Below are 111,697 nucleotides of genomic sequence, written 5' to 3'. Positions count from 1 at the left end.
CGTCTCCTGCGACGTGAGTACCGCCACCTGAACGTCGATCGCCGGATGGTCTCGGCGCAAGGCTTCGAGCGCCTGCGGCAAGAGGTGCGCGATGGCCCCGGTCGACGCGCCCAGGCGCACCCGTCCCTCAAGCCCTTCCACCTGGCGCTGGATATCGTCGAGCGCCTGTTCGGCATCGGCCAGCAGCCGGCGCGCGCGCGTCACGAGCGCTTCGCCAATGGCGGTCGGACGCACCTGCGCTCGCTTGCGAGACAGCAGGGGCGCGCCAATGCGGGCCTCCAACTCTGCGATGTGAAGGCTCACGGTCGGCGCGGCAAGGTGCAGGGCACGCGCCGCTTCCGCAAACGAACCCCGCTCGGCAATGGCCACCAGCGTACGCAGGCGGTCCAGGCTGATCTCTCGCATGTCGATATCCAGGTTCAGGAAAAGTGAACGTCATTGTTGTGAAATTCAACTTTCCTTATTCTACCCGCACGCGGAATATGAGGGCTCCTTCCCCCTTTTCGAGCCTGCCTCGCGCAGGCCATTGCGCTCATGAGCTCTCCCGTAATCTTTATCGATGGCGATCAAGGCACGACCGGACTGCAGATTCACGAACGGTTGCGCGACCGCACGGATATCCGGTTGTTCACGCTTCCCGCCGCGCAACGCAAGGACGCGACGCGGCGCGCGCAGGCTATCAATGACTGCGATATCGCCATTCTTTGCCTGCCGGACGAGGCCGCGCGCGAGGCCGTGAAAGCCATCGTCAATCCGGCCGTGCGGGTCATCGACGCGAGTTCCGCCCACCGCACGCAGCCGGACTGGACCTATGGCTTTCCGGAAATGACGCCGGAGCAGGCAGAGCGCATTGCCAATGCGCGCCGAGTGACCAACCCTGGCTGCTATCCGACCGGTGCGATCGCTTTGTTGCGCCCGTTGTTGCAGGCCGGACTCATTCCGGACGACTATCCGATCAGCGTGCACGCGGTCTCGGGCTATTCCGGTGGGGGACGTGCGAGGGTGGAAGCCTTCGAGGGGCCGGAAGCCGCCGGCGCGCCCGCCTACCAGGCATATGGATTGCAGCTCGCGCACAAGCACACGCCGGAGATTGCCCTGCACGCCGGGCTTGCACATCGCCCGATCTTCTCGCCGGCCTATGGTGCTTTCCGCCAGGGCATCCTGCTCACGGTGCCGCTGGTGCTCCGGCATTTGCCGTCCGGCGTGGACGGCGCACGCTTGCACGCGTGCCTCGCACGGCACTATGCCCAAGCGGCCCATGTCAGCGTGGTGCCGCTGGAGGCGTCGGACGCGCAGACGCATCTCGACCCGCAGGCACTGAACGGTACGAACGACATGCATCTGTGCGTGCATCGGAACGAGGCGCATGGTCAGGTGCTGTTGTCGGCAGTGTTCGACAATCTCGGCAAGGGGGCGTCTGGCGCGGCGGTCCAGAATCTCGATCTGATGCTGGCGCAAGTGTGAGGCACCGGTGCGACTGTCGTCCCCCCCCCCGGAGGGAAGGTGCTGCGCCTCAGGAGGCCGACGTCGTCGGGGGCGCGACGTCGGTGCCCCTGCGCCTAAGCACTACGTGGGTAGCCTTCTCCGATGCGACGAAAGTCTCGCATTCGTATCCGAGTGCCTGCAGGTCGAGGCCCGTGAACAGGGCCTCGCCACGTCCAAGCAGTACCGGCGAGATCGCGACGTGCAGCGTATCGATGAGTCCCTCGCGCAAATACTGACGAATGGTGTTTGCGCCGCCGCCAATCCGGACATCCTTACCGGCCGCCGCCGCACGGGCGCGCTCGAGCGCTTCGTGAATGCCGCCGGTGACGAAATGGAACGTCGTGCCGCCTTCCATTGCGACATCGGGTCGCGCGTAATGCGTCAGAACGAACACTGGCGCGTGATACGGCGGGTTGTCGCCCCACCAGCCTTTCCATTCGCTGTCGGGCCAGTCTCCCCGAATCGGGCCGAACATGTTGCGCCCGAGGATCCAGGCCCCGACGTTCTGAAAGCCGCGTGCGGCGAATTCGTCGTCGATGCCGGTCGTGCCGCTGTCGTTGCCGAAGAGCGAGCGCTGGAATGTCCGCGTCGGCACCAGCCATTGATGCAATTGCGTGCCCCCCACACCGAGTGGATGGTCGATGTCCTGATCCGGCCCGGCGCCGAATCCGTCGAGCGAGAGGGTGAAGCCGTCAACGCGTACGCGTGCCATCGTCTGCCTCCGGTTTGGTCGTTTGTCATGCTGCCACGTTCGCCGCCAACCTTCGTCCGCACCGCCGCCGGTCGACGAAGCCACTCTACCGGACATTGCCGACGTGGGTAAATCCCGCCCGGATTCGGCAAACATAAACGTGAACGTACACGTTGTGCTATGATCGTGCCATAGTCTGTTCACGCAAGGTTTACGTCATGTCAACGTCCGCTGCCGAATCCGGTCATGTCACGGTTCGCGAGGCTGCCGAGCGGCTCGGCGTGACGCCACGCACGCTCAAGTATTACGAGGAGAAGGGGCTGATTGTCCCGACGCGGAGCGAGGGTCATTACCGGCTGTACACGCAAGAGGATCTCGAGAAGTTCGTGCGGATCCTGCGCATGCGTTCTCTGGGATTTTCGCTGCAGACCATTGCCGAGATTCTGTCGAAACCCATCGAGACGTCGACGCCGACCAGCACTGCGGTGTCGCTGGCGTCGCTGCGCGAAGTCGAAGCGTCGCTGGTGCGTCAGGTGGAGGCTGTCGATGCGAGGATTCAGGCCGTGCGCAAGGAGATGCGCGAAGCGATGGCGGTGCGCGACGAGATCGAGTACGACCTTCAGTACATTCGGCGCCGCATTGCCGGCGAGCCCAAGGACGCATTGATTCGCGAGCGTCGCGAGCGCGCGCTGGCCAAACGCGGGACGGGGCAGGGGACACCGAAAGCCCGGAAGGCTGCTGAAAAATGAGCGGGGTCGCCAGTGCCTTGCCCGCACGGGGAGGCGGATACCTTTCGCGGTTTCGGGACGAGTTCTTCCCGTGGGCCATCGCTCTCGCGACCGGGCTGGACTATTTCGACAACGCCGGGTTCGCATTCTTTACCAGCTATATCGCTGGCGGCATCAACGCTTCGCCGGACGAACTCGTCTGGGCGTCGAGCGCGTATGCGGTCGCGTCCGTGCTCGGCATCCTTCAGCAGCAATGGTGGGTGGAGCGCCTGGGGTACCGGCGGTATGTCGGTGGCAGCCTGCTGCTGTTTGCCGCCGGGGCAGTGGCCGCGGCACTGAGCGAGTCGTCGATCGAGCTGGCGCTCGCCCGTGGATTCCAGGGGTACTTCATCGGCCCGATGATGAGCGCTTGCCGCATTCTTATCCAGACGAGAATGACGCTGCAGCGCCGACCCGTGGCGGTCCGGGTTTTCCTGCTGATGATTCTGATCGGCAGTGCGCTTGCTCCGCTCGCAGGCGGCTACCTGATTGGCCGTTTCGGATGGCGGTCGTTGTTCGTGGCCACCGGTTTTGGCGGCGTGGTGCTCGGGCTGTTTGCCGTGCTCGCCGTTCCGTCCGCCGGACGCGTGCTTCACGAGCATCGCGGCGAAGCGCATTTCTGGCCATATATGCTGTTCGCGTTTGCGCAAGGGGCGCTACAGATCGCGATGCAACAGGTTCGCTTCGAGCTGTTCGGCTCATCGCCAGAGCTGATTTTCCTCACGGGGGCCGGACTGGTCGCGCTTGGCGGATTCATCTGGCAGCAGTGGCATCATCCGCGCCCGCTGCTTCGTCTGCACGCGCTTCGCGAGAAGACGTTTCAGGCCGGGATCATGCTCTATATCGCGTTCTACTACCTGAGCAATTCGATGGGGTTTCTCGTCTCCCGACTGCTGGAGGGCGGATTGCACTATCCCGTGGAGAATGCCGGGCGGCTGGTGGGGCTCACGTCGCTCGTCTCGGTCGCCGGCGCGCTGATCTATTTCCGTGTCTCCGCGCGCGTCACGCACAAGAAGTGGATGATCGTGCCGGGCTTTCTGATGGCGGCGCTCATTGCAATCTGGATGATGCACATGCCGCCCGACGTGAGCACATCGTGGCTCATCGTGCCGCTTGTGCTGCGCGGACTGCTTCTGCTCATGATCGCGTTGCCGGTCGCCAACGTCACGTTCCGCATCTTCGCGCTGGAGGAGTTTCATCACGGTTACCGGTTCAAGAACATCGTCAAGCAACTGACCTACTCGTTCGCCACGGCCACCATGATCATCCTGCAGCAACACCGCGTTGCCGTGCACGAAACCCGTCTGAACGAGTCGGTGTCCCTTTTCAACCCCGCGTTTCAGGAGATGTTCGGCAAGTTGTCGCACGGCTACGAGGCGATGGGATATTCGGTGCAACAGGCGGCATCGCTGGCGCTGTCGACGATTCATACCCAGGTGGTGCAGCAAGCGAGCTTTCTCGGCTCGCTCGACGGCTTCTCGGTACTCGTGTGGGTGTCGCTCCTGGGCGCCGTGTGTGCATTCGTTCAGAAGCGGATCGACTGATGGCTCCGATGCGAATGGCCCGGTATTGGTATCTATAAATTCGCCCGTTTCGTCACGTGATCGACGCATTGCGCGGATGACCTCTGGCTTAGAATAGGGGCTCTGTCGAAAGAACCGTCATGGCCGTTGCCATGGAAGGCTTTCATTCTTGCATCCATTCCATGATGAAGATGAGCACGCCTTTCATTTCCCTGTGCCCGGAGATCACGCGGGCCAACGCACTGAATCTGATCGATTGGCTGGACGACGAGGACGTTGTCCGCTACCTCAGCGATTCGCGCCACGTTTCCCGATCCATCGAGCAAGTCATCGAGCGCGTGCAGTTGCCGGTGCTGACCCATCTGTTCAACCAGGGAGGCCGGTTCTTCATGGCCTACGACCGACATGACGCCCCGATCGGCTTTGTCCGCCTCGTCAAGACAGGTAAGGACTGCGAAATTGTCCTGGTCGTCGGTGATCGCGACAACTGGGGCCGCAGGCTTGGCGCCGGGGCGCTGCGCGCGGGAATGAAGCTCGCCTTCTTCGAGATGCGCGCCGAGACGCTCGTCGCCAGGATTCACGTGGATAACACGCGCTCGCTCAGGGCCTTCATGCGTTGCGGATTCGAGCCTCACGGCGAGACGCCTACGATGAAAGCGCTCGCTATGACCTCCGAGCGCTATCTACAGTATCTGCGCGAGAGCACGCCGGGCGACACGACCGAGATCCACATCACCGAGATCGATCAGACACGACTCAGGCACCTCGTCGCGATGGAGGCGGGCCCGGCACTGGTCGATCTGGAGCACGAGATCGAGCGGGCCATTGTCGTCGACGCACGGCAGGTAGCCAGCGACGTGGTCACGATGAACGCCAGGGCACGACTCAGGCTCGACGACGAGACCGTGGACGTGGACCTCGTCTACCCGCACGACGCCGACGAGAGCGCCGGTAAGGTGTCGATCTTCTCCGAAGTTGGCTCCGCGATCCTCGGCTATAAGGCGGGCGATGCGATCGATTGGCGGATTCGGAACCGGACTCGCCGTATTCGCATCGAGAAGGTGCTTTACCAGCCCGAAGCCGCCGGCGACTTCGATCGATAGGATGACGGCGTCGCATCGACGCGACGCGCGGGGGCGATTTCATGCATGCTTCGCGTCGGGCGTGTGGCCGCCCTCGCCATCGTGATGGCGATCGCGGTCACGTCGGCGATTGGGCGCAGGTTCACCAGCGCACGGTGCGTCCGAGGTAGTCGAGGTACTCGAGACCCGGCCGGCCGAGCTTGTCGAGCAGCACGTTCACGACACCTGGCACACTTTCCTCGATCGACAATCGCCCCTGGGGGCCGCCCAGTTCCGTACGCACCCAGCCCGGCGCGATGAGCGCCATGGGGCGTGGGGTATGGACCTGGCGCGCGGCGAAGCTGCGCATGAACTGGTTCAGCGCGGCCTTGCTGCCGCGGTAGAGCTCACGCTGGCCGGACTCGTTGTCGGAGATGCTGCCCTGGCCCGACGACATCACACCGATCAGACCCGCGGCACGCACCCGGTCGCAGAGACGTTCGACGACACGCATGGGGCCGAGGGCGTTCGTGATCATGAGATCCACGAAATCCTGCGTCGACACTTCGCCGATGTGCTGCGTCGGGTCGGGATTGGTCGTGCCCGCATTGACGAACAGCATGTCGAACGTTCGGTCGCGCAAGCGCTCGAGCAAGGCCGAGATCTGTTCGCACCGCGTGATGTCCAGCGTCTCGATTTCCACGCAGTCCGGGTGCGCTTCGGCCAGATCGTGCAGCAGCGTCCGGCCGCTGCCGGCGCGCACGGTGCCTACCACGCGCCATCCCCTGTGGACGAACTCCGCGGCCATCGCGTGGCCGAGGCCGCGCGAGGCACCAATCAGGAGGAGGGAGGGTAAATGCGTTGGGGTTTCAGGCATGAGGTTCTCCGTCGTTCGATCGAATGCATCGATTCTCCGCCCTCGGGAAACGTTGCACCAGACGCCTTGCCTGCAATTGTGGGTTGCAGTGAACGCCATAGGTGTGCGATTTCGTTTATGCTGCGCGAATGTCGCGCATCGATCTGAACCTACTGACGGCTCTGGACGCGCTGCTGAGCGAACGAAGCGTCACGGGCGCGGCTCGGCGGCTGAAAATCAGCGTGTCGGCCATGAGCCGTACGCTCGCCCGGCTTCGTGCTGCGACGGGGGATCGCCTGCTCCTTCAGGCGGGGCGATCGCTGGTGTTGACCCCTTACGCCGAGCAACTGAGCCAGCGGGTGCCTTCGCTGACACGCGACGTGGAAGCGACGCTGGGGCGCGCCGAACACCGGTTCGACGCCGGCACCCTCGTGCAACGTTTCACGGTGCGCGCTGGTGAAGGGTTTATCGACCTGCTCGGTGCCGCACTGCTCACGCGCCTTCGGTGCGAGGCGCCGGGGGTGCAGATTCGTTTCGCACCGAAGGCCGATTGGGATGCCCAACCGCTCAGGGACGGCACGATCGATCTCGAGATCGGTATCGTCAGGGCGTCGGCGCCCGAAGTGCGCACGCGCAGACTCTTTCGGGACCGCTATGTCGGCATTTGCCGAAGCGCTCACCCGCTCATGCGCATGCGACGCGTGAGCACAGCGCGCTGGTTTAAGTACGCGCACGTGATGGTTTCGCGCACGGGAGACCCGGAAAACCCAGTCGATCTGGCGATTGCGTCATCCGAAACGCCGCGAAACGTGCCCGTGGTGGTGCCGTCGTATACGAGCGCAATGCAACTGGTGCGCCATTCCGACTGGCTCGCGATCGTCCCGCGTTCGTGCCTCGGCAATGCGTTCGCCCCGGATCACGCCGCAAGCATGGGCTTGCAATCCTTCGACTTGCCGTTGGCAGCCTCCGATTTCCATGTTTCGGCGATCTGGCATCCCCGCCTCGATCACGATCCGGCGCAGCGCTGGTTCCGCACGCAAGTGCGCGAGTTGTGCGAGGGGGCCTATCGGTAGGGTAAGGTGCGGCCCGAGCGCACGTCGGCGGGAGCCGGGCGGACTGCATAGTTACTTGACTGCCATACTGGCTTCGGCTTCCTTCAGAAACCCGCTGATTTGCTGTTCCGCAAATCGCTTCTTCATGTTCGTCTTCTTCTCCGAAAACGAACTTTACTAGACTCCGGCTGGCCCTGTTTGTAGGGGGCAGGTCAGTGCAATGTCGCTACGAAGCTAAGCGTATCCGCTAAGATTGCACAACGAATTAATGCCAGGTGAAAAAATGGATTGTGTCGAAGTGAAGTCCTGTCACGGCCGAGCTTCGTTGAATATGCGAGTCACGTCTCGCGCTTTGGACGAGACACTGTTTATCGCAACGCTCACGAATCCACCATTCCACGGCGAGGTGGGATCGTCAACTTATGTGGTGGGGCCGATTTCTGCATTTTTCCGCGACATGGCGGAGGCATGGACTGGGTGGGACGGCGCGAAGCGTTGGACTTCCATAGATGGAGAGTTGAAACTCTCGGCGACAATTACCAGGCTTGGGCAAGTCACGCTCACAATTGAACTTGCCACCTTGACGAGTTCGATGTCGACACATCTCGCGCTCGAGGCTGGCAGCCTAGAGCAGATTGCGCGGGACGTCTCGCAAGTCTTCGAAATCGGCCCTTCTCCCGAGTAAGAATAGGCGTGGCCGTAACCGTTTGAACAACGAATGGCCATCCCATTGTTTCAAGTAGTTACTGGGCGTCGGGGCAACCGTTTTTGTTACTAACATCACCACCCCGTCTCCGAACCTCCGATCGTGCTAAAATCTTTGACTGATCAAACATTGATCCGTCAAAAAAATGGCTCCCAGTCCCAGCACCCCGCACTCGGCGGGGCAGGTGTTGCCCTTTCGACAGTCGCTCGTGGCGATGCTCGGGCTTTGTTTCTGCACGATGATGGTGGCGCTCGACCAGACGGTCGTCGGCACGGCGCTGCCGACCATTGTCGCCGAGCTCAAGGGCTTCGAGTACTACGCCTGGGTCGCAACGTCGTATCTCCTGACCTCCGTCATCACCGTGCCGATCTTCGGTCGGCTCGGTGATTTCTATGGCCGCAAACGCTTCGTGATGGCGGCCATCATCGTATTTACGGCCGCGTCCGTACTTTGCGGCGCGGCCAGCAGCATGCCTTTCCTCGTCATCGCACGTGCCCTGCAGGGCATTGGCGGCGGCATGCTCGTCGGCACCGCCTTCGCATGCGTGCCTGAACTCTTCCCCGACTCGCACGTGCGCCTGCGCTGGCAGGTCATGCTCAGCTCCGCGTTCGGCATCGCCAACGCCATCGGCCCGTCGCTCGGCGGTTTCCTCACCGAAGCCTACGGCTGGCGCTCGGTGTTCTACGTCAACCTGCCCGTCGGGCTGCTCGGCGTATGGTTCGTCGGTCGACACCTGCCTCACATGCGCGCCGACGAACACGGCAAGACGAGCCTCGACTGGCTCGGCGCACTGCTCATCGCCGCCGCACTCGGCAGCCTGCAAATGCTCGTGGAGTGGCTGCCGGCGGACGGCCTGTCGCGTGGCGTGCTCGCGCTGCTCGTCGTGTTCGTGGTCGCCTCCTACGTGCTCTACGCGTGGGAGAAGCGAACGTCTCACCCGATCCTGCCGTTCGAGATGTTCCGCGACAAAAGCCTCGCGCCGCTCTTCGTGCTGTCGGTCTTCGCAGGCTTCACGATGTTCGGCATCCTCTTCTACGCGCCCCTGATGTTGCAGGGCGGCTTCGGCCTGTCGCCGCGCGAAACCGGTCTGCTCGTCACGCCGCTGGTGGTCTGCATCACCGTCGGCAGCATCGTCAACGGACGCCTCATCACGCGCTTGCGCAATCCGAACGTAATGCTCTACGGCGGTTTCCTGCTGCTCGCGCTCGCCTGCGCCGGCATCATCACCACCCATCGCGGTACCTCGCACGCGCTGCTCGCGAGCTACATGTTCATCGCCGGCCTCGGCCTCGGTTTCGTGATGCCCAATCTCACGGTTTTCGCGCAGGAAGTCGCCGGCCGCGCGCATCTGGGCATCGCCACCGCGCTCATGCAGTCGCTGCGCATGATCGGCGGAATGCTCGGCACGGCCATCGTCGGCACGCTGGTGAATCACAGCTACACCGCCCGCGTGAAGGACGCCCTCGCCGCAAACGATGGCACCCAATGGACCGGGCAACTCACCGATCCGCAGATCCTCGTGAACGCGCAAGCCCAAAGCGACTTCCTCACGACGCTCGCCCACATGGGCCAGAACGGCGCCCTGTTCATCGAGTCGGCACGCTCGTCGCTGGTCGCCGCGATTCACAACGGGCAGATGATGTCGCTCGCCGCGGCACTCGCCGGCCTGTGGTTCGTGCGGCGCGTGCCGCTCATTCGTCTGACGCGCGGCGCCAAGGCGTCGCCGCCGCCCGCGGAGTGACGCCATGCCGACCCCTCAGAAACGCAACGTCATCCAGCAACTCAGCCTGACGTACCGCGCGATGATGCTCGCCTTCGACGCAAAGGTCGGACACCCGTTGCCGAGATGGCGAATCATTCTCACGCTCGCCGAACAAGGCACCTGCTCGCAGAAGTATCTGGCCGAACATTGCCGGCTCGACCCGGCGTCGCTCACACGCCAGTTGCAGTCCATGGAAGCACTCGGCTGGCTCACTCGCGCACCCGATCCGGACGACAACCGCCTCACCAATGTCACGCTCACTACCGCCGGTGCCGAGGTGTACGAGGAGGCCACGCCGCGTCGCCAGGCTTTCTTCGACGACGCGCTCGAAGGCATGACGCCCGCCGAGATCGCGACGCTGGAAAGCGCATTGGGCCATCTCGAGGAACAGTTCAAGTCGGTGGTGGTCCGCGCGAAATCGACCGCGCCGGACGCCCGGCCCGCCACGCGACGCAGTCCTGCGGAACCCGTCAACACGGAGCCGCCGCCACCGGCGCGCAAACGGTCGTCACGCAATCCGGCATGAGCGGTCTTCCCGGGCATGCAATAGGCCACCAGATCTGAACGGCACCCCGAAAGCTGGACGTAAGTCCGACCTTCGGGGCTTTGTCATGGCAAAGCACGACGCACAGTTCGTGCCGGCGGTCGTGAAGGTGGTTTTATCCGGCGTTGCGGAGGGGGGCGTCGGCACGGCGACGCATCCCCGGTCAGAAGAATGTCTGCACGATGTCAACGACGTTGTAGTCGCTGTCGACCACGGGCAGATGACGCCATTTGTCGAACGTCAGGCACGGGTGCGAAATGTCGAACGCGATCATGTCGCCCACGCGGATGTCGTCGCCCGGCGCAATGCGCAGGTATGCGTGCTGATCCATCATGCCGGTGACTTCCCAATGCGCCGGCGTCGCCTTCGGTGTCTTGTCCTCGCCGGGACGAAACTGTTGCGCCGGTTCGGGCATGCCCGCATCGAATGCGGCGTCGCGCTTGCCCAGCGCGATGATCGCCCGCTCCGGTTCCGGAATCGATTGCACGTAGGCCCAGAGCTGGAGCGCCGGTTGCAACTGCGAGCGCATCTGCCTTGCGATGGGATTGCGCGTGGCGATTTGCGCCTGCGCTGCCTTGTAGATGCCCACGTCGTGCGTAAGGTAGCAGCCGGGGCGCAGCACGACGTCGAGCGCTACCCCGACGTCCTTGTGCGCGAACTCGTCGGCCACCACGTCGTACCATGCCGACCCGGCGCCCGAGAGCACCGCAGGCGTGCGCTCGATGCGACCTGCCGCGACCAGCTCGCGCGTGGTGCTCACGGCACGTTGGAGGAACGCGCGAATGTCCGGCTCGGTACTCAGCACGCCCTCGTAGACTTCCACGCCCGCGAGCTTGACGGCGTCCGGGTAGCGGGCGAGGGCATCGAGCACGGCGCGTTGCTGTGCGTCGTCGCGCACGCCGGTGCGTCCGCCCGTCACGCCCAACTCGATGAGCACCTGAATCGACTGGCCGCGCGCCCGGAAGAAGGTGCCTAGATGCACCACGGCCTCTGCCGAGTCCACCAGGCAGAAGAATTCGAAATCGGGATCTTTCAGCAAGTCGGCGATCAACGCCATGTTGCGCTTGCCGACCAACTGGTTCGCCATGAGCACCCGGCGCACCCCGTGGTGGTACGCCGCATTGGTTTGCTGCGCCGTGGCAAGCGTAATGCCCCACGCGCCGCCCTCGAGTTGCCGACGGAACAGCTTCGGTGCCATCGTCGTCTTGCCGTGCGGGGCGAGTTTCACGCCGTACTCGTGCACGAATCGTTGCATCCACGCGAGGTTGTGACGGATCTTGTCTTCATAAAGCACCGCCGTGGGCAGGCTCAGGTCTTCGGCGAGCAGATTCCATCCGAGGCCGGCCGTCGCCGACGGCGCCAGCGGCGTGGGCATCGCCCCAAGACCCTTGTTCAGGGTATCGATCATGCCGTGCTGATAGTTTGTATCATTCATCGAGAATCCTCCGCGTGACCTTGCGCCGACGTCTGCCGGATGGTTCGTATAATAGCTTTGAATTACCAGGGTTTGACAAATTTGTTATAAAGTAACAAAAATCGAGAAAACGACTTGAACCGACGTCACGGCGAATTGCCGGGGCGCCCGACCGCACGCATGGACCGGAATATGGCCGAAACCTTCGATATCGTGACGCGCGTTGCCGAGCGCAGCGACCACCTGAGTCAGGCGGAGCGCAAAGTCGCGCAGGTGGTGCTCGAAGACGTGGCGGGCGCCGCGGCGGCGTCGATCAATGTGCTCGCCGAGCGCGCCGGGGTGAGCGAGGCCAGCGTGACCCGCTTCGCCAAGGCAATGGGCTGCCGGGATGTGCGGGACCTGAAGCTGCGTCTGGCACAGGCGGCGGTGGTGGGGCAGCGCTTTCTGGGCGCGAACGCCGCCAACGCGCAGGACGGCTCGGGCGAGACCATCGACCGGATCGCCGACGATATTCAGACGACGCTTCAGGTGCATCGCGGACTCATCAAGCCAGACGTGGTGCGTCGTGCCGCGGGGCGGTTGCTGTCGGCGCGCATGGTCTACGCGTTCGGCATGGGGGGCGGGTCGTCGCTCATGGCCGACGAGGCCCGTTACCGGCTCGTGCGGCTGGGGCGCCCGGTGGCAAGCTATCAGGATGCCGTGCTCGCCCGCATGGTCGCCGGCACGCTCGGTCGGGACGACGTGGTGCTCGCCTTTTCGGTGAGCGGCCATACGCCGGAGCTGGTGTCGGCGTGCGAGATCGCGCGGGAATATGGCGCGCAGGTGGTGGCGGTCACGGCGACGGCATCGCCCCTCGCGACACTGGCCGACGAGGTGCTGCCGATTCGCGCGCTGGAAACGGATTTCATTTTCAAACCGTCGTCGTCGCGCTACGCGATGCTGCTCGCAATGGACGTGCTGGCCACGGAGCTGGCGTTGCTCGCCAAGCCGCAGAGTCAGGCGCTGTTGCGGCGCATCAAGTACGTGCTGGACACGCATCGGGGCGGCGGCGATCGCCAGCCCCTGGGAGACTGACATGACTGACTGCCTCGCGAACCGCACGGTGGACACCCTCATCACCGATGTGCGACTGGCCGACGGCTCCGGCGCGCCGGTCACCGACGAGCGCTTCGATGTCGCGCTGCGCGACGGCCGCATTCATACCGTGGCGCCGGCCGGCGTGCTTGCCGGCTGGCAGGCCTCGCAGCGGATCGCGGGGCGGGCTCAGGTGCTGAGTCCCGGCTTTATCGACGTGCACACGCATGACGATACCAACGTGATACGCACCCCCGACATGACGCCGAAGCTCTCGCAAGGCGTGACGACGGTGGTCGTGGGCAACTGCGGGATCAGCGCCGCGCCGGTCACGCTCGGGGGCGATCCGCCCGATCCGATGAACCTGCTCGGCGAGGCCGACGCTTTCCGCTATCCGACGTTCGCGGCCTATGTCGAAGCGCTGGAGCGGGCGCAGCCGGCGATCAACGTGGCCGCGCTCATCGGTCACACAGCGCTGCGCAACAATCATATGGACCGCCTCGACCGCCCTGCGACGGAAGCGGAAATCGAGGGGATGCGCGCGCAGTTGCGCGAAGCGCTGGCCAACGGCGCGCTGGGCTTGTCCACGGGCCTCGCCTATGCGAATGCGAACGCCGCGCCCACGGAAGAGGTGCTCGCGCTGGCCGAGCCGCTTGCCGAAGCGGGCGGGCTGTATGCCACGCATCTGCGCACGGAGTTCGCCGAGATCCTCGAGGCGCTCGACGAGGCATTCCGCATTGGACGGCACGCGCGCGTACCGGTGGTCGTGTCGCACCTGAAGTGTGCCGGCGTCGACAACTGGGGACGCAGCACCGAGATTCTCGACGCGCTCGACAAGGCACGGCGCTTCCAGCCGGTTGGCTGCGATTGCTATCCATACACGGCCAGCTCGTCGACGCTCGATCTCAAGCAGGTCACCGACGACTTCGACATTCTCGTGACATGGTCGCAGCCGCACCCGGAGCAGGGCGGCAAGCTGCTCGCGGAAATCGCTGCGCAGTGGGGTGTGGGGCTGATGGATGCCGCAACACGGCTTCAGCCGGCAGGTGCGGTGTACCACTGCATGGAAGAGGACGACGTGCGGCGCATTCTTCGTCACCCCGCGACGGTCGTGGGCTCGGATGGTCTGCCCAATGACCCGCTGCCGCACCCGCGACTGTGGGGCGCATTCCCGCGCGTGCTGGGTCGGTACAGCCGCGAGCAGCAATTGTTCCCGCTGGCCGAGGCCGTCCATAAAATGACAGGATTGTCGGCCGAGCGCTTCGGGCTGACCGGGCGGGGCTTCGTGCGCGAGGGCTACTGGGCTGATCTGGTCCTGTTCGATCCGGACACCGTGGCCGATGCCGCGACCTTCACCGATCCCATGCAGCCGGCTCACGGTATCGCCGCCGTGTGGGTCAATGGCGTGCTGTCGTGGCAGGACCGTGCACCCACGCAGCATGCGCGAGCCGGACGCTTTGTGCGGCGTGGCACGCCGCAGCCGGTACTTTGATCAATGTTGCGGCCCACAGGCGTGTGGCGGCCGTGTTGTCGAAAGGAGCAATGATGAGCATCAAACGATATGGCGTGGAAGGCGGGCAGGGCACAGGTGGCCAGCGCATGCCGTTCGCACGCGCAACCGAAGCCGACGGCTTTCTGTTCGTCTCGGGGCAGACCCCGATGCGGGACGGCGAGGTGATCGATGGCGGCATCGTCGCCCAGTCGCATCAGGCGATTCGCAACATGCTGGCGATTCTCGCGGAGGCCGGCTACGGCACCGAGCACGTGATGCGCGTCGGCGTATGGCTCGACGATCCGCGTGACTTCGCGTCGTTCAACAAGGTGTTCAAGGAGTACTTCGGCGAACACCCGCCCGCGCGCGCCTGTGTGGTGTCGAGCATGGTCATCGATTGCAAGGTCGAGGTGGATTGCGTCGCTTACAAGAAGCCCGCGGCGTGAGCGCGCTCCCGTGAGCGTGCGATCCGCGCGGTGTCGCCGGTGTGGCGATGCCGTGCGCAGGTTCGAGGAAGCCGGCGATTTCGCCGGCTTTTTTGTGGTGGCCACCACGAACGCAAGCATCGGGGCATCGCCGCTGTACTGAGCACTCGCCTTGACCGGTACCTTGGTATCCGTTTCGCAAAGGTTGCGGTTGAGCTTCGATGGCAACGGGAGGTTGGCGCGCGCAGTCTGCAATCTCTTCATCAAAGAGGAGGTGGACCGTGTTTCATGGACTGGAGGGCGTCAGCCGGAGCGCCCCGGCATTACATCGAACCGAAGGCGTTGCCGACGACGCCCGTGTCGTCATCGACTTCCCGCCATCGCCCGACGACATCCGGTTGTACAACCAGCGCATGTCGCACCTGAGCCAGGCCGGTTGGCATTCGGGCCTGTCGGGACTCTCGCTCGTCGTGCTGGGTCTGCTGGGCGTGGGGTGCAGCGCCTACGCTTGTATGCAGACTTCGTTGCGGGGCGACGAAGCGGTTTTCGCGGACGAGCATCGCTGGCTGGGCTACGCGTTTGGGGGCAGCGTTGCGCTGCTTTCCACGTGGTCGATCACGTTCGGCCTGAGTGAAATCTGCGTGTGTGCGAGAAAGCGCCGCGAAGCCCGGCAGGAGATGCAGGCGATGAGCGCGAGCGTGCGCTTCGATGCGCGCTCCGGGGAGGCCAACGGCCGTGACTTCGTTTGAGATTCCAGCCGATACGACGCCGCCGTCGCGGCATGTCGCGAGCGACATCGCGGCGATCCGCGATGCGGTGCGCGACGCCCAGGCGCGCTGCGCTGCGATGGACCTGCCGTCCCCGGGGACGTGGGACGCCGCGCGGTGCGATGCTGCCTACCGTTGTGGTTACGGCGCGTTCGAGCGCGGCGATTACGCGCAGGCGATCGAGTGCTTCGCCCCGTTGCTCTCGGCTTGCCCGCAACAGGCGGACTATGCCATGGCGCTCGCCCTGTGCGCACAACGTCTTGGCGAGCCGCGGGCGGCGCTGCCGCTTTTCATGGCGGCGGCGCTGATCGATCGGGAGGCGCCCGGGCCGATGTATCAGGTCGGCGAATGTCTGTTCGAGCTAGCGCATTACGAAGCGGCCGGTCGCGCCATGCGCGAGACGATGCGTCGCTGCGGCGGACAGCCGGGGTTTGCCGCCGTGCGCCGCGCCGCGCAGCGCGTCATGGCGACGGCGCACACCATGGCATGACGCCTCGGCGCCTGCCTGCAAACGAGCACGGCGGCGGGACCGGTTCGGATCCCGCCGCCGTCTGGCGTGCCGGTCGGGCGACGCAGCCTTACTGGCGAGCCGTGCGCGCGTTGTCGGGCATCGGCAGCGTGAAATTGGTGCGGAACGGGTTGATGTCGAGCCCGCCGCGCCGCGTGTATCGTGCGTACACCGCCAATTGGCTGGGCTTGCACTGCCGAAGGATGTCCATGAAGATGCCCTCCACGCACTGCTCGTGAAAGCCCGTGTGGCGCCGATAGGAAATCACGTACTTGAGCAGGCCCTCCTGATCGATCGGCGGGCCGACGTAGCGAATCTGCAGGCTGCCCCAGTCGGGTTGTCCCGTCACGGGGCAGTTGGACTTGAGCAGGTTCGACACGAGGGTTTCGTCGACGTGGGGTTCGTCGAACGCGGCCTTGAGCAGGGTGGCGTCGGGCGCGTACACGTCGGTCTCGATATCGAGACGATCGACGAGCAGGCCGTCGAGTTCGTCGAGTTCGAGCTTGCCGAAGCCGCCCGGCTCGATGAGCCGCACCTGCACCGGCGCCCCCGCGGCTTCGGACAGATCCTGTTGAATCAATGCGCGTGCCGCGTCGGCGTTGGCCAGGCGGGTTTGGGCGAACGAGCCGAGATAGAGCTTGAAGGACTTCGATTCGATGATGTTCGGCGAGTCGGCCGGCACCATGGCGGTGAGCAGCGCGATCTGCGGCTTGCCCTTTTCATTGAGCCACGAGAGTTCGTAGCCGTTCCAGATGTCGGCGCCGAAGAACGGCAATGCGTCGGGCACGCCGATCGCCGCGCGCGCCGGCGCACGGGCGATCGGGAAGAGCAGGGACGGGTCGTACTGCTCGGTATAGGCAACTTCCTTGCCGAGCGGAGATTGGTCAGGCGTTGTCATGGTTCGCAATGCCACTGATGACGTGACCGGTGGGGGTGACCCGCGCGGCCGACTCGCAGTGGCGTGTCTGATCGTCGAAGAAGAAATCGGGCTCGAATTCGCGCAGGAACGCGCCTTTGTCCAGCCCGCCCAGGAACATCGCCTCGTCGATGTCGATTTTCCAGTCCATGAGCGTGCGAATCGCGCGCTCGTGTGCCGGCGCCGAACGCGCGGTCACGAGCGCGGTGCGGATCTTGACCGGCACTTCGTGTCCCGCGAGCGTTTGCAGGCGGTGCAGCGCCTGCAGCAGGGGCTTGAACGGCCCCGGCGGCAATGGCGTGGCGGCGCGCTCGATCTCGTGCCGCTGGAACGCGTCGAGCCCGTTGCGCTGGAACACTTGCTCGGCTTCGTCGGAGAAGAGCACCGCGTCGCCGTCGAAGGCGATGCGGATCTCGTCCGGGTGCAGTTCCGCCTTTTTCGCGGAGTCGGGGTAGACGCGCGCGGCAGGGAAGCCGGCCGTGAGGGCGCTGCGCACGTCTCGCTCGTTGGCCGAGAGGAACAGGTGCGCGCCCAGGGCGTTGAGGTAACCGAACGGTTCGCGCCCGCGCGTGAACACACCGCGCTCGATCTTGAGGTCGACCTGCCGCGCGGAACGAAACACACGCATGCCGCTCACGGGATCGTTGCGCGAGAGCACCACGACTTCCACGCGATGCCGGTCGGTCCCGTCCTGATTGAAAGCGAGGAGCTTCTGCACGAGCGGAAACGCCACGCCAATGCGCGCGGGCACGTCGAGGCGGTCGAGCTGGTAGCGCATGTAGGACTGGTCGTCGCCGCTTGCCACGCCCGCCTCGTACACGCGGTTCTCTTCTTCGAAGTCGAACAGCGCGCGCGAGGATATCGCGACGACAAGTTTGTTCTCGAGCGTGATGGGCATGGTGGCGGTGACGTTATGTCCTGAGGCGTTGCGGATGCGTAAGTCGGCGGCTCACCCGAGGAACAGCTTGTAGACGGGGTTGTCGCTTTCGTCCCAGTAAGGATAGCCGAGCGTGGCGAGGAAGTCGCGGAACGCGGCCTTCTCGTCGTCCGGCACCTGAATGCCTACGAGGATGTTGCTGTAATCGGCGCCCTGATTCCGGTAGTGGAACAGGCTGATGTTCCAGTTCGGGCTCATGGCCGAGAGGAATTTCATCAGCGCGCCAGGACGTTCCGGGAACTCGAAGCGATAGAGCACTTCGTTGCTCGCGAGTGCGGAGCGCCCGCCCACCATGTAGCGGATGTGCTGCTTGGAGAGTTCGTCGTTGGACAGATCGAGCGTGGGGAACCCGTGGCGCTCGAAGCCCGCTTTGATCCGTTCGCCCTCGTCGCGATTGTGCATCTGGATGCCCACGAAGATGTGCGCGCTGGACGCCTCGCTGATTCGGTAATTGAACTCCGTCACATTGCGACTGCCCACCACTTCGGTGAAGCGCTTGAAGCTGCCGCGTGCCTCGGGAATGGTCACGGCGAACACGGCTTCGCGCGCCTCGCCGACTTCGGCGCGCTCGGCGACGAAGCGCAGGCGGTCGAAGTTCATGTTGGCGCCGGACGTGATCGCCACGAGCGTCTCGGCCTTGAGCTTTTCACGCTCGGCGTAGACCTTGGCGCCCGCCACGGACAACGCGCCGGAAGGTTCGAGCACGCTGCGGGTGTCCTGGAAAACGTCCTTGATGGCCGCGCAGAGCTGGTCGGTGTCCACGCGAACGACTTCGTCGAGGTGGGCCTGGCACAGCCGGAAGGTCTCGGCGCCGACGTATTTGACGGCGGTGCCGTCCGCGAACAGACCCACGTCGTTCAGGAGCACGCGCTCGCCGGCGTGGATGGATTGCGCCATGGCGTCGGAGTCGACGGACTGTACGCCGATGATCTTGATCTCGGGACGCACGGCCTTGACGTATGCGGCGACGCCGGCGGCGAGCCCGCCACCGCCGATGGGCACGAAGATGGCGTGCAGCGGACCCTGGTGCTGGCGCAGGATTTCCATGCCGATGGTGCCTTGGCCGGCAATGACGTCGGGGTCGTCGAACGGCGGCACGAAGGTCAGGCCGCGTTCGCTCTGCAAGGTCATGGCGTGGGCGTAGGCGTCGCTGTAGGAATCGCCGGCCAGCACGACTTCGACGGCGCGCCCGCCGTGTGTCCGCACGGCGTCGATCTTGACCTGCGGGGTGGTGACGGGCATGACGATGACGGCCTTGCAGCCAAGGCGCGCGGCGGAATACGCCACGCCCTGGGCGTGATTGCCGGCCGAGGCGGTGAGCACGCCGCGTTCGCGTTCGGCCTCGCTGAGGTTGGCCATCTTGTTGTATGCGCCCCGAATCTTGAAGGAGAACACCGTCTGGTTGTCTTCGCGCTTCAGATAAATTCGATTGTGCAGCCGCATGGAGAGCGTGCGTGCCAATTCGAGTTCGCTTTCCTTGGCGACGTCGTAGACTTTTGCGGTCAGGATCTTCTTCAGATAGTCGGGAGCTGCATCGGACATGATTTAAGGCTTCTTCAGGTTAGGCACATCTGGGAACAAAAGGACAATGATAGACCAGCACGTCCGCCGGGGCGGTCGCGCTGGGTCTCTCGGGAAAAATCGGGAAAGGGGAGTGCGCGCCCTAGCGTAGGTCGTCTGGGGTGTCGATGTCGCGCACGATTCCGGCGTCGTCGACATCGACGATCGTAATGTGCTCGCTAATCAACAGGTCGCGCGCGCCGGCGTCGCCGTCGAGGGCGGCCAGGCGTGACGTGAAGGCAGAACCGAAGGCCACCGGGTGGCCGCGTTGTCCCCGATAACTCGGTGCGACGATGGCCTCGGACGAGGTGAGTCCACCGGCGACGGCACGAATGGTATGCGGATGGATGTAGGGCATGTCGGCCAGCGCAACGAGCCAGCCGTCGAGATGTTCCAGCCCGGGCGGCGGCGCTTCGTCGGCGCCGGACTGGATGCCGGCCGCGAGCGTGGCCCCCATCCCACGCCTGGTGGCGTGGCTCATCACGACTTCGCAACCCGCCTGCAGCAGCACGTTCTCGAGCTCCGCCGAATCCGGACGCACGACCGCGATCACGCGCGGCAATACGGCCAGCAGCGCATGCGCGCTGGCAAGGGCAACGGGTCGGTTCAGGGGATCTCCGGGCAGCGGCGCGAGCAGCTTGTTCCGGCGCCCAGCCGCATCGAAGCGGGTACCGAGTCCGCCTGCCAGTAGAATGGCCACGGGCGGCGTCGAAGGTCGGGTCATGGGCATGCATTATGCGCCAGACTTTTTGTTTCTGCCAAACTCGCATGCCGCGAACGCGGGTCGGCGCATGACGCATGCGCCGACCGTCCGGTCGGTCACGTCGTCCGGTGGCCCGACTGTGCGGGATCTGTTCTGTCTATTTCCGGAGTTGCATGGAGTCGTTCATCACCTGGCTGCTCGGCGTGCTGGCCCTGCCCGGCGTTGGTCTGCCGGCCATTTTTCTGGTGTCGTTTGTCTCGGCCACACTGCTGCCGATGGGCTCGGAGCCCGCGCTCTTCGGCTATGTGACGCTTAACCCGCAAATGTTCTGGCCCGCCATTGCGGTGGCCACGGTGGGTAACACCGCCGGCGGAATGCTCAACTGGTGGATGGGGTTCGCCGCGCGCCGCGCGTTCGTCCGCCTCAAAGTCCGACGCCGCAACCATGCGCGGACGGCGGGCCGTACCGGTGAGGGGGCGGCGGCCTTCGGAGATGCGCCGTCGCGGTCCGTCAAGCGTGCCGACGGCAAGGCGCCGATAAACGAACGCTATCACCGGTGGATGCGCCGCTTCGGGCCGCCACTGCTCCTGCTCTCGTGGCTGCCCGTGGTCGGCGACCCGTTCTGCTCGCTCGCCGGATGGCTGCGCCTTCCCTGGCGCGCCTGCCTGCTCTATATCGCAGTGGGCAAGGCGGTGCGCTACATTGTCGTGACCTACCTCATGCTGCGTGTGCCCGAGTCGTTCTGGCAAGGCATCTTCGCGCCTTTCAAGCATGTGCTGATCGGGTAGGTTCGAAGGCCCGATTTCGATGTTCGACGCCCCGCCGCCCAGGGCGGCGCTCAATGTCCGGGCCCGCCGGACCGGTGCACCTTTGCGCCTCCCGGACATGGGCCCGACCCGGTTCCTGATTCCCGGTTCCTGGTCCTGATTCGAGGAGGCGCCCCGGTCCGGCCTGACCGCAGGCCGTCCGGGTGACGCCAACCGCCTTCCGGCTTATCGTTGCGCGCAGGTCACGCGTTTGCGACGTCGAACGGCAAGGAACGCAGGCGTTTTCCGGTCAACGTGAACAGCGCGTTCGCGTACGCCGGTGCCAACGCCGGCAATCCCGGCTCGCCCATCCCCGTCGGCGCGTCGCCCGAACTCGCGATGTGCACACTGATCGCCGGCATGTCCGGCAGGCGCGCCACCATGTACTGATGGAAGTTGCTCTGCTCGACTTCCCCGTCCTTCATGGTGATCGCCGCACCCGGCAACGTCGTTCCCAATCCCATCAGCGCCGCGCCCTCGACTTGCGCAGCCACGGTCAACGGATTGACCGCGAAGTTGCAATGCACCCCCGCCGTCGCACTCACCAACCTCGGTGTTCCATTGCGCATCTCGGCCACGACAACGTACGCCACCACGGAGTCGAACGACTCGTGCACCGCCACGCCCCACGCCTGCCCCTCCGGCAACCGGGTCTTCCCATAGCCGGATCGCTCGACCGCCAGGGCAAGCGCCTCCTTGTGTCGCGGATGCTTGTCACCCATCAATGCGTAGCGATACGCCACCGGGTCCTGACCGGCCTGCTTCGCCAACTCATCGATCAAGGTTTCCATGACGTACGCGGTGTGCGTGTTGCCCACCGACCGCCACCACAACACCGGAACGTTGACCTTGGGGCTGTGCAACGTCAGACGCAGCGGCACGGCGTACGGCGTGCCGGACACGCCCTCCACACTGGTGCCGTCGATGCCGTTCTTGACCATCATCTTCTCAAACGGCGTGCCCGCCAGAATGGACTGACCGACGATGGTGTGATTCCACGCGAGGATGTTGCCCTTGTCGTCGAGGCCGATTTCGGCGCGGTGCACGTACATGGGACGGTAGTAGCCGCCATGGATGTCGTCTTCGCGGCTCCAGATGACCTTGACCGGCTCGCGATGGCCGGCCTTGCGCCATGCCTTGGCGACCTGCGCCGCCTCGACACCGTAGTCGGACGTGGGGACCGCGCGTCGCCCGAAGCCCCCGCCCGCCATGAGCGTGTGCAGCTTGACTTGCTCGGGCTTGAGGTCGAGCGTGCGTGCAATGGCCGCCTGATCGACGGTCTGGAATTGGGTGCCGGTCCAGACTTCGGCCCCTTTGTCGGAGAGCTGCACGGTGCAGTTCAACGGCTCCATGGGCGCGTGCGCGAGATACGGGAAGCTGTATTCCGCCACGAGCGTTTTGGGCGCGCCCTTGAGCTTGCTGACGTCGGCGTCGATGGCCACGGTCCCGGGCGTCCTGGCCATCTCCTTGTATTTGGCCAACTGCGCCGTGGTGTCGACGTGTTCGACCCCGCTGGTGTCCCACTCGGGTTTGAGCGCGTCGCGTCCGGTCTTCGCCTGCCAGTAGCCGTCGGCGATGACGGCTACGGCCGTGCCGCCCCGATCGTCGGGAATCTCCAGCACGTCGCGCACGCCCCTGACGGCCTTCGCGGCCTTGGCGTCGAAGCGTTTCACTTTGGCGCCGAACACCGGCGGGCGCGCCACGACCGCCACCTTGAGGTTGGGCAGCTTGAAATCCATGCCGTACATCGGCACGCCGGTCGACTTGGCTCGCGCGTCGAGGCGGCCGGTCGGCTTGCCCAGCAAGCGGAACGCCGACGGCGATTTGAGCGGGACATCGGCCGGCACCGGCATGGCCTGCGCCCTGGCCGCGAGGCTGCCGTAGGTGGCGCGCTGGCCGTTGGGGCCGACGACGACGCCGTTTTCGGTCTTCAACTGTGCCGCGGGCACTTTCCATTGCTGCGCCGCCGCCGCAATGAGCATGGCGCGCGCCGTCGCCCCGATGCGACGGTACTGCAACCACGAGTGCGCCACTGAGCCGGAACCACCAGTCATCTGAATGCCGAACAAGGGGTCTTTGTAGACGTCGGCCGCCGGCGCCAGCTCGCTGCGCACCTTCGCCCAGTCGCAGTCGAGTTCTTCGGCAACCAGCATAGGCAGCGCGGTTTGCACGCCCTGGCCGAAATCGAGGCGGTTGACCTGGATGGTGACGGTGTCGTCGGGCGCGATGCGCACGAACGCGGACGGCACGACGGGCGCCGGCGCGGCGCCCTGTGCGGCGGCGCCGCGCATGGCGCCGGGCAGCGACATTTCAAGCATCAGGCCGCCGGCCGCAAGGGCGGAGGTCTTGAGGAATCCGCGGCGGCTCAGGCCGGTGTAGTCGCCCACGGCGACGCCGGGATACTGCGAAAAGCGAAGTTCGCGCATGTCGGTGTCTCCTCGCCTCAGGCCAGCGACGCCGCGGCGTCCTTGATGGCCGCGCGAATGCGGGCGTAGGTGCCGCAACGGCAGATGTTGCCCGACATCGCGGCGTCGATCTGCTCGTCGTTGGGCTGCTTGTTCTCGCGCAGCAACGCGGTGGCGGACATGATCTGGCCGCTCTGGCAGTAGCCGCACTGAGGCACGTCGTGCTTGATCCAGGCGTCCTGGACGGCACGGCCGACCGGGTCGGCGCCGACGTTTTCGATGGTCGTGATCTTCTTGCCTTCCACGGCGGAGACGGGGGTGATGCAACTGCGGATGGCCGCGCCGTCCATGTGGACGGTGCACGCGCCGCACAACGCCATGCCGCATCCGAATTTGGTGCCGGTCATGTTGAGCGCGTCGCGCAGGGTCCAGAGCAGGGGAGTGGCCGGGTCGACGTCGACCTTGACCGGCTTGCCGTTCAGTTGAAACGAAGCCATAGAGACACCTCTTGTCGGGTGGATGGAGCGGGGATCGGCAAAACATACTCTGATTCGCTGAAAATTTCACAGCAGGAGTGGGCCGCAACTCGTTGTATATAAACGGATACAGCGGCCTGGGAAATCACTGGAAGGTGCCCGGGACGAGCGGTGCCGGGCCGGTCGTTAAGGCGCCGTCAACGCAGCGATGAGGCCGATGTCGGCAACTGCGGTCGGCGAATGGGGTGGGGGAAGTTTGGGGGGAGGGAGGGGAATGACGCGCCAGAGCGAGGAATTCAGTGCGCCGCCGACGTGTTGCGGTGCAATGAAGTACAATTCGGCCTACATTCCCCTACCAACACTTTCCCAAGCCGGAAGAAAGATCTGGGCATGCGCACCAACTGCCTCACCCCTCTGTGCTTCTGCTCGATGACCGGACACGATTCGTCATCGGCGTCTTCGCACGGCAGTCGTCGATCTCGCTGATCGCAGATCGTCAGTTGTCGGCCAGCGCGCATCCTTGACCCCCAGCGCGCTCGCCGCCGGCACTCCCAGCGCATACCCGATTTTGACTTTCGGCGCGTCCCGCGAGACGAACGCCGACGGCGGACGCACCGCCGCAATGACGAGCCCGACAAGATGAACGCACCCTTGCCCGCCTTCGAGCCGCACGACGCAAAGCATGCCGTAGCCGCCCAACCGCCGCGACTGCGCGAGATCCCCTATAACTACACGTCGTTTTCGGACCGCGAGATCGTCATGCGCCTGCTCGGCGCCGACGCCTGGGCGATCCTCGACGAACTCCGCGCGGAACGCCGCACCGGCCGCTCGGCACGCATGCTGTACGAAGTGCTTGGCGACATCTGGGTGGTTCGCCGCAATCCGTATCTGCAGGACGACCTGCTCGACAATCCGAAGCGCCGCAAGCTGCTGATCGATGCCCTCGAGCACCGGCTCAACGAAATCGACAAGCGCCGTCGCGCCGACATGGCACAGCACGCCGACGAGAACGGCCGCGAGCGTGCCGCGCGCGTGGAACAGCTGGAATCGGCGGCGCGCCGCGCCGTGGCCGACTTCGCCGCGGAGTTCGACAAGATGGCGGAACTGCGCCGTCGCGCGAAGAAGGTGCTCGGCCGCACGACCGCCCACGACAACATCAAGTTCGACGGCCTGTCGCGCGTGTCGCACGTGACCGACGCCACCGACTGGCGCGTGGAATATCCGTTCGTGGTGCTCACGCCTGACACGGAAGCCGAAATGGCGTCGCTGGTCAAAGGCTGTTTCGAGCTCGGGCTGACGGTGATCCCGCGTGGCGGCGGCACCGGCTATACGGGCGGTGCGATTCCGCTCACGCCGTTCTCGGCCGTCATCAACACGGAAAAGCTCGAGCAGCTCGGCGATGTCGAATATTCGCAGCTGCCCGGCGTGGACAAGCCGGTACCGACGATCTTCTCGGGCGCGGGCGTGGTCACGCGCCGCGTGGCCGAGGCCGCCGAGCGTGCCGGTCTGGTGTTCGCGGTGGACCCCACGTCGATCGACGCCTCGTGCATCGGCGGCAACGTGGCGATGAACGCCGGCGGCAAGAAGGCCGTGCTGTGGGGCACCGCACTCGATAATCTGGCCTGGTGGCGGATGGTCGATCCGCAGGGCAACTGGCTGGAAGTCACGCGGCTCGATCACAACCTCGGCAAGATTCACGACATTCCGGTCGCCCGCTTCGAGCTCAAGTGGTACGACGGCAATCAGGCGCCCGGCGCCGCACTGCTCAAGACCGAACGGCTGGACATCGAGGGCAAGCGCTTTCGCAAGGAAGGCCTCGGCAAGGACGTAACGGACAAGTTCCTCGCCGGCCTGCCGGGCATTCAGAAGGAAGGCTGCGACGGTCTGATCACGAGCGCGCGCTGGATTCTGCACAAGATGCCCGCGCACACCCGCACGGTGTGCCTGGAATTCTTCGGCCAGGCCAAGGAAGCGATTCCGAGCATCGTCGAGATCAAGGACTACATGTTCGCGCAGACGGCCGCGGGCGGCGCGATTCTCGCCGGCCTAGAGCATCTGGACGAACGCTATCTGCGCGCAGTCGGCTACGCCACGAAGTCGAAGCGCAACGCCTTCCCGAAGATGGTGCTCATCGGCGACATCGTCGGCGACGACGACAACGCGGTCGCCCAGGCGACCTCGGAAGTCATTCGCATGGCCAACGGCAAGAGCGGCGAGGGTTTCGTCGCCGTGTCGGCCGAGGCCCGCAAGAAGTTCTGGCTCGACCGTTCGCGCACGGCCGCCATCGCGCGCCACACCAACGCCTTCAAGATCAATGAAGACGTGGTGATTCCGCTCCCGCGCATGGGCGAGTACACGGACCACATCGAGCGCATCAACATCGAGCTCTCGCTCAAGAACAAGCTCCAGCTGGTCGACGCCCTCGAGGCGTTCTTCGAAGCCGGCAACCTGCCGCTGGGCAAGACCGACGACGCGAACGAAATCCCGTCGGCCGAACTGCTCGAAGACCGCGTGCAGACCGCACTCACGCTGCTGCGCGACGTGCGCGAGCGCTGGGTCTTCCTGCGCGATCACTTCGAGATGCCGCTCGCCGAGGCGATTCCGCTGCTCAACCGTCATGGCATTCGCGACATCAACGTGGCGCTCAACGATCGCCTGACGAAGCAGCCGGAAACGCGTCTGATCGACCTGCTGCAAGATCGCACGGTCCGGGTGTCGTGGAAGCAGGAGATCCGCGCGGAACTGCGCCAGATCTTCTCGGGCGCCGAGTTCAAGCCGATCCTCGACGAGGCACAGGCGATCCACAAGCGCGTGCTGCATGGCCGTGTGTTCGTGGCGCTGCACATGCACGCCGGCGACGGCAACGTGCACACCAACATCCCGGTGAACTCGGACAACTACGAGATGCTGCAGGATGCGCACAAGGCCGTGGCCCGCATCATGGACATCGCCCGCTCGCTCGACGGCGTGATCTCGGGCGAACACGGCATCGGCATTACCAAGCTGGAGTTCCTGACGGAAGCCGAGATCGGCGAGTTCCGCGCTTACAAGATGCGCGTGGATCCGGAGGGGCGCTTCAACAAGGGCAAGCTGCTCGACATGCCCGACCTGCCTGCCGACCTGCGCAATGCCTATACGCCCAGCTTCGGGCTGATGGGCTACGAGTCGATCATCATGCAGCAGTCGGACATCGGCGCCATTGCCGACAGCGTGAAGGACTGCCTGCGCTGCGGCAAGTGCAAACCGGTGTGCGCCACGCACGTGCCGCGCGCGAACCTGCTCTACAGCCCGCGCAACAAGATTCTTGCCACATCGCTGCTCATCGAGGCGTTCCTCTATGAGGAACAGACGCGTCGGGGCGTGTCGATCAAGCATTGGGACGAGTTCAACGACGTGGCCGATCACTGCACCGTTTGTCACAAGTGCGTGACGCCGTGCCCGGTGAAGATCGACTTCGGCGACGTGACGATGAACATGCGCAATCTGTTGCGCAAGATGGGCAAGAAGAAGTTCAATCCGGGCTCGGCCGCCGGCATGTTCTTCCTGAACGCGACCAACCCCGAGACGATCAACATCACCCGCAAAGTGATGATCGACTGGGGCTACAAGGCGCAGCGTTTCGGCGCCGACGTCTTCAAGAAGCTCGCGAAGAAGCAGACGGCGCATCCGCCGGCCACGGTCGGCAAGCCGCCGCTGCGAGAGGAAGTGATCCACTTCGTCAACAAGAAGATGCCGGGCAATCTGCCCAAGAAGACGGCGCGCGCGCTACTCGACATCGAAGACAACAAGGTCGTGCCGATCATTCGCGATCCGAAGGCCACCACGGTGGACTCGGAAGCAGTGTTCTACTTCCCGGGCTGCGGTTCGGAGCGTCTGTTCTCGCAGGTCGGTCTGGCCACGCAGGCCATGCTCTGGCACGTGGGCGTGCAGACGGTGCTGCCGCCGGGCTACCTGTGTTGCGGCTATCCGCAGCGCGGCTCGGGGCAGGGCGAGAAAGCCGAGAAGATCGTGACGGACAACCGCGTGCTGTTCCATCGCATGGCGAACACGCTGAACTACCTCGACATCAAGACCGTGGTGGTGTCGTGCGGGACTTGCTACGATCAGCTCGCCGGCTACGAGTTCGAGAAGATCTTCCCGGGCTGCCGCATCGTCGACATTCACGAATACCTGCTCGAGAAGGGCGTCAAGCTCGACGGCGTGGGCGGTACGCGCTACATGTATCACGATCCGTGCCACACGCCGATCAAGACGATGGACCCGGTCAAGCTCGTGAACCAGCTGATGGGCAGCGAGAACGACGGGTACAAGATCGAGAAGAACGATCGCTGCTGCGGCGAATCGGGCACGCTGGCGGTCACGCGGCCCGACATTTCGACGCAGATCCGCTTCCGCAAGGAGGAGGAGATGCGCAAGGGCGCCGCGAAGCTGCGCGCCGACGGCAAGGTCGATGACGTGAAGATTCTCACGAGCTGCCCGTCGTGCCTGCAAGGGCTGTCGCGCTATAACGAGGACGCCAATGTCACGGCCGACTACATCGTCGTGGAAATCGCCAGGCACGTGCTGGGCGACGAGTGGCTGGTGGACTACGTGAAGGACGCGAACAACGGCGGCATCGAACGCGTGCTGGTGTGATGCTCCTGCGCGGGACGCGGCCGAGGCCTGACCGACGGACCACGGAGGTGGCATGGAGGTAGTCTATACAGCACTGATCCTGCTGTTCGTGGTGGCGCTGACCGGCGTGCTGGTCAGCTTCGTCCGATTCCTGCCGGTGCCGCTGGTGCAGATCGCCGTGGGCGCCGCGCTCGCCTGGCCGGGCGCGGGGCTGCACATCGATCTCGACCCCGAGATCTTCTTCCTGCTGTTTATTCCCCCGCTGCTTTTCGCCGACGGCTGGCGCATGCCCAAGCGCGAGTTCTGGCACCTGCGCGTGCCGATCATCGCCATGGCGCTCGGTCTGGTGATCTTCACGGTGCTCGGCGTGGGGTACTTCATCCACTGGATGATTCCGTCGATACCGCTGGCCGTGGCGTTCGCGCTCGGCGGCGTGCTCTCGCCGACCGACGCGGTGGCCGTATCCGCGCTCACCGGGCGCCTGCGCATGCCCACGCGTCTCATGCACGTGCTCGAAGGCGAAGCGATGATGAACGACGCGTCGGGCCTCGTCGCGTTCAAGTTCGCCATCGTGGCGGCCACCACCGGCCTGTTCTCGATCGGCAACGCCACGTTTTCCTTCTTCGTCATCGCGCTCGGCGGCCTGCTCGCCGGCTGGGCGGTGACGTGGCTCTTCACGCAGTTTCACCGGCGGGTGCTCGACGTCTCCAACGAGGAACCGGCCACGGTCGTGTTGCTGCTCCTGCTCATGCCGTTTGCGGCCTATCTGCTGGCGGAGCATTTCGGCTTCTCGGGCATTCTCGCGGCCGTGGCGGCGGGCATGACCGTGAGCTCGACCGATCTGCTCAACAGCCGCACGGCCACGCGCATTCTCGGCAACGGCGTTTGGTCGATGCTCGAGTTCGTGTTCAACGGCGCGGTGTTCGTGCTGCTCGGGCTGCAATTGCCGGATATCGTGCGCGCGGCGCTGCGACCGAACCAGCATCTGTGGGGCATGCTGCTCAATCTCGGCGAGTTGATGGCTTATGTGGGGGCGATTTCGGCGGTGCTCATCGTGCTGCGCTTTTGCTGGGTATGGTCGGCGTGGCGGGTGATGTACTTCCTCGGGATGCGTCGCGGGGAAATCACGATGAAACCCGGCATGCGTTTTACCGGTGTGACGGCGCTCTCGGGCGTGCGTGGCGCCGTGACGCTGGCCGGCGCCCTGTCGGTGCCGCTCGCGCTGCCGGGCGGCGCCCCGTTCCCAGGGCGCGACCTGCTGATCTTCCTTGCCGCCGGGGTGATCCTGCTGTCGCTCATCGGGGGAAGCATCGGTTTGCCGATCCTGCTGCGCGGTGTGCGCTGGCCGGTCGAGGACCCCCGTAACCGGGAGATGGCCGAAGCGCGGCTGGCGGCGTCCGAGGCGGCGATTCGCGCCATCGAGTCGTTGCAGAAGGTGATCGCCAGGTCGGGCGACGAACTGGACACCGCCGTGTGCGCGGAAGCGGCCGCCCGGGTAATGGGGCGCTACCGGCGTGCGCTCAACGCGGCGAGCGCGACCGATGAGATGCGCGCGCGTGCCGTGCGCGACGTCGAAGTCGAGCGGCGTTTGCGTGCCGCCGCGCTGCAGGCCGAACGCGTGGAGCTGTCGCGCTTGCGCATCACGCATCGCATCAACGACGAGACGCTGCGCGAGATGCTCAGCGAGATCGATTTCGCCGAGCTGGCGCTCGGCCCGGTGGACCCGGTGACCGGCAAGCGCAAGAAGGGCGGCAAGCACTGAGGCGTGGTGCACGCCGATGAAGGGCTGCGCCGCGCAACCGGGTGTCGCGAAGGACGACGGCGTGTCACGTGGCGTCACGCAGCGTGACGACGCGCAACGAAGCGCAACGAAGCGCAACGAAGGGAGACCGAACATGGAATGTCCGTTTTGCGCCGGCGACGGCGGTGAAGTCGTGTGGCGCGATCCGGTGCTGCGCGTGGTGCTGGCCGACGAACCCGGCTACCCGGGGTTCGCCAGGGTGATCTGGCATGCGCATGTCGCCGAAATGAGCGATCTGCCCGAGGCGGCGCGCGAGCATGTGATGCGCGCCGTGTTTGCCGTGGAGACGGCTCAGCGCACCGTGATGTCGCCGCACAAGGTCAATGTGGCGAGCCTGGGCAACATGGTGCCGCACGTGCACTGGCACGTCATTCCCCGCTATCGCGACGACGTGCATTTCCCCGGCTCGGTCTGGAGCGCGCCGCAGCGCGCCCTGCCCGAGGCGGCGCTCGCGCCGCGCATCGCCGGGCTGCCGGCCTTGCGCGAGGCCATCGTGGCAGAATTGAAGCGCGTTGCCGCATGGCCGGCATGACCGCCGGCGCCTGAGCGGCTATACTGCCGACCGATTCTTCTGGAGCAAGATCATGGCTGGGCTGGAGAAAGACACGCCGATTCCCGTTTCCCTGACGCTGCATCGCACTTCGAAGGTGCTGGAACTCGGTTACGAGGACGGCAAGCATTACCGCCTGCCCTTCGAATTCCTGCGTGTGCTCTCGCCGTCGGCGGAAGTCCGCGGTCACGGTCCCGGGCAGGAGACGCTCCAGACCGGCAAGCGCGACGTCGAACTCACCGGCCTGGAGCCGATCGGAAATTATGCGGTGCGCCCCGTCTTTTCCGACGGGCACGACACCGGCATCTATTCGTGGGACTACCTCTACGAGCTGTGCGTGCGTCAGGATGCCCTGTGGCAGGAATACCTGGACAAGCTCGCGGCGGCGGGTGTCGAGCGCGACACCCCGATGCCGTCGCCCGCCGCCGGCGGCTGCCACCACCACTGAGGCCCCCGGCGGCACGCGCACTGCGAGTGTGCGCCCGCTTACATGATTAGGGAGATGTGCAATGGGCCAACAGACCCACTTCGGTTTTGAAACCGTCGACGAGAAGGACAAGGCCGGCAAGGTGGCCGAGGTGTTCCACTCGGTCGCGAACAAGTACGACATCATGAACGATCTGATGTCGGGCGGCCTGCATCGCGTCTGGAAGGCGTTCACGATTGGCCGAGCCGCCGTTCGGCCCGGCTTCAAGGTGCTCGACATTGCGGGCGGCACGGGCGACCTCTCGAAGGTGTTCGCCCGCGCGGCCGGGCCGACCGGGGAAGTCTGGCTCACCGACATTAACGAATCGATGCTGCGCGTGGGCCGCGATCGCCTGCTCGACGCCGGCATCGTCACGCCGTCGCTGCTCTGCGACGCCGAGAAGCTGCCGTTCCCGTCGAACTATTTCGACGTGGTGACCGTGGCGTTCGGTCTGCGCAATATGACCCACAAGGATGCCGCGCTCGCGGAGATGCGACGCGTGATCAAGCCGGGCGGCAAGGTCATGGTGCTGGAGTTCTCGAAAGTGTGGCAGCCGCTCGAGAAGGCCTACGACACGTACTCGTTCAAGGTGCTGCCGTGGCTCGGTTCGCGCATCGCGGGCGACGCCGACAGCTACCGCTATCTGGCCGAATCGATCCGCATGCACCCTGACCAGGAAACGCTCAAGACGCTCATGGAAGACGCAGGACTGGAGCGCGTGGAGTACCACAACATGACCGCCGGCGTGGTCGCACTGCACATCGGACGCAAGTTCTGACGCGCCCAGGATAAGCGCTCACTCGCGCCGAGCTTCGCCCAAGTCGCTGAAATCGCCGAAGCGCCCCGGTCTGCGGAAGATTGCCGCACCGGGGCGCTTCGCTAATTTGTGACTAATTCTGCTGTGTCAGCATCCCCTCGAGCGTCCCCTGGTTTCGGTGCGCGAAATTGCGCTGAACCATTCGGGTAGACGCCTGTCAGTAGACAGCAACCGATAACTCCACGGAGAGACCAGAACGATGTTCCAGTTCCTGAAAAACAAGCTGTTGTTGGGCGTAGTGGCCGGCGTCATCGCGGTCGGCATGACGATCGCCGACGCTGATGCCAAACGCGTTGGCGGCGGCCGGAGCATCGGCAAGCAATCCAGCACCGTCACGCAACGTCAGGCGACTCCGCAGCAACCGGCACAGACGACCCCGGGTGCCGCGCCGAACCAGGCCGCGCCGGCGGCCGCCGGTGCGGGTGCCGCGGGTGCCGCCGCAGCCGCCAAGCCGGCCAACCGCTGGCTGGGCCCCATCGCCGGTCTGGCCGCCGGCCTCGGCATTGCCGCGCTGCTCTCGCACTTCGGCCTGGGCGGCGCCTTCGCCAGCATGATGGCCAATGTGATCGTGATCGCGCTGATCGCGTTTGCCGTGATCTGGCTGATCCGCCGTCTGCGCGGCAACAAGTCGCAGCAGCAGACGCCGGCCTACGCCGGCGCGGGCGCCGATGCGTCGAACGCCTCGAACACTTCGCTGCGCCAGTCGTGGGACAGCCAGCAAGCGCCGCAGGCGGGTTCGTCTTCGACCCAACCGTCGCTGTCGGCCGTGCCGGCCGCCGGGGCCATCGGGGCCGCCGCCGCCGCCGAGCCGTTTGGCGTGCCGGCCGGTTTCGATACCGAGGGCTTCCTGCGCAGCGCGAAGGTGTACTTCAACCGTCTGCAAGCCGCCTGGGACAAGGGCGATCAGGCCGACATCAACGAGTTCACCACGCCGCAGATGTTCGCGGAAATCAAGATGGATCTCGAAGAGCGCGGCAAGGCGAACAACCGTACGGATGTGGTCCAGCTGGACGCCGAGCTTCTCGGCATCGAGCAGACGGCCACCGAGTACATGGCGAGCGTTCGCTTCTCCGGTCTGATCCGTGAAGCCGAGGGCGCCCCGGCCGAGCCGTTCAACGAGGTCTGGAACCTGACCAAGCCGGTGACCGGCAGCGGCGGCTGGGTGCTCGCCGGGATTCAGCAGCTCAGCTAAGCTCGCGACGATTTTGGCGTAACCTGCCTTACAATGAGAGCCCGCGCACCACGCGGGCTCTTTTGTTTTTGCCGTCCGAACGTTTCATGCCGGGCGGCGTCTTTCGGTACGGCCGGTGTTCAGCGCCGGCCGGCCGCCAAGCTCATGACCGTAGCCGCCAAAGCCTTTGCCGCCACCGTGAACCACCTGCTTGCCCGCGAACCGTGGGCTCGCGAGCGTTTGCGTCATCACGTCGGCGCGTCTGCCCGGCTGGCGATGTCCGCGATCGACCTGCGCCTGCGCGTGGGCGAGGACGGCTATCTCGCCGCCGCCGAACCGGATCACGCCTGCGACGTCAGCATCTCGGTGCCGCCTGCGGCGCTGGCCGATTTCGCGGGCGGTGGACAGGCCGCCGTCATGCGTCACGTCAAGATCGAGGGCGACGCCGAGTTCGCCAACACCGTGTCCTATCTCGCACAACATCTGCGCTGGGAAGTCGCCGAAGACCTGAGCAAGGTGATTGGCGACGCCGCCGCGCACCGCGTGACAGAGACGGGCAAGGCGGCCGTGGCCGGGGCACGGCGTACCGGGGGCACGCTCGCACGCTCGCTCGCCGACTTTCTCGTGGAAGAGCGTCCGATGCTGGTGGCGCGACCGCGTCTGGACGCCATGCGCGCCGAGATCGGCATGCTGCGCGACGATCTCGCCCGGCTCGAGAAGCGCATCGAGAAGATCGAGCGCCTCAAGGGCGCGCGCGGGACCGCCGCGCCGTCGGCTTCGCGCACCAACGGAGGTCGCTGACCGATGCGTCTTCTGCGTCTGATCAAGATTTTCATCGTTTGCTATCGATATGGGCTCGATGAGCTCGTGCTCTCGAGCATTCCGCATCCGGTCACGCGCGCGCTGCTGCGCGTGGCGACGTTGGGCCGCTCAGGGCTCAAGGCGCCGCGCGGCGAGCGCTTGCGACTTGCCCTCGAATCGCTCGGCCCGATCTTCGTGAAGTTCGGCCAGGTGCTGTCGACGCGACGTGACCTGATGCCGCCCGACATTGCGCAGGAACTGGCGCGCCTGCAGGATCAGGTGCCGCCGTTCGATCCGGACGTGGCGCGCGCAAGCATCGAGAAGTCCCTGGGCCGCCCGCTCGAGGAAGTGTTCGTGGAGTTCGAGCGCACGCCGGTGGCGAGTGCATCGATCGCCCAGGTGCACTTCGCGCGCGTTCGCGAGGGCGAGCACGCCGGGAAGGAGGTTGCGGTCAAGGTGCTGCGTCCGAACATGCTCGGCGTGATCGACAGCGATCTGGCGCTCATGCGCGATCTCGCCGGCTGGGTGGAGCGACTGTGGCCCGACGGCAAGCGCCTCAAGCCGCGCGAGGTGGTCGCGGAGTTCGACAAGTACCTGCACGACGAACTCGACCTGATGCGCGAAGCCGCCAACGCCGCGCAGTTGCGCCGCAACTTCATCGACTCGGGCATGTTGATGGTGCCCGAGATCTACTGGGAGTTCAGTTCGAGCTCGGTGCTCGTGATGGAGCGCATGCGCGGCGTGCCCATCAGCCAGATCGAGGTGCTGCGTGATGCCGGCGTCGATCTGAAGAAGCTCGCGCGCGAGGGCGTGGAGATCTTCTTCACGCAGTTCCTGCGCGACGGCTTCTTCCACGCCGACATGCACCCGGGCAATATTCTCGTGAGCCTCGAGCCATCGACGCTGGGGCGCTACATCGCGCTCGATTGCGGCATCGTGGGCGCCTTGTCCGAATTCGACAAGAATTATCTCGCGCAGAACTTCCTGGCGTTCTTCCGACGCGACTATCACCGGGTGGCGTCGCTGCACCTGGAGTCCGGCTGGGTGCCGCCGGATACCCGCGTGGAGGAGCTCGAAGGCGCGATCCGTGCCGTTTGCGAGCCATATTTCGACCGCCCGCTCAAGGAAATCTCGCTCGGCCTGGTGCTCATGCGACTGTTCCAGACGTCGCGCCGCTTCAACGTGGAGATTCAGCCGCAACTCGTGCTGCTTCAGAAGACACTGCTCAATATCGAGGGGCTCGGGCGTCAGCTCGACCCGGATCTGGATCTCTGGAAGACGGCCAAACCGTTCCTCGAGCGCTGGATGGCCGAGCAGATCGGCCCGCGCGGCTGGCTCGAGCGCCTGAAGGCGGAAGCGCCCCAGTGGAGCAAGACGATGCCGCAGTTGCCGCGTTTGATCCATCAGGCGCTTGCGGCGCATGCCCGCCCACAGGACGACACGCTGCTGCTCGCCCTGTTACAGGAGCAACGTCGCACGAATCGCTTGCTGACGGGCGCCTTCTGCCTGGTCGGCGGCATCTCCATCGGAATACTGGCGGCATTCATCTGGCTCTACAGCTGAGCCGCCAGCCAAGGAGTCGAACATGTCCGTCTTCCCGTCGTGGTCCCCCAAGGTCTGGCCGCTGCACGCACCGCGCGATGGCGACGGCCCGGAGAGGGCCGGCAAGGGCGGGGCGGATCGCGCGGGGGCCGCGACTGGCAAGGGCGAAACGCGTGCGCGGGACAGTGGCGCGCCGGCAGCACCCGCCTTCGCCCATCGCGATCCATCGAGTGCCGCGTTCTGGGACGAGCGGTTCGCCAACGCGTTCATGCCGTGGGATGCCGCCGGCGTGCCTCGTGGACTGCGGGAGTTCGCGGCGCAGGCAGTGGCGCCGTGCGCCACGCTGATTCCCGGGTGCGGTGCGGCTTACGAGCCCGCCTGGCTCGACGCACAGGGCTGGCCGGTGCGTGCCATCGACTTCTCGCCGGTTGCCGTCGAGTCGGCCAGGGCGCAACTCGGCCCGCGGGCCGCGCTCGTCGAGCAAGCCGACTTTTTCACCTATACGCCCCCATTCGCGCCCGACGTGATCTACGAACGGGCGTTTCTCTGCGCATTGCCGCGCCGCCTCTGGCCGGACTACGCCCACCGGATGGCGCAGTTGCTGGCGCCGGGGGCGTGTCTGGTCGGATACTTCTTTCTGCGCGAGACGCCGAAAGGCCCGCCGTTCGGCATCGCGCCCGAAGCCCTCGATGCACTGCTGGGTCGGGATTTCGTCTGCGAAGCGAAGCGGCTCGTGGACGACTCCGTACCGGTCTTCGCCGGCGCCGAATACTGGATGGTCTGGCGCCGCCGCTGACGCCGCCACGCCAGCGCACCGCGAATGACGCATGGCGGTGCGCGAGAGCGGGGAGGAGAGCGGGGACGAGAGCGGAGAGGAGGGCATGGCCGCTGTTGGGCGTCATCTGCGCCCAACGCCATCTTAGCCACTAGGTATTTCCCGATATTTGCCACGATGACCCGCGGGAATTGTGATTTTTTCCCCGCGCGTCTTCACCGCCGCTATAATCGGCCGAAAATTTTTCGCCAGGTGGCAAAACGGGCGCCCCCGAGTGCTGAATCGCATCAGCCCCGTCATGCACCGACCTGATTTTCTGTTGCCCGGAAGGCTGCGGCCCATGGCAAGGTATCGTTAGCGCGCGGGCGGCCACATGCGGCCGGATCATGCCCCGGCGCGGCGCTGTCTGCCGGGAGCTGTCGCCCTGGGGCTTGGCTGGGGCCGCGTTATGCTGATTTGGTTTGTCATTCTGTACTGGGTCATCTCGGTGGCCATCGGGCTGCTGGCCGCCCTCAAGGTCCGCAACACCAAGGATTTCACCGTCGCCGGCCGTCGCCTGCCTTATGGCATGGTCATCGCCGTGGTGTTCGCCACCTGGTTCGGCTCGGAAGCGGTGCTCGGCATTCCGGCCACGTTCCTCGGCGAGGGATTGCGCGGCGTGGTCTCGGACCCGTTCGGCTCGTCGATGTGCCTGGTGCTCGTGGGCATGTTCTTCGCCCGAAAGCTGTATCGCATGAACCTCATGACGATCGGCGACTTCTACAAGCTCAAATACAACCGCACGGTCGAGGTGGTGACGAGCATCGCCATCGTGATCTCGTACCTCGGCTGGGTCGGTGCGCAGATCAAGGCGCTCGGCCTGGTGTTCCATACGGTATCGGGCGGTGCCATGTCGGAACCCACCGGCATGATCATCGGCGCCATCTCGGTGCTGGCCTACACGCTGCTGGGCGGCATGATCTCGGTGGCCGTGACCGACTTCATCCAGATGATCATCATCGTCGTGGGGCTGATCTACATCGCGGTCGTCGTTTCGGGCATGGTGCCGGGCGGCGCGAGCGCCGTGATCGCCCACGCCTCGGAAGCGGGCAAGTTCGTGTTCCTGCCGGAGATGAACCCCGCCGACGTGCTCGCGTTCATCGCGGCGGGCATCACCATGATGTTCGGCTCGATACCGCAGCAGGACGTATTCCAGCGCGTGATGTCGTCGAAGTCCGAAAACGTCGCGGTAGCCGGTTCGGTGACCGGCGGCGTGCTGTACTTCTTCTTCACGTTCATCCCCATTTTCCTGGCCTACTCCGCGCTGCTGATCGCGCCGTCGATGGTGCAGAAGTACATCGGCACCGATCCGCAGCAGATCCTGCCGCAGTTGGTACTCACCAGCGTGCCGATCGTGGCGCAGGTGATGTTCTTCGGTGCGCTGCTGTCGGCCATCAAGAGTTGCGCGTCCGCCACGCTGCTCGCCCCGTCGGTGACGTTCGCGGAGAACATCGTGCGCCCGATGCTCAAGGGCCGGATCGACGACAAGCACCTGCTGCGCCTGATGCGTATCGTCGTGCTTTGCTTCACGGCGCTCGTGCTGGTGTACGCGCTCAATTCGACCGCGTCGATCTTCCAGATGGTGGAAAGCGCCTACAAGGTCACGCTCGTGTGCTGCTTCGTGCCGCTGGCCTTCGGTGTCTACTGGAAGCGTTCGAGCTCGCTGGGCGGCACGTTGTCCGTGTTCGGCGGGCTGATCGTGTGGCTCGCCTGTGAAGCGTTTGCCCCGGACGCGATGGTGCCGCCGCAACTGGCCGGCCTGATCGCCTCGATTGCAGGCATGGTCGTCGGTTCGTTGCTGCAACCGGCCTCGGCGCGTCGGCAGCCGCCGGAACAGCAGATCTCGACGATCTGACCGATCGGACGCCCGCGGGGCCGCGGCATCGCCCGCAGGCCCCACGACTTCCCGGGACGGCCGGGCTCGTGCCACCGGGCGGGACGGTCGCACGCGAGGCGGAGCGCGCCGCCTCTTGATCTTGGCCCGGTGCGGCCCCATATATCTGCGGACTCATCCCGAAAGCCTTGTGAAGCGGTTATAATTCAAGGCTTTGCGCGCCTTTTTCCGTCAGAAAGAATCATGCCAATCTATGCCTATCGTTGCGAAACATGCGGTTTCGCCAAGGATGTGCTGCAAAAAATGAGCGATGCACCGCTCACCCAGTGCCCGGAATGCGGCAAGGACTCGTTTCGCAAGCAGGTGACGGCGGCCGGGTTCCAGCTCAAGGGCTCGGGATGGTATGTGACCGATTTCCGTGGCGGATCGGGCGGCGCCAGCGCCCCGGCTTCGGGTGCGCCGTCGTCGGCTTCATCCGCTTCGTCGTCCCCGGCGGCCGCGTCGGGCGAGAGCGGTGCGTCGTCGTCTTCGGGCGGCGAATCGTCGAGCGCCCCGGCTGCCTGCGGTGGCGGCTGCGCCTGCCACTGATTCGAACCCGCCGCTGACACCCCCCGGCCCACATTCACGAGTCCTGCCATGAGCGTCAAAAAACCCGCGTTGAAGACGATTTTCCTGACCGGCCTGCTCGTGCTGGTGCCGCTGGCCATCACCCTTTGGGTGCTCGGGCTGATCATCGGCACGATGGACCAGACCCTGCTGTTGCTGCCGGACGAGTGGCAGCCCTCGCGCCTCATCGGCATGCGGGTGCCGGGCTTCGGGGTGGTGGTCACGCTGGCATTCGTGTTCGTCGTCGGCCTTCTGGCGCATAATTTCATTGGCCAGAAGCTGGTCGGCTGGTGGGAAGCCATTCTGACGCGCATTCCCGTGGTCGGACCGCTGTACGGCAGCGTCAAGCAGGTGTCCGATACATTGCTCTCGAGCAACGGCAATGCGTTTCGCAAGGCGTTGCTCGTGCGGTATCCGCACGCGGATTCCTGGACCATCGCCTTCCTGACCGGCGCGCCGGGCGGCGATGTCGTCAATCACTTGCAGGGCGAGTACGTGAGCGTCTATGTCCCGACGACGCCGAACCCGACGTCGGGCTTCTTCCTGATGATGCGGGCGAGCGACGTGATCGAGCTCGACATGACGGTCGACGCCGCCCTCAAGTACATCGTATCGATGGGCGTGGTGGCGCCCGCCCACAACCCGCGCCAGCAACGTCCCGGTCCGCTCCTGTGAGCCACCGGGATCCGTCGGCGTCATATTTTTGAAAATCGGAACAGCAAAATGTCCATGCGTACCTCCTACTGCGGTCTGGTGACCGAGCAACAACTGGGCCAAACGGTCAAGCTTTGTGGCTGGGTCAATCGCCGCCGTGATCACGGCGGGGTCATCTTCATCGACCTGCGCGATCGCGAAGGTCTGGTGCAGGTCGTGTGCGATCCGGACCGCGCGGAGATGTTCAAGGCCGCCGAAGGCCTGCGCAACGAGTTCTGCGTGCAGATCACGGGCCTGGTGCGCAGCCGTCCGGCCGGCACCGAGAACGCCAACCTCACGAGCGGCAAGATCGAAGTGCTGTGCCATGAACTGCAGGTGCTCAACGCCTCGGTCACGCCCCCGTTCCAGCTCGACGACGAAAACCTCTCGGAAACCACGCGCCTCACGCATCGCGTGCTGGACCTTCGCCGTCCGCAAATGCAGTACAACCTGCGCCTGCGCTACAAGGTGGCGATGGAAGTGCGCAAGTATCTCGACGCGCAGGGTTTCATCGACATCGAAACGCCGATGCTCACCAAGAGCACCCCGGAAGGCGCCCGCGACTATCTGGTGCCCTCGCGCGTGAACGCCGGCCAGTTCTTTGCACTGCCGCAGTCGCCGCAGCTCTTCAAGCAGTTGCTGATGGTGGCCGGCTTCGACCGCTACTACCAGATCACCAAGTGCTTCCGCGACGAGGACCTGCGCGCCGACCGTCAGCCGGAGTTCACCCAGATCGACTGCGAGACCTCGTTCCTCTCGGAGCAGGAAATCCGCGATCTGTTCGAGAACATGATCCGTCACGTGTTCAAGGAAGCGATCGGCGTCGAGCTCGACGCCAAGGTTCCCGTCATGGAGTACTCGGAAGCGATGCGGCGCTTCGGTTCGGACAAGCCGGACCTGCGCGTGAAGCTTGAATTCACCGAGCTGACCGACGTGATGGGCGACGTCGACTTCAAGGTGTTCTCGGTGCCGGCCACGACCGAGGGCGGCCGCGTGGTCGCCTTGCGCGTGCCGGGCGGTGCCGAGATCTCGCGCAGCGAAATCGACGCGTACACGGAATTCGTGAAGATCTATGGCGCGAAGGGCCTGGCCTGGATCAAGGTCAACGAAGTGGCCAAGGGCCGCGACGGTCTGCAAAGCCCGATCGTGAAGAACCTGCACGACGCCGCCATTGCCTCGATTCTCGAGCGCACCGGTGCACAGGACGGCGACATCATCTTCTTCGGCGCGGACAAGGCAAAGGTCGTCAACGACGGCATCGGCGCACTGCGTCTTAAGATCGGCCACTCGGAGTTCGGCAAGAGCCACGGTCTGTTCGAAGCCGGCTGGCGCCCGCTGTGGGTCGTCGACTTCCCGATGTTCGAGTACGACGAGGACGACGCCCGCTGGGTCGCCTGCCACCACCCGTTCACGAGTCCGAAGGACGAGCACATCGACTACCTCGAGACCGACCCGGGCAAGTGCCTGGCGAAGGCCTACGACATGGTGCTCAACGGCTGGGAAATCGGCGGCGGTTCGGTCCGTATCTTCCAGGAAGACGTGCAAAGCAAGGTGTTCCGTGCGCTCAAGCTCGGTGAGGAAGAAGCCCGTGCGAAGTTCGGCTTCCTGCTCGACGCGCTCCAGTACGGCGCGCCCCCGCACGGCGGTATCGCGTTCGGCCTGGACCGCATCATCACGATGATGGCCGGCGCTGATTCGATCCGCGACGTGATCGCCTTCCCGAAGACGCAACGCGCGCAGGATCTGCTCACGCAAGCACCGTCGCCGGTCGACGAGCGTCAACTGCGCGAACTGCACATCCGTCTGCGCCAGCCGGAAGCGCCGAAGGCCTGACGCCTCCACCGGGGCCGTCCACCGGCCCCGTGCAATGTTTCGAGCCCCCTCTGCTGTCAAGGCGAGGGGGTTTTGCTTTTTTGCCTGGTGCCGATGCGGGCATCGAGACGCATCGGGCGGGGTGCGCCCGCAAGTGCCCGGACGGTCGGACGGTTCCCCGGTCGCGGCCAACCGATGAGCGCTTTGTCCGTATCGCAATGTCGCGCGTGCCCTATACAATGCATCATCGGCGCCGGCCGTCGGCGCTGCCATCGACAACCGAAGCCTGCATGAAGCCCTTCAAGATTCCCGAATCGGTCCTCGTCGTGATCTACACGCCGGCGCTCGACGTCCTGCTCATCGAGCGCGCCGACGCCGAGAATTTCTGGCAGTCGGTCACCGGCAGCAAGGACCGGCTCGACGAACCGCTTTTCGAGACGGCCGCGCGCGAAGTCTTCGAGGAGACAGGCATTCGCGTGGCGAACGGTACAGCGGTTCCCGAAGACGCGCTGATCGATTGGCAGCACGAGATCCAGTACAACATCTATCCGCGATGGGCCCATCGGTACGCCCCTGGCGTCACGCGCAATACGGAGCACTGGTTTGGCCTGTGCGTGCCCGAGAACACGCCCGTGACGCTTGCGCCGCGTGAGCATGTGGCCTATGCGTGGCTGCCGTGGGAGGAGGCCGCCGCGCGGTGTTTCTCGCCATCGAACGGCGACGCCATCCGGCAATTGCCGCAGCGCGTGCGCTAGCCTCACACGCTGCGTCGCGCCAATGAGCAAGTATCTGCCGTTCTCCCGCGATAACGATCTGACGCTGCTCTATCTCGGTCAGAACTACTTCACCGCACTGGTCGACGCGATCGACAAGGCCACGCGCGATGTCGCGCTCGAGACCTACATCTTCGAGGCAGACGAGGCGGGACAAAACGTTTCGGCGGCGTTGCAACGCGCGGCGCAGCGTGGCGTGAATGTGCGCGTAATTACCGATGGCGTGGGCACGAGCCGACGTCTGCCTTGCTTCGCCGAGTGGCGCGAAGCCGGCGTACAGCACCGCATCTACAACCCCAGCCTGTTCGGCAAGTTCGGCTTTTCGCGCACGCATCGCAAGCTAGCCGTCGTCGATCATGAGGTGGCGTTCGTCGGCGGCATCAACATCATCGACGACTACAACGGCGGTGGTGGTCTTCGCATGGAGCATCCGCGCTGGGACTTTGCCGTGCAATGCCGCGGCCCCCTCGTGGCCGAGGTCGGCATTGCGTTTCACATCCAGTGGATGCGCCTCGCGCCAGGGTATCTCGGCACGCCGTTCCGGCATCGGCGCCGGGGGCAGCGAGGGCGCCTTCACGCCCCCTACGCGGGACAGGCGGCTTTCGTCGCGCGCGACAACCTGCACAATCGCCGCGCGGTCGAGAGGGCCTATCTGCGCGCCCTGGGGCGCGCCCGTCACGAGGTCTGGCTGGCGAACCCGTATTTCGTGCCGGGACGGCGACTGCGCCGCGCGCTCTCGAAAGCGGCAGCGCGCGGCGTGGCCGTGCATTTGCTCATCGGCCGCAAGGAGTTCCGCCTGCTCGACGCCGCCGTGCCATGGCTTTACGCGAAGCTGCTCGACGCCGGTGTGCACATCGGCGAGTACGACCTGCGCCAACTGCACGGCAAGGTAGCGGTCGTCGACGATGTCTGGGCGACGGTCGGCTCCTCGAATCTCGACGCGCTTTCCCTGTTCGTGAACCACGAAGCCAATGTCGTCGTGCTGGACGACCCGCTGGTGATCCAGCTGCGCGACCATATCCGGCGCGCGTTCGGCGATGCTCGCCGCATCGATCCCGATCGCTACGGCGGACGCTCGCGCTGGCGGCGCCTGCGCCAATGGGCCGCCTACCGGCTCTATCGCCTCGTGATGAAGCTGCTGACACGCGGCAAGTACGACTGATTCCACACCGCCGCCCGCGCTCGCGGGGCCGGGTGCCTCATCGCCGGATGCCTCGCCCGGCAACGATACCGATTAGGTATTCCGATCTAATAAATTCCTTGTTCGCCCATGGTCGTCCCTCAATAATAGGACGGCCGTTCGATTTTTTGGTTAGCATCGGAGAACGGATAACCAAAGCGATGCCATACACATGCGAAAGGGTGAACAGACACGTGCCGCCATCCTGAATGCCGCGCTGGAACTGGCGGGGCGGGATGGACTCGAGGGGCTGACGATCGGCTTGCTGGCCGATCGGATGCAAATGAGCAAGAGCGGCGTTTTCGCGCATTTCGGTTCGCGCGAGGACCTGCAGATCGAGGTGCTGATGGAATACCACAGGCGCTTCGAGGCCGAGGTGTTCGCACCGAGCATGGAAGCGCCGCGCGGTCTTCCGCGACTCAGGGCGCTGGTGGACCGCTGGATGGACAAGCGTATTCGCGAAGTCACGACGGGCTGCATCTACATCAGTGGCGCCGTCGAGTACGACGACCGTGCGGCCAGTCCGGTGCGCGAAGCCTTGGTGAAGAGCGTGCGGCTGTGGCGTGCCGCCTTGCTGCGCGCGATCACGCAAGCGAAGGAGGAGGGGCATCTGCGTGCGGACACCGATCCGCGACTGATGCTCTTCGAAATGTACAGCCTGACACTCGGCCTGCATCACGACGCGCGCTTCCTCCGGGAACCCGGCGCCGTCGAGATGACCCGGGTGGCACTGGAAAAACTGATTTCGTCTTATCAGCGCGGGTAAGGCGCGAGCCGTCCGCGATTCGAGTCGATTTGTTCGGAGGAGTAGGTCATGGGACAGTACAACGCGCCGCTGCGCGACATGCAATTCGTTCTGCACGAACTGCTGGGCGTGGAAAACGAATTGAAGGCAATGCCCAAGCATGCGGACATCGATGCCGACACCATCAACCAGGTGCTCGAGGAGGCCGGCAAGTTCTGTAGCGAAGTGGTCTTCCCCCTGAATCAGGTGGGCGATCGCGAAGGGTGCAAGTACGAAGGCGACGGCGTGGTCACCACGCCGACCGGCTTCAAGCAGGCCTACCAACAATACGTCGAGGCCGGCTGGCCCGCGCTGGCGTGCGATCCCGAATTCGGCGGCCAGGGGCTGCCGCAGGTCGTGAACAACGCCCTGTACGAAATGCTCAACTCCGCCAACCAGGCCTGGACGATGTATCCGGGGCTGTCGCATGGCGCCTACGAATGCCTGCATGCGCACGGCACTCCCGAACAGCAGGCCACCTATCTGCCGAAGATCGTGTCGGGCGAGTGGACCGGCACGATGTGCCTGACCGAGCCGCACTGCGGCACCGACCTGGGCATGCTGCGCACGAAGGCCGAGCCCAACGGCGACGGTTCGTACGCGATCTCGGGCACCAAGATCTTCATCTCGGCGGGCGAGCACGACATGGCCGCCAATATCGTCCACCTCGTGCTGGCGCGCCTGCCGGATGCGCCCCCGGGCACCAAGGGCATTTCGCTGTTCGTCGTGCCGAAGTTCATCCCTGACGCCCACGGCGCTCCGGGCGAGCGCAACGGCATCAAGTGCGGATCCATCGAACACAAGATGGGCATTCACGGCAACGCGACCTGCGTGATGAACCTCGACGGCGCCAGGGGCTGGCTCGTGGGCGAACCGAACAAGGGCCTGAACGCCATGTTCGTGATGATGAACGCCGCGCGTCAGGGCGTGGGCATGCAAGGCCTCGGTCTGACCGAAGTTGCCTACCAGAACTCGCTGGTGTATGCGAAAGAGCGTATCCAGATGCGCTCGCTCACCGGTCCGAAGGCGCCGGACAAGCCGGCCGACCCGATCATCGTGCATCCGGACGTGCGTCGCATGCTGCTCACGCAGAAGGCCTACGTCGAGGGCGGTCGCGCCTTCTCGTACTGGACTGCACTTCACATCGACAAGGAACTCTCGCACGGCGACGAAGCGGAGCGCAAGGAAGCCGCCGACCTGGTCGCATTGCTCACGCCGATCATCAAGGCATTCCTCACGGACAACGCCTTCGAGTGCACGAACCACGCTCTGCAGATCTACGGCGGGCATGGCTTCATTTCCGAGTGGGGCATGGAGCAGTACGTGCGCGACGCGCGTATCAACATGATCTATGAGGGCACCAATTCGATTCAGGCCCTGGACCTGCTCGGTCGCAAGGTTCTCGGCGACATGGGCGCCAAGCTCAAGAAGTTCGGCAAGCTCGTGCAGGATTTCGTCGAAGCCGAAGGCACGAAGGAAGAGATGCAGGAGTTCGTCAATCCGCTCGCGGATATCGGCGACAAGGTGCAGAAGCTGACGATGGAAATCGGCATGAAGGCGATGGCGAATCCGGATGAAGTCGGCGCCGCGTCGGTGCCGTACCAGCGCGTGGTCGGTCACCTCGTGTTTGCGTACTTCTGGGCCCGCATGGCGCGCATTGCGCTGGACAAGCAAGGCAGCGGCGACAAGTTCTACGCATCGAAGCTCGCCACCGCGCGTTTCTACTTCGCCAAGCTGCTGCCCGAGACCGCGTCGCAAATTCGCATGGCCCGTGCCGGCGCGAAGACGCTGATGGACATCGACGTCGACCTGTTCTGAGAGCGGAGGAGATCACCGTGAGTCAAACCAACAAACCCCTGGTCGTGCGCAAGGTCGCCGTGCTCGGCGCCGGCGTGATGGGCGCGCAGATTGCCGCGCACCTCGTCAACGCGAAAGTGCCTGTCGTGCTGTTCGACCTGCCAGCCAAGGAAGGCCCGAAGAACGGCATCGTCACGCGTGCCATCGACGGCCTGAAGAAGCTGAGCCCGGCGCCATTCGCCGACAAGGCGGACGCGCAGTACATCGAAGTCGCCAACTATGAGGACGATCTCGAGAAGCTGGCGAGCTGCGACGTGGTGATCGAGGCGATCGCCGAGCGCATGGACTGGAAGCACGATCTGTACAAGAAGGTCGCGCCGCACCTGGCAAAGCACGCCATTTTCGCGTCGAACACGTCGGGCCTGTCGATCACCGAACTCTCGGAAGGCTTCGACGCCGATCTGAAGGCGCGCTTCTGCGGCGTGCACTTCTTCAATCCGCCGCGCTACATGCATCTGGTCGAGCTGATCCCGACCGCCACGACCGAACCCGCGATCCTCGACCAGCTCGAAACGTTCCTCACGTCCACGCTCGGCAAGGGGGTGGTGCGCGCGAAGGACACACCGAACTTCATCGCTAACCGCGTGGGCGTGTTTTCGATTCTCGCGGTGTTCGCCGAAGCGCAGAAGTACGGCATTGCCTTCGACGTCGTCGACGACCTCACGGGCAGCAAGCTCGGCCGCGCCAAGTCCGCCACGTTCCGTACGGCCGACGTGGTCGGTCTGGACACCATGGCGCACGTCATCAAGACGATGCAGGACGGCCTCAAGGACGATCCGTTCGCGCCGGTGTACGCCACGCCGCCGGTGCTCAAGGCGCTGGTGGAGAAGGGCGCGCTCGGCCAGAAGTCCGGCGCCGGCTTCTACCGGAAGGAAGGCAAGGCCATCAAGGTGCTCGATCCGCAATCGGGCGAATATGTGGAGTCCGGCAAGAAGGCCGACGAGATGGTCGTGCGCATCCTGAAGAAGGCGCCTGCCGAACGCTTGCGCCTGTTGCGCGAATCGTCCCATCCCCAGGCGCAATTCCTGTGGGCGGTGTTCCGCGACGTGTTCCACTACATCGGCGTGTATCTCGAGCAGATCGCCGACAACGCTCGCGACGTGGACTTCGCGATTCGCTGGGGCTTCGGCTGGACCACCGGTCCGTTCGAGGACTGGCAGGCCGCCGGGTGGCAGGACATCGCGCAGTGGGTGCAGGAAGATATCGACGCGGGCAAGGCCCTGTCGAGCGCGCCGCTGCCCAAGTGGGTCACGAGCGGCAAGGTGGCCGAGGCCGGTGGTGTCCATACGGCGGACGGTTCGTACAACCCGGCCAAGGACGCCTTCGTGCCGCGCAGCACGCTGCCGGTGTATGAGCGCCAGGTATTCCCGGCCTCGCTCGTGGGCGACGCCAGCGCCGATCCGCGCAAGTTCGGCAGGACCATCGAGGAGAACGACGCGGTGCGCCTGTGGGTCGACGAGACGCCGGGCCAGGACGATGTGCTCATCGTCTCGTTCAAGACCAAGATGAATACCATCGGGCCGGCTGTCATCGACGGTCTGACACGCGCAATCGATCTCGCCGAGCAGCAGTATCGCGGTGTCGTCGTGTGGCAGCCCACGTCGCTCAAGCTCGGCGCGCCGGGCGGTCCGTTCTCCGCCGGCGCCGATCTGGAGGCCGCCATGCCGGCGTTCATGATGGGCGGCGCGAAGGGCATCGAGCCTTTCATCAAGAAATTCCAGGACGGCATGATGCGCGTGAAGTATGCGCAGGTGCCGGTCGTCTCGGCCGTCTCGGGCATTGCGCTGGGTGGCGGCTGCGAACTGCTGCTCCACAGCGCCCGGCGCGTGGCGGCGCTCGAGAGCTACATCGGGCTGGTCGAAGTCGGCGTGGGTCTCGTGCCCGGCGGCGGCGGTCTGAAGGAAGCGGCGATTCGCGCGGCCGAGGCCGCCACTGCCGCGGGCAGCCTGCAGTACCTGCAGTTCGTGACCAAGTCGTTCACCAACGCGGCCATGGCGAAAGTCTCGGCCTCGGCGCTCGACGCGCGCGACATGGGCTACCTGAAGCCGTCGGACACGATCGTCTACAACGTGCACGAACTGCTCTCGGTTGCCCGCAACGAAGCGCGTGCGCTCGCGATCTCCGGCTACCGCCCGCCGCTCAAGCCGGCGGGCATTCCGGTTGCCGGCCGCTCGGGCATCTCGACGATCAAGGCCTCGCTCGTGAACATGCGCGACGGCAACTTCATCTCGGCGCACGACTTCCTGATTGCCTCACGCATTGCCGAGGCCGTGTGCGGCGGCGACGTGGAAGCCGGCAGCCTCGTGAACGAAGAATGGCTGCTCGCACTCGAGCGTCGCGCCTTCATCGAACTGCTGGGCACGTCGAAGACCCAGGAACGCATCATGGGCATGCTGCAAACCGGCAAGCCGGTGCGCAACTAAGCCGATCGGAGACTGACATGAGCAAACAACTGCAAGACGCCTATATCGTTGCCGCCACGCGCGCGCCGATCGGCAAGGCGCCCAAGGGCAGCTACAAAAATACCCGTCCGGACGACCTGCTCGCGACCATCCTCAAGAGCACGCTCGCCCAGGTGCCGGATCTCGATCCGAAGGTGATCGAGGACGCCATCATCGGCTGCGCGATTCCCGAAGCCCAGCAGGGGCTGAACGTGGCGCGTATCGGTGCGCTGCTCTCCGGGCTGCCGAACACGGTGGGCGGTGTGACCGTCAACCGCTTCTGCGCCTCGGGCCTGACGGCGCTGGCCATGGCCGCCGACCGTATTCGCGTGGGCGAGGCCGACGCCATGATCGCCGGGGGCATCGAGAGCATGAGCATGGTGCCGATGATGGGCAATACGCCGTCGCTCTCGCCGTCGATTTTCGAGCGCGACGAGAATGTGGGCATCGCCTACGGTATGGGGCTCACGGCGGAGAAGGTCGCGCAGCAGTGGGGCGTGACGCGCGAGGCGCAGGACGCCTTCGCGCTGGCGTCGCACCAGAAGGCCATCCAGGCCCAGCAGGCCGGCGAATTTACCCAGGAAATCACGCCGATCGAGATCGTCGAGCGCTTCCCGAACCTGGCGACGGGCGAAGTGGCGGTCAAGACGCGCACGCTCTCGCTTGACGAGGGCCCGCGCCCGGACACGTCGCTCGAAGGCCTCGCCAAGCTTCGCCCGGTGTTCGCCAACAAGGGCTCGGTCACGGCCGGCAACAGCTCGCAGACGTCGGACGGCGCAGGTGCGCTGCTTGTCGTGAGCGAGAAGATGCTCAAGCAGTTCAACCTCACGCCGCTCGCGCGCTTCGTCTCGTTCGCCGTTCGCGGCGTGCCGCCCGAAATCATGGGCATCGGCCCGAAGGAAGCGATTCCCGCGGCGCTGCGTGCCGCCGGCCTGTCTCAGCAGGACATGGACTGGATCGAACTCAACGAAGCGTTTGCCGCGCAGGCACTGGCTGTCATCAAGGATCTGGATCTGGATACGAGCAAGGTCAATCCGATGGGCGGCGCCATCGCGCTGGGGCACCCGCTGGGCGCCACCGGCGCGATTCGCGCCGCGACCGTGGTGCATGCGCTGCGTCGTCACAACCTGAAGTACGGCATGGTGACGATGTGCGTGGGCACGGGCATGGGCGCCGCGGGGATTCTCGAGCGCATGTAATCGGGTGGGCCGCCGCTCGCGCGGGGGCGAGTCCGTCGCCGGCGATCGGCAGGTCGCCGACAGGGCCCCTCGCCGGATCGACGTCGGCTCGCGGCGCCGGGGTGCGGGTTCGCGGGCGCGCGGCCGCACCCCGGCGTTTTTGACGACGGCGGGGCAGCGGATGACGTCCCGGCGCTTCGGCCCGGCGGCCTGCAACCCAAGGAGACAGACGAGATGGAAGACGTATTGGTGCAGCGTCAGGGCGCCGTGCAGGTGCTGAGCTTCAATCGCGCTCACAAGAAGAACGCGATCACGGCCGCGATGTACGCCCAACTGGCCGAGGGCATCCTGGCGGCGGAAGCCGATCCGACATTGCGCGTGATCCTCATCCAGGGGCACCCCGAGGCCTTCTCGGCGGGCAATGATCTCGAGGACTTCCTGAAGCATCCCCCGACGGACGGCGAGGCCCCTGTCTTCCGGTTCCTTTACGCCATCAGCGAGGCAACCAAGCCGATCGTCGCCGCCGTGTCCGGCAATGCCGTGGGCGTGGGCACGACGATGCTCCTGCACTGCGACGTGGTCTACGCGGCCGAGACAGCGCGGTTTTCGTTGCCGTTTTCGCAACTGGCGCTCTGTCCGGAAGCGGCGTCGAGCTGGTTGCTGCCGCGCGTGGCGGGCTACCAGCGCGCCGCGGAGAAGCTGCTTTTCGGCGAACCGTTCGACGTGAACGAGGCCGTGGCGATGGGCTTCGTCAATCGCGTGGTGCCCGCGGCGGAGCTCCAGGAATTCGCCGCCAGGCGCGCCGCACAACTGGCCGCCATGCCGGCGGGATCGCTGCGCGTGACGAAGCAACTGATGAAGGGCGACAGCGCGCGCGACGTCAGGGAGCGCATCGGCGAAGAAGCCCTGGAGTTCGGCAAGCGCCTGGTGTCGCCGGAAGCCCGCGAAGCCTTCACCGCGTTCTTCGAGAAGCGCAAACCGGATTTCACGCAGTTTTCGTAAGGCACGCATTGCCGGGGCGTCCGCCCGGCAATGTGCGAACGCCGCACGTTCCGTTGCCCGGGGCGTGCGGCGCTTCTTTGCGGGAGCGGCGCTCGCGCCGTGCACGCGAACGGCCGGCATGCGACCGTCCGCCGCCGGACGACCGCGATGCGGCGTGGCGCTCAGCTCGCGGTATCGAGCTTCGGCAACTGTCGGGGACGGCGGTCTTCGTCGGTTGCCACGTACGTGACCATCGCCTCGGTGACTTTCACGATCTCGTGCGACAGGCGCATGCGCTGCGCGTAGGCCTCGACGTAGACGGTGATCGACGTGTTGCCTGTCTTCACGATGGTGGCGTAAAAGCTGAGGAGGTCGCCCACGAACACGGGTTCCTTGAACAGGAACGAGTTGACGGCAATCGTCGCCACGCGGCCGTTGGCCCGCTGCGCGGCAGGGATCGAACCGGCGATGTCGACCTGAGACATGATCCAGCCGCCGAACACGTCGCCATGGGCGTTCGCGTCGGCGGGCATCGGCATGACGCGCAAAGCCAGTTCTTTTTCGTCGGGCAGCGCCGTGAGAGCGGGGGTGGGGGTACTCATGAGATTCCTTGCGTGAGCCGGTGAGACTGCCCGGCGTCGGCTCAGCATGAGACGCCGGGTTCTGCGAAAATACGTCATCAACGATTCTAGCGGAAAGCCCTCGCGCGAGCCGGACGCCGCCCCACGCCACCATGAGACGTTTCACTCCGGCCGAGCCCGCGCCGGCGGCTGCCAATGCACCCCGGTCGCCGCGCGGCGACTGGCAGGTCATCAAATCGCTGTTGCCCTACCTGCTCGAATTCCGCGGGCGGGTCACCCTGGCCTTGTCGTGCCTGATCCTGGCCAAGGTGGCGAACCTTGGCGTGCCGATCATCATGAAACACATCGTCGACGCGCTCGGCCCGGTGGCCACGCTGTCGAGCACCGCGCGTGCCGCGAACGATCCCAGTCTCATCGTGGTGGGCGGGCTCGGGCTGCTCGTGGTCGCGTACGGCCTGGTACGCCTGTCCACGTCGCTTTTCACCGAACTTCGGGAAATCCTGTTCTCCAAGGTCACGGAAAGCGCCGTGCGGCAGATCGCGCTCAGGGTGTTTCGTCATCTTCATGCGTTGTCGCTGCGCTTTCACCTGGAGCGTCAGACGGGCGGCATGAGCCGCGACATCGAGCGGGGGACGCGGGGCATCCAGTCGATGATCTCGTATTCGCTCTACAGCATTCTGCCCACGCTCATCGAAGTGGCGCTCGTGCTCGGCTTCTTTGTCGTGCGCTACGACGCGTTCTACGCCATCGTCACGCTCGTCGCGCTCGCCTGCTACATCGTCTTCACGGTGAAGGTGACGGAGTGGCGTACGCACTTTCGCCGCACGATGAACGAGCTCGACTCGAAAGCCAATGCGCGCGCGATCGACTCGCTCATCAACTACGAGACGGTGAAGTATTTCGGCAACGAGGCGTTCGAGACGCAGCGCTACGACGAGAACCTCCGACGCTATCGCGCGGCGGCGATCCGGTCGCAGAATTCGCTCTCGGTGCTGAACTTCGGTCAGCAGGTGATCATCGCTACCGGGTTGATCCTGATCCTCTGGCATGCCACGCGCGGCGTGATGAACGGCACGATGACGCTCGGCGATCTGGTGCTCGTCAACACGTTCATGCTGCAGCTCTACATTCCGCTGAATTTCCTCGGCGTGATCTACCGGGAACTCAAGCAGGCAATGACGGACATGGATCGCATGTTCACGCTGCTCGACGTCAATCGCGAAGTGGCCGATCCGCCCGGCGCCCAACCGCTCGTGTGCCAGGGCGGCCGGGTGCGTTTCGAGCACGTGAATTTCGGCTATGAAGCGTCACGCCAGATTCTTCACGACGTGGACTTCAGCATCGCGGCGGGCACGACCACCGCAGTCGTCGGCCATAGCGGCTCGGGCAAATCGACGCTCTCGCGCCTGCTGTTCCGCTTCTATGACGTCGGCTTTCCGGGCGCGTCGGCCGGACGCATCACCATCGACGGCCAGGACATTCGCGAAGTCACGCAGGATTCGCTGCGCGCGGCGATCGGCATCGTGCCGCAGGACACGGTGCTGTTCAACGACACCATTTACTACAACATCGCGTACGGCAATCCGTCCGCATCGCGCGAGCAGGTGATCGCGGCCGCGCGCGCCGCGCACATTCACGATTTCATCGAAAGCCTGCCCGCCGGTTACGAGTCGATGGTCGGCGAGCGCGGCCTGAAGCTCTCCGGCGGGGAAAAGCAGCGCGTGGCGATCGCGCGGACCATCCTCAAGAATCCACACATCCTGATTTTCGACGAGGCGACGTCGGCGCTGGACTCACGCTCCGAGCAGGCGATCCAGTCAGAGCTGCGCAATATCGCGCGCTCGCGCACCACGCTCGTGATCGCCCACCGACTCTCGACGGTGGTGCACGCCGCGCAAATCATCGTGCTCGACAAGGGACGCATCGTGGAGCGCGGCACGCACGACGAACTGCTGCGCGCCGAGGGACTCTACGCTCAGATGTGGGCATTGCAGCAGCAACGGCGCGGTGACGAGGGGGATGCCGAGGCGTCTCACTTCGCTACGGTCGTGTCGTAGGTCGACTCGCTCGGCGAGGATGTCGCTGCCGGGCCGTGCCAGGCGCGGCGGGGAGCGACCGCTGTGCGCCGGGTGCGCGATTGAGTAGACTAGCGCGCTGGGATGGCAGCCGCGGGAGCGCCGCATGGAAATCAAATGGCTCGAGGACTTCGTGTCGCTCGCCAAGACGAACAGTTTCAGCCGTTCGGCCGAGTTGCGTCACGTGACGCAGCCGGCGTTTTCGCGTCGCATCCAGTCGCTCGAGGCGTGGCTCGGCAGCGAACTGATCGACCGTTCGAGCTATCCCACGCGGCTCACCCCCGCTGGCGAAGTCTTCTACGAGCAGGCGCTGGCGCTGCTCTCTCAGGCACAGGAGGCGCGGGCGCTGCTGCGCGAGCAGCGCTCCGCCGATCACTCGGTGCTCGATTTCGCCGTGCCGCACACGCTGTCCATGACGTTCTTCCCGCGTTGGCTCAAGACGCTGGAAAAGCGGCTCGGCCTGCTGCGCAGCCGCTTGCGCGCCCTCAATGTCCACGATGCGGCCATGTCGCTCACCGACGGTGGCTGCGATCTGCTGATGTGCTACTACCATCCGAGCCAGCCGCTGCAACTCGACGCGGCGCGCTACGAGATGATCGTGCTCGGCAGCGAGCGCTTCAGCCCCTACAGCGCGCCCACGCCGCAAAAGCGCGCCCGTTTCAGGCTGCCCGGCACGCGCGAGGCGCAGGTGCCCTACCTGGCCTACACGTCGAACGCCTATCTCGGGCGCATGGCCGATCTGCTGGCGGGCGACCCGTCCAGCGGCCTGCATCTGGACAAGGTCTACGAGACGGACATGGCCGAAGCGCTCAAGGCGATGGTGCTCGCGGGGCACGGCGTGGCGTTTCTGCCGGAGAGCGCCGTGGTCGACTCCGTGGCGCGCGGCGAACTTATCGATCTCGCGCCGCCGGGCAAGGCGGCCGCCCCGTGGCACCTGGACATGGAAATCCGGCTTTACCGAGACCGGCTCGCCAATGCGGATGCCGGCAACCGTCGCGAGCGGGCCAAGCGTGATGCCGTCGAGGCGTTCTGGCAGGCGGTGCGGGATCAGTGCAACGGGTAGACGTCGCCGCCCGGCAGGGTGGATGACAAAACTATGCACGATTTGCATAGATGCATGTTTATTCGGCATTGGATTGTTCTCTGCGGTTCTTTGTAAAGTGCGAGCCATTCGTGTCGCAAGCACGGTATGTGCGTGCGGCGCCGATTGAAGCCGGAGAATCCAAAGATGTCTCAAACGTCACATGCCTTGCCCTCTTACCTCGACGCCGAGCACCTCGGTCCGTGGGGTAACTATCTCCAACAGGTCGATCGCGTCACGCCCTATCTGGGCACGCTCTCGCGCTGGGTCGAAACCCTCAAGCGCCCGAAGCGGATTCTGATCGTCGACTGCCCGATCGAACTCGACAACGGCACCATCGCCCATTTCGAGGGCTATCGTGTCCAGCACAACACCTCGCGCGGCCCCGGCAAGGGCGGTGTGCGTTTCCACCAGGACGTGACCCTGTCCGAAGTCATGGCCCTGTCGGCCTGGATGTCGGTCAAGAACGCTGCGGTGAACGTGCCTTACGGCGGCGCCAAGGGCGGCATCCGCGTCGATCCGCGCAAGCTCTCGCGCGGTGAGCTGGAGCGCCTCACGCGCCGTTACACCAGCGAAATCAACATCATCATCGGGCCGACGAAGGACATTCCGGCGCCGGACGTCAACACGAATGAGCAGATCATGGCGTGGATGATGGACACCTACTCGATGAACGAGGGTTCCACCGCCACCGGCGTGGTGACCGGCAAGCCGATCTCGCTGGGCGGCTCGCTCGGCCGTCGCGAAGCGACCGGCCGCGGCGTGTTCGTGGTGAGCTGCGAAGCGGCCCGTCGCCTGGGCATGGACGTGCGCGGCGCGCGCGTGATCGTGCAGGGCTTCGGCAACGTGGGCGGGATCGCCGCGCGTCTGTTCCATGAGGCCGGCGCGCATGTCATCGGCGTGCAGGATCATACCGGCACCATTTTCAAGTCCGACGGCCTCGATGTGCCGAACCTGCTCAAGCACGTGGCCGAGACCGGTGGCGTGGGCGGTTTCCCGGCGGCCGAGACGATCCAGGACGACGAATTCTGGTCGCTGGACTGCGAATTCCTGGTCCCGGCGGCCCTGGAAAACCAGATCACCGAGAAGAACGCCGACAAGATCCGCGCCAAGGTCGTGGTCGAGGGCGCCAACGGTCCGACGACGACCGCCGCCGACGACATCCTGCGCAGCAAGAACATCCTGGTGGTGCCCGACGTGGTGGCCAACGCCGGTGGCGTGACCGTCTCGTATTTCGAATGGGTGCAGGATTTCTCGAGCTTCTTCTGGACCGAGGAAGAGATCAATCACCGCCTGGAGCGCATCATGCGCGAAGCCTTCGACGGCGTGTGGCACGTGGCGCAGGAGCACAAGGTGTCGCTGCGCACGGCGGCCTTCATCGTGGCGTGTACCCGTATTCTGCAAGCCCGTGAGATGCGCGGCCTGTACCCCTGATCGGGCAGTGTCGCTCAACTAAGTAGTAATACGCATTAATGCGTAAAACCGAATGTTCGGGGCGAATTGCGTCAAAAAAGACGTACGTTCCGGACATTCGGGAATAATAAAATGGGCAAAGGCAGTGCTAAAATGCATTCGTTTTGTGCCAAGGAGACCAAGGAATGACCCTCTCGAAAATTGCATTGGCGATGTGCTGTGTGGGCCTGATGGCGGGCGCTGCCCAAGCTCAGGAAAGCGGTACCCTCAAAAAAATCAAGGACACGGGCATCATCTCGCTGGGAAACCGCGAGTCGTCGATTCCGTTCTCGTTCTATGACAACCAGCACAATGTCGTGGGCTATGCCAACGACGTGGCGATGGCCATCGTGGCCGAAGTCAAGAAGGACCTGAAGCTGGCGAAGCTGGACGTCAAGCAGACCCCGATCACGTCGCAGAACCGCATTCCGCTGGTTCAGAACGGCACGATCGATCTCGAGTGCGGTTCGACCACGAACAACGCCGAGCGCCAGAAGCAGGCCGCGTTCTCGAACACGTTCTTCATCATCGGCACGCGTTTGCTGACGAAGAACAGCTCGGGCGTGAAGGATTTCGCCGACCTCAAGGGCAAGAACGTCGTGACCACGGCGGGCACGACCTCCGAGCGTCTGCTGCGCGAGATGAACCAGAAAGACAACATGGGCATGAACATCATCAGCGCGAAGGACCACGGCGAAGCCGCGATCACGCTGCATTCGGGCCGTGCCGTTGCGTTCATGATGGATGACGCCCTGCTCGCGGGCGAGCGCGCCAAGTTCAAGGACGCCAAGGACTACAGCATCGTCGGCAAGCCGCAATCGTACGAAGCCTACGGCTGCATGATGCGCAAGGATGACCCGGCCTTCAAGAAGGTGGTGGACAAGGCCGTGGCCGACTACCAGAAGTCGGGCCAGGCCCAGAAGGACTACGCCAAGTGGTTCCAGAAGCCGATCCCGGCGCTCAACGGTGTGAACATGGACTTCCCGCCGTCGGCCGAAATGGCCGCCCTGTGGAAGTCGCCGAACGACAATGCTGACGTTCAGGGCGCCAAGTAAGCCGGACCAGCCAGGTTGTTCGCTGAACATTCACAGCGCTGCATGTGCGTAATGCTGAAGCGGAAGGAGTCAATCCTTCCGCTTCTTTTTAAGCAAGACAAGTAGAAGAGGGGAGATCATGGCTCTCGGTCTCGATTTCAGTTTTTTCTTCCAGCCGGTGGCGACCGGGGAGGACACCACCTACTTCGGGTGGCTGCTCTCGGGCCTCAAGCTCACGCTCGAGGTGGGCCTCGGCGGCTGGATCATCGCGCTCATCGTCGGCTCCGTGCTCGGCGTCATGCGCACCATCCCAAACAAATGGATTTCCGGCTTCGCGACGGCGTACGTCGAGTTGTTCCGTAACATCCCGCTGCTGGTGCAGTTGTTCTTCTGGTATTACGTCGCGCCCGATTTCCTGCCGGAAGGGGTTCGCCAGTGGCTGTTCTCGCTCAATCCGGCGAACGTCTCGCTGCTCACCGGTGTGATCGGCCTGGGCCTGTTCACGGCCGCCCGCGTGTGCGAGCAGGTGCGCTCCGGTATCAATTCGCTGCCCAAGGGCCAGAAGAACGCCGGGCTGGCCATGGGCCTCACGCTGCCGCAGACGTATCGCTTCGTGCTGCTGCCGGTGGCCTTTCGCGTGGTGATCCCGCCGATCACCTCGGAATTCGTCAACATCTTCAAGAACTCGGCCGTGATCTCCACGGTGAACCTGCTCGAACTGACCGGTCAGGGCAAGCAGCTCATCGACTACACGGCACATAGCTACGAATCGTTCATCGCCGTGACGATCGCGTACATGATCATCAACATCGCGGTGCTGGTGCTCATGCGCTTCATCGAAGCCAAGACCCGCCTGCCGGGCTACATCGGGGGCAAATAATGGGTGAGATCTTTGCATGGGGCGGCGCCATCGACGCAGCGCCGCTGCTCATCAAAGGCATGGTCACGACGTTGCAGATCACGGTGCTTGCCGTGATCGTCGGCATCGTCTGGGGCACCCTGCTCGCGATGATGCGCCTGTCGGGCGTGACCGTTCTGAAGTGGTTCGCGGACCTGTACGTGAACGTGTTCCGCTCGATCCCGCTGCTGATGGTGCTGCTGTGGTTCTTCCTGATCGTGCCGCAGGTGCTGCGTTCGCTGCTCGACGTGCCGCCGACGTGGGACATCCGCATGGTCTCCGCCCTGGTCGCCTTCTCGTTGTTCGAGGCGGCGTATTATTCGGAAATCATCCGCGCGGGTATCCAGAGCGTATCGCGCGGCCAGATGTCCGCCGCGTTCGCGCTGGGGATGTCGTACTGGCAGGCCATGGGCCTCGTGGTGCTGCCGCAGGCGTTCCGCAACATGGTGCCGCTGCTGCTCACGCAGGGCATCATCTTGTTCCAGGACACGTCGCTCGTCTACGCGATCGCCCTGGCCGACTTCTTCGGCATGGCGTATCAGGTGGGGCAGCGCGACGGTACGCTGCCTGCGATGATTGTGTTTGCCGGAGCGGTCTACTTTGTGATCTGCTTCACGGTTTCGATGTTGGTTAAACGTCTTCAAAAGAGGTTGGCGAAATGATTACCCTGAAAAACGTCTCCAAGTGGTACGGCCAGTTCCAGGTGCTCACGGACTGTTCCACTGAGGTCAAGAAGGGTGAAGTCGTGGTGGTGTGCGGCCCGTCCGGTTCGGGCAAGTCCACGCTCATCAAGACCGTCAACGGTCTGGAGCCGATCCAGCAAGGCGAGATCATCGTCGACGGCACCTCGGTGGCAGACCCCAAGACGAACCTGGCCAAGCTTCGCTCGCGTGTCGGGATGGTGTTCCAGCACTTCGAACTGTTCCCGCATCTGTCGATCACCGAAAACCTGACGCTCGCGCAGGTCAAGGTGCTCGGCCGCAGCAAGGAAGCCGCTCGCGACAAGGGGCTCAAGCTGCTCGAGCGAGTGGGCCTGAAGGCGCATGCGCACAAGTTCCCGGGTCAGCTCTCGGGCGGCCAGCAGCAACGCGTGGCCATCGCCCGTGCGCTGTGCATGGACCCGATCGCCATGCTGTTCGACGAGCCGACCTCGGCACTCGACCCGGAAATGATCAACGAAGTGCTCGACGTGATGGTCGAACTGGCTCAGGAAGGCATGACCATGATGGTGGTCACGCACGAAATGGGTTTCGCCAAGAAGGTCGCGAACCGCGTGATCTTCATGGACCAGGGCATCATCGTCGAAGACGACAACAAGGACGAGTTTTTCGCGAATCCGAAGTCGGACCGCGCCAAGGACTTCCTGGCCAAGATCCTGCACTGATCGCCGCCGCCGTCCTCGCAAAAAAAGCGTGCCCTCGGGCACGCTTTTTTTTCATGCGCGCGGCAGGCTTGACGCTTGCGTGCCGCGAAAGCCGTTCGGGGCGTCGCGCGCCGCGATCAGAGGCAGGCCGTGTTCTGAGCGTTGCGCAGGCGCACTGCTTCCGGGATAGGCACGATCGTGCGAAGCGTGGGCGCGCCCTTCTCGAAGAGGATCAGCTCGCCAGGCTCGAAGGTGGTCCAGACCTCGTTGTCGGTGAGCGGCACCGTGGCGATCACGGCGACGCGGTCGGCCGGCGTGGTGAACTTGGCGAAATCGATTTCCCAGTCGGCGTCGATCAGGTGCGCCTTGGTGAACGGCCACTGACGCGCGATGAAGTGCAGGCGCGTGGAGCAGTGGGCGATCAGGGCCTGGCCGTTCGACAGCACGAAGTTGAACACGCCGTGGCGTGTGATCGTGCGCGCGATGTCCTCGACGGCATGGAACAGCTCGTCGAGCGGCGGCTGCGAACCGGGGAAGCGCTTGCGCAACCCCTGCATGATGTCGCAAAAGGCCCGCTCGCTGTCGGTCGTGCCGACCGGCTGGTAGACGCCTGAGAGGAACGGGTCGTAGTCGTGCAGGTCGCCGTTGTGGGCGAAGATCCAGTGCCGTCCCCAGAGTTCGCGCTGGAACGGGTGGCAGTTCTCGAGCTCAACGACCCCTTGCGTGGCTTTGCGAATGTGCGCGATGACGTTCTTGGACTTGATCGGATATTTCTTCACCAACTCGGCAATGGGCGAATTGGCCGCTGCCTGGTGATCGATGAACAGGCGGCAGGCCTTGTCCTCGAAAAATGCAATGCCCCACCCGTCGGCGTGGCTGTCGGTGCCCCCGCCACGTGCCGCGAAACCGGTAAATGAGAACGTGATGTCGGTCGGTTCCGCGCAGTTCATCGCGAGAAGTTGGCACATGGTACGGGGAAATCGATGATTGGCTTCGCACGTCGTGTCAGAGCGCCGCAGCCGTTACAATATGGGGTTGCACAAGCATAGCACCGGCCCTTGTGCACGTACATTCCCGCCCATCGGGTCCGTCGCGCCGACGCGTCACCACGCGAGCCCGGTCGCGTCGGCCGCCACGGCGAGGAGCCTTCCCAGCCCCCGGAAAACGCCCATGACCACCGAACTGACTATCACTCGTCCCGATGACTGGCACCTGCATGTGCGCGATGGCGCCGTGCTCAAGAGCGTGCTGCCCGATAGCGCCCGCCAGTTCGGCCGCGCGATCATCATGCCGAACCTCAAGCCGCCGGTCACCACGCTGGAACTTGCCTCGGCCTATCGGGAACGCATTCTGGCGGCCCGTCCGGCCGGCAATGCGTTCGAGCCGCTCATGACGCTGTACCTGACCGACAACACGCCGGCCGAAGAGATTCGTCGCGCCAAGGCGTCGGGGTTGGTGCACGGTGTGAAGCTCTACCCGGCGGGCGCAACGACGAATTCGGATGCCGGCGTGACCGATCTGGCCAAATGCCGCGGTGCCCTGGAAGCCATGCAGGAAGTCGGCATGCCGTTGCTGGTTCACGGTGAAGTCACGAGCGCCGACATCGATATCTTCGATCGTGAAAAGGTGTTCATCGACAAGGTGATGTCGCCGCTGCGCCGCGATTTCCCAGGCCTGAAGGTCGTGTTCGAGCACATCACCACGAAGGACGCCGCCGATTACGTCGCAAGTGCCGAAGGTCCGATCGCCGCGACCATCACCGCACATCACCTGCTATACAACCGCAACGCGATCTTTACCGGCGGCATTCGTCCGCATTACTACTGCCTGCCCGTACTCAAGCGGGAAACTCACCGCGAAGCCCTCGTGAAGGCGGCAACGTCGGGCAGCGCACGCTTCTTCCTGGGTACCGACAGCGCGCCGCACGCGCGTGGCGTCAAGGAAGCGGCCTGCGGTTGCGCCGGATGCTACACGGCGCTGCACGCGGTGGAGCTGTACGCCGAAGCGTTCGACAAGGCCGGCGCACTCGACAAGCTTGAGGGTTTCGCCAGTTTCCACGGCCCCGATTTCTACGAACTGCCGCGTAACGCCGACAAGATCACGCTCGTGCGAGAAGACTGGGAACTGCCGGCAGAGCTGCCGATGGGCGACGCGACGGTGGTACCGTTGCGCGGCGGCGAGACCATCGGCTGGAAGCTAAGGGGGTGACGCCGGGAGCCCCGGCATCGGTGGGCGAGTCGATGTCGGTCGCGGGGTTGCCGGAGATCGACTGGCGGCAACCGTGGTTCGAGGCCGTGGCGCAGCGTGCGCGCGATGCGCTGTCGCGCGGGGATTGGCGTGAAGCGGTCTCGTCGCAGGCCGCCGCCGCCGGGCTGGTGAGCGGACACGGCCGCGCGCTACGGTTCGTCGCGCAGGAGAACTTGCCGACGGACATCGCGTACGAGGCGTTCATTGCCGCCACCGGGGGCGTGCCCACGCGTCGGAATCTGCACGATTTCTTCAATGCATTGATCTGGCTGACTTACCCGAAGGGCAAGGCGGCGCTCAATGGTCGTCAGGCTACCGCCATCGCGCGCGACGGGGTGCAGGCCACGCGGGGCGCCACGCGCGACGCCGCCACGCTTTTCGACGAGAATGCCGTGCTCTTCGCCTGTAGCGATCCGGCACTGGCCGCCGCCTTGCGCCGGTTCGACTGGCAAACGCTGTTCGTCACGCGTCGCGCCGACTGGGGGCGTGCCTGCGAGGTCCAGCCGTTCGGTCATGCGCTGCTGGAAAAGCTCGTCACGCCCTATAAATCGGTGACGGCACATGCGTGGATCGTGAGTGTCCCCGCCGCCTATTTCGCGTGGGCGCCGGGTGAGCGCAGGGCGTGGCTCGACGCCCGGATCGCTCCGTTGCTCGTCGACGTGCCGCTGTCGACGCGCGACTTCGCGCCGCTGCCCGTGCTGGGTATTCCGGGCTGGTGGCCGGCCAACGAGATGCCCGACTTCTATCGCGATACCGACGTGTTCCGTCCGGGACGGCGGCAGAAGACGTCTGACTGAAGCTCGGGCCCGCACTGCACGGTGCCCGACGCTTTCCTCGATATCCGGATCCCCCAGGGACGGCATGCGCGATGCCGGGCGGGGAGTCCACAAGCGATTCCCGATGGCCCGCCCCGCCGGTCAGGGGGCGGCATGCGTGATACACTTCGCCCCGCAGAGTCGGCCAGACAATCGCCGCCTCCCTTTGGGAGGGGGAGGAAAGTCCGGACTCCACAGGGCAGGGTGATGGCTAACGGCCATCCGTCGCGAGACGCGGAACAGGGCAACAGAGAACAGACCGCCGATGGCCCCTGGCGAAAGTCAGGTGGATCAGGTAAGGGTGAAACGGTGCGGTAAGAGCGCACCGCGGCGTGCGGCAACGCACACGGCACGGTAACCTCCACCCGGAGCAATTCCAAATAGGCAGGTGAGCGGCATGCGCCTCGTGCGTGTGCCGGCAACGGGGCCCCCGGGAGCCTGCGGGTAGGAAGCTTGAGCGGCGCAGCGATGCGTCGCCTAGAGGAATGATTGTCAGGCGCGGCGTGAGTCGCGTTCACAGAATCCGGCTTATCGGCCGGCTCTGCATCCCAATTAAAGACAAAAGGCTCCCGCGGGAGCCTTTTGTCTTTCCAAAGACCGGCGTTTGCCCAGGCGATTCAGCCTTCGACGATCTCGACGCTGTGCGTGAGCTCCGCCGTCTTGGCCAGCATGATCGACGCCGAGCAATACTTGTCGTGCGAGAGCGTCACGGCACGCTCCACCGTTGCCGAATTCAGATTGCGGCCGGTTACCGTGAAGTGGAAGTGAATCTTGGTGAACACCTTCGGATCTTCGCTGGCGCGCTCGGCCTTGAGCGTGACGCTGCAACCCTTCACTTCGGCACGGCTCTTCTTCAGGATCAGAACCACGTCATACGCGGTGCATCCCCCGGTGCCCACGAGCAGCATCTCCATCGGGCGCGCCGCAAGATTATGGCCGCCGCCCTCCGGTGCGCCGTCCATCGCGACGATGTGCCCGCTGCCCGTCTGCGCAACAAAGGCCATGCCGTCCTGGCCCATCCAGCTCACCTTGCATTCCATCATTCGAAACCCCGATATCTCATTCAAGCTGAAAATTGTAGCGGCTTCCGACGACCCGCGTACGACGCCGCTCGCGCCCCTGGAATGCCAACGTTCACGGCCCGGGTTGCTGCGTCGCAATATTGGCGCTTTTTTGATCGCCTTTTCAGGGGGATAAACCCTAAATTTAGAAGCCTGGCTCTACGCAAGCGGGTGGGGTGAAAGGCGGGAATTCGTGTAAATAATTGATTTTATTGAAAATAATATAGTTTCATGTTGGCATCTTGCGTTTCATATTATGGTGTCTGATTTCGCACTATAAATTTTCTTGCGTTGCACCATCCGCTTTGCTACACTTCAGTCATTGGTTGTTGTGCTTCACAGCAATCCTGCAAGTGTCTCCTCCACCCTCCTCCTTTGGTGGATTTAACCCGGACCCTTTGAGGTTCGGGTTTTTTTTTGTGCGCCCGGAAACGCCGTTTACCGGGGAGTGGATTTTTCTGTATAATCAACGGCTTTTCCGGAAATGCCCACGGAAAAAGCATCAGGGAGAGCCTGCAAGCACAGGACTGCGCCATGCGACTCGATTCGCCAGGACGCGGCCGGCAGACAAGCAGGAAGTTGGTGTTAATGGGGCAAACGCATTTTATTTGGATCGATCATGAAGACGTTTTCCGCTAAGCCGGCAGAGGTGACGCGCGAATGGTTTGTGATTGACGCGACGGACAAAGTCCTCGGCCGTGTCGCCAGCGAAGTGGCACGCCGTCTGCGCGGCAAGCACAAACCTGAATTCACGCCGCACGTTGATACTGGTGATTACATCATCATCGTCAACGCTGCCAAGCTGAAAGTTACGGGCGCGAAGCAAACTGACAAGAAGTACTACCGTCACTCGGGCTATCCGGGCGGTATCTACGAAACCACGTTCGGCAAGATGCAAGAGCGTTTCCCGGGCCGTGCGCTCGAGAAGGCCGTGAAGGGCATGCTGCCGAAGGGTCCGCTGGGCTATGCGATGATCAAGAAGCTGAAGGTGTACGCCGACGGCAATCATCCGCACGAAGCGCAGCAACCGAAGTCGCTCGAGATCTAAGGGCCACGCCATGTTCAAAAACGATTGGAATTACGGCACCGGCCGTCGCAAGAGCGCTGTTGCTCGTGTGTTCATCAAGGCTGGCAAGGGCGACATCGTCGTCAATGGCAAGCCGATCAAAGAGTACTTCGCTCGCGAAACGTCGCTGATGATCGTCCGTCAGCCGCTCGAGCTGACCAACCACGCTGAAACGTTCGACATCAAGGTCAACGTCTCGGGCGGCGGTGAAACGGGTCAGGCCGGTGCGGTTCGCCACGGCATCACCCGCGCACTGATCGACTACGACGCGACGCTCAAGCCGACGCTGTCGACCGCAGGCTTCGTGACTCGCGATGCCCGTGAAGTCGAACGTAAGAAGGTTGGTCTGCACAAGGCCCGCCGTCGCAAGCAATTCTCGAAGCGTTAATCGCACGAGTGCTTGTTCGCATCTGCTGTCGGCAGGTGCAAGAAAAGGCCGCCTCGCGCGGCCTTTTTTCATTGCGCGGCACGTATCCACAGGCCCGACGGCATTTGCGCGCGATGCGTCACCATCCCACATGTGTCGTGGAAGCTTGATAGAATCGCGATTCTGATTGAAAGGGGTAGGACATGGTCAAGGTAGGTATCGTAGGCGGCACCGGCTACACCGGTGTGGAGCTGCTCCGCTTGCTGGCGCAGCATCCGGAAGTGAAGTTGACGGCAATCACCTCGCGCAAGGAAGCGGGTACGCCGGTCGCCGACATGTACCCGAACCTGCGAGGCCGTGTCGACCTGGCATTTTGCACGCCCGACGACGCCCGTCTGACCGAATGCGACGTCGTCTTCTTCGCCACGCCGCACGGCGTGGCCATGGCGCAGGCGCGTGAGTTGCTCGCAGCCGGCGTGCGCGTGATCGATCTGGCTGCGGATTTCCGTCTGAAGAACACCGCGACGTTCGAGAAGTGGTACGGCATGCCGCACGCTTGCCCGGACATCCTCGAGGAGGCGGTCTACGGCCTGCCGGAAGTCAACCGCGAGAAAATCAAGAGCGCGCGCGTGATCGGACTGCCGGGCTGCTACCCGACGTCCGTCCAGCTCGGTTACGCGCCGTTGTTCGCTGGCGGGCGCAAGCTGGTGGATCCGAAGCATCTGATCGCCGACGCCAAGTCGGGCGCGAGCGGCGCAGGCCGCAAGGGCGAGACCTCGCTGATCCTCGCGGAGACGGCCGACAACTTCAAGGCTTACGGTGTGAAGGGCCATCGCCATCACCCGGAAATCAAGCAAGGGCTTGAGGCCATTGCCGGCTACGAAGTGGGCCTGACGTTCGTGCCGCATCTGCTGCCGACGATTCGCGGCATTCATTCGACGCTCTACGCGACGATCCTGCCGGAAGCCCGTGACACGGACTTCCAGGCGCTGTTCGAGACCTATTACGCCGGCGAGCCGTTCGTGGACGTGCTGCCGGCCGGTTCGATGCCGGAGACGCGCTGGGTGCGGGCGTCGAACTATGTGCGCATGGCGGTCCACCGTCCCGGCAACGAAGACACGCTGGTGATCCTCGTCGTCGAAGACAACCTGGTCAAGGGCGCGTCCGGTCAGGGCGTGCAGTGTATGAACCTGATGTTCGGCTTGCCGGAAAACATGGGCCTGACCCATATTCCCGTACTGCCGTAACGGTATTTGTCGTCTCTAACCCCTTGATTTTCCGAGCGTCGGCACAAATTGGGGATTAGGAATAGAATGATACCGAACCGATTTATGGAGATTTGCGATGAACGCACCGCTTGAGGCCGCCGTCACGGAAATGCCCGCGTTCCTGGTCTTTACCGACAGCGCCGCGGACAAGGTCAAGCAACTGATCGACGAAGAAGGCAACCCTGAGCTGAAACTGCGCGTTTTCGTGCAGGGCGGCGGTTGCTCCGGCTTTCAGTATGGCTTCACCTTCGACGAAGATGTGAACGAAGACGACACCGTACTCGACAAGAACGGCGTGTCGCTGCTGATCGACTCGATGAGCTACCAGTATCTGGTGGGCGCCGAGATCGACTACAAGGAAGATATCAACGGCGCTCAGTTCGTGATCAAGAACCCGAACGCAACCACCACGTGTGGCTGCGGCTCGTCGTTCTCGGTCTGAGCGGTACCGACGCGTTGGCTGCCCCATCGGGGCGGCAAGACGGAAGCCCCCTCCATGAGGGGGCTTTTTTTTGCCGGTGCGACGCTCGCCCGTCAGGCACTGCGTAACGCGCTCATCAGATCGCGCTTCAGATCGTCGATATGTTCGATGCCGACCGCATACCGGATGAGATCGGACGGTATGCGCTCCGACGATGCGGCATCTTTCAGGGTGCCATGCCAAAGCGTCGCCACGTGGATGGCGAGCGAGTTGACGCCTCCGAGACTTGCCGCGATGAGGGGAATGCGAAGTGCCGACAACGCACGTTTGGCCGCCGCCTCGCCGCGACGGACCCGGAACGTCAGCACGCCGCCGAAGCCGTTCATCTGCTGGCCGGCCAGTGCGAATTGCGGATGGGACTCGAGCCCGGGGTAGACCACGTCGCGCACCTTCGCCTGATCGCAAAGCCACTGTGCCAGCGCCAGTGCATTCGCATTGACGCGCTCCATGCGCAATGGAAGGGTGCGCAGACCGCGTAGCAACAACCAGGCGTCCATGGGCGAGAGCACCGAGCCGACGCTCAAATGCGTGGACCAGATCCGCTCGGCCAGCGCGTGGCTGGTACAGATCACGCCGCCGGTGAGGTCGTGGTGCCCGCCCAGGTACTTGGTGGCGCTGTGCACGACCACGTCGACCCCCAGCTCGGCGGGGCGCTGATTGAGAGGTGTGGCAAACGTGTTGTCGGCAACGGTCAGAATGCCGTTAGCTCGCGCCAGCGCCGTGACTGCCCCGATATCGGTGAGCGCGAGTGTTGGATTGGCGGGCGATTCGAGGACGATCACACGCGTGTTCTCCCGCAGCGCGGCGGCCATGGCGGCCGGATCCGTCGCGTCGACGAGGGTGAGTTTCACGCCGAGCTTGCCGAGCAGCGTGTCGAGTACTCGCGACGTGCTCATGTAGTGCTGCGTCTGTGCCACCACGTGGTCGCCGGCGCCGAGCAAGGCGAGCAGCGTGGTGGTCATGGCGCCCATGCCGGAGCCCGTCACGAGGGCGGTTTCAGTCCCTTCGAGCTCGGCCATGATCGCCATGATCCGCTCATGGACCGGGTTCCCGTATCGGGTGTAGTTCCTCGGATGCCGGGGGGTGCTCGACATCCGCGCAAAGGCGGATTCGTCGGCCGCGGCAAAAACCGCGCTGTAGTGGATGGCGGGGACGACACCGGGTTCGTCCGTGGTGCCGCGGTCGCCCATCACCGCCGTGGTGTCGACGTGCAGCATCGTGGACGAGGGGCGGCTCACGGCAAAATCCGCCGGGCGGGCGCCTCCGCAGGCGCAGCCAGTCGTTTCTGCCCTTCCTGATCGGGCAGTTCCCGAAACCCGGTGATCCATCGCCGGCAGTTCGGCGCGCCGCACTCGCACGAAAACTGCCGCGCCAATACCTCCTCGGTGCAGGCGTAATCGATGGTGAGGAACTCGCCGGCCGAAATATCCCGGAGCGCGAAGATCTCGAGTCGCTTCATGTCCAGCACTGACGACGGTGCGCATGAGTGGAGCAGCAACCCGGAAAAATGGGGATCGTAGAGGTGCGTCGTTTCGCTCACCTGGAGGGTGTGCAGTTTGCGTTGACTGGACAGCAGTCCGGCCATGCGGCTGATGCGTTGTCCGCGTGCGAACGGAACCAGCGTTCTCACGCCGTTGCCTTCGCCGCCGGCAGTTCGACAGACCTCGAACTGTCGGCTCGAGGGGTAACCGTCCTTCAGCCCCTCGAAGGGGTAAAGCCAACCGGTTTCGGCCATGATGGGTGCCCACTGAGGTTGAACGTCCTGGACGACATCGAAAAAGGTGTCGAAATGACGCTTCAAGAGTGGCACATGGAATCACGAACCCCGAAAATCGGCACCGCATTTGGGTGCCGTCCTCCGGCGTTTGGGCTGCGTCTCACAAGGGCGAGCGGCGGGCGAAGCGGTCCGCCGCGGATGACGGACGCAGTGTTCGACCCGTGGTTCAGCGCGGATAAATCGCGCCAAGAATGCGTGGACCCTTCGCGCCGGTGACGGACGGAAGGTTGCCGGGCTCCCGCGCCACGCAGCGCTGCGCGAGCCACGCGAACGCGCGTGCCTCCACCTGCTGCGGCGGCACGCCCAGCGCCTCGGTCGTCGCAACCGTGATGCCGGGAAGTCGGGCCGCAATGGCATGCATGAGCGCGCGATTGCGCGTTCCGCCGCCGCAGGCGTAGAAGCCCCGGCAGTCGGGGGCGTAACGCAGCACGTCGCTCGCCACGCACTGTGCCGTGAGCGCGACGAGCGTGGCCTGCACGTCGACCGGCGCGACGCCGGAGAAGGCCGCCAGATGCGTGTCGAGCCACTTGGCGTGGAACAGGTCGCGGCCTGTGCTCTTGGGCGGGCGCTGGGCGAAGTAAGGCTCGTTGAGCAGTGCGGCGAGCAGGGCTTCGTCGACTCGTCCGCCCGCACCCCACGTGCCGCCGTCGTCGTAGGCCGTGCCCAGATGGCGGGTCGCCCAGCCGTCGAGCAGCGCATTGCCCGGTCCGCAGTCGAAACCCGAGACCGGCTGCGCCGTCGTCAGCGCCGGCAAAATCGTCACATTGCTGATGCCGCCGAGATTGCAGACGACGCGTGTCTCGTTCGCATGGGCGAACATGGCCTGGTGGTAGGCGGGCACGAGCGGCGCGCCCTGACCGCCGGCGGCGACATCGCGGCTGCGAATATCGGCCACCACGTCGATGCCCGTGAGCTCGGCGAGCAGGGCGGGGGCGTTGAGCTGGCGCGTGTACCCCACACCATCGAATTCCCCCGGACGATGCCGGATCGTCTGCCCATGGGCGCCGATCGCGGCAACAGCGTCGGCGCTGACCGCCGAGCGGGTGAGCAGTTCGTTGACACAGTCTGCATAGACGCGCACCAGCGCATTCGCGGCCAGGGCTTCGCGGTGCAGCTCGTTCTCGGACGGCGCCTGCAGCACCATCAGGGTTTCTCGGAGGTCGTGCGGGAACGGGCGATACGATTCCGCAAGCACGCGGCCGTCAGACCCATCGACCAGCACGCCGTCGACGCCGTCGAGGCTGGTGCCGGACATCAGGCCGATGAAGCAGGGCGATTGAGACGATGACCCCGAGGATGCCGAAGCGGCGATGGGACGAGCGGTATCGGTCATGGGAAAGCGCTGGCGGGTGGAGGTCCGGAAAATCGGTGCCGCACCGGCCGGGCGACGCGCGGGCTATCCGACAGCCTTTCGCGTTACCCGTACCGTGCGGTCTCCAGCATACCTCAATCGCGCTCGGCGACCTGTACGGTGCGCATCAGATCGATGCGCTTGAGCAGGTTCTCGGCGTACATGTCGAACAGCTTCAGGCGGGCGCCCGTGAGCGGTGCCACAGCAGCCACGTCCGTCGAGAACGGGTTGAGCGGCACTCCCTTGAGACGCAGTTCGTAATGCAGGTGCGGGCCGGTCGCCCAGCCCGTCTGGCCCACGAATCCGATGACCTGGCCCTGCGTGACGCGCATGCCGGCCTTTACGCCCTGGCCGAAACCGGACAGGTGGGCGTAGCGCGTCTGGAAGTTGCCCGAGTGATCGATCTCGATCAGGTTGCCGTAGCCGTTCTGCTTGCCGACGAACGTGACCACGCCATCGCCCGCGGCGAACACGCGCGTGCCGACCGGGGCGGCCAGATCCACGCCTTCGTGCTTTTTCCACTGATGCTGGAACGGATGCTCACGTCCGCCGAAAGCGGACGAAATCCGCGAGAACTCGACCGGCGTGCGCAGGAACGCCTGCTTGAGGTTGCGGCCGTCGAAGCCGTAGTACGCCCCCTCCGGCGAGCCCTGCGGGTCGGCGTACCAGATGGCCTGATGGGTCTTGCCCTGGTTGATGAACTCGATGGCAAGCACGCGCCCGGTGCGAACGGTGCGATCCTGCTGCTTGATCACTTCGTACACGAGGCGGAAACGATCGCCGCGGCGCACGTCGCGCTGGAAGTTGATCACGCCCGAGAAGATCTTGACCATCTGCGCGACGACGGCATCGGGCACGCCCGCGTCGTCCATGGCGGTGAAGAAGTTACCGGCGATCGCCCCTGAGCGCATGGCCCATTCGGTATCGTTGGCAAGCTGCTCCATGCGCGCGCGCAGCGTGCCCTTGTCGTCGCGTTCGATCACCAGTTGCTGGGCGGAGGTCGCGCCGCTCGAGAGCACGGTGGAGAGCGAGACCAGTTTGCCGTCGTCGTCGGTTTCGGCCTGCACGACCTGCCCGGCGGGCACGCCGATCAGGCGTCGGGCGACGGCATTGTCGCGGATGAAGCGCTCGGCGGCGGGGTCCTGGATCGACAGGCGCGAGAGCATGTCGCCCAGCGTTTCGCCGCGCCGAAGCGCCACCTGGTGGATGAATGTCTGGGATTGCGCGTCGAGCTGCTGGATTTGCCGGGCCAGATCGGGGAAGGTCAGCGGCAGCGTCACGCTAGCACCGTTGCGGGCCGCTTCGGGCACCATGGGCGCCACGCCGAATGCGGTCACCATTCCCAACGTCAGGGCCGAACCGACCGTTGCCACGATTTGCACCTTTCTGCGACGGTGCTTCGGCTGCGTGGGATCGATCAGGGTCAGCAGTTCACGCGCAAAAAAATCACGGAGTCTAGGCCACATCACGTAAAATTCTGCGCAACTTACGAAAAAGCCCGGGCGGAGCGACACGCTTCGAGATTGCCTGCCGGAATTCCGGGGCAACCCGGCGTCGCTTCGGCCCGAGCCGAGAATTGAGCGGCGATTATAGCAGACCCGCCGCGGTCTCCGCCTTTACTGACTGAATAAGGGAATCCCCTGAAGCAGTCTGGACAATGATGTTATGACAAGTGAACACGCACTCACCTCGGATGTGAAGTACCCCGTTACCGACGCCACGCGGGCCGCGATGGCGATCGCCAAGCGCGGTTGCGACGAGCTGCTCGTGGAAGAGGAGTTCCTGCAGAAGCTGGCGCGCAGCGAAGCCACGGGCAAGCCGCTGCGCATCAAGCTGGGTCTGGACCCCACGGCGCCGGACATTCACATCGGCCACACCGTGGTGCTCAACAAGATGCGCCAGTTGCAGGACCTGGGCCATACGGTCATTTTCCTGATCGGCGATTTCACGTCGCTGATCGGCGATCCGTCGGGGCGCAACAGCACGCGTCCGCCGCTCACGCGCGAGCAGATCGAATCGAACGCCAGGACCTATTTCGAGCAGGCCGCGCTGGTGCTCGATCGCAGCAAGACCGAGATTCGCTACAACAGCGAATGGTCGATGAAGCTGGGCGCCGACGGCATGATCAAGCTTGCGTCGCGCTACACCATGGCGCGCATGCTCGAGCGCGAAGACTTCACCAAGCGCTTCCAGAGCGGCGTGCCCATCGCCATCCACGAATTCCTCTACCCGCTCATGCAGGGCTACGACTCGGTCGCGCTGGAGTCGGATCTCGAGCTCGGCGGCACCGACCAGAAGTTCAACCTGCTGGTCGGTCGCGAACTGCAGAAGCAGTACGGCCAGGAGCCCCAGTGCATTCTCACGATGCCGCTGCTCGAAGGACTCGACGGCGTTGAAAAGATGTCGAAGTCCAAGGGCAATTACGTGGGCATCAGCGAGAAGCCGAGCGAGATGTTCGGCAAGCTCATGAGCATCTCGGACGAGCTGATGTGGCGCTACTATGAACTGCTGTCGTTCCGTTCGCTCGACGAGATCGCGCAACTGCGCCGCGACGTGGAAGGCGGCCGCAATCCGCGCGACGTGAAGGTGCTCCTCGCGCAGGAAATCGTGGCGCGCTTCCATTCGAAGGCCGACGCCGAGCGCGCGCTCGAGGACTTCAACGCGCGTGCCAAGGGCGGCGTGCCGGATGACATTCCGGAAGTTTCCCTGCAAGGCGCTCCCCTGGGCATTGCCCAGTTGCTCAAGCAGGCGGGTCTGGTGCCATCGACGTCGGAAGCCAACCGCAACATCGAGCAGGGCGGCGTGCGTATCGACGGCGAAGCCGTCTCCGACAAGGGCGCGAAGATCGACGCCGGAACTTACGTCGTGCAGGTCGGCAAGCGCCGCTTTGCCCGCGTGACGCTCGCCTGAGCGTGGGCACCACACCGATTCGGCCGTTGTCTTTGCCTTTGCGGCCGCAATCATGATCGCGCTGATTCAACGTGTGCTCGAAGCCGCGGTGACGGTCGATGGGCGCACCGTCGGCGCGATCGGCCCGGGGTTGCTCGCGCTGGTGTGCGCCGAGCGCGGCGACACCGAAGCGAGCGCCGACAAACTGCTCGCGAAGCTGCTCGGCTACCGCGTCTTCTCCGATGACGCGGGCAAGATGAACCGCAGCGTGTCGAATCTCGACGGCAACGGTGCGGCCGGTGGGTTGCTGCTCGTTTCGCAGTTCACGCTGGCGGCCGACACCAACAGCGGGACCCGTCCGAGCTTCACGCCGGCGGCCAGCCCGGCCGACGGCCAGCGGCTTTTCGATCATTTCGTGGCACAGGCGCGAGCGCGCCATCCCATCGTGGAGACGGGCGAATTCGGTGCGCACATGCGTGTGTCGCTCGTGAACGACGGGCCGGTCACGTTCTGGCTTCAGACGCGTCCTGACGGGGCCTGACGCGAAGCGTCCTCGGGCGCGTGCTCGGCACTCAGCCTCAAGCCGCCTCAAGCCGCCTGGGAGGTCTTCCGGGGTCTTCCGGGGCTTCCCGATGGCCTCGAACGTTCTGCCCCGTGCTGCGGCGCGGCCTGCGGCGTCGCCGCGCGCCAAGGCGAGGGCGGTGCGAGGGTACCCTCCCGGATCCATCTCGAAAATCGCTCGGAATCATCTGGAATGATGCGGATTTGCGCGAGCTCATGCACGTGATTCGCATCGGTGTGATAACGTCGACCGGTTCCGAAATCACAATGCTTGGGAGAAACCGATGAAAGTCTGGAGCAACTCGTTCGAGGACAATGGCGCCATCGACGCCCAGTTCGCCTTCGGCAAACCGGATGCGCAGTCACACGTTGCGCTGTCGCAGAACAAGAATCCCCATATCGCATGGTCGGACGTCCCCGAAGGCACGCGTTCGTTCGTGGTGATCTGCACCGACAGCGACGTGCCTAGCCGCGGTGACGACGTCAACCAGGAGGGCCGGGAGGTTCCGTCGGATCTGCCGCGCGTCGATTTCTACCACTGGGTGCTTGTCGACGTGCCGGCGTCGACCACGGAAATTCCGGCGGCGAGTCACAGCAATCACGTCACGCCGCGCGGCAAGTTCGGTCCCGATGCGCTTGACGGCATGCGTCACGGCGTGAACGACTACACCGCGTGGTTCGCGGCCGACGAGAGCATGAAGGGCGACTACTATGGCTATGACGGCCCTTGCCCGCCGTGGAACGACACGCGGCTTCACCACTACCACTTCACCGTGTACGCCCTCGACGTCGAACGCGTGCCGCTCGAGGGCCGTTTCGGTGGCGACGACGTGCTCGCCGCCATCAAGCCGCACGTGCTTGGCAGCGCAAGCGTGACGGGCACCTACACGCTCAATCCGAAGTTGGCCTGAGGTCCGGCGCTTCGTTACTTCCGAACACAACCCTCACGCAATGGCTTCGATGACCGGCAAGACCACGACGCTCACCCTGATTCGTCACGGAGAAACCGACTGGAACCGCGTGAAGCGGATTCAGGGGCATACGGATATCGCGCTGTCGCAGGCGGGCGAGCGTCAGGCGGCGTTGCTGGGTGAGCGCGTGGCGCGCGAGGTCCGTGCGCGTGGATCCGTGTTCGATCATGTTCTCACGAGCGACCTGCGACGCGCGGTGCAAACGGCGGAGCCGGTCGCACGCGCGTGCGGCCTGCCGCTCGTGCGCACGTCGCAGTTGCGCGAGCGCCATTACGGCGCCTTCGAAACGCACGTGCCGGACGAGATCCAGGCGCTGTATCCGCAGGACTACGCGCGCTGGCAGAGTCGCGATCCGGACTTCGTGATTCCGGGCGGGGAGTCGACGCGGGGTTTCCATGAACGTATCACCGCGTTCGTCGAGCAGCTGTTGCGCGACCATGCGGGACAGCGTCTCGCGCTGGTGGCGCACGGCGGCGTACTCGATTGTTGCTACCGGCTGGCCACGGGGCTCGCCCTGTGGGAGCCGCGTACTCATGCGTTGCTCAATGCGAGCGTGAATCGACTGGCCTACGACGGACAGCGCTGGCAGGTCCTGAGCTGGGCCGATGTCACGCACCTCGACGATGCGGTTCGCGACGAAAGCAATGACCAACCGGGGCAGGCTGCGGATCGTGTGGACCCGCGCGTGGTGTGAGGGCGACGCCAGCCGTCAGCGCTCTAGCGACGGCTGCACGTTGACGACGTCGGGCGTCGCCAGCGCGCGCCGACGGGCACGATGCGCGACGCTGTTGCGCATCGACCAGCGCGCGACCTGCGCCATGTGACGCACGGCCGGCCGCACCGTCAGGCGGCGTAGCGCCGAACGATCGTCGAAGCCCAGCATCGATTGCGCCCAGTCCGGCAGCAGATCGATGCCTGCGCGAAACAACAGGCCACTGAACACCTGCGCGCCGGTGAACGGCGCCGGAAGATTGCGCAGCACCCGCACGACCTCCTCGGTGCGGTCGCTCGCGCAAAGCTGCGTGCGCATGCCGGCGAGGTAGTCGTCGATGTCGGCAGCGCTCATCGGCACATTGCGCGCGCCGAGTGCAATCGCGATGCGTGAGACCTCGGCGTAGTAACGATCCTGTTCGCTGCGCGCAAATCCCGGGTCCTTGTAGACGAGATAGCTGCGCAGGAAGCTCGACGTCTCGGCCACGTGCACCCACGTGAGCAAGTCGGGATCGTACGCCGCGTAGGGACGGCCGTCCGGCGCGGTGCCCGTGACCTGGAGGTGGATGCGACGCACGCGTTCGAGCAGCGCCTGCGCGTCGGCGGTGTTGCCGTAAGTGGTGCCGCCGATGAAGGTGGCCGTGCGGCGCAGGCGACCTATCACATCCTGCCGGAACGTCGAGTGGTCCCAGACCCCCGCCATGGCAAGCGGATGCAGCGATTGCAAGAGCAACGCGCTGATGCCGCCGATCATCATCGAGGTGAAGTCGCCGTGTACCTGCCAACAGGCCGCGTCAGGGCCGAACAGGCCGGGATCGCCGGGCGGTGTGTCGTAATTCAGGCGCGGCGCACCGGGCCCCGACGTCAGGCTCACGAGGCGCATGGCGATGGCGTGTCGCACGCGTCCCGACACACCCACGACCGGTCCGGCGGGACGCAATGGCGTGGATGGCGGCGGGGTGGGCAGGTCGTCGTGCAGGGACATGCGGCGATCGGTGTGAGCGGATGGCGGGAGGCGTGCGACGCGCTATTTGCCGTCGGCGTCCTGCGACCAGAGCGAGCCGGTGTCCGGCAGGCTGCCGGGGGCGGCCAGTCCGAAGTGGCGGTAGGCTGCCAGGGTGGCTACCCGTCCGCGCGGCGTGCGCTGCAAAAAGCCTTGCTGAATCAGAAATGGCTCGATCACGTCTTCGATGGTGTCGCGCTCTTCACCGATGGCCGCGGCGAGGTTGTCCACGCCGACCGGGCCGCCGTCGAACTTGTGGAGCACGGCTTCGAGCAGCTTGCGGTCCATCACGTCGAAACCGACCGGATCGACGTCGAGCATCGACAGGGCGGCGTCGGCGACGGCCGCGGTAATGCGGCCGTCGGCTTTCACCTCGGCGAAATCGCGAACGCGGCGCAGCAGGCGGTTGGCGATACGCGGCGTGCCGCGCGCGCGGCGGGCGATCTCGTAGGCGCCGTCGTCGACGATGGCGGCCCCGAGCAGTCCGGCGGAGCGACGCACGATGCCGGCCAGTTCGTCGGCCGTATAGAACTCCAGGCGCGCCACGATCCCGAAGCGGTCACGCAACGGGTTGGTCAGCATGCCCGCGCGCGTGGTCGCTCCCACGAGGGTGAACGGTTGCAGGTCGAGCTTGACGCTGCGCGCGGCGGGACCCTCGCCGATCATGATGTCGATCTGGTAGTCCTCGAGCGCCGGATACAGGATTTCCTCGACGACCGGCGAGAGCCGGTGGATCTCGTCGATGAAGAGCACGTCGTTGGCTTCGAGGTTGGTCAGGAGCGCGGCCAGGTCGCCCGGACGCTCGAGCACGGGGCCCGACGTCTGGCGCAGATGTACGCCCATTTCACGGGCGACGATGTGCGCAAGCGTCGTCTTGCCGAGGCCGGGCGGGCCGAACAGCAGCACATGGTCGAGCGGCTCCGCGCGCTTGCGGGCCGCCTCGATGAAAATCTCCAGCTGTTCGCGAACCTTGCGCTGGCCGACGTATTCGTCGAGCAGCTTGGGGCGCAGCGCGCGCTCGAAGGCTTCCTCGTTGGGCGAGGCCGGGGTCGGCGCGATGATGCGCTCGGCGGCGAGTTTGTCGGTTTCGATCATGGCTGCATTGTAGCGCTTCGGGCGTGGCTTGCCGGGGCGGGACGACCGGCCGGACTGCGATGCATGTCGGGCCAGCGACGCTTAACCGACGAGCCGCCCGCGCCGCACCCGCAGGCCCTTGGCCGCGAGCGCGGGGGAGACGTCGGCCAGGGCCGCGAAGGTGTCGCCGCTGTGGGCATGGCAGATGGCCACGCCGAGTGCGTCGGACGCATCTTTCCCCGGGGTGCCGGACAGGGTGAGCAGTCGCGTGACCATCTCCTGCACCTGCTCCTTGCGGGCGCGTCCGTAGCCGACGACCGCCTGCTTGAGTTGCATCGGCGTGTATTCGAACACTTCGAGGCCGCCGACCGACAGCGCGGTGATGGCCGCGCCGCGCGCCTGCCCGAGCAACAGCGTGGATTGCGGGTTGACGTTGACGAACACCTTTTCGATGGCCGCCTGGTCGGGCCGGTAGGTGTCGACGAGCTCCGCCACGCTCTCGAAGATGATGCGCAGCCGCGCGGGCAACGTGCCTTCGCCGGTGCGGATGACGCCGCTCGTCACATATTGGAGACGATTGCCGTGCTTTTCGAGTACGCCAAAGCCGGTGACGCGCAGTCCGGGGTCGATGCCAAGAATTCTCATGCGGGAGCCTGTGACCGGCGCGTGACGCCGATGGGGGCGGAAAAACCAATATGGCTCGTATTCTGGCACAGGCGGGCGCGGGCGTTGCCGAAACCGGCGACATGAGCGTGGGGAGTGGGCGTTTTGGCGAGCGAGACGCGACGAGGCGGCCATCCCGGGGGGGGCGGCGGCGGGCAGGTGAGGGCAAGGCGCGGGGCGCGAGCCCCGCCGACCGGGGTCGCGTCGATTTGCCGCGGCGCGCCCGGCGTGTCCGATGCCGGTGTGCGTCTCTCCATGCGACGGATTGTTGTACATTGCTTGCTGTTCAAAATATTCGACGGCCTGCGTGCGGGCCGCCCCGTCCCCGATGCTCTGGATCAAAGCGTTTCATATCGTTTTCGTCGCCTCGTGGTTCGCCGGCCTGTTCTATCTGCCGCGCATCTTCGTCAACCTGGCGATGGAGAGCGATCCCGCGGCTACGCAACGTCTTCTGCTCATGGCGCGCAAGCTCTACCGCTTCATGACGATCCTCGCGGTGCCCGCACTGGCCTTCGGTCTGATTCTCTGGCTGTACTACGGCATCGGCCGTCACGGCGGCTGGTTGCACGCCAAGCTGCTGATCGTCGTGCTGCTGCTCGGTTACCACCACGCCTGCGGCCGCCTGTTGCGCAAGTTCGAGACCGGGCGCAACGCGCACTCGCACCGCTGGTATCGCTACTTCAACGAATTCCCGGTGCTCGGGTTGCTGGGCGCGGTGATCCTCGCCGTGGTCAAGCCGTTCTGATGCGCCACGTCGGTGGCGGGAATGTCGTCACCGATGCGTTGCGTCGGCATAGGGCCCCGCGTTGTGCTCGGCGTCGCATGCTGTCTCGTTCGACGCCCGATTTGCCGTAGTGCCTGTCGTGTTACCCGCGTTGTGAGCCATTTCACGCGCCGATAGGGCGCGATTCACCGACTGTCGAGAGGAGTCTGACGTGAGCCTGACCTGCGACTACTTTGTGTCACCGCCGTCGCCTTATGTGTATCTGGGGCACGCGCGGTTTATCGACCTCGCGCGCCGCTACAACGTGCAGATTCAACTCAAGCCGATGGACCTGGGGCGCGTCTTCGCCGGCTCCGGCGGTCTGCCGCTGGCCAAGCGCGCGCCGCAGCGACAGGCGTATCGCCTCGTCGAGCTGGCGCGCTGGTCGAAATATCTCGGCATGCCGCTCAATCTCCAGCCGAAGTTCTTCCCTGTCGCGGGCGACCCGGCGGCGCGGCTGATCGTGGCGACGCAACTGGCGCTCGGCACGGACAAGGCGCTGGCGCTGACGGGCGCCATTTCGAAGGCGCTCTGGGTCGAGGAGCGCAACATTGCCGACGATGCCACGCTGCAGGCGATTGCCGAGGCGCTGAAGTTCGACGGCAAGTCGCTGCTTGCCGCGTCCAACGGGGCAAGCGTGCAGGCTGCCTACGACGCCAATACCGAGGAAGCCGCGAGTGGTGGCGTATTCGGCGCGCCGTGGTTCGTCTTCGATGGCCAGCCCTACTGGGGGCAGGACCGTCTCGATTTTCTCGAGCGTGCGTTCGCCGAGGCCCGTGGCGCGTAATCGTATCGTCGCGCCGCCGGATGCTCGCCGGCGCGTCGCCGTGATGTTTTCGTAGTGGCGCGGTAGTGTCGCAATGTCATGACGCCGCGTCATGCCGCGATGCCGTCATGCGCCGGTCGCGCCGAACGGGTCTGCCGGGCAAGTCGCCCGTGACGTTCGGCGGCGGTCATCCCCCCAAGGAGTGAACACGATGAGTCGTGCGGAAGTGGTGTTGTACAAGGGCGTGCCCCCGGATGTGCGGGCCCGTTTGGCCGAGGCGTTCTCGCTCACGGAATTCGATGGTGTGAACGATGGGAATCGCGCCGCGTTCATGGCGGCGCTCGGCCGCGCGGACGGCGCCATCGGCGTTGGCGTGAACGTCGGTCCCGCGTTGCTCGACGCGGCGCCCCGGCTCAAGGCGTGGGCGACCATTTCGGTGGGCTATGATCAGTTCGACGTGGCCGATCTCACGCGCCGCGGCATCGTGCTCACGAACACGCCCGACGTGCTCACCGAGACGACGGCGGATACCGTCTTCTCGCTGATTCTGTCGAGCGCGCGACGCGTGGTCGAGCTCGCCGAGCTGGTGAAGGCGGGCGGCTGGAAGGCAAGTCTGGGCGAAGCCCATTTCGGCACCGACGTGCACGGCAAGACGCTGGGCATCGTCGGCATGGGGCGCATCGGCGGCGCCGTGGCGCGCCGCGCCGCACTTGGTTTCGGCATGAAGGTGCTGTACAGCAACCGATCGCGCAACGAGGCCGCGGAAGCGGCCTACGGCGCCGAACATCGGGCATTGCCCGACTTGCTCGCGCAAGCCGACTTCGTCGTGACGCTCGTGCCGCTCTCGCCCGCGACGGAGCGTCTGATCGGGGCGAACGAGTTTGCGCAAATGAAGCGCGGGGCGATCTTTATCAATGCGGCGCGCGGCAAGGTGATCGACGAAGCGGCGTTGATCGGGGCGCTCGCGTCGGGACACTTGCGCGCCGCAGGCCTGGATGTCTTCGAGCGCGAGCCGGTGCCGGTCGACTCGCCGCTGCTGACAATGAACAATGTGGTGGCGCTGCCCCACATCGGCTCCGCCACGCACGAGACGCGCCACGCAATGGCGTCTTGCGCCGCCGACAACCTGATCGCCGCGCTTGGCGGCGGGCCGCTGCGCAATGCGGTCAACCCGCAGGCGCGGCAAGGCTGAATACTCGCTCCGGCGCGATCCCGCGTGACCCGGAATCCGACGGCCGCATTCGCCGCCGGCGTCTCGCCGGCAAGCGTGTAAACGCGAAGGGCTGGGTTCCGTGCAATACGAAACCCAGCCCCGCGGGCACGACGCGCGCTTCCAGCGCCCTGCGTCCGGATCATCGGCTTCCCGACATTTCAGGTGCCGCCGCGCGCAGTGGATAGCTTGCCGTCGATCGCGGTGCGACGCCGGTTGATCACCTCCTTCGCGCGCGCGAGTTGCGACGGCAGGCGGTCGCCCAGGCGCAACGCCATGCCCACCGCGAGCACATCGCCGATGGCCAGATGCGAGATGCGCGACGTGAGCGGCGAATACACGTCCGTGTCTTCGTCGACATCCGCGAACAAGGCCACGCTCGCCTGACGCGCAAGCGGCGAATTGCTGTGCGTGATCGCGATCACGCTGGCGCCTGCCGCGCGCGCGAGCCCGACGGCTTCGAGCAGATCTTGCGTGCGCCCCGTGTTGGAGATCGCCACGACCACATCCCCTTCGCCGAGCAGCGCGGCGGACATGCCGTAGACGTGCGGGTCGTTGTAGGCCACCGAGGGCACGCCGAGACGGAAGAACTTGTGCTGCATGTCCTGCGCGGCGATGCCCGACGCACCCGCGCCGTAGAACTCGATGCGGCGCGCACGGGCGAGCAGATCGATGGCCTGCCCGATGCTGTCGGGCGAGAGATTGTTGCGCACCTGCATCAGGCTGCCGATGGTGCGATCGAGCACCTTGCCGGCAATGCCGGGCACCGGCTCGTCTGGCCGCACGTCGCGGTGCACGAAAGGCACCCCCTGCGCAATGCCCTGCGCCAGACGGATCTTGAATTCCCGGTACCCGCTGCAACCCACCGCCTGGCAAAAGCGCGCGATCGTCGGCTGGCTCACGTTGGCGCGCTCGGCGAGTTCGTTCATCGACAGGTCGACGACTTCGCGCGGAGCGTCGAGCACATAGGTCGCGAGCTTGCGCTCGGACGGGCGCAACTGGTTCAGCGTGGCTTCAATTCGGTTCAGCATGGCAGGCACCAACAAAAGCGGGCGCGTGAGACGTTGGAACGTCGCCACGCGCCATTTCCCCGTTTCGCCGTGACGCCGCGCGCCGCCCGGGCGCGCGGCGAGTCCGGCGTCTGGCGACCACTATAGCACCCGCGTGCCGTGGCGCCGCACGGTGTCCCGACCTGCCATCTCATTGACTTCGTGTCCGATTTGTACAAAAACTACAGAATGGCGGCATTTCATATTGCGGGTGCTTATTTCTCAATACGGCAAAAAGACGCCTAAATACTGGGAATTAATCGGTAAAACCCCGAATGCGGATGGCTTTTGATTGATGGCGTGTAGAATTTCTACTAAACTCCGCTCCCAATCGCCCCTACCCTGAGTGCATCGCACCGCCCCATCGGCATGACGTCTGAGCAAACGAAGCCCCTGCACCCGGCCGTGATGGCCGTTACGGCGCGCATTGCGGCGCGCAGTCGCGACAGCCGAGCGGCCTATCTCGCCCGCATCGACGCGAGCGCCGGCCGCTTTCCGCAGCGCGGCGCGCTGTCCTGCGCGAACCTGGCGCATGGTTTCGCCGCCATGCCCGCCAACGACAAGTTGATGCTGCGCGAGCAGCGTCGGCCGAACGTGGGCATCGTCACGGCCTACAACGACATGCTCTCGGCGCACCAGCCGTACGAACAGTACCCGGCGCGCCTGCGCGAAGCGGCCCGCCGGCTGGGCGCCACGGCGCAGGTCGCGGGCGGCGTGCCGGCCATGTGCGATGGCGTCACGCAGGGCAATGCGGGCATGGAGCTGTCGCTGTTCTCGCGCGAGGTCATCGCGATGAGCACGGCCGTGGCACTCTCGCACAACATGTTCGACGCCGCGCTGATGCTCGGCGTATGCGACAAGATCGTGCCGGGCCTCGTTATCGGCGCGCTGCAATTTGGCCATCTGCCGACGATTTTCGTGCCGGCGGGCCCGATGGCGAGCGGCCTGTCGAACGACGAGAAGGCGAAGATCCGGCAGTTGTACGCGACGGGCAAGGTCGGGCGCGACGCGCTGCTCGACGCTGAATCGAAGGCCTATCACAGCGCCGGCACGTGCACGTTCTACGGCACCGCCAACAGCAACCAGCTGCTCATGGAAATCATGGGACTGCATCTTCCCGGCGCGGCATTCGTGCACCCACACACGCCCTTGCGCGACGCGCTCACCGACGCGGCCCTGGCGCGCGTGCTGGCCATCGGCGCGGACACGGCCGAGTACACCCCCATCGGCCATGTGGTCGACGAGCGGGCCGTCGTCAACGGCATCGTCGGCCTGTTGGCCACGGGTGGCTCGACCAATCACACGCTGCACCTCGTGGCCATGGCGCGTGCCGCGGGCATCGTCATCGACTGGGACGACTTCGACGCACTGTCGGCCGTGGTGCCGCTCATGGCGCGGGTCTACCCGAACGGCAAGGCCGACGTGAACCACTTTCACGCGGCCGGCGGCATGGGCTTCCTGATCGGCGAACTGCTCGACGCGGGACTGCTGCATGCCGATGTGCGGACCGTAGCCGGCCCGGGCCTGGCGCGCTACCGCGCCGAGCCCTGGCTCTCGCCCGAGGGGCTGGCGTGGCGCGCAGGGAGCGCCTACAGTGGTGATCGTGACGTGTTGCGCGGCCATGCCGAGCCGTTCGCCCCCGATGGCGGACTGCGGCTCATGCACGGCAATCTGGGGCGCGGCGTCATCAAGGTGTCGGCGGTCAAGCCGGAACATCGGCGCGTGGCCGCAACGGCGCGCGTATTTACTTCGCAGGAAGCGGTTCAGGCCGCGTTCGATGCAGGCGAGCTGCGTCGCGACGTGGTCGTGGTGCTACGTGGCCAGGGGCCGCGCGCGAATGGCATGCCCGAGCTGCATCGCCTCACGCCGCTGCTGGGCGTTTTGCAGGACGAAGGGTTTGCCGTGGCGCTCGTGACCGATGGCCGGATGTCCGGCGCGTCGGGCAAGGTGCCGGCCGTGATTCACGTGTCGCCCGAGGCTGCCGCCGACGGCCCGCTCGGCCGGGTGCGCGACGGCGATCTGATCGTGCTGGATGCGAACGCCGGCATGCTGCACGCGGAAGTGGCCCCGCAGGAATGGTCGGCGCGCGAGGCGGCGCCGGTGCCGGTCTCGGGGGACGACACCGGACGCCTGCTCTTCGGTCACATGCGCGCGGCCGTCGGCGCGGCAGAGACCGGCGCTTCCGTGTTCTTCGGTACCGAGTGACGTGCGGGCACGTCGCTGCATTCAAGGAAAACGTAATGGACATCAATGACATCGTTCGTGCCGGCCCCGTGGTTCCGGTGCTCCAGTTCGACAATATCGAGCAGGGCGAGCAGGTCTCGCGCGCGCTGCTCGCCGGCGGCGTACGGGTGCTCGAGATCACGCTGCGGACCCCGGCGGCGATGGACGTCATTCGCCATGTGGCCGGGCTGTCCGACGAACTGATCGTGGGTGTGGGCACGCTCACGCGCCCGGAAGAGATGGCGCAGGCCGTGGCCGCGGGCGCACGCTTCGGCGTCTCGCCCGGTTACACGCCCGCGCTGGGCGCGGCCGCCAGGGCGGCCGGCCTGCCGCTGCTGCCCGGCGTGGTCACGCCCTCCGACATTCTCAACGCCCTGGCCGACGGCTACGACACCGTGAAGTTCTTTCCGGCCGAGCCGTCGGGGGGGGTGCCGATGCTCAAGGCATTGTATGGCCCATTCCGTGACGTTCGGTTCTGCCCGACGGGTGGCATCAGCGCGGAGTCGGCACCGTCGTACCTGGCTCAGCCGAACGTGGTGTGCGTGGGCGGTTCGTGGTTGACGCCCAAGGCACTGGTCGACGCGAAGGACTGGGACGGCATCACGCGCCTGGCACGCGCCGCGAGCGCGTTGTCGCGCGGCTGACGCCCGCCGCGAAGCGAAGCGCTGCATCGATGTATCGAATAACAGGAAGCAGGATTCCAATAATCGGGCGCAAGCCCCTCGGGCATTTGCCCAACTAGCCAAACGAGGAGACTCCCCCATGGTCGCGGTGCAAGGCAACTTGCTGCTGGTGTACGCGCTTGTCGCGGTAATCGCGCTGATTCTGCTGATCGCGCGCTTTAAACTGAATCCGTTCATCACGCTGATCGTCGTCTCGCTGGTGCTCGGGCTGGCCGTGGGCATGCCCATGGGCGGCATCGTCAAGGCGTTCGAGACGGGCGTGGGCAACACGCTGGGGCACATCGCGCTCGTGGTCGGGCTTGGCACGATGCTCGGCAAGATGATGGCCGAGTCCGGCGGGGCGGAGCGCATTGCGCGCACGCTCATCGGATTCTTCGGTGAGAAGAACGTGCATTGGGCGATGGTCGTGATCGCGTTCATCGTCGGTCTGCCGGTGTTTTTCGAGGTCGGCTTCGTGCTGCTCATTCCGATCGCCTTCAACGTGGCCAAGCGCACCGGCACGTCGATGGTGCTCGTGGGCATTCCGATGGTCGCGGGCCTGTCGGTCGTGCACGGTCTGATTCCGCCGCACCCGGCCGCGCTGCTGGCCGTGACCGCCTACAACGCCGACATCGGGCACACCATCATGTACGCCCTGATCGTGGGCATTCCGACGGCGGCCATCGCCGGTCCGCTGTTCGCGAAGCTGATGGCGCGCCACGTGGTGCCCAACCCGGACAATCCACTGCTCGCGCAATTCGTCGAGGCCGATCGTCCGATGGACCGCCTGCCGGGCTTCGGCATCACGCTGTTCACGATCCTGCTGCCGGTCATTCTGATGCTGCTCGGCAGCTGGGCCGACCTGATCTTCGCGCCGAAGACGTTCGCGAACGACTTCCTGCGCCTGATCGGCAACTCGGTGATGGCGCTGCTCATCGCCACGCTGGTGAGTTTCTTCACGTTCGGCAAGCAGCGCGGCTTCAATCGCGACCAGATCCTGAAGTTCACGAACGAGTGTCTCGCGCCCATCGCCACCATCACGCTGGTGGTGGGAGCCGGCGGCGGTTTCGGGCGTATCCTGATGGACAGCGGCGTGTCGAAGGCGATCGTTGACGTGGCCAACAATGCGCACCTCTCGCCGCTGCTGCTGGGCTGGCTGGTGGCCGTGCTGATCCGTATCGCCACGGGCTCGGCCACGGTGGCCATGACCACGGCGTGTGGCATCGTCGCCCCGATCGCGGCCGCGGCGGGTGTCACGGTGAAGCCGGAGCTCATGGTGCTCGCCACGGGCGCGGGATCGCTGATCCTCTCGCACGTGAACGACGGCGGCTTCTGGCTGGTGAAGGAATATTTCAACATGACCGTGCCGCAGACCTTCAAGACCTGGACGGTTTGCGAGACGATCATTTCGGTAGTGGCGTTGCTGCTCACGCTCGGCCTCTCGACGGTGGTCTGAGGTCGCGATGCAGGGCGGGCAACACCGGCAATACGCCGACGCAAGTCGGCAGGTGACAAGGAGGCGAGCCATGATCGTCGTGGTGATGGGCGTATCGGGCAGCGGCAAGAGCACGGTCGGGCAGATGCTGGCCGACCGGCTGGGCTGCGGTTTTTCGGACGCGGATTCGTTTCACAGCCCCGCGAACATCGAGAAGATGCGCCGCGGCGAGGCGCTCAACGACAACGACCGTGCGCCGTGGCTCGCGGCGATCCGTGAAGCGATCGTGGCGCGCCGGCTGGCGGGGCGTCATCACGTGTTCGCCTGCTCGGCACTGCGTTCGCGCTATCGCGACGTGCTCGGCGAGCACGACGGCGACGTGGTGTTCGTCTACCTGAAGGGCGCCCCCGAGGTGATCGGCGAGCGGCTGGCGTCGCGCTCGGGGCATTTCTTCGACCCCGCCTTGCTGCAAAGTCAGTTCGACACCCTCGAAGAACCGCGCGACGCGCTGATCATCGACATCCGCGAATCGCCCGACGCCATCGTCGAGACGCTGCTGCACAAACTCGCCGCCTGCCCGGGCGGCGCGCCGCTGATGTCGGCCGGCGCGGCACGCGTACAATAGCGGTTTATTCCCTGCGCCGGCACGTCATGTGCCGGCCGTACGCATCGAAATGGCTTCCTTCGAATTCTTCGCGCCCTGTCCTCGCGGACTGGAAGAGGCGCTTGCCGCCGAACTGGCTGAACTGGGCCGTCTGGCGCCCGTCTCGGTGGGCAAACAGGTGCCCGGTGGCGTGCATTTCGCCGGTCCGTGGGCGGCCGGCATGGCGGCCAACCTGCATTCGCGCATTGCAAGCCGCGTGCTGCTGCGCGTGGCCCGGCAGGGCTACCGCACCGAACAGGACATTTACGCCTTCGCGCTGTCGCAGCGTTGGGAAGACTGGTTCGGCTATCAGCAGACGTTGCGTGTGGACGTCACGGGCATCAAGGCCCCCGTGCGCAGTCTCGAATTCGTCACACTGCGCATCAAGGACGCCGTTTGCGACCGTTTGCGCGAGAAGACCGGCGCGCGCCCGAACATCGATACTGCCCAACCCGACGTGCGCGTGTTCGCGTTCCTGACGGCGACCGACGTCACGCTCTATCTCGATACCTCCGGCGAAGCGTTGTTCAAGCGCGGCTGGCGTCTGGACAAGGGCGCCGCCCCGCTGCGCGAGAACCTCGCTGCCGGTATTCTGCGACTGGCCGGCTGGCGCACGGACACGGCCGCCGACATGGTGCTCTACGACCCGATGTGCGGCAGCGGCACGTTTCTCGCCGAGGCCGCGCAGATCGCGCTGGGCGTGCCGGCGGGCGCCGGGCGACGCTTCGGTTTCGAGAAGCTGAAGGGTTACGACATCACGGCCTGGCAAACGCTGAAAGTGCAGGCCATGGACGCTCAGCGCGACGCGCGCGTGCGCGGTGTGCCCTCGACCATCTTTGGGAGCGACATTTCCGGCGACATGCTGGTCAAGGCACGCGCCAATCTGGAGCGCGCCGGCGTAGGCGACATCGGCCTGAAACAGGTGGACGCCCGCGACATGTCGCCGCCGGTGGATCGGCCGGGCATCATCGTGGCCAACCCGCCATACGGGGAACGTATCGAAGTGCGCGGCCGGCGCTCGCGCGATGCCGAGGATGGCGATTCACCCGACGTGCAGGGCAATCGCGGCGGTTTCCAGCGTAATCAGCCCGATGGCGTCGACGCGGCGTTCTTCCGCGCGTTCGGCGACGTGCTCAAGCAACGCTTTACCGGTTGGAGCGCATTTCTGCTGACCGCCGACATGAGCCTGCCGGGGCAAATGCGTCTGCGCGAATCGCGACGCACGCCGCTGTACAACGGCGCACTCGAATGCCGCCTTTTCCGTTTCGACCTGATCGCGGGATCGGTGCGCAAGCGCGAGGGCAAGGCGGACGAAGGGGCGCCGCAGGCGTAAATCTCGCGATCGCTCCGGCGTCATGAAAAAGACCGGCCACTGGCCGGTCTTTTTCGTGGTCCTTTCCCCGAAGCTTTGGCGCGCGCGATCATGCGTGCCGCGAGAGCAGAAAACGCCGCAGAATGCCGTGCGAGTAGTGGCTGGCCACTTCGCGCAGAAAGCGCGGAAAGTCGACGTGCGCGTCGTCGTCGGCGGCATCGGACAATGTTCGCATCACCGCGAACGGCACCCCGTACTCATGGCACACCTGCGCCACGGCGGCGCCTTCCATTTCGACGGCAAGGGTTCGGGGCAGGGCGTCGCGCAGGCGCGTGACTTCCGCCGCGCTGGAGACGAACCGGTCGCCGCTGGCGATCTGTCCCACATGAACACGTGGTGCATGCATGTGCCACTGTGCGCGCAGCGACGCCGGCACCTCGTCGGCCATGTCGGTGGACAGCCACTCGCGGGCGGCCTGCGCGAGCGCGTCGCGCAGGGGCGTCTCGGCGTCGAACGCATGGCGTCCGAGCAGCGGAATTTCGAACCGGGGGAAGATGGGGCTGGCGTCCATGTCGTGCTGCACGAGCGTGTCGGCGATCACCACATCGCCGACCGACAGGCCATGCGCGAGGCCGCCCGCCACGCCGGTGAACACGATTTCGCCGACATCGAAGCGATGGATCAGGGCCGCCGTGGTCGCCGCGGCCGCCACCTTCCCCACGCGGGCGAGCACGATGACACAATCGTGACCGTGCAGGGTTCCGACGTGGTAGTCGCGCATGCCGACGTGCTCGACATGCGCCCCGGGGGCCATCTCGGCGAGCAGATCGGCGATTTCTTCATGGAGTGCGGCGACGATGCCGAGGGTCATGGCGCGGTCTCGGAGGACAATGAGAAGCGCGCATTGTAGCGCGGGGCTGCCGTGGCAGCCCCGCATCGGGTCAAGCGAGAGCGGCCAGGCCGCAAGCGATCATTCGACTGCCTTGACCATCTCCTCGACGACCTTCTTCGCGTCGCCGAACACCATCATGGTCTTGTCAAGATAGAACAGTTCGTTGTCCAGACCGGCGTAGCCGGCGGCCATCGAGCGCTTGTTCACGATGATCGTCTTGGCCTTGTACGCCTCGAGAATCGGCATGCCGGCAATAGGCGAGGACGGATCGTTCTTAGCGGCCGGGTTCACCACGTCGTTCGCCCCGAGCACCAGCACCACGTCCGTCTGCCCGAACTCGCCATTGATCTCGTCCATCTCGAGCACCTGGTCGTACGGCACCTCGGCCTCGGCCAGCAGCACGTTCATGTGCCCCGGCATGCGGCCCGCGACCGGGTGAATCGCGTAGCGCACGTTCACGCCCTTCTCGACCAGCTTGTCGGTCAGCTCCTTGAGGGCGTGCTGGGCGCGCGCCACCGCCAGGCCGTAACCCGGCACGATCACCAGCGATTCGGCATTGCTCATGAGGAACGCGGCGTCGTCGGGCGAGCCTGACTTGACCGGGCGTTGCTGCTGCTCGCCGCCGGCGGCGCTCGCGCCCGGCGCTGCGCCGAAGCCGCCCAGAATCACGTTGAAGAACGAGCGATTCATCGCGCGGCACATGATGTACGAGAGAATCGCGCCCGAGGACCCCACCAGCGATCCCGCGATGATGAGCATCGGGTTGTTCAGCGAGAAGCCGATCCCCGCCGCTGCCCAGCCCGAATACGAGTTCAGCATCGACACGACCACCGGCATGTCCGCGCCGCCGATCGGGATGATGATGAGCACCCCGAGCACGAAGGCGATGGCCGTCATCAGGATGAACGGCAGCCAGCTTTGCGAAAGGAAGAAGATCACGCCGAAGCCGATCATCGCGATCGCGAGCAGCAGGTTCACGGTGTGCTGCCCCGTGAACTGCACCGGTGCGCCCTGGAACAGGCGGAACTTGTATTTGCCCGAGAGCTTGCCGAAGGCGATGACCGAGCCCGAGAACGTGATCGCGCCCACGAACGTGCCGATGAACAGCTCGATGCGGTTGCCCGGCGGCAGCAGCGTCTCGCCGGCCGGCACGATGCCGAACGCGGCCGGTTCCGCCACCGCGGCCACCGCGATGCACACGGCCGCCAGACCGATCAGCGAGTGCATTGCCGCGACCAGCTCCGGCATCTTCGTCATCTCGACCTTGCGTGCGACGAACGCGCCGATGCCGCCTCCGACGACCAGCCCCGCCAGAATCAGCGCAAGTCCGGAATAGTTGCCGCCCATCAGGCGACGGAGTTCGTAAATCAGCGCAATCGTGGTGACCGCGGCAATCGCCATCCCGATCATGCCGAACGCGTTGCCGCGCCGCGCCATTTTCGGATTCGACAGGCCCTTGAGCGCCTGGATGAAACAGATCGACGCGACCAGATACAGCAGCGTGACGAGATTCATGCTCATTGCTTGTCCCCCTCGGCCGCTTTCGCCGGTTTGTCCTTTTTCTTGAACATCTCCAGCATGCGCTGCGTGACGAGGAAGCCCCCGAACACGTTCACTGCGGCGAGCGCCACGGCGACCACGCCCATCGTCTTGCCGAGATTGCCTTCGGTGAGGCCCGCCGCCAGCATGGCCCCCACGATCACGATGGCCGAGATCGCATTGGTCACCGCCATGAGCGGCGTGTGCAGTGCCGGCGTGACGTTCCACACCACGTGATAGCCGACGTACACCGCCAGCACGAAGATGATCAGATTGATCACCGTGTGATTGATCATTTCCATGATGTCCGCTCCCCCTTAAGCCGCACGCAGCACTTGACCGTCGCGGCACATCAGGCACGCGCTGACGATGTCGTCGTTGGTATCGATGACGAGTTTGCCTTCCTTGTCGATCACCAGCTTCAGGAAGTCGAGCACGTTGCGCGCGTACAGCGCGGACGCATCCGCCGCGACCATGCCTGCCAGATTGGTGTAGCCCGCGATGGTTACACCGTGGACCTTGACGACTTCGTCGGCCACCGACAGCGGGCAGTTGCCGCCGCCGTTCGCGCCGCGTCCGGCCGCCAGGTCGATGATCACCGAGCCGGGCTTCATGGCCTTGACGGTATCTTCGGCGATCAGCGTGGGCGCCGCGCGCCCCGGGATCAGGGCGGTGGAGATCACGATGTCGGCCTGCGTGAGGCGCGTGTGCACCAGCTGGGCCTGACGCGCGAGCCATGCGGCGGGCATCGGGCGCGCGTAGCCGCCCACGCCCTTGGCGATCTCGCGCTCTTCGTCGGTTTCGAACGGCACGTCGATGAACTTGGCGCCGAGCGATTCGATCTGCTCGCGCACGGCCGGGCGCACATCCGAGGCTTCGATCACGGCGCCCAGGCGCTTGGCGGTGGCGATCGCCTGCAAGCCCGCCACGCCGGCGCCGAGCACGACCAGACGCGCGGCCTTCACGGTGCCCGCGGCAGTCATGAGCATCGGCATGAAGCGTTGATAAAGGTTGGCCGCGAGCATCACGGCCTTGTAGCCGGCAATATTGGCCTGCGAGGACAAGACGTCCATGCTTTGCGCACGCGTGGTGCGCGGGGCGGCTTCCAGGGCGAAGGCGGTCACACCCGCCGCCGCCATGCGCGCGTTGTTCTCGGCATCGAACGGATTGAGCATGCCGACCACGACGCTGCCGCGCGGGATCTGGGCGAGCTCTTCCGGCGACGGCGCACGTACCTTGAGCACGAGTTCGGCGCCAAGGGCGTCGGCTGCGTTGCCCAGCGTGGCGCCGGCGGCCTCGAAGGCCGCATCCGGTACGCTCGCGGCGTTGCCGGCGCCATGCCCAATCACGACCTGGTGTCCCGACGCGACCAGCTTCTTCACCGTCTCGGGCGTGGCCGCGACACGGGATTCTCCGGCAAGCGTCTCGGCGGGAATGCCGATTTTCATTGTGTCTCTCCTTGGGTTTGTGAACTGATCTCATCAACGGCCAAGGAGCCGCAGCGCGTGCGCTGCCGGGGCAGGCGCGTTACCTGTTTCGCCGCTGATGACATTAGTCCTGCACAAACCACTGCAAACGAACTACTGCAAAAACCGGTGATGCGGTACTGCCACTGCACACTGCTGGTGCTCGAAGCTTACCCGAAGATTACAGATGCGCCTATTGCACCAAACGGCATATCAATATGCCGCGAACGCGGGATAATCGCGGCTAATGCCAACCGACCGGTCGGTCGCCAGACCGGCCCGTCGCCTGCGCCAAACCCCGCCAGACGGTAAAATGGCGCTTTTATCGGGGATCACGTCCGCGAGGTAACGTTCGGGCGGTGTCCCGGGCGAACCGGGCGTCCCGTCTCTCGCGAGGAAGTCTCATGGACGCACGCTGGAAGCCCAACGTGACGGTGGCGGCGGTCGTCGAGCGCGACGGCCGTTTTCTGTTTGTCGAAGAGCAAAAGCGTGCCGGGCTGCTGATCAATCAACCCGCTGGCCATCTGGAGCCGGGCGAGTCGATCGTCGACGCCGTGCGCCGCGAGGTGCTGGAAGAGACGGCATACCGGTTCGAGCCGAGGCATCTGGTGGGGATTTATCTTGCGCCCGGGCCGGACGACATCGCGTACCTGCGCTTCACCTTCACCGGCGCGCTCGGCGAGTTCGACGCCTCACGCGCGCTCGACGAGGGCATCGTCGGCACGCTGTGGCTCACGCCGGACGAGGTGCGCGCCCAGCGCGCGCGCCATCGGTCGCCGATTCTGGAGCGCTGCATGGACGATTACCTGCGTGGGGTACGTTACGACCTCGCCATACTTCAGTCCCATCCGGTCACGACCGGTGGGCAAGGCAACACATGAGTCAAAAACGCGTAGTGGTGGGCATGTCGGGCGGCGTCGATTCGTCGGTCACGGCATGGCTGCTCAAGCAGCAAGGTTACGACGTCGTCGGCCTGTTCATGAAGAACTGGGAAGACGATGACGACAGCGAGTACTGTTCGACCCGGCAGGACTGGATCGACGTGGTGTCGGTCGCCGATCTGATCGGCATCGACGTCGAGGCGGTGAATTTCGCCGCCGAATACAAGGACCGCGTGTTCGCGGAATTCCTGCGGGAATACTCGGCGGGACGCACGCCCAATCCCGACGTGCTGTGCAATGCCGAGATCAAGTTCAAGGCATTTCTCGACCATGCGGTGGCGCTCGGCGGCGAGACCATCGCGACGGGGCATTACGCACGCGTGCGCGAGCGCGACGGACGCTTCGAGCTGCTCAAGGCCTTCGACCACACGAAGGACCAGAGCTATTTCCTGCACCGGCTCAATCAGGCGCAGCTCTCGCGCACGATGTTCCCGCTCGGCGAAATGCCCAAGACGAAGGTTCGGGAGATCGCCGCGCAGATCGGCTTGCCCAATGCGAAGAAGAAGGATTCGACCGGGATTTGCTTTATCGGCGAGCGTCCGTTTCGCGACTTCCTCAATCGCTATCTGCCCACCAAGCCGGGGCCGATGAAGACGCCCGACGGCGCGGTCGTGGGCGAACACGTGGGCCTGGCGTTCTACACGCTCGGCCAGCGCAAGGGCATCGGCCTGGGCGGCAGCCGCGACGGTTCCGGCGAGCCATGGTTCGTCGCCCGCAAGGACATGGCGAGCAACACGCTCTACGTGGTGCAGGGGCATGACCATCCGTGGCTGCTCTCGTCCACGCTCGACGCCGAAGACCTGTCCTGGGTCGCGGGCGAGCCGCCCGCCGAGGGCGCCCGCTGCGGCGCCAAGACCCGCTACCGCCAGGCGGATGCGGCCTGCGAAGTCGTGCGCGCCGATGGCTCGCAGGCGCTCACGCTGTCGTTCCCGGAGGCGCAATGGGCCGTCACGCCCGGACAGTCGGCCGTGCTGTACGACGGCGAGATCTGCCTCGGTGGCGGTATCATCGCCGCGACCACCCCCGCCACGCCGGACATCGTGTCGCATGCGTCGCAGTCCTCGGGCCACGTCGAAACGCCGACGCGCGACGCCACGAAGCGCAAGCACACCATCCTCAACTCGCATTGAAGCCGCCGGCGCTCGCCGGGGGGACACCCGGTCGCTCGCCGGTGCTGGTCCCCCAAAAAGCAAGGAGGTTTCATGTTTTCGCGCCGATTCCTGGCTCTCTGGCTGGCGGTCGCGTTGCTGGTGGCAACGCTCGCCCTGGTGCTCGTCGACGGCTGGCATCCGCTCTGGCCGCTCCCGTTCGCGGCGCTCGTCGCGCTTGGTGTGTGGGACGTCGTGCAGCAGCGTCACGCCGTGCTGCGCAACTATCCGCTCTGGGGGCATTTCCGATTTCTGTTCGAGTTCATCCGACCGGAGATCCGTCAGTATTTCGTTGAGGACGACACCTCCGAGACGCCGTTCTCGCGCGCGCAGCGCAGCATCGTCTATCAACGCGCGAAGGGGGACGTCGACAGCCGGCCGTTCGGCACCGAGCTCGACGTCAGGGCGACGGGGTATGAGTGGATCGCCCATTCGCTCGCGCCGACCGTCCTCGACGGTCACGACTTTCGCATCACCATCGGCCCGGATCGTGCGCAGCCTTATTCCGCTTCGATCTTCAACATTTCCGCGATGAGTTTCGGTGCGCTGTCGGCCAACGCGATTCGCGCGCTCAATCGGGGAGCAAAGCTCGGCAACTTCATTCACGACACCGGCGAGGGGTCTATCTCGCCGCACCATCGCGAGCAGGGCGGCGACCTGATCTGGGAGGTGGCGTCGGGGTACTTCGGCTGTCGCAACGACGACGGCACGTTCAACGCCGAGAAGTTCGCGGCGCAGGCCACCGCACCGCAGGTGAAGATGATCGAGGTGAAGCTCTCGCAAGGCGCCAAGCCGGGGCACGGCGGCGTGTTGCCGGCCGCGAAGATCACCCCCGAGATTTCGGCGACGCGCGGCGTGCCGATGGGCCAGGATTGCATCTCGCCGGCGCGTCACAGCGAATTCTCGACACCGCTCGGCTTGCTCCAGTTCGTCGACCGGTTGCGCACGCTCTCGGGCGGCAAGCCGACCGGCTTCAAGCTCTGCATCGGCCATCCATGGGAATTCTTCGGCATCGTCAAGGCGATGCTCGAGAGCGGCATCCTGCCCGACTTCATCGTCGTGGACGGCTCGGAAGGCGGCACGGGTGCCGCGCCGCTGGAGTTCACCGATCACGTGGGCGCGCCGCTGCAGGAAGGGCTGCTGCCTGCACAACACGCTCGTGGGGGCCGGACTGCGCGACAAGATCCGGATCGGTGCGTCCGGCAAGATCGTGACGGCGTTCGACATTGCTCGCACGTTGGCGATTGGCGCCGACTGGTGCAATTCCGCGCGCGGCTTCATGTTCGCGATCGGGTGCATTCAGTCGCAGAAGTGCCATACCGACCGGTGTCCGACCGGTGTCGCGACGCAAGACCCCTTGCGTCAGCGCGCGCTCGTGGTCCCCGACAAGGCGCAGCGCGTGCATCAGTTCCACTCGCAAACGTTGCATGCGCTTCAGGAGTTGATTCAGGCCGCGGGTCTCTCGCATCCGTCGGAGTTGCGCGCGCATCACATCGTGCGGCGGGTGTCGTCCAACGAGATTCGCCTGATGTCGGAGTCGCTGAAGTATCTCGCGCCCGGGGACCTGCTGCGCGGCCAGTACCGCTATCAGCTGTACGAGACGTACTGGCCCATGGCGCGCGCCGACAGCTTCTCGCCGGCGGCGCTCGCCTGATGCGTTAGCCGTTCGTCACGCAAGACGACGCGGCGCTCGCCTCCGGAACCCGACGCGATGGGGCGTCGGGTTTTTTGTTTTTCCGACAGTTTTCTTCCCAAAAGCCAAAACGCCAGGGCGTCGCGCGCGACATTAAGGTGTCCACCGGATGATGCCCGTGCACGGACTCGCCTATCGTTGGACCTTCGATTTTGTCATCCCGCAGACGGAATGTCGTCAGAGGAGGAGCCAATGAGTACGGTGCGATTTCTGATCAGCCGCCACGACGTGAAACTGATCGTGAACGGTCTCGTGCATACCCTTCCCGCCGGCAGCATGACGGCGACCAGTTCGGACGCCACGATGGACGCCCAGGGGCCCGTGGTGTCGCATGACTTCCACGCCTGCGACCTGCAGGCGCTTTACCCGGACGTCGTCGACCTGCTAGACCGTCGCCCGCTTGGCGTCTTTCATCGGCAGGCGGCGCGCACGTTGATCCTCGAACCGAGCATGGTCGACGTGGCGATGGCGTTGCAGGACGTCGACCGCATGGCGATGCTGCGCTTCTTCTACGTCTACTGCCTGTGTCGCGATCAACGCTACTTCTCCGCAATGTTGCGCCAGACCATCGCCGGCAGCCACTCGTTGTTCGATTTCGTCGAGGCGAACTTTCACCGACCGTGGCCGGTGGGACGTCTGGCCGAAGAGTTCGGCATGCCGCTGCGCAAGTTCCGCTACCTCTTTCAGCAGACGTACGGCATGCCTGCCAAGCAGTGGTTGCTGGAGCGGCGGCTGAGGCTCGCCCGCGACCTGCTGCTTTCCACGCGTCACAAGGTGCTCGACATCGCGCTCGAGTGCGGCTTCACCAATCACGCCCATTTCACCGACACCTTCCGCAAGCGGTTCGACTGTGCACCCACCGAGATCCGGCTCGGTGCCCCGCCGATGCGCGGCGCCCGCCGGGTGGCGACGCCGCGCGCCGAGGCCTACGCCGCGTTGCGCGCCGATCTGGTGGCCGGGCAGGGAGCGGTCGCCGACGGAGGTGTGCAATGAACGTCGAGGAAGTGCATCGCGGCATGTCGGAAGGCGTGCGCCGAATGTCGGACGAAGCCACGCAGGCCGTGCGCACGCAGGAAGTCAACGATCCGCGGCATATGCTCGACGTGCAGTTTCGCCTGCAGCAGTACTCGACGATGGTCGGGTTGCACAGTGCGGCCATCAAGCTCATCAAGGACACGCTGATGGGCATCATCGCCAAGATCGCATGACAGACATGACGCGCGCCGCGTCGGCCGACGGCGAAGCCGGTCGCCAGTGGCTCGACGCTTCCGTAAGGCAATGTCTCGTGGAGCTCGCGCTGGCAGGCGCGAATCACGGCATGGCGCACGAGGCTCGCAAGATTCTGACGGCATTGCCGTCGCTCGTGCCGGATCGCGGTACGTGCCGTTGGCTGCAGGCGGCGCTGTCGATCGCGCTCGGCGACACGGCGGTGGCCAGCGGCTTGCTGGCCGACGCGCGCAACGGCGCGCCGGTCGGTGACGCGACGGCCGAGGCCCTCGCGTGCTGGGCGGGATCGCGTCCTTCGGCGGACGGGCCGACCGCTCCTATCGCACCGACCGCATCGGTCGCCCCGGCACCGATTGTCACGTCTCGCAATTCCGACACGCTCCCCACTTCCCGATCATGACGCCTTCCCAACTCTTCAACGTGACAGCGCAGGCGGTGGACGCGGCGTCGCTCACCAACGTGGCGCTCGCGACGGCCGGCGCCGGCGAGACCGACGCCGTCGGCTTCGCGCAGGCCATGGCACACGCGCCCCGCCTGCCGGAACATCATTTGCTCAGTGCGGCTGGCAAGCTCGCGGGCGACACGGACCGTCTGGCCGAGCGAATCACGGCTCAGCCGGGCACGGTCGACGACCCGGGGCGCTTGCTCGCCGCGCAGCGTCATCTGACGGAACGCGTGCTCTCGCTCGAGTTCGTGGCCAAGGTGGCGGGCGCGGCCACGCAAGGGGTCAACAAGCTGGTGCACATGCAATGACACATGGTGTTGGCATCGCCCGTCTCGTGCGATCGGACGCGACATCGGTGGCAGGGCGCGAACCGATACGTCGGCGCGTGAACCGCTGCGCACGTTGGTGCGCTGGCTGCGTGCTGGCGTTTGCGCTCGCAGGCTGCAAGGTCGAACTGCATCGTGCATTGAGCGAGACCGAGGCGAATCAGATGCTCGCGTTGCTGCTCGTATCGGGACTCCAGGCGGACAAGCGCGCCGACACGACTGGCATGACCGTTCGCATCGAGCGCGGCGACTTCGTCCGTGGGGTGGAGGTGCTGCGCCAACACGGGTTGCCGCGTCAGAAACGGGCATCGGTGGAGGACGTTTTCCCGCCGGGACAACTCGTCAGCTCGCCGGTGCAGGAGCAGGCGAAGCTCAATTTTCTCAAGGAGCAACGCCTCGAACGCATGCTCGCGGCGCTCGACGGCGTCATGGTGGCCGAGGTCTCCATCGCGCAGGTGCCCGTGGATTCGGCCGGGCGCGCGACCTTGCCTCCGGGTGTTGCCGTCTTCGTGAAATACAGCCCGGAGATCAACATGACGCAACGTATGACCGATATCCGCAGCCTGGTGCATGACAGCGTGCCCGGCGTTACGCCGGAGCGCATCAGCGTCGTGCTCCAGCCCGCCGACTACCGCCTGCCGCGTGCGGCGATCGAGGCCAGGTCGGACGCGGTCGTGACGTCGGCTGGCGGCGCAGCGCGCTGGCGCCCGGTGCTGCAATGGGCAAGCCTGGCGCTAGCCGGTGCCGTACTGTCCCTGGGAGGTGCGCGGGTGTGGCGCCGACGGACGGTCTGGGGACGATGGCTGCGCCAGCGGGCGCTCAAGCGCACATGAGGGTGCACGGCGAGACGGCTGCGGCCCAACTCGCGAGACTGATCTGGCAACCGGGCGGGCAGATGGACGACGGGTGGTGGCATGCCTTCGGGATGACGCCTTGGCGCGACGCGTACCGCCGACATGCCGCATGTCGCGCATCCATCGACGCGCAACTGGTTGTCCGCCGCGGTTGGCCTGCCGTTCGCGAGGTGTTGGGGGCGCACATGGTGCCGCCGTGCAGCGAAGCCGCGCAAGCGCGATTGCGGCGCCTGCCGACGCTGCGTCGCGTGGCGGTGGCCTATGGATTGAGAACGATGGGTTGCCCCGACTACCTGTTGCTCGGTGCGTATCGTCGCGCGCTGTCGCCATGGCTCGACGCCTGGCAATGCGACCGCCTGCTCCTCACGCGCGCCGAATGGCCCGCGCGGGTGTCCCGTTCGCCCGACGCGATCGTGGTGGCGGCAATGGCCCGCACAGGGCGATGCCTCGATGCCATCGCGATGCCGGAGGCGGCCGACCTCGCAACGATCGTCACTGCAGCACGCATTTTGCTGCCGCCTGCGCACGATACCGCCGAGCCGGACGGGGCCGTCTCCGAGGGCGCGTCCGACGTGGACATGTGGGGGCGCCTCGCGGCGCTCGAGAGGATGCTATGTATGTCATCGAAATCGCATTGACGGCGATCACGACGATCGATGGCCCCGCGCCGGCGGGGCCCGTGATTCGTGCCGACGCACTCGCACGCCTGCACGATCAGTCCGACCAGCGAGCGCGGTGGATGGCGCAGGCGCAAACCGAGCGCGACGCCGCCCTGGCGGAGCGCGAGCAGGCGCGGCACGACGTGCAGGCCTTGCGCGAGACATGGCTGGCGCAGGCGCGTGAGCAGGCCGGGCAGGAGGCGGCGGCGATGGCGGAGGCGGCGCGTCACGACACCGTCACGCAAGCCGTCGAATGGCTGGCCGGAGAAGCCGCGCTGGAGCGCGAGATCGTCCATTCGCTGGAGCGGCGCGTGGCCGACGCGATGGCCGTCGCGCTGGCGAATTTCGTCGAGGCGATGGGGGTAGGCGAGCGCTATGCACTGCGCGTCGCGCGTGCGTTGCCCGATCTCGTGCGGGAGGGTGCGCTCACGCTGCGGGTGCCTCCGGCGCATCTCGATGCCGTGGCGCGCGCGCTGCGAGCGGCGGACATCGTGATGGCGTGCGCGCCCGACCCGGCGTTGAGCGGACGCCAGGCGCGCATCGAGAGCGAATGGGTCACCGTTTGCCTGGACCTCGATGCCGATCTGGCCGCGGTCATGACGCGGCTGCGCCCCGGCCCCGGGCTGGAGGTCGCCTATGGTTGAGCGCGTGCGCTCGTCGATGCCCACCGAGACCGGGCCCGCGCCGGCGGCGGGTGCCACCGCGCCTCCCGATGCGCGGACGTGGCTGTCGTTGGAGGGGGATGCGCGCCTGCCGCACGAGGCGACGACCGAGGTGCCCGGGCACGTCGCGTTGATCGAAGCCGCGATTGCGCAGAACGACAAAGCCGCGGTCGCCGAGTCTCAGGAGAACCTCAGTTTCGCGCTCGGTGTGCGCTTTCGCCGCGCAGGCCAGCGTGACGTACGTGACGACAAGCAGCGCGCCCGCGCGCTCTTCGAGCAACAGATGATTCGCTACGCGCGCGTGCACGGTGCGCGGTTCGAAACGATTCGCGAGCAACTGCGCGATTTGCCGTTCGTTCCCGATCCGCTTCAACTGATTCGCCAGGCGCATCTGTCGAGCGGTCACGCGGCGCTGGTCGTTGCGGCCTGGCTGGCCGAGCGCGGCCTCGACCAACCGACGCGCACCCGATTGCGAAAGACGCTGGCAGCCCTCACGGACACGCAGACCTGGGCCATCGAGGCGTTTGCCGCGCTGGAGTGCAGTGGCGGTCGCCAACCGGGCGCCGCGTTGCTGCAACAACTCAAGTCGCTTTATCGTCACTCGCAGGGGGCGCAGCAGTCGCTCACGCAGTGGTTCGACGCGTGCCGACGATTCCCGCAGCGACGCGCACGCTTGCGTGCGCTGATGCAAGCCCTCGGCATGGAGCTCGGCGCGACGCACGCGCACGCCGACGTGCGGCGTCTGGCGGCAGTCGTCGACGATTTGCGCCGCGTGGTGCTGTTCCTCACGTTGGAGGCTTCGTGCGAGGCGTCGGCGACGGCGATGCGCGCGGCGGGGTGTCGTATGTTCGAGACGGACACCATGATCTCCGAGACACTCACATTGCTCGATCAGTCATGGGCGGGCGTCGAATGGCTGTCGCAGCGGGCGCACTATCTGGGCATGACGACGCTGCGAATGCGATATGCGTTCGCGCGCGAGCTCACCGGCCTCGTGAAGTCGGCACACGACGGGTGCTTTCGCGACGAAATGCAACGCGAGGCACTCGACGAGGCGCTCGATGCATGGCGAACGGAGATCGCCCGTGAGGGCGACGCGACGTGATGGCCCTGGTGTGTGGGGCTGGCGGCTGGGAGGGGTGATGAGTCAGACGTGAGCGGCGCACGTTGTGTGCGCCATGGCGCGCAGGGGGCGAGCGCGGGACGTGCAGAGGGGAAGGCGGCGGAAGCCTGGACTCAATGAAGGGAGAAGACCGCGAAGTTCACGCGCGCAGATGTTCGCGGCAGAGCTTGATCCGGTCATAGAAATCGGTCAGCGCTTGCGCGAAGGGTTCCGGCTCCGCGGCGGCGTCTTCCCTGACCTGCGCGTGAAGAATCAAGCGGTTGTCCCGCTCGCGCAATTGCACGTGTCCGGTGACGGCCCATTCGGCTGGCTCGATCAGGAATTGCAGCAGACGCTCGCTGTTGGCCCGATGCAATCGCGCCGCTTCGTCGGTGGCGACGACCGCGTGGATGCTGCACACCTGATTCTCCAGGGTTTCGACGATGATGCTGGGCGAAGCGTTGAACGTCAGCTCGATGGGCGAGTGATTGTCGACGGCGTCGATCTTGCTGGGGTCGCATCCGATCAACTTCAGAGCTTCGACGAGAGTTTGCGCGAGGTCGTAACTGGGCATGATGTACGTGGTGTGATGAGGAAATCGAAGGCGTAGCGGCGTAGCGGCTTATCGACGTATGGACGTATGGACGTATCGGCGTATCGGCGTATCGGCGTATCGGCGTATCGGCGTATCGGCGTATCGGATGATCGGTCGCCGCGCGCGCCGCGCGATGCCGAAGGTTCCCACGCGTGGTTGATGTCGACTTTGGTTGTCGGTGCAGCGTTGTCGCTTCTGCGCACGCCTGGCGCGACGCGACCCTTGCCGCGATCGCCGCATTCGCCGCAGTCGCCACTATCGAGACCGTCACGCCGAAGCTCCGTAAGATGTGGCGTAGCGGCGCGCCAGGCTTTCGAGAATCGCTTCGGCGGCGTCGACGGCGCGTTGCTGCAGTCGCACCTGCGCGTGCTCGGCGGGCGTGAGTGGTGTGCGCGCCGCTCGGGCCAGCGTTGCGCGGGCGGCGTCGAGCGTCGACGAAACCTCGCGGGCAACCGCGGCGGGCGCGGCGGCCAGACGATCCTCAAGCTGCGTCAGATGCGTCGCCAAGATGGGTCTCCGGAGTCAGGGGAAGGTAGTAGAGCCGGTCCGGCGCGCCGATTGACACACCGTCGGCGTAAATGGCGACGATGCGCGTGCCGCCGGGCAGGCGTACCCCCTGGGCGAGACGTGTGCCGTCGGCGAGCGTGAGCGCGGGCGCTTCGGGCGAGCCACCGATGCTCACGAGCGGCGCAGAGAGTCCTGTCTCGGCCAGCGTCGGGATCGTGGGCGGCAAGGGTTCGATGCGCGCAGGCGATGCGTCCGACGAGTGGTTCCATGTGTCGACGATGCCCTTGAGCGCCGCTTGCCGACCGGGCGGCAGGGCCCCGGTGAGGCGCCAACCGCGGCGATCGCGCGAAATGTCGAGGCCCCGCAGTTGACCGGCCTTGCGCAGCGTTGTCACCAGCCTGTCCAACGCGTCGGCCGACCCCTCGGCCACGCGCCAGCCGTATGGCAACGCGAGCCCGTCGAGGGCGTCTGAGGCGGCTCGCCAGCGGGCGTTCGCCACGACCGGGCCGCTAACGACGAGTTCGCCGTCCGGTGCGGCTTCCACGTGCGCCGTCGCAAAGCCATGCAATCGCAACACCGTCCTCGCGGTCTCGATGGCGTTCTCCGGGCACCAGGTCTCGTCGCTCACCGTCATGCCAAGCCATCGGGCTTCGGCGCGCAGCCGGGCGCGCGCATCGTCGTCGATGCAGCCGCCAGTGAGACGGACGGCGCCGTCGCGGCTCGCGAGCACGACATTGGGTGCGATGCGCGCCGCGAGTGCCGATAACGCGTCCGGTTCCGGCACGCCTGTGTCCGGCCAGGCGGAGCTGGTGCGCCAGATCGCGGCGCCCCCGGCGGCGATCAGCGAAGACACGCCTGCGACGGCGATCCACGTGAGTGGCCCATGGCGACGGCGATGGCGAAGGCGCTGGCGACGAGCGGCGCGGGCGTCGGGCGAGGTGAGGGACCGCCGCTCGATCTGCGGGGCGTGGGATGGTGCATGCGAGTGCGGCGCCACCTGGCGACGTACCGGACGCGGCGGCATGGGGCGGGGCGTCGGATCGCTACCGTCGTCGAGCCGAAAGACCATGCCGGCCAGGTCGATGACGGCGTGCAGCGGCAGGCGGGACACGTCGGGCGCCACGGGTCGCCGGTCCGCGGCGCCAGCGTCATTGTCGGCGTCATTTTCGACGCAATCATCATCGAGGGGGGCGACAGGCAAACCATCCACCCAGAGCGGCGCGGCCGTCAGCAGGCGCACGCCATCGTCGTCCACGCTCAGCGTGACACGCGCGCCGTGCTCGAGCGTCACGGCGATATCCGAATCGGCGTCGCCGATGGTGAGCATGCCCGAGGGCAGCGGTATCGGACGACCGGCGAGCGGGCCATCGAGCAAGGTCATCGTCAGCATGGTCACGGATTGGGCATGCCCTGGGCCGGCTCGGCCTTGATGAGGAACAGGCGCATGACGCTGTCGCTCCGGTTGCTCGTGGAACTGAAGAGGCGGCCGATGAGCGGCAGGTCGCCCAGCAGCGGAATCTTGCGCTCGTGCTCGCGCTGCGCGTCCTGGACGAAACCACCGAGCAGCAGGCTTTGCCCCGCCTGCAACGTGGCATGCGTGGAGATCGATGAGTTGCGGATCGTCGGTACTTCGTCGCGGGTATTGCGTTCGCTGCGCACCTCGCCGCCATCTTCGATATTGAGCGTGAGCATCACCTGCTCGGGCGCAGGCGGGTGTCGCGCGCTCCCCATGGCTCCCACGCCCGCCGCGCCTTCCGCGCCCGGAACGAGGCGCGGTGTCACGCGCAGCAGCGAGCCTGATGTCACGCTCTCGAGCCTGGCCACCTTCTCGCCGGAGACCTTCGTGTAGAACGTCACGCTGCGATCGAGCACCGCCTGCATGTTGTCCAGGGTGACGATCGACGGCCGGGACAACACGCGCGCCTTGGAGTTTCTTTCGAGCGCACTCAGGTTGATCATGAACTTGTTGGTGTCCCCGACGACGGTCGTGAACGTGCCGCCGTCGCCCTCTCGCATCTGACCGTTCAGCGCAACCGCGCCAAAGCCGCCAATGCGCGCGCTGCCCGAGAAATCGACGCCGAGCTCGGCGATATCGCTGGCGTTGACGTCGATGATGGCGACGGAAATATCGACCAGACGCGGCGGGGTATCGAGTTGCGCGATGAGGTCGCCATAGATCGGCAGGTTGCGTCGTCGCTCCCGCACGATTACTGCATTGCGGCGAGGGTCGGCAGAGAAGCGCGGCGTGCTGCTGCGCGTGGCGGCCGCCAGCGTCGCACCCGCGCCTGCCATCCTCGTATTGCCGATGCCCTCGGTGGACGCGTCGCCGGTCGCCGTCGCGGTCAGCGGGCCGGCGCCGAGCACCAGCTCCTTGAGTACGCTGACGACGCCCGGAATGACGACTTCCTGCCCGCGATAAGAGTACCTGGTGTCGCCCGCCGTCGCGAATTTCAGGGGAAATATCTTGATGGTCTCTTCGCTTTCCTGCTGGTCGCGCGCGTCGCGCTCGAGGTAATCGGCGAGCATGGACACCGTCTCCAGACAGGCCGGCACGCCTGTGATCTCGAGCGCGTGCGTTGCCGGAATCGCCCGCGCCACACAGTGCCGCGGGTGCAGCACGCCCGCCTCCCGAAGGTGCCCGAGCAAGTCGCCGGTCGACGCGAAACGCAGCGGCACCACGCGTCGCGCCGCCTCGCTGGACTTATAGATGTTCAGCGTCTGGCCGTTGAAGTACCACGAAAGCCGATAACGTTCCGAAAGTGCGTCGAGCGTCGTCTGTGCGGACCCCGCAGGTAACGTCCCGATGAAACGATCGTCGACTTGCTCGCTCACGACAGTCGGCATACCGTGATGCGCCCCGAAGTCGCGCAACAGTTCGGCCAACGGGGTTCCTGTGCTCTGGAAGACGAACGGGCCGCCGCGCCAGACGGGCGTGATCGTCGCTCCAACGCCGGGGGAGAGCGCCAGCACGATGGCAAGCAGCGCCTGCCACGGCAGGGAGGGTGTCAGACGGCGCGAGAAGTCGAGGCGCATGGTCAGCGCGGGCGAGACGGCTGGCGGCGGAAGGCGGCCGCGGCGATGCCGTCCGGGGGCGTGCTCACCGACGCAGGCCGGGAGCTTGGCACGGTGTCGGCGTCGCACGAGACCGCCATTGCGCAGGCGAGCAACTGTCTGCGCAGCTGGGCCTCGACCTGTGCGGTGGGGGTCGAGTGATCGAAGCGGTGAACCCACCAGAGTGCGTTGGTCGCGAGGCACAGACTGTCATCGCGCAAAGCCGGCTCGGCGGCGAGCGCAAGCGTGAGGCGAGCGAGCCAGTGTGCGAGCGCGGCGTCGTCGCGGAACGCGCTCGCCAGCGGCGGTCGTCCCGGGGACTCGATGGCAGCGGCCGGCGTGGCGTTCGTGGCCACGCAGTAGCCGTCGCCGGCCGTGCAGGTCCAGCCGCGCTGGCCGTCAAGGTCGAGGACGATGCGCGAGCCCTCAATGTCGCGGGGAGCGATCCAGTCGAGCGAGGCGAGGGCGAATGGAAGGCGCATAGACGGAAGTGGAGTCGGGAAACCGGTGGAACGGGAGAACCGAAGTCGGGGAAGCGCCGCGACACCGATCTCCGGCGAGGAGACGGCCCATGTTCGGTAATGGGCGTCAGCCGTCGATCGGCGAGCGAGGACGGTCATTATCGGGCGCCGCGTGCGCGACGCCATACGGCGCAGACCTGAAGTTGTCGCGATGGCATCGGGTTTGCGGCGTTTTCCTATGTCGAGGATCAGGCGAAGGCACAAGATTCGTGCGACCGGCCCGAAGTCGAAAGAGAGTGAACAAAAATCCGCATGAGTGCTAATGACCAACTGTCGAGGAGCTGCGAATGACGGGGTGTATCGGTGTCATCGTTGTCGAGGATCACGAATTGCTGGCCGACGGGCTTTGCCGTCTGCTCGAAGAGCGGCTCGGATGGTGCGTGCTGGCCAGAGTCGCCAACGGGCTCGACGTGTATCGCGCCTGCGTGATCCACGCACCGACGCTGATGATGCTGGACCTCGGTCTGCCGGGCATGGACGGCGTCGACGTGATCCGGCAATGCGCGCAACGCTGGCCCGAGTTGCGCATCGTGGTCAATTCGGCCAGCGACGACAGCGAACGCGCGCGCCTGTCGCTCGAAGCCGGCGCCTCGGCTTTCGTCCTCAAGAGCAGTCCGCGCGAGACATTGATTCACGCGGCGATTCAGGCGATGCGGGGGGATCGCTACGTCGATCCGGCCGTCTGCGGCGGCGCGCTCGATCCGGCGAACGCCCCGCGACTGCCGGCGCTGGGCACTGTCGAGAAGCCCGAGCGGCTGCTCACGCTGCGCGAACGCCAGGTGCTCAAGCTCGTGGCGGAGGGGCAGCGCAATCGCGACATCGCGCAGTTGCTGTCAATCAGCGTGAAGACCGTCGAGACGCATCGGCTGAACATGATGCGAAAGCTTGGTGCACACAACGTGGCCGACATCGTGAATTGGGCTTATCGCCTCCGAATGATGCTGTGAGCGGATACCGGCGCTGCAGGCCAAAATTCAGGTCTGCGCCGGATAGCCACGTGCGCGCGGAGTGCGCGACCATGCCCGCTTCCCGAACCCTGCCTTGATCGACGTATCAGCGTGCCGAAGCGTCGCCGTATCGCCGTATCGGTATGCCGCCCTGGCGGTCCATCGGCACTTCGGTGAATCGACATGCCGACACGATGGCGCCGCGCCGCCATCGAACCTTGCCCAACCACGCCGAACGTCAACGTCTGCCGACGATGGACACCCAGACCCAACGCAAGCTCGAACAGCTCCTCGAAATGTTGTCGCTGCCGCCGCGGCGGATCGCGTGCCGCATGCGGGTGCCGCTTGCGCCATGTTTGCTGATGACGGACGTCGATGCTTACGGCATCACGTTGGCGCTGGTGCTGCCACGTCCGAACGAGCACGCGGCGCGCTGCCTGCCGTGGTTGTTGCAAGCGTGCGCGCCGGAGTGGACGCCCGGAATTCCGGTGCGTGCCTGCGTGGCGCAGGGGTGCGCAATGCTCGTTGCCACGCCGCCCGCCCCATTGCAGGCGCTGGCTTGGTTCGGGTGTCTGTCTCGTATGCGCCGGTTGCTCGAGCACATCGATGTCCACCTGCACGGCGCGGGGCACGCATGACCCGCACGAGTCGCACGAGTCGAATAGGCGACTGGCTTCGCGCCGCCGCGGGCCGACAGGATATCGTCCTGGCCGCGTTGCTGCTCGTGACCGTTCTGATGATCATCATCCCGATGCCGCCGTCGGTGATGGATCTGCTCATCGCGCTCAATCTCGGTGTGTCGCTCTTGCTGCTGATGGTGGCGCTCTACATCAACGAGCCCCTGGACTTCTCCGCATTCCCCTCCGTGCTGCTGATGACCACGCTGTTTCGCCTTGGTCTCACGATCAGTACGAGTCGCCTGATCCTGCTGCACGCCGACGCGGGCGACATCGTCTACACCTTCGGCGACTTTGCGGCGGGCGGCAACATCGTCGTGGGCATGATCGTGTTTCTCATCATCACCATCGTGAACTTCATCGTGATCACGAAAGGCTCGGAGCGCGTGGCCGAAGTCGGCGCCCGCTTTTCGCTCGACGGCATGCCCGGCAAGCAGATGAGCATTGACGGCGATCTGCGCGCGGGCACCATCGACGCCGCCGAAGCGAAGCGCCTGCGTCGGATCGTGCAGAAAGAGAGCCAGTTCTACGGCGCGATGGACGGGGCGATGAAATTCGTCAAGGGCGACGCCATCGCGGGGCTCGTCATCATCGTGGTCAATCTCCTGGGCGGCATCGGCGTGGGCGTCTTCATGCGGGGCATGAGCGCGGGCGACGCGGCCGCCATCTACGCCATTCTCTCCATCGGCGACGGGCTGGTGTCGCAGATCCCGGCGCTGCTCATCTCGGTGACGGCCGGCATCATCGTGACGCGGGTGCCGGGCGAGCATCGCCGCAACCTCGCGCGTGAGTTGACCGATCAACTGGCGGCCCAGCCGCGCTCGCTGACACTCGCCGCGGTCGTCATGCTGCTCTTCGGCCTGATCCCAGGCTTTCCGATGCATTACTTCCTGATGCTTGCCGCGCTCGCCGGTGGCGGCGCCTGGTGGGTCGGGCGCCGTCAGCGTGCGGCCGCGGCGGCGCACGCCGAGCCGGGAGGCGCGTCGCACGCCAAGGCCGGACGTCCCGGAGCGCAACCGCTGCTGGTGCTTGTCGGCGCGGGGCTGGCGGACTCGGGCGGCGGCATCGCGACACTGATCGCACGGATCGACGCCTTGCGTCACGAGAAGTTCGAGCAGTTCGGCGTGCCGATGCCGGAGGTGGCGGTCGTCGTCGATGCCGCGCTCGCCGACGACACATTGGATATCCAGCTGTATCACGAGAGTGTGATGACGCTCGGGGTGATGCCCGGCGAGGCGCTGGCGCAACACGATGTCGCGCATCCGATTCCGGCACTGCGGGGTCTTACCGCGGGCGCGCCACGCGAGACACCGCTGCCGTTCGGCGGCCAGGGGCTGTTCTGGCTCGACGATGCGCAGCGCGTGATGTGGCAGGGCCAGGGCGGCGCGGTGCTCGAGGGCGCCGATCGGGTGGCGCACTGTGTCTCCCTGGTGATCGACGCGCATGCGGCGGACTTTCTGGGCGTTCAGGAGGCGCGTTATCTGATGGACGGCATGGAGGATCGCTACGGCGAACTGGTCAAGGAGCTGCAGCGGCAACTGCCGATCAGCCGGACGGCGGAAGTGCTGCAACGGCTGGTGGCCGAAGGCGTCTCGATCCGCGATCTTCGGCGTGTGTTCGAAGCGCTGATCGAGTGGGCGCCGCGCGAGCGCGATCAGATCATGCTGACGGAGTATGTGCGGTTGAGTCTGCGCCGCCACATCACGCGGCGTTTTCGCCGGGGCGCCGAACACATTACCGGATGGAACGTGGGCCGGGGCATCGAGGACACGGTGCGGGCGGCGGTGCGGCAAACGTCGTCGGGTTCGTACGCCGACCTGAGCCCCGAACAGACCGACGCGATTCTGGAAGCCGTCGATGGCGCGATGCATTCGCATGACGGCACACCCGCGGTACTCCTCACAGCGATGGATGTGCGGCGCTTCGTGCGCAAGCTGATCGAGCGCGAGCGCGCCGACCTGCCGGTGCTGTCGTTCCAGGAGGTGGCGGACGAGCCGCATGTGCGCGTGCTCGGCACGATCGACCTGCAGGGAGCGCACTGACATGCGCCGCCCCGATGCGTCCCGCATTGCCAACGGATTGCGCCGCGTGATCGACGGACAGCGCAAGGCGTGTGACGACTGGCGCCGCACGTCGTCTGAAGTCCGCTATGGGCGCATCGACAAGATCACCTCGAACGCGATGCGCGCGCGGTTGCCCGGTGCGGCGCTGGGCGAGCAATGCCGGGTCATGTCGCCGCTGCTCGATGCGGAGGTCATCGCCGTCGAGGGACGGTACGTCTGGCTCGCGCCGTACGCGCAGCCGGACGGGGTTGCCAACGGCGCGCTCGTGCAGGCACTGGGCACGGATTCACGCGTGGCGGTCGGAGACCGGTTGATCGGACAGGTGCTGGACGGACTCGGTCGTTCGCTGTCGGCGGGGGCACCGATTCCGCGCGACGCGCCGACCGATGTGATCTGGCGCTCGCTCGACGCCGAGCCACCGGGCGCGCTGACGCGGCGTCTCGTCTCGACGCCCTTGCCCATCGGCATTCGCGCCATCGACGGGCTGCTCACGTGTGGTCGTGGGCAACGGCTGGGCATCTTCGCCGCGGCCGGCGGCGGCAAAAGCACGTTGCTTGCCATGATGTGCGCGGGCGCGCAGGCCGACGTGATCGTGCTCGCGCTCATCGGCGAGCGCGGTCGCGAAGTGCGTGAATTCCTGGAGCAGGCCCTGACCGCCGAGGCGCGTGCGCGCACGGTGTGCGTGGTTGCAACGTCGGATCGTCCCGCAATCGAGCGCATGAAGGCGGCCTATACCGCCACCGCGATTGCCGAAGCGTTTCGCGACGAAGGCAAGCACGTGCTGCTTCTCATGGATTCGCTGACCCGCTTCGGCAGGGCGGTTCGCGATATCGGCATGGCGGCCGGGGAGCCACTCGGCGCCGCGAGCGGCTTGCCGCCCAGCTTCTATGCCCGTTTGCCCCGTTTGCTCGAACGCGCCGGCAATGGCGAGCGAGGGAGCATCACGGCGTTCTATACGGTACTCGTCGAGGGCGACAACCTTGATGAACCGCTGGCCGACGAGGTCCGGTCCATCGTCGACGGCCACATCGTGCTTTCGCGCCGTCTGGCGCAGGAAAACCACTACCCCGCCATCGATATACCGGCAAGCCTCTCGCGCGTGATGACGCAGGTCGCCCAGGCGCGGCATGTGGCCAACGCGGCGCGCGTGAGGCGCGCGATGGCGCTCGCGGCGGAAGTCGAACTGTTGGTGCGCGTCGGCGAATACCAGGCGGGCAACGATCCCGATACGGACGACGCATTGGCGCTCGCGCCAGACATCCGCCAGTTCCTGTGTCAGGCGCAACACGACGTGGCGCTTTTCGACGATACGTGCGCATGGCTCGAACATCTCGCGAACTGAAGACGACGGCCGGCGGGGTGCCGGTCGAATCGACGGCGCTCGCCGAACTGGTCGCACTGGCGAGGCGCCGCGACGTGGGTCTGCGGGCCGCGATTCGCCGCGCGCAGGCCGATGCCGACGATGCCGAGGCGGCGGTGAGGGCGTGCGAGCAGGCCTGCGAGACGCAGCGTCGCCGTTGGCGTGAGTGTCTGTCGCAAGGCGGTGTCTATGCGCGCCGTGAGGCGGTCGAAGCCTCGCGACGCGTGGAGGCGGCGCGCGTCGCGCTCGGCGATGCCACATCGCGGCACGCGGCGGCGCTCGCGCACGCGCGGCAGGCGCAGACGGACGTGATTCGACTGCGCGAGCAACTGCATGCCAACGCTCGCAAGCAGGAGAAGTTTCGCGAGCTGTCGGCGTTTTACCGACGTTGACCGGCGGGGGCGCGAGCCGGGGTGCCGCGATCGCCTGCATTGTTTTCTTCACCACGCCATGACGAGGACCTCAAGATGAACATCATCCACCGCAGTGGCCTTCGAGCCGATCCCGTCGGCAGTTTGCAGGACAGATCGCCATCGCGGCGGGGCGAGGGCGCGACGAGCCGCTTTCAGCGCCGCTGTGACGGAAGCAACGGCGGCCAGGGCAACGAGCGCGAAGCGCGCGCGTTTTCGCTGGCCGGCGAGAGTATTGCGTGCGTGAGCGGCCCGGCCGAAGTGCTGCGCTGGCTGCGCGCGTGGCATGCACGGCAGGAGGTCAATTGGGACGGCGCCAGCGCATTGCGCGTGGTCGTGCACGGCGGGGTGCTCGACACGCTGGTCGTCGAAGCCCGTCGGGGACGGCTGGGCATCACCGTCAGTCTGCTCTGCGTGCAGCTCACGATGTTTCGCCGCTTGCTGGCGCGTCGCGGGCACTTCTCACGTGCGCTGACCGCGCGCATGAAGCTGCCTGTCACGGTGGAAGTCGAGGCACGCTATGTCCCGTGACCTGTCCCCGGCGTGTTCCGGCGACGGCCGTCAAACGTTGGACGACCTGCTTGCCGGTGGCGGCAGTCTGATTTTTCCGGAAGGCGACACGCAGGTTCGCGTCGGGTGGCTTCTCATCGGAGGCGAAGGGTTGATCGTCACAGCGCGCGTCAACGAGGCGGGGCCGGGCCGGACGCGCTTCTGGTGCGACGCGCGTCAGTGGACCGAATGGCTCGCGGCTGAGCTGCCGGTGCCCTCGTGGGAAGCGCTACCGCAGGCGTGGCGTGCGAGCGCGGCGGCGCTCACGCTTTCGCCTGGCGGCGACGCCGTCGATGCGACCTGGCCGCAGGCCGTCGATCTGACACCCGGGAGCGTGACGACGGACTGGCGTATCGGAATCGTCCTGCAGCGCGGCGCGCACCGATTGGCGTTGGCGTATCTCGACGGCGCGGCATCGTGGCTACGCGAGCGCTGTCGACGGGCCACGCCGTGCGACGAACCGCTCGATCCCGCGGGGCTGCCGGCGCGCCCGTGCGCGTTGGCGGTGGGGTGGGCGACGCTCGGCGTTGCGCAATGCGACGCGCTGTGCGAGGGCGACACCGTCC

106 protein-coding genes, 1 other RNA gene and 1 pseudogene (2 of these 108 running past the window's edge) are annotated in these 111,697 nt (G+C 65.5%); 78 read left to right on the top strand and 30 right to left on the bottom strand.

Annotated elements, in window-relative coordinates; all coding sequences use genetic code 11:
* Positions 1 to 405: the beginning of a LysR family transcriptional regulator gene (locus tag PMO31116_RS04485; protein WP_150565669.1), read on the bottom strand. Its footprint begins 480 nt before the window's first position; the window shows 405 of its 885 coding nt (coding positions 1–405); its start codon is at positions 403 to 405; its stop codon lies beyond the left edge, outside the window.
* 129 nt (positions 406 to 534) lie between these two features.
* On the opposite strand from PMO31116_RS04485, the gene argC (PMO31116_RS04480) reads away from it, so the two are divergent.
* Entirely contained in the window at positions 535 to 1,464 is a 930-nt protein-coding gene (gene argC, locus PMO31116_RS04480) for an N-acetyl-gamma-glutamyl-phosphate reductase (RefSeq protein ID WP_150565668.1), read from the top strand.
* A gap of 49 nt (positions 1,465 to 1,513) precedes the next feature.
* Here the strand turns inward: argC (PMO31116_RS04480) and PMO31116_RS04475 are convergent, their stop codons facing one another.
* Positions 1,514 to 2,197, bottom strand: a complete 684-nt coding sequence (locus PMO31116_RS04475; RefSeq protein ID WP_150565667.1) for a dihydrofolate reductase family protein — start codon at positions 2,195 to 2,197, stop codon at positions 1,514 to 1,516.
* A gap of 197 nt (positions 2,198 to 2,394) precedes the next feature.
* Between PMO31116_RS04475 and PMO31116_RS04470 the strand changes: the two genes are divergently transcribed.
* From PMO31116_RS04470 to PMO31116_RS04460, 3 genes are all read left to right on the top strand, one after another.
* A complete protein-coding gene (locus PMO31116_RS04470) occupies positions 2,395 to 2,925 on the top strand; it encodes a MerR family transcriptional regulator (protein ID WP_150565666.1) in 531 nt (176 codons plus the stop codon).
* Positions 2,922 to 4,487, top strand: coding sequence for an MFS transporter (locus PMO31116_RS04465; RefSeq protein WP_150565665.1), 1,566 nt, complete (start codon positions 2,922 to 2,924; stop codon positions 4,485 to 4,487). Before PMO31116_RS04470 ends, PMO31116_RS04465 begins: the two co-directional genes overlap by 4 nt.
* A 119-nt stretch (positions 4,488 to 4,606) precedes the next feature.
* Positions 4,607 to 5,569, top strand: coding sequence for a bifunctional GNAT family N-acetyltransferase/nucleoside diphosphate kinase regulator (locus tag PMO31116_RS04460; RefSeq protein ID WP_145862905.1), 963 nt, complete (start codon positions 4,607 to 4,609; stop codon positions 5,567 to 5,569).
* Between the two features lie 121 nt (positions 5,570 to 5,690).
* On the opposite strand, the gene PMO31116_RS04455 is transcribed toward PMO31116_RS04460, so the two are convergent.
* Positions 5,691 to 6,404, bottom strand: a complete 714-nt coding sequence (locus PMO31116_RS04455) for an SDR family NAD(P)-dependent oxidoreductase (RefSeq protein ID WP_150565664.1) — start codon at positions 6,402 to 6,404, stop codon at positions 5,691 to 5,693.
* 128 nt (positions 6,405 to 6,532) lie between these two features.
* Here PMO31116_RS04455 and PMO31116_RS04450 point away from each other — a divergent pair, with 128 nt between their 5' ends.
* The 4 genes from PMO31116_RS04450 (at position 6,533) to PMO31116_RS04435 (ending at position 10,429) form a co-directional block, all read left to right on the top strand.
* On the top strand, positions 6,533 to 7,456 hold the full coding sequence (locus PMO31116_RS04450) for a LysR family transcriptional regulator (RefSeq protein ID WP_150565663.1): 924 nt from the start codon (positions 6,533 to 6,535) through the stop codon (positions 7,454 to 7,456).
* A gap of 262 nt (positions 7,457 to 7,718) precedes the next feature.
* The gene (locus PMO31116_RS04445) at positions 7,719 to 8,120 is read left to right on the top strand and encodes a DUF6228 family protein (RefSeq protein ID WP_150565662.1); all 402 of its coding nucleotides are present in this window, start codon (positions 7,719 to 7,721) and stop codon (positions 8,118 to 8,120) included.
* Between the two features lie 166 nt (positions 8,121 to 8,286).
* Positions 8,287 to 9,882, top strand: coding sequence for an MDR family MFS transporter (locus tag PMO31116_RS04440; RefSeq protein WP_150565661.1), 1,596 nt, complete (start codon positions 8,287 to 8,289; stop codon positions 9,880 to 9,882).
* Between the two features lie 4 nt (positions 9,883 to 9,886).
* Entirely contained in the window at positions 9,887 to 10,429 is a 543-nt protein-coding gene (locus PMO31116_RS04435; protein ID WP_150565660.1) for a MarR family winged helix-turn-helix transcriptional regulator, read from the top strand.
* Positions 10,430 to 10,610: 181 nt separating this feature from the next.
* Here PMO31116_RS04435 and PMO31116_RS04430 read toward each other — a convergent pair whose 3' ends face one another.
* Positions 10,611 to 11,882: an amino acid deaminase gene (locus tag PMO31116_RS04430; protein WP_150565659.1), complete on the bottom strand. Its 1,272-nt coding sequence runs from the start codon at positions 11,880 to 11,882 to the stop codon at positions 10,611 to 10,613.
* Between the two features lie 171 nt (positions 11,883 to 12,053).
* On the opposite strand from PMO31116_RS04430, the gene PMO31116_RS04425 reads away from it, so the two are divergent.
* The 5 genes from PMO31116_RS04425 (at position 12,054) to PMO31116_RS04405 (ending at position 16,109) form a co-directional block, all read left to right on the top strand.
* Entirely contained in the window at positions 12,054 to 12,935 is an 882-nt protein-coding gene (locus tag PMO31116_RS04425) for a MurR/RpiR family transcriptional regulator (RefSeq protein WP_023597544.1), read from the top strand.
* 1 nt (position 12,936) lies between these two features.
* On the top strand, positions 12,937 to 14,427 hold the full coding sequence (locus PMO31116_RS04420; protein WP_150565658.1) for an N-acyl-D-amino-acid deacylase family protein: 1,491 nt from the start codon (positions 12,937 to 12,939) through the stop codon (positions 14,425 to 14,427).
* A 53-nt stretch (positions 14,428 to 14,480) separates the two neighbouring features.
* Positions 14,481 to 14,873 (top strand): RidA family protein, encoded by a 393-nt coding sequence (locus PMO31116_RS04415; RefSeq protein WP_174970894.1) that lies wholly within the window; start codon positions 14,481 to 14,483, stop codon positions 14,871 to 14,873.
* A gap of 260 nt (positions 14,874 to 15,133) precedes the next feature.
* Positions 15,134 to 15,601 (top strand): hypothetical protein, encoded by a 468-nt coding sequence (locus PMO31116_RS04410; protein ID WP_150565657.1) that lies wholly within the window; start codon positions 15,134 to 15,136, stop codon positions 15,599 to 15,601.
* A complete protein-coding gene (locus PMO31116_RS04405; protein WP_150565656.1) occupies positions 15,588 to 16,109 on the top strand; it encodes a CDC27 family protein in 522 nt (173 codons plus the stop codon). The genes PMO31116_RS04410 and PMO31116_RS04405 overlap by 14 nt, the downstream gene beginning before the upstream one ends.
* Positions 16,110 to 16,197: 88 nt before the next feature.
* Here the strand turns inward: PMO31116_RS04405 and queF are convergent, their stop codons facing one another.
* The 4 genes from queF to PMO31116_RS04385 all read right to left on the bottom strand — a co-directional run bounded on the left by queF (position 16,198) and on the right by PMO31116_RS04385 (position 20,264).
* Positions 16,198 to 17,025 (bottom strand): NADPH-dependent 7-cyano-7-deazaguanine reductase QueF, encoded by an 828-nt coding sequence (queF, locus tag PMO31116_RS04400; RefSeq protein ID WP_150565655.1) that lies wholly within the window; start codon positions 17,023 to 17,025, stop codon positions 16,198 to 16,200.
* Positions 17,012 to 17,941 carry a 5'-nucleotidase gene (locus PMO31116_RS04395; RefSeq protein WP_023597538.1) on the bottom strand — a complete coding sequence of 310 codons (930 nt, stop codon included), beginning with the start codon at positions 17,939 to 17,941 and terminating at the stop codon, positions 17,012 to 17,014. Before PMO31116_RS04395 ends, queF begins: the two co-directional genes overlap by 14 nt.
* A 51-nt stretch (positions 17,942 to 17,992) precedes the next feature.
* Positions 17,993 to 19,522 (bottom strand): threonine ammonia-lyase, biosynthetic, encoded by a 1,530-nt coding sequence (ilvA, locus tag PMO31116_RS04390; protein WP_150565654.1) that lies wholly within the window; start codon positions 19,520 to 19,522, stop codon positions 17,993 to 17,995.
* A gap of 121 nt (positions 19,523 to 19,643) precedes the next feature.
* Positions 19,644 to 20,264 (bottom strand): nucleotidyltransferase family protein, encoded by a 621-nt coding sequence (locus PMO31116_RS04385; RefSeq protein ID WP_150565653.1) that lies wholly within the window; start codon positions 20,262 to 20,264, stop codon positions 19,644 to 19,646.
* Positions 20,265 to 20,416: 152 nt separating this feature from the next.
* On the opposite strand from PMO31116_RS04385, the gene PMO31116_RS04380 reads away from it, so the two are divergent.
* Positions 20,417 to 21,031, top strand: coding sequence for a YqaA family protein (locus tag PMO31116_RS04380; protein ID WP_150565652.1), 615 nt, complete (start codon positions 20,417 to 20,419; stop codon positions 21,029 to 21,031).
* 221 nt (positions 21,032 to 21,252) lie between these two features.
* Here PMO31116_RS04380 and PMO31116_RS04375 read toward each other — a convergent pair whose 3' ends face one another.
* The gene (locus PMO31116_RS04375; protein ID WP_150565651.1) at positions 21,253 to 23,475 is read right to left on the bottom strand and encodes a xanthine dehydrogenase family protein molybdopterin-binding subunit; all 2,223 of its coding nucleotides are present in this window, start codon (positions 23,473 to 23,475) and stop codon (positions 21,253 to 21,255) included.
* A gap of 17 nt (positions 23,476 to 23,492) precedes the next feature.
* Positions 23,493 to 23,951, bottom strand: a complete 459-nt coding sequence (locus PMO31116_RS04370; protein ID WP_150565650.1) for a (2Fe-2S)-binding protein — start codon at positions 23,949 to 23,951, stop codon at positions 23,493 to 23,495.
* A 618-nt stretch (positions 23,952 to 24,569) separates the two neighbouring features.
* On the opposite strand from PMO31116_RS04370, the gene PMO31116_RS04365 reads away from it, so the two are divergent.
* The 20 genes from PMO31116_RS04365 to PMO31116_RS04270 all read left to right on the top strand — a co-directional run bounded on the left by PMO31116_RS04365 (position 24,570) and on the right by PMO31116_RS04270 (position 50,666).
* Entirely contained in the window at positions 24,570 to 28,565 is a 3,996-nt protein-coding gene (locus PMO31116_RS04365; RefSeq protein WP_150565649.1) for a DUF3683 domain-containing protein, read from the top strand.
* A 52-nt stretch (positions 28,566 to 28,617) separates the two neighbouring features.
* On the top strand, positions 28,618 to 30,306 hold the full coding sequence (locus PMO31116_RS04360) for a Na+/H+ antiporter (RefSeq protein WP_150565648.1): 1,689 nt from the start codon (positions 28,618 to 28,620) through the stop codon (positions 30,304 to 30,306).
* Between the two features lie 133 nt (positions 30,307 to 30,439).
* Entirely contained in the window at positions 30,440 to 30,877 is a 438-nt protein-coding gene (locus PMO31116_RS04355; RefSeq protein ID WP_150565647.1) for an HIT family protein, read from the top strand.
* Positions 30,878 to 30,929: 52 nt separating this feature from the next.
* Positions 30,930 to 31,343, top strand: coding sequence for a gamma-butyrobetaine hydroxylase family protein (locus PMO31116_RS04350; protein ID WP_023597529.1), 414 nt, complete (start codon positions 30,930 to 30,932; stop codon positions 31,341 to 31,343).
* Between the two features lie 61 nt (positions 31,344 to 31,404).
* Complete coding sequence (gene ubiE / locus PMO31116_RS04345; protein WP_150565646.1) at positions 31,405 to 32,139, top strand: bifunctional demethylmenaquinone methyltransferase/2-methoxy-6-polyprenyl-1,4-benzoquinol methylase UbiE; 735 nt, start codon at positions 31,405 to 31,407, stop codon at positions 32,137 to 32,139.
* Between the two features lie 238 nt (positions 32,140 to 32,377).
* On the top strand, positions 32,378 to 33,370 hold the full coding sequence (locus tag PMO31116_RS04340) for a Tim44 domain-containing protein (RefSeq protein WP_150565645.1): 993 nt from the start codon (positions 32,378 to 32,380) through the stop codon (positions 33,368 to 33,370).
* 144 nt (positions 33,371 to 33,514) lie between these two features.
* Positions 33,515 to 34,150, top strand: a complete 636-nt coding sequence (locus PMO31116_RS04335) for a ubiquinone biosynthesis accessory factor UbiJ (protein WP_150565644.1) — start codon at positions 33,515 to 33,517, stop codon at positions 34,148 to 34,150.
* A gap of 3 nt (positions 34,151 to 34,153) precedes the next feature.
* On the top strand, positions 34,154 to 35,713 hold the full coding sequence (ubiB, locus tag PMO31116_RS04330; protein ID WP_150565643.1) for a ubiquinone biosynthesis regulatory protein kinase UbiB: 1,560 nt from the start codon (positions 34,154 to 34,156) through the stop codon (positions 35,711 to 35,713).
* A gap of 22 nt (positions 35,714 to 35,735) precedes the next feature.
* Positions 35,736 to 36,488, top strand: a complete 753-nt coding sequence (locus tag PMO31116_RS04325; RefSeq protein WP_150565642.1) for a methyltransferase domain-containing protein — start codon at positions 35,736 to 35,738, stop codon at positions 36,486 to 36,488.
* Positions 36,489 to 36,915: 427 nt separating this feature from the next.
* Positions 36,916 to 38,361, top strand: a complete 1,446-nt coding sequence (locus PMO31116_RS04320; protein ID WP_023597523.1) for a high affinity choline transporter 1 — start codon at positions 36,916 to 36,918, stop codon at positions 38,359 to 38,361.
* Between the two features lie 222 nt (positions 38,362 to 38,583).
* Positions 38,584 to 38,928 carry an FmdB family zinc ribbon protein gene (locus PMO31116_RS04315; RefSeq protein WP_150565641.1) on the top strand — a complete coding sequence of 115 codons (345 nt, stop codon included), beginning with the start codon at positions 38,584 to 38,586 and terminating at the stop codon, positions 38,926 to 38,928.
* 48 nt (positions 38,929 to 38,976) lie between these two features.
* Positions 38,977 to 39,621, top strand: a complete 645-nt coding sequence (locus PMO31116_RS04310; protein WP_023597521.1) for a DUF502 domain-containing protein — start codon at positions 38,977 to 38,979, stop codon at positions 39,619 to 39,621.
* A 48-nt stretch (positions 39,622 to 39,669) separates the two neighbouring features.
* Positions 39,670 to 41,472, top strand: coding sequence for an aspartate--tRNA ligase (gene aspS / locus PMO31116_RS04305; protein WP_150565640.1), 1,803 nt, complete (start codon positions 39,670 to 39,672; stop codon positions 41,470 to 41,472).
* Positions 41,473 to 41,741: 269 nt separating this feature from the next.
* On the top strand, positions 41,742 to 42,206 hold the full coding sequence (gene nudB / locus PMO31116_RS04300; RefSeq protein WP_150565639.1) for a dihydroneopterin triphosphate diphosphatase: 465 nt from the start codon (positions 41,742 to 41,744) through the stop codon (positions 42,204 to 42,206).
* Positions 42,207 to 42,228: 22 nt separating this feature from the next.
* Positions 42,229 to 43,386: a cardiolipin synthase ClsB gene (gene clsB, locus PMO31116_RS04295; RefSeq protein ID WP_150565638.1), complete on the top strand. Its 1,158-nt coding sequence runs from the start codon at positions 42,229 to 42,231 to the stop codon at positions 43,384 to 43,386.
* A 190-nt stretch (positions 43,387 to 43,576) separates the two neighbouring features.
* The gene (locus PMO31116_RS04290; protein WP_150565637.1) at positions 43,577 to 44,170 is read left to right on the top strand and encodes a TetR/AcrR family transcriptional regulator; all 594 of its coding nucleotides are present in this window, start codon (positions 43,577 to 43,579) and stop codon (positions 44,168 to 44,170) included.
* Positions 44,171 to 44,218: 48 nt separating this feature from the next.
* Positions 44,219 to 46,006 (top strand): acyl-CoA dehydrogenase C-terminal domain-containing protein, encoded by a 1,788-nt coding sequence (locus PMO31116_RS04285; RefSeq protein WP_023873135.1) that lies wholly within the window; start codon positions 44,219 to 44,221, stop codon positions 46,004 to 46,006.
* Positions 46,007 to 46,023: 17 nt separating this feature from the next.
* Entirely contained in the window at positions 46,024 to 48,468 is a 2,445-nt protein-coding gene (locus PMO31116_RS04280) for a 3-hydroxyacyl-CoA dehydrogenase/enoyl-CoA hydratase family protein (protein ID WP_150565636.1), read from the top strand.
* A gap of 17 nt (positions 48,469 to 48,485) precedes the next feature.
* Positions 48,486 to 49,685 (top strand): acetyl-CoA C-acyltransferase, encoded by a 1,200-nt coding sequence (locus tag PMO31116_RS04275; RefSeq protein WP_150565635.1) that lies wholly within the window; start codon positions 48,486 to 48,488, stop codon positions 49,683 to 49,685.
* 213 nt (positions 49,686 to 49,898) lie between these two features.
* Positions 49,899 to 50,666 (top strand): enoyl-CoA hydratase, encoded by a 768-nt coding sequence (locus PMO31116_RS04270; protein ID WP_150565634.1) that lies wholly within the window; start codon positions 49,899 to 49,901, stop codon positions 50,664 to 50,666.
* 161 nt (positions 50,667 to 50,827) lie between these two features.
* On the opposite strand, the gene PMO31116_RS04265 is transcribed toward PMO31116_RS04270, so the two are convergent.
* A complete protein-coding gene (locus PMO31116_RS04265; RefSeq protein ID WP_150565633.1) occupies positions 50,828 to 51,247 on the bottom strand; it encodes an acyl-CoA thioesterase in 420 nt (139 codons plus the stop codon).
* Positions 51,248 to 51,378: 131 nt separating this feature from the next.
* On the opposite strand from PMO31116_RS04265, the gene PMO31116_RS04260 reads away from it, so the two are divergent.
* The 7 genes from PMO31116_RS04260 (at position 51,379) to PMO31116_RS04230 (ending at position 59,150) form a co-directional block, all read left to right on the top strand.
* The gene (locus PMO31116_RS04260; protein WP_150565632.1) at positions 51,379 to 53,283 is read left to right on the top strand and encodes an ABCB family ABC transporter ATP-binding protein/permease; all 1,905 of its coding nucleotides are present in this window, start codon (positions 51,379 to 51,381) and stop codon (positions 53,281 to 53,283) included.
* 124 nt (positions 53,284 to 53,407) lie between these two features.
* Positions 53,408 to 54,364, top strand: a complete 957-nt coding sequence (locus PMO31116_RS04255; protein ID WP_150565631.1) for a LysR family transcriptional regulator — start codon at positions 53,408 to 53,410, stop codon at positions 54,362 to 54,364.
* Positions 54,365 to 54,529: 165 nt separating this feature from the next.
* A complete protein-coding gene (locus PMO31116_RS04250; protein WP_023873140.1) occupies positions 54,530 to 55,816 on the top strand; it encodes a Glu/Leu/Phe/Val family dehydrogenase in 1,287 nt (428 codons plus the stop codon).
* 164 nt (positions 55,817 to 55,980) lie between these two features.
* Positions 55,981 to 56,889 carry a glutamate/aspartate ABC transporter substrate-binding protein gene (locus tag PMO31116_RS04245; protein ID WP_150565630.1) on the top strand — a complete coding sequence of 303 codons (909 nt, stop codon included), beginning with the start codon at positions 55,981 to 55,983 and terminating at the stop codon, positions 56,887 to 56,889.
* Positions 56,890 to 57,007: 118 nt separating this feature from the next.
* Positions 57,008 to 57,748 (top strand): amino acid ABC transporter permease, encoded by a 741-nt coding sequence (locus PMO31116_RS04240; RefSeq protein ID WP_023597507.1) that lies wholly within the window; start codon positions 57,008 to 57,010, stop codon positions 57,746 to 57,748.
* Positions 57,748 to 58,428 carry a glutamate/aspartate ABC transporter permease GltK gene (gene gltK, locus PMO31116_RS04235; protein WP_023597506.1) on the top strand — a complete coding sequence of 227 codons (681 nt, stop codon included), beginning with the start codon at positions 57,748 to 57,750 and terminating at the stop codon, positions 58,426 to 58,428. Before PMO31116_RS04240 ends, gltK begins: the two co-directional genes overlap by 1 nt.
* The gene (locus tag PMO31116_RS04230) at positions 58,425 to 59,150 is read left to right on the top strand and encodes an amino acid ABC transporter ATP-binding protein (protein WP_150565629.1); all 726 of its coding nucleotides are present in this window, start codon (positions 58,425 to 58,427) and stop codon (positions 59,148 to 59,150) included. Before gltK ends, PMO31116_RS04230 begins: the two co-directional genes overlap by 4 nt.
* Positions 59,151 to 59,266: 116 nt before the next feature.
* Here the strand turns inward: PMO31116_RS04230 and PMO31116_RS04225 are convergent, their stop codons facing one another.
* On the bottom strand, positions 59,267 to 60,097 hold the full coding sequence (locus PMO31116_RS04225) for a class II glutamine amidotransferase (RefSeq protein WP_150565628.1): 831 nt from the start codon (positions 60,095 to 60,097) through the stop codon (positions 59,267 to 59,269).
* Positions 60,098 to 60,299: 202 nt separating this feature from the next.
* Between PMO31116_RS04225 and pyrC the strand changes: the two genes are divergently transcribed.
* The 3 genes from pyrC to rnpB all read left to right on the top strand — a co-directional run bounded on the left by pyrC (position 60,300) and on the right by rnpB (position 62,738).
* On the top strand, positions 60,300 to 61,337 hold the full coding sequence (gene pyrC, locus PMO31116_RS04220) for a dihydroorotase (RefSeq protein WP_150565627.1): 1,038 nt from the start codon (positions 60,300 to 60,302) through the stop codon (positions 61,335 to 61,337).
* The gene (locus tag PMO31116_RS04215) at positions 61,334 to 62,173 is read left to right on the top strand and encodes a DUF3025 domain-containing protein (RefSeq protein ID WP_246185144.1); all 840 of its coding nucleotides are present in this window, start codon (positions 61,334 to 61,336) and stop codon (positions 62,171 to 62,173) included. Before pyrC ends, PMO31116_RS04215 begins: the two co-directional genes overlap by 4 nt.
* A 155-nt stretch (positions 62,174 to 62,328) precedes the next feature.
* An RNA gene (gene rnpB, locus PMO31116_RS04210) (RNase P RNA component class A) lies at positions 62,329 to 62,738 on the top strand.
* A 70-nt stretch (positions 62,739 to 62,808) separates the two neighbouring features.
* Here the strand turns inward: rnpB and PMO31116_RS04205 are convergent.
* Positions 62,809 to 63,231 carry an OsmC family protein gene (locus PMO31116_RS04205; RefSeq protein WP_150565929.1) on the bottom strand — a complete coding sequence of 141 codons (423 nt, stop codon included), beginning with the start codon at positions 63,229 to 63,231 and terminating at the stop codon, positions 62,809 to 62,811.
* A gap of 640 nt (positions 63,232 to 63,871) precedes the next feature.
* On the opposite strand from PMO31116_RS04205, the gene rplM reads away from it, so the two are divergent.
* From rplM to erpA, 4 genes are all read left to right on the top strand, one after another.
* Positions 63,872 to 64,300, top strand: coding sequence for a 50S ribosomal protein L13 (gene rplM, locus PMO31116_RS04200; protein ID WP_023873145.1), 429 nt, complete (start codon positions 63,872 to 63,874; stop codon positions 64,298 to 64,300).
* Between the two features lie 10 nt (positions 64,301 to 64,310).
* Positions 64,311 to 64,706 (top strand): 30S ribosomal protein S9, encoded by a 396-nt coding sequence (rpsI, locus tag PMO31116_RS04195; protein WP_010805092.1) that lies wholly within the window; start codon positions 64,311 to 64,313, stop codon positions 64,704 to 64,706.
* 182 nt (positions 64,707 to 64,888) lie between these two features.
* The gene (argC, locus tag PMO31116_RS04190; RefSeq protein ID WP_150565626.1) at positions 64,889 to 65,932 is read left to right on the top strand and encodes an N-acetyl-gamma-glutamyl-phosphate reductase; all 1,044 of its coding nucleotides are present in this window, start codon (positions 64,889 to 64,891) and stop codon (positions 65,930 to 65,932) included.
* A gap of 97 nt (positions 65,933 to 66,029) precedes the next feature.
* Entirely contained in the window at positions 66,030 to 66,395 is a 366-nt protein-coding gene (erpA, locus tag PMO31116_RS04185) for an iron-sulfur cluster insertion protein ErpA (RefSeq protein ID WP_023597499.1), read from the top strand.
* Positions 66,396 to 66,487: 92 nt separating this feature from the next.
* Here erpA and PMO31116_RS04180 read toward each other — a convergent pair whose 3' ends face one another.
* From PMO31116_RS04180 to PMO31116_RS04165, 4 genes are all read right to left on the bottom strand, one after another.
* Positions 66,488 to 67,672: a trans-sulfuration enzyme family protein gene (locus tag PMO31116_RS04180; protein WP_246185143.1), complete on the bottom strand. Its 1,185-nt coding sequence runs from the start codon at positions 67,670 to 67,672 to the stop codon at positions 66,488 to 66,490.
* Positions 67,669 to 68,169 (bottom strand): SET domain-containing protein-lysine N-methyltransferase, encoded by a 501-nt coding sequence (locus tag PMO31116_RS04175; RefSeq protein ID WP_150565927.1) that lies wholly within the window; start codon positions 68,167 to 68,169, stop codon positions 67,669 to 67,671. Before PMO31116_RS04175 ends, PMO31116_RS04180 begins: the two co-directional genes overlap by 4 nt.
* Before the next feature lie 208 nt (positions 68,170 to 68,377).
* Complete coding sequence (locus PMO31116_RS04170) at positions 68,378 to 69,544, bottom strand: anhydro-N-acetylmuramic acid kinase (RefSeq protein WP_150565625.1); 1,167 nt, start codon at positions 69,542 to 69,544, stop codon at positions 68,378 to 68,380.
* Between the two features lie 113 nt (positions 69,545 to 69,657).
* The gene (locus tag PMO31116_RS04165) at positions 69,658 to 71,028 is read right to left on the bottom strand and encodes a M23 family metallopeptidase (RefSeq protein WP_150565624.1); all 1,371 of its coding nucleotides are present in this window, start codon (positions 71,026 to 71,028) and stop codon (positions 69,658 to 69,660) included.
* A gap of 199 nt (positions 71,029 to 71,227) precedes the next feature.
* Here PMO31116_RS04165 and tyrS point away from each other — a divergent pair, with 199 nt between their 5' ends.
* The 4 genes from tyrS (at position 71,228) to PMO31116_RS04145 (ending at position 74,677) form a co-directional block, all read left to right on the top strand.
* Positions 71,228 to 72,472 (top strand): tyrosine--tRNA ligase, encoded by a 1,245-nt coding sequence (gene tyrS / locus PMO31116_RS04160; RefSeq protein ID WP_150565623.1) that lies wholly within the window; start codon positions 71,228 to 71,230, stop codon positions 72,470 to 72,472.
* 52 nt (positions 72,473 to 72,524) lie between these two features.
* Positions 72,525 to 72,992: a D-aminoacyl-tRNA deacylase gene (dtd, locus tag PMO31116_RS04155; RefSeq protein WP_023597493.1), complete on the top strand. Its 468-nt coding sequence runs from the start codon at positions 72,525 to 72,527 to the stop codon at positions 72,990 to 72,992.
* A gap of 304 nt (positions 72,993 to 73,296) precedes the next feature.
* Positions 73,297 to 73,923 (top strand): YbhB/YbcL family Raf kinase inhibitor-like protein, encoded by a 627-nt coding sequence (locus PMO31116_RS04150; protein WP_145862933.1) that lies wholly within the window; start codon positions 73,297 to 73,299, stop codon positions 73,921 to 73,923.
* A 40-nt stretch (positions 73,924 to 73,963) separates the two neighbouring features.
* Positions 73,964 to 74,677, top strand: coding sequence for a histidine phosphatase family protein (locus PMO31116_RS04145; protein ID WP_425494761.1), 714 nt, complete (start codon positions 73,964 to 73,966; stop codon positions 74,675 to 74,677).
* A gap of 15 nt (positions 74,678 to 74,692) precedes the next feature.
* On the opposite strand, the gene PMO31116_RS04140 is transcribed toward PMO31116_RS04145, so the two are convergent.
* The 3 genes from PMO31116_RS04140 to ruvC all read right to left on the bottom strand — a co-directional run bounded on the left by PMO31116_RS04140 (position 74,693) and on the right by ruvC (position 77,416).
* Entirely contained in the window at positions 74,693 to 75,679 is a 987-nt protein-coding gene (locus PMO31116_RS04140) for an oxygenase MpaB family protein (protein WP_425494760.1), read from the bottom strand.
* A gap of 42 nt (positions 75,680 to 75,721) precedes the next feature.
* On the bottom strand, positions 75,722 to 76,792 hold the full coding sequence (gene ruvB / locus PMO31116_RS04135; protein ID WP_150565622.1) for a Holliday junction branch migration DNA helicase RuvB: 1,071 nt from the start codon (positions 76,790 to 76,792) through the stop codon (positions 75,722 to 75,724).
* A gap of 81 nt (positions 76,793 to 76,873) precedes the next feature.
* On the bottom strand, positions 76,874 to 77,416 hold the full coding sequence (ruvC, locus tag PMO31116_RS04130) for a crossover junction endodeoxyribonuclease RuvC (RefSeq protein ID WP_150565621.1): 543 nt from the start codon (positions 77,414 to 77,416) through the stop codon (positions 76,874 to 76,876).
* 346 nt (positions 77,417 to 77,762) lie between these two features.
* Here ruvC and PMO31116_RS04125 point away from each other — a divergent pair, with 346 nt between their 5' ends.
* The 3 genes from PMO31116_RS04125 (at position 77,763) to PMO31116_RS04115 (ending at position 80,155) form a co-directional block, all read left to right on the top strand.
* A complete protein-coding gene (locus PMO31116_RS04125; RefSeq protein WP_150565620.1) occupies positions 77,763 to 78,179 on the top strand; it encodes a CopD family protein in 417 nt (138 codons plus the stop codon).
* Positions 78,180 to 78,369: 190 nt separating this feature from the next.
* Positions 78,370 to 78,984 carry a 2-hydroxychromene-2-carboxylate isomerase gene (locus PMO31116_RS04120; protein ID WP_150565619.1) on the top strand — a complete coding sequence of 205 codons (615 nt, stop codon included), beginning with the start codon at positions 78,370 to 78,372 and terminating at the stop codon, positions 78,982 to 78,984.
* A 190-nt stretch (positions 78,985 to 79,174) separates the two neighbouring features.
* Positions 79,175 to 80,155, top strand: a complete 981-nt coding sequence (locus tag PMO31116_RS04115; RefSeq protein WP_150565618.1) for a 2-hydroxyacid dehydrogenase — start codon at positions 79,175 to 79,177, stop codon at positions 80,153 to 80,155.
* Positions 80,156 to 80,334: 179 nt separating this feature from the next.
* Here PMO31116_RS04115 and PMO31116_RS04110 read toward each other — a convergent pair whose 3' ends face one another.
* On the bottom strand, positions 80,335 to 81,204 hold the full coding sequence (locus PMO31116_RS04110; protein WP_150565617.1) for a MurR/RpiR family transcriptional regulator: 870 nt from the start codon (positions 81,202 to 81,204) through the stop codon (positions 80,335 to 80,337).
* A gap of 387 nt (positions 81,205 to 81,591) precedes the next feature.
* On the opposite strand from PMO31116_RS04110, the gene edd reads away from it, so the two are divergent.
* The 5 genes from edd (at position 81,592) to PMO31116_RS04085 (ending at position 87,518) form a co-directional block, all read left to right on the top strand.
* Positions 81,592 to 83,427 carry a phosphogluconate dehydratase gene (gene edd, locus PMO31116_RS04105; protein ID WP_174970852.1) on the top strand — a complete coding sequence of 612 codons (1,836 nt, stop codon included), beginning with the start codon at positions 81,592 to 81,594 and terminating at the stop codon, positions 83,425 to 83,427.
* Positions 83,428 to 83,462: 35 nt separating this feature from the next.
* Complete coding sequence (eda, locus tag PMO31116_RS04100; RefSeq protein ID WP_150565616.1) at positions 83,463 to 84,089, top strand: bifunctional 4-hydroxy-2-oxoglutarate aldolase/2-dehydro-3-deoxy-phosphogluconate aldolase; 627 nt, start codon at positions 83,463 to 83,465, stop codon at positions 84,087 to 84,089.
* Positions 84,090 to 84,207: 118 nt separating this feature from the next.
* Entirely contained in the window at positions 84,208 to 85,563 is a 1,356-nt protein-coding gene (locus PMO31116_RS04095) for a GntP family permease (RefSeq protein WP_038619836.1), read from the top strand.
* A 70-nt stretch (positions 85,564 to 85,633) separates the two neighbouring features.
* On the top strand, positions 85,634 to 86,167 hold the full coding sequence (locus PMO31116_RS04090; RefSeq protein ID WP_150565615.1) for a gluconokinase: 534 nt from the start codon (positions 85,634 to 85,636) through the stop codon (positions 86,165 to 86,167).
* 49 nt (positions 86,168 to 86,216) lie between these two features.
* Positions 86,217 to 87,518, top strand: coding sequence for a THUMP domain-containing class I SAM-dependent RNA methyltransferase (locus PMO31116_RS04085; RefSeq protein ID WP_150565614.1), 1,302 nt, complete (start codon positions 86,217 to 86,219; stop codon positions 87,516 to 87,518).
* An 88-nt stretch (positions 87,519 to 87,606) separates the two neighbouring features.
* On the opposite strand, the gene PMO31116_RS04080 is transcribed toward PMO31116_RS04085, so the two are convergent.
* The 4 genes from PMO31116_RS04080 to PMO31116_RS04065 all read right to left on the bottom strand — a co-directional run bounded on the left by PMO31116_RS04080 (position 87,607) and on the right by PMO31116_RS04065 (position 91,376).
* The gene (locus PMO31116_RS04080; protein ID WP_150565613.1) at positions 87,607 to 88,368 is read right to left on the bottom strand and encodes a 5'-methylthioadenosine/adenosylhomocysteine nucleosidase; all 762 of its coding nucleotides are present in this window, start codon (positions 88,366 to 88,368) and stop codon (positions 87,607 to 87,609) included.
* Between the two features lie 99 nt (positions 88,369 to 88,467).
* Positions 88,468 to 89,910: an NAD(P)(+) transhydrogenase (Re/Si-specific) subunit beta gene (locus tag PMO31116_RS04075; RefSeq protein ID WP_145862937.1), complete on the bottom strand. Its 1,443-nt coding sequence runs from the start codon at positions 89,908 to 89,910 to the stop codon at positions 88,468 to 88,470.
* A complete protein-coding gene (locus PMO31116_RS04070) occupies positions 89,907 to 90,230 on the bottom strand; it encodes an NAD(P) transhydrogenase subunit alpha part 2 (protein ID WP_150565612.1) in 324 nt (107 codons plus the stop codon). Before PMO31116_RS04070 ends, PMO31116_RS04075 begins: the two co-directional genes overlap by 4 nt.
* 15 nt (positions 90,231 to 90,245) lie before the next feature.
* Positions 90,246 to 91,376 (bottom strand): Re/Si-specific NAD(P)(+) transhydrogenase subunit alpha, encoded by a 1,131-nt coding sequence (locus tag PMO31116_RS04065; protein WP_150565611.1) that lies wholly within the window; start codon positions 91,374 to 91,376, stop codon positions 90,246 to 90,248.
* A 422-nt stretch (positions 91,377 to 91,798) separates the two neighbouring features.
* Here PMO31116_RS04065 and PMO31116_RS04060 point away from each other — a divergent pair, with 422 nt between their 5' ends.
* The 11 genes and pseudogenes from PMO31116_RS04060 to PMO31116_RS04010 all read left to right on the top strand — a co-directional run bounded on the left by PMO31116_RS04060 (position 91,799) and on the right by PMO31116_RS04010 (position 100,454).
* Positions 91,799 to 92,275, top strand: coding sequence for an NUDIX hydrolase (locus PMO31116_RS04060; protein WP_150565610.1), 477 nt, complete (start codon positions 91,799 to 91,801; stop codon positions 92,273 to 92,275).
* Entirely contained in the window at positions 92,272 to 93,465 is a 1,194-nt protein-coding gene (gene mnmA / locus PMO31116_RS04055) for a tRNA 2-thiouridine(34) synthase MnmA (RefSeq protein ID WP_246185141.1), read from the top strand. The genes PMO31116_RS04060 and mnmA overlap by 4 nt, the downstream gene beginning before the upstream one ends.
* A 72-nt stretch (positions 93,466 to 93,537) precedes the next feature.
* Positions 93,538 to 95,137 (top strand): annotated as a pseudogene (locus tag PMO31116_RS04050) (FMN-binding glutamate synthase family protein).
* Positions 95,138 to 95,368: 231 nt separating this feature from the next.
* Entirely contained in the window at positions 95,369 to 96,169 is an 801-nt protein-coding gene (locus PMO31116_RS04045) for a helix-turn-helix transcriptional regulator (protein WP_246185140.1), read from the top strand.
* A complete protein-coding gene (gene sctF, locus PMO31116_RS04040; RefSeq protein WP_023597470.1) occupies positions 96,166 to 96,384 on the top strand; it encodes a type III secretion system needle filament subunit SctF in 219 nt (72 codons plus the stop codon). Before PMO31116_RS04045 ends, sctF begins: the two co-directional genes overlap by 4 nt.
* On the top strand, positions 96,381 to 96,803 hold the full coding sequence (locus PMO31116_RS04035; protein ID WP_174970849.1) for a DUF1039 domain-containing protein: 423 nt from the start codon (positions 96,381 to 96,383) through the stop codon (positions 96,801 to 96,803). The genes sctF and PMO31116_RS04035 overlap by 4 nt, the downstream gene beginning before the upstream one ends.
* A complete protein-coding gene (gene sctI, locus PMO31116_RS04030; RefSeq protein ID WP_150565609.1) occupies positions 96,800 to 97,156 on the top strand; it encodes a type III secretion system inner rod subunit SctI in 357 nt (118 codons plus the stop codon). The genes PMO31116_RS04035 and sctI overlap by 4 nt, the downstream gene beginning before the upstream one ends.
* Before the next feature lie 77 nt (positions 97,157 to 97,233).
* Positions 97,234 to 98,007 (top strand): type III secretion system inner membrane ring lipoprotein SctJ, encoded by a 774-nt coding sequence (gene sctJ / locus PMO31116_RS04025; protein WP_174970846.1) that lies wholly within the window; start codon positions 97,234 to 97,236, stop codon positions 98,005 to 98,007.
* Entirely contained in the window at positions 98,004 to 98,666 is a 663-nt protein-coding gene (locus PMO31116_RS04020; RefSeq protein WP_174970843.1) for a type III secretion system domain-containing protein, read from the top strand. Before sctJ ends, PMO31116_RS04020 begins: the two co-directional genes overlap by 4 nt.
* Complete coding sequence (locus PMO31116_RS04015) at positions 98,642 to 99,331, top strand: hypothetical protein (protein ID WP_150565606.1); 690 nt, start codon at positions 98,642 to 98,644, stop codon at positions 99,329 to 99,331. Before PMO31116_RS04020 ends, PMO31116_RS04015 begins: the two co-directional genes overlap by 25 nt.
* Positions 99,324 to 100,454 (top strand): TyeA family type III secretion system gatekeeper subunit, encoded by a 1,131-nt coding sequence (locus PMO31116_RS04010; RefSeq protein WP_150565605.1) that lies wholly within the window; start codon positions 99,324 to 99,326, stop codon positions 100,452 to 100,454. The genes PMO31116_RS04015 and PMO31116_RS04010 overlap by 8 nt, the downstream gene beginning before the upstream one ends.
* Before the next feature lie 157 nt (positions 100,455 to 100,611).
* On the opposite strand, the gene PMO31116_RS04005 is transcribed toward PMO31116_RS04010, so the two are convergent.
* The 5 genes from PMO31116_RS04005 to PMO31116_RS03985 all read right to left on the bottom strand — a co-directional run bounded on the left by PMO31116_RS04005 (position 100,612) and on the right by PMO31116_RS03985 (position 105,086).
* Positions 100,612 to 101,025: an InvB/SpaK family type III secretion system chaperone gene (locus PMO31116_RS04005; RefSeq protein ID WP_150565604.1), complete on the bottom strand. Its 414-nt coding sequence runs from the start codon at positions 101,023 to 101,025 to the stop codon at positions 100,612 to 100,614.
* A gap of 288 nt (positions 101,026 to 101,313) precedes the next feature.
* Entirely contained in the window at positions 101,314 to 101,553 is a 240-nt protein-coding gene (locus tag PMO31116_RS04000) for an EscE/YscE/SsaE family type III secretion system needle protein co-chaperone (RefSeq protein WP_174970839.1), read from the bottom strand.
* Positions 101,528 to 102,943 carry a type III secretion system inner membrane ring subunit SctD gene (sctD, locus tag PMO31116_RS03995; protein WP_150565602.1) on the bottom strand — a complete coding sequence of 472 codons (1,416 nt, stop codon included), beginning with the start codon at positions 102,941 to 102,943 and terminating at the stop codon, positions 101,528 to 101,530. Before sctD ends, PMO31116_RS04000 begins: the two co-directional genes overlap by 26 nt.
* Before the next feature lie 2 nt (positions 102,944 to 102,945).
* Positions 102,946 to 104,586, bottom strand: a complete 1,641-nt coding sequence (locus PMO31116_RS03990; RefSeq protein ID WP_150565601.1) for an EscC/YscC/HrcC family type III secretion system outer membrane ring protein — start codon at positions 104,584 to 104,586, stop codon at positions 102,946 to 102,948.
* Between the two features lie 2 nt (positions 104,587 to 104,588).
* The gene (locus PMO31116_RS03985; protein ID WP_150565600.1) at positions 104,589 to 105,086 is read right to left on the bottom strand and encodes a hypothetical protein; all 498 of its coding nucleotides are present in this window, start codon (positions 105,084 to 105,086) and stop codon (positions 104,589 to 104,591) included.
* A 326-nt stretch (positions 105,087 to 105,412) separates the two neighbouring features.
* Here PMO31116_RS03985 and PMO31116_RS03980 point away from each other — a divergent pair, with 326 nt between their 5' ends.
* The 7 genes from PMO31116_RS03980 to PMO31116_RS03950 form a co-directional block, all read left to right on the top strand.
* Positions 105,413 to 106,072 (top strand): two component system response regulator, encoded by a 660-nt coding sequence (locus tag PMO31116_RS03980; RefSeq protein WP_150565599.1) that lies wholly within the window; start codon positions 105,413 to 105,415, stop codon positions 106,070 to 106,072.
* Positions 106,073 to 106,245: 173 nt separating this feature from the next.
* Positions 106,246 to 106,710 (top strand): hypothetical protein, encoded by a 465-nt coding sequence (locus tag PMO31116_RS03975; protein WP_174970835.1) that lies wholly within the window; start codon positions 106,246 to 106,248, stop codon positions 106,708 to 106,710.
* Positions 106,707 to 108,791 carry a type III secretion system export apparatus subunit SctV gene (gene sctV, locus PMO31116_RS03970; protein ID WP_150565597.1) on the top strand — a complete coding sequence of 695 codons (2,085 nt, stop codon included), beginning with the start codon at positions 106,707 to 106,709 and terminating at the stop codon, positions 108,789 to 108,791. The genes PMO31116_RS03975 and sctV overlap by 4 nt, the downstream gene beginning before the upstream one ends.
* Before the next feature lies 1 nt (position 108,792).
* Positions 108,793 to 110,154: a FliI/YscN family ATPase gene (locus tag PMO31116_RS03965; protein ID WP_150565596.1), complete on the top strand. Its 1,362-nt coding sequence runs from the start codon at positions 108,793 to 108,795 to the stop codon at positions 110,152 to 110,154.
* A complete protein-coding gene (locus PMO31116_RS03960) occupies positions 110,130 to 110,564 on the top strand; it encodes a hypothetical protein (protein ID WP_150565595.1) in 435 nt (144 codons plus the stop codon). The genes PMO31116_RS03965 and PMO31116_RS03960 overlap by 25 nt, the downstream gene beginning before the upstream one ends.
* Positions 110,565 to 110,639: 75 nt before the next feature.
* Entirely contained in the window at positions 110,640 to 111,113 is a 474-nt protein-coding gene (locus PMO31116_RS03955; protein ID WP_150565594.1) for a hypothetical protein, read from the top strand.
* Positions 111,103 to 111,697 carry the 5' portion of a hypothetical protein gene (locus tag PMO31116_RS03950; RefSeq protein ID WP_150565593.1) on the top strand. 461 nt of this gene lie beyond the right edge of the window, so 595 of the gene's 1,056 nt are visible here — the first part of the coding sequence; it begins with the start codon at positions 111,103 to 111,105; the stop codon falls past the right edge of the window. The genes PMO31116_RS03955 and PMO31116_RS03950 overlap by 11 nt, the downstream gene beginning before the upstream one ends.

Origin of the sequence: Pandoraea morbifera, assembly GCF_902459575.1 — a bacterium.
Taxonomy (GTDB): Bacteria; Pseudomonadota; Gammaproteobacteria; order Burkholderiales; family Burkholderiaceae; genus Pandoraea; species Pandoraea morbifera.
The sequence above is the reverse complement of the archived record's forward strand: the minus strand, read 5'-3'. Positions and strand labels throughout refer to the sequence as shown.

Excerpts from the sequence above, each read along its gene's own strand:
- argC (WP_150565668.1), top strand. The coding sequence starts at position 535 with ATGAGCTCTCCCGTAATCTTTATCGATGGCGATCAAGGCACGACCGGA.
- PMO31116_RS04475 (WP_150565667.1), bottom strand. The coding sequence starts at position 2,197 with ATGGCACGCGTACGCGTTGACGGCTTCACCCTCTCGCTCGACGGATTC.
- PMO31116_RS04470 (WP_150565666.1), top strand. The coding sequence starts at position 2,395 with ATGTCAACGTCCGCTGCCGAATCCGGTCATGTCACGGTTCGCGAGGCT.
- PMO31116_RS04465 (WP_150565665.1), top strand. The coding sequence starts at position 2,922 with ATGAGCGGGGTCGCCAGTGCCTTGCCCGCACGGGGAGGCGGATACCTT.
- PMO31116_RS04460 (WP_145862905.1), top strand. The coding sequence starts at position 4,607 with ATGGCCGTTGCCATGGAAGGCTTTCATTCTTGCATCCATTCCATGATG.
- PMO31116_RS04455 (WP_150565664.1), bottom strand. The coding sequence starts at position 6,404 with ATGCCTGAAACCCCAACGCATTTACCCTCCCTCCTCCTGATTGGTGCC.
- PMO31116_RS04450 (WP_150565663.1), top strand. The coding sequence starts at position 6,533 with ATGTCGCGCATCGATCTGAACCTACTGACGGCTCTGGACGCGCTGCTG.
- PMO31116_RS04445 (WP_150565662.1), top strand. The coding sequence starts at position 7,719 with ATGGATTGTGTCGAAGTGAAGTCCTGTCACGGCCGAGCTTCGTTGAAT.
- PMO31116_RS04440 (WP_150565661.1), top strand. The coding sequence starts at position 8,287 with ATGGCTCCCAGTCCCAGCACCCCGCACTCGGCGGGGCAGGTGTTGCCC.
- PMO31116_RS04435 (WP_150565660.1), top strand. The coding sequence starts at position 9,887 with ATGCCGACCCCTCAGAAACGCAACGTCATCCAGCAACTCAGCCTGACG.
- PMO31116_RS04430 (WP_150565659.1), bottom strand. The coding sequence starts at position 11,882 with ATGAATGATACAAACTATCAGCACGGCATGATCGATACCCTGAACAAG.
- PMO31116_RS04425 (WP_023597544.1), top strand. The coding sequence starts at position 12,054 with ATGGCCGAAACCTTCGATATCGTGACGCGCGTTGCCGAGCGCAGCGAC.
- PMO31116_RS04420 (WP_150565658.1), top strand. The coding sequence starts at position 12,937 with ATGACTGACTGCCTCGCGAACCGCACGGTGGACACCCTCATCACCGAT.
- PMO31116_RS04415 (WP_174970894.1), top strand. The coding sequence starts at position 14,481 with ATGAGCATCAAACGATATGGCGTGGAAGGCGGGCAGGGCACAGGTGGC.
- queF (WP_150565655.1), bottom strand. The coding sequence starts at position 17,025 with ATGACAACGCCTGACCAATCTCCGCTCGGCAAGGAAGTTGCCTATACC.
- PMO31116_RS04395 (WP_023597538.1), bottom strand. The coding sequence starts at position 17,941 with ATGCCCATCACGCTCGAGAACAAACTTGTCGTCGCGATATCCTCGCGC.
- ilvA (WP_150565654.1), bottom strand. The coding sequence starts at position 19,522 with ATGTCCGATGCAGCTCCCGACTATCTGAAGAAGATCCTGACCGCAAAA.
- PMO31116_RS04385 (WP_150565653.1), bottom strand. The coding sequence starts at position 20,264 with ATGACCCGACCTTCGACGCCGCCCGTGGCCATTCTACTGGCAGGCGGA.
- PMO31116_RS04380 (WP_150565652.1), top strand. The coding sequence starts at position 20,417 with ATGGAGTCGTTCATCACCTGGCTGCTCGGCGTGCTGGCCCTGCCCGGC.
- PMO31116_RS04375 (WP_150565651.1), bottom strand. The coding sequence starts at position 23,475 with ATGCGCGAACTTCGCTTTTCGCAGTATCCCGGCGTCGCCGTGGGCGAC.
- PMO31116_RS04370 (WP_150565650.1), bottom strand. The coding sequence starts at position 23,951 with ATGGCTTCGTTTCAACTGAACGGCAAGCCGGTCAAGGTCGACGTCGAC.
- PMO31116_RS04365 (WP_150565649.1), top strand. The coding sequence starts at position 24,570 with ATGAACGCACCCTTGCCCGCCTTCGAGCCGCACGACGCAAAGCATGCC.
- PMO31116_RS04360 (WP_150565648.1), top strand. The coding sequence starts at position 28,618 with ATGGAGGTAGTCTATACAGCACTGATCCTGCTGTTCGTGGTGGCGCTG.
- PMO31116_RS04355 (WP_150565647.1), top strand. The coding sequence starts at position 30,440 with ATGGAATGTCCGTTTTGCGCCGGCGACGGCGGTGAAGTCGTGTGGCGC.
- PMO31116_RS04350 (WP_023597529.1), top strand. The coding sequence starts at position 30,930 with ATGGCTGGGCTGGAGAAAGACACGCCGATTCCCGTTTCCCTGACGCTG.
- ubiE (WP_150565646.1), top strand. The coding sequence starts at position 31,405 with ATGGGCCAACAGACCCACTTCGGTTTTGAAACCGTCGACGAGAAGGAC.
- PMO31116_RS04340 (WP_150565645.1), top strand. The coding sequence starts at position 32,378 with ATGTTCCAGTTCCTGAAAAACAAGCTGTTGTTGGGCGTAGTGGCCGGC.
- PMO31116_RS04335 (WP_150565644.1), top strand. The coding sequence starts at position 33,515 with ATGACCGTAGCCGCCAAAGCCTTTGCCGCCACCGTGAACCACCTGCTT.
- ubiB (WP_150565643.1), top strand. The coding sequence starts at position 34,154 with ATGCGTCTTCTGCGTCTGATCAAGATTTTCATCGTTTGCTATCGATAT.
- PMO31116_RS04325 (WP_150565642.1), top strand. The coding sequence starts at position 35,736 with ATGTCCGTCTTCCCGTCGTGGTCCCCCAAGGTCTGGCCGCTGCACGCA.
- PMO31116_RS04320 (WP_023597523.1), top strand. The coding sequence starts at position 36,916 with ATGCTGATTTGGTTTGTCATTCTGTACTGGGTCATCTCGGTGGCCATC.
- PMO31116_RS04315 (WP_150565641.1), top strand. The coding sequence starts at position 38,584 with ATGCCAATCTATGCCTATCGTTGCGAAACATGCGGTTTCGCCAAGGAT.
- PMO31116_RS04310 (WP_023597521.1), top strand. The coding sequence starts at position 38,977 with ATGAGCGTCAAAAAACCCGCGTTGAAGACGATTTTCCTGACCGGCCTG.
- aspS (WP_150565640.1), top strand. The coding sequence starts at position 39,670 with ATGTCCATGCGTACCTCCTACTGCGGTCTGGTGACCGAGCAACAACTG.
- nudB (WP_150565639.1), top strand. The coding sequence starts at position 41,742 with ATGAAGCCCTTCAAGATTCCCGAATCGGTCCTCGTCGTGATCTACACG.
- clsB (WP_150565638.1), top strand. The coding sequence starts at position 42,229 with ATGAGCAAGTATCTGCCGTTCTCCCGCGATAACGATCTGACGCTGCTC.
- PMO31116_RS04290 (WP_150565637.1), top strand. The coding sequence starts at position 43,577 with ATGCGAAAGGGTGAACAGACACGTGCCGCCATCCTGAATGCCGCGCTG.
- PMO31116_RS04285 (WP_023873135.1), top strand. The coding sequence starts at position 44,219 with ATGGGACAGTACAACGCGCCGCTGCGCGACATGCAATTCGTTCTGCAC.
- PMO31116_RS04275 (WP_150565635.1), top strand. The coding sequence starts at position 48,486 with ATGAGCAAACAACTGCAAGACGCCTATATCGTTGCCGCCACGCGCGCG.
- PMO31116_RS04270 (WP_150565634.1), top strand. The coding sequence starts at position 49,899 with ATGGAAGACGTATTGGTGCAGCGTCAGGGCGCCGTGCAGGTGCTGAGC.
- PMO31116_RS04265 (WP_150565633.1), bottom strand. The coding sequence starts at position 51,247 with ATGAGTACCCCCACCCCCGCTCTCACGGCGCTGCCCGACGAAAAAGAA.
- PMO31116_RS04260 (WP_150565632.1), top strand. The coding sequence starts at position 51,379 with ATGAGACGTTTCACTCCGGCCGAGCCCGCGCCGGCGGCTGCCAATGCA.
- PMO31116_RS04255 (WP_150565631.1), top strand. The coding sequence starts at position 53,408 with ATGGAAATCAAATGGCTCGAGGACTTCGTGTCGCTCGCCAAGACGAAC.
- PMO31116_RS04250 (WP_023873140.1), top strand. The coding sequence starts at position 54,530 with ATGTCTCAAACGTCACATGCCTTGCCCTCTTACCTCGACGCCGAGCAC.
- PMO31116_RS04245 (WP_150565630.1), top strand. The coding sequence starts at position 55,981 with ATGACCCTCTCGAAAATTGCATTGGCGATGTGCTGTGTGGGCCTGATG.
- PMO31116_RS04240 (WP_023597507.1), top strand. The coding sequence starts at position 57,008 with ATGGCTCTCGGTCTCGATTTCAGTTTTTTCTTCCAGCCGGTGGCGACC.
- gltK (WP_023597506.1), top strand. The coding sequence starts at position 57,748 with ATGGGTGAGATCTTTGCATGGGGCGGCGCCATCGACGCAGCGCCGCTG.
- PMO31116_RS04230 (WP_150565629.1), top strand. The coding sequence starts at position 58,425 with ATGATTACCCTGAAAAACGTCTCCAAGTGGTACGGCCAGTTCCAGGTG.
- PMO31116_RS04225 (WP_150565628.1), bottom strand. The coding sequence starts at position 60,097 with ATGTGCCAACTTCTCGCGATGAACTGCGCGGAACCGACCGACATCACG.
- pyrC (WP_150565627.1), top strand. The coding sequence starts at position 60,300 with ATGACCACCGAACTGACTATCACTCGTCCCGATGACTGGCACCTGCAT.
- PMO31116_RS04205 (WP_150565929.1), bottom strand. The coding sequence starts at position 63,231 with ATGGAATGCAAGGTGAGCTGGATGGGCCAGGACGGCATGGCCTTTGTT.
- rplM (WP_023873145.1), top strand. The coding sequence starts at position 63,872 with ATGAAGACGTTTTCCGCTAAGCCGGCAGAGGTGACGCGCGAATGGTTT.
- rpsI (WP_010805092.1), top strand. The coding sequence starts at position 64,311 with ATGTTCAAAAACGATTGGAATTACGGCACCGGCCGTCGCAAGAGCGCT.
- argC (WP_150565626.1), top strand. The coding sequence starts at position 64,889 with ATGGTCAAGGTAGGTATCGTAGGCGGCACCGGCTACACCGGTGTGGAG.
- erpA (WP_023597499.1), top strand. The coding sequence starts at position 66,030 with ATGAACGCACCGCTTGAGGCCGCCGTCACGGAAATGCCCGCGTTCCTG.
- PMO31116_RS04175 (WP_150565927.1), bottom strand. The coding sequence starts at position 68,169 with ATGGCCGAAACCGGTTGGCTTTACCCCTTCGAGGGGCTGAAGGACGGT.
- PMO31116_RS04170 (WP_150565625.1), bottom strand. The coding sequence starts at position 69,544 with ATGACCGATACCGCTCGTCCCATCGCCGCTTCGGCATCCTCGGGGTCA.
- PMO31116_RS04165 (WP_150565624.1), bottom strand. The coding sequence starts at position 71,028 with ATGTGGCCTAGACTCCGTGATTTTTTTGCGCGTGAACTGCTGACCCTG.
- tyrS (WP_150565623.1), top strand. The coding sequence starts at position 71,228 with ATGACAAGTGAACACGCACTCACCTCGGATGTGAAGTACCCCGTTACC.
- dtd (WP_023597493.1), top strand. The coding sequence starts at position 72,525 with ATGATCGCGCTGATTCAACGTGTGCTCGAAGCCGCGGTGACGGTCGAT.
- PMO31116_RS04150 (WP_145862933.1), top strand. The coding sequence starts at position 73,297 with ATGAAAGTCTGGAGCAACTCGTTCGAGGACAATGGCGCCATCGACGCC.
- PMO31116_RS04145 (WP_425494761.1), top strand. The coding sequence starts at position 73,964 with ATGGCTTCGATGACCGGCAAGACCACGACGCTCACCCTGATTCGTCAC.
- PMO31116_RS04140 (WP_425494760.1), bottom strand. The coding sequence starts at position 75,679 with ATGTCCCTGCACGACGACCTGCCCACCCCGCCGCCATCCACGCCATTG.
- ruvB (WP_150565622.1), bottom strand. The coding sequence starts at position 76,792 with ATGATCGAAACCGACAAACTCGCCGCCGAGCGCATCATCGCGCCGACC.
- ruvC (WP_150565621.1), bottom strand. The coding sequence starts at position 77,416 with ATGAGAATTCTTGGCATCGACCCCGGACTGCGCGTCACCGGCTTTGGC.
- PMO31116_RS04125 (WP_150565620.1), top strand. The coding sequence starts at position 77,763 with ATGCTCTGGATCAAAGCGTTTCATATCGTTTTCGTCGCCTCGTGGTTC.
- PMO31116_RS04115 (WP_150565618.1), top strand. The coding sequence starts at position 79,175 with ATGAGTCGTGCGGAAGTGGTGTTGTACAAGGGCGTGCCCCCGGATGTG.
- PMO31116_RS04110 (WP_150565617.1), bottom strand. The coding sequence starts at position 81,204 with ATGCTGAACCGAATTGAAGCCACGCTGAACCAGTTGCGCCCGTCCGAG.
- edd (WP_174970852.1), top strand. The coding sequence starts at position 81,592 with ATGACGTCTGAGCAAACGAAGCCCCTGCACCCGGCCGTGATGGCCGTT.
- eda (WP_150565616.1), top strand. The coding sequence starts at position 83,463 with ATGGACATCAATGACATCGTTCGTGCCGGCCCCGTGGTTCCGGTGCTC.
- PMO31116_RS04095 (WP_038619836.1), top strand. The coding sequence starts at position 84,208 with ATGGTCGCGGTGCAAGGCAACTTGCTGCTGGTGTACGCGCTTGTCGCG.
- PMO31116_RS04090 (WP_150565615.1), top strand. The coding sequence starts at position 85,634 with ATGATCGTCGTGGTGATGGGCGTATCGGGCAGCGGCAAGAGCACGGTC.
- PMO31116_RS04085 (WP_150565614.1), top strand. The coding sequence starts at position 86,217 with ATGGCTTCCTTCGAATTCTTCGCGCCCTGTCCTCGCGGACTGGAAGAG.
- PMO31116_RS04080 (WP_150565613.1), bottom strand. The coding sequence starts at position 88,368 with ATGACCCTCGGCATCGTCGCCGCACTCCATGAAGAAATCGCCGATCTG.
- PMO31116_RS04075 (WP_145862937.1), bottom strand. The coding sequence starts at position 89,910 with ATGAGCATGAATCTCGTCACGCTGCTGTATCTGGTCGCGTCGATCTGT.
- PMO31116_RS04070 (WP_150565612.1), bottom strand. The coding sequence starts at position 90,230 with ATGGAAATGATCAATCACACGGTGATCAATCTGATCATCTTCGTGCTG.
- PMO31116_RS04065 (WP_150565611.1), bottom strand. The coding sequence starts at position 91,376 with ATGAAAATCGGCATTCCCGCCGAGACGCTTGCCGGAGAATCCCGTGTC.
- PMO31116_RS04060 (WP_150565610.1), top strand. The coding sequence starts at position 91,799 with ATGGACGCACGCTGGAAGCCCAACGTGACGGTGGCGGCGGTCGTCGAG.
- mnmA (WP_246185141.1), top strand. The coding sequence starts at position 92,272 with ATGAGTCAAAAACGCGTAGTGGTGGGCATGTCGGGCGGCGTCGATTCG.
- PMO31116_RS04045 (WP_246185140.1), top strand. The coding sequence starts at position 95,369 with ATGAGTACGGTGCGATTTCTGATCAGCCGCCACGACGTGAAACTGATC.
- sctF (WP_023597470.1), top strand. The coding sequence starts at position 96,166 with ATGAACGTCGAGGAAGTGCATCGCGGCATGTCGGAAGGCGTGCGCCGA.
- PMO31116_RS04035 (WP_174970849.1), top strand. The coding sequence starts at position 96,381 with ATGACAGACATGACGCGCGCCGCGTCGGCCGACGGCGAAGCCGGTCGC.
- sctI (WP_150565609.1), top strand. The coding sequence starts at position 96,800 with ATGACGCCTTCCCAACTCTTCAACGTGACAGCGCAGGCGGTGGACGCG.
- PMO31116_RS04020 (WP_174970843.1), top strand. The coding sequence starts at position 98,004 with ATGAGGGTGCACGGCGAGACGGCTGCGGCCCAACTCGCGAGACTGATC.
- PMO31116_RS04015 (WP_150565606.1), top strand. The coding sequence starts at position 98,642 with ATGTATGTCATCGAAATCGCATTGACGGCGATCACGACGATCGATGGC.
- PMO31116_RS04010 (WP_150565605.1), top strand. The coding sequence starts at position 99,324 with ATGGTTGAGCGCGTGCGCTCGTCGATGCCCACCGAGACCGGGCCCGCG.
- PMO31116_RS04005 (WP_150565604.1), bottom strand. The coding sequence starts at position 101,025 with ATGCCCAGTTACGACCTCGCGCAAACTCTCGTCGAAGCTCTGAAGTTG.
- sctD (WP_150565602.1), bottom strand. The coding sequence starts at position 102,943 with ATGCTGACGATGACCTTGCTCGATGGCCCGCTCGCCGGTCGTCCGATA.
- PMO31116_RS03990 (WP_150565601.1), bottom strand. The coding sequence starts at position 104,586 with ATGCGCCTCGACTTCTCGCGCCGTCTGACACCCTCCCTGCCGTGGCAG.
- PMO31116_RS03985 (WP_150565600.1), bottom strand. The coding sequence starts at position 105,086 with ATGCGCCTTCCATTCGCCCTCGCCTCGCTCGACTGGATCGCTCCCCGC.
- PMO31116_RS03980 (WP_150565599.1), top strand. The coding sequence starts at position 105,413 with ATGACGGGGTGTATCGGTGTCATCGTTGTCGAGGATCACGAATTGCTG.
- sctV (WP_150565597.1), top strand. The coding sequence starts at position 106,707 with ATGACCCGCACGAGTCGCACGAGTCGAATAGGCGACTGGCTTCGCGCC.
- PMO31116_RS03965 (WP_150565596.1), top strand. The coding sequence starts at position 108,793 with ATGCGCCGCCCCGATGCGTCCCGCATTGCCAACGGATTGCGCCGCGTG.
- PMO31116_RS03960 (WP_150565595.1), top strand. The coding sequence starts at position 110,130 with ATGGCTCGAACATCTCGCGAACTGAAGACGACGGCCGGCGGGGTGCCG.
- PMO31116_RS03955 (WP_150565594.1), top strand. The coding sequence starts at position 110,640 with ATGAACATCATCCACCGCAGTGGCCTTCGAGCCGATCCCGTCGGCAGT.